We start from the raw sequence: 110,139 nt of genomic DNA, 5'->3' as shown, positions 1-110,139 counted from the left end.
GGTGTTCGATTTCTACGACCGGCTGAAGTCGATCTCCAAGGGCTATGCCAGCTTCGACTACCAGCTCAAGGACTATCGCGAGGGCGACCTGGTGAAGATGTCCATCCTCGTCAATGACGAGCCGGTGGACGCGCTCTCCATGCTGGTGCACCGCAGCCAGGCCGACCGGCGCGGGCGCGCCATGTGCGAAAAGCTGAAGGAACTGATCCCCCGCCACCTGTTCAAGATCCCGGTGCAGGCGGCCATCGGCGGGAAGGTGATCGCGCGCGAGACCATCTCGGCCATGCGCAAGGACGTGACCGCCAAGTGCTACGGCGGCGACGCCACGCGCAAGCGCAAGCTGCTGGAGAAGCAGAAAGAGGGCAAGAAGAAGATGCGCCAGTTCGGGCGGGTGGAGATCCCGCAAGAGGCGTTCATCCAGGCCCTCAAGATGGGCGACAACTGAGCGGCGGCAGCGCCCGCCTCTTCCGAACCGACCGCTTCGGAGCGGCCATCGCCGTGTGCGCAATTCACCCTCCCCGGATGCGGGACGGGTTGCGGGCATGAAAGCGTCGTTCACCCCCTCCCGCCAGCCTTCGGCTGTCGACCTCCCCCATCGAGGAGGAGGTGGGCGGCGGCGCAGAACTCCGCATCGTCATCCCCGGTCTTGTCGCGGAACCCAGGCCGGAAACGGGGGGCCAGGCAGCAACGATGCAGAACAACTGCTGCCGTACACGCAACTCACCCTCCCCCGATGCGGGAAGGGTCGCGAGCAAAGCGAGCGGGGTGGGGGAGCAAGAGCCTGGTTCACCCCCTCCCGCCAGCCTTCGGCTGTCGACCTCCCCCATCGAGGAGGAGGTGGGCGGCGGCGCAGAACTCCGCATCGTCATCCCCGGTCTTGTCGCGGAACCCAGGCAAAATAATCCGTCCGCTTTCTGTCCACTCCCGTTCGTGGCGTCCCTATCCTTGCCCCACTGTCGCGCAGACGACGGGCCGCGGGTTCGCCACGCGGGCCGGCGCGGCGGAAGCGGAGCGGCGGGGTCCGGGCATTGCGTCCCGAACGGGCCCGGCTTGCGGCAAGGGCGGAAGTGATCTGCCCGAAGCCCGGATCATGCCACAGGCCCCTCGGCAGGACACAAGTCCGGAGGTGGCGGCGCGATCCGAAGAGGCGCAGGCGGGCGGGTGTGCCGGTGATGCCCGGCCTGCGACATCAAATCTCCGCGCGGGGCCCCGGAGGCCTTGCACACGATAAGGCATGCGCTCCGGCGACGCCGGGGCCCCGCCCTCGTGCAGTTTGTCTGCTGCCGATCTTGCGCGTGAACACGTGCGATCGGCAGGCAAGAAGCCTTCAAAAAGCCAGACGGGATGAAAAACCGGGCGTGGCGGCGATGGCGCGCGCCGTCAAGGCATTCGATCGACAGGATTTGAAAGGCCGGGCCCCCGCGACAAGCTCCGGGGATGACGAAAGGAAGAAGGGCTTGCGCCCAACGCCGACGGCATCGATTTGCCGGACCATGGACGACCACCGGAGAGACCAGAGATGGTGGCCCGCGATTGATCAGGCGGCGTGAAAAACCCGGCGCGGCAGCGAAAATGCGCGCCTTCATGTCGCAAACTGCGACATATGATCTCGATCAAGGCGTATAGGTTCGCGCCGCTCTAAAAGTTCATCCTGGATGAATGATTTTGACGGGAAGGCGCGCCATGCGGCTGACGACACGAACGAACCTCGCCATGCGGACCCTGATGTTCTGCGCCGTCAACAATGGCTGCACGGTGCGCAAGGTGGAGATCGCGGAAGCCTGCAACGCTTCTGAAAACCACCTGGCGCAGGTGATCCGTCTGCTGGGCCAGCACGGGTTCATCCACGCGGTGCGCGGCCGCAACGGTGGCATGCAGCTTGCCCGGCCGGCCGAGGAAATCAACGTCGGCTCGGTGTTCCGGGTATTCGAGAGCGAACTGCCGTTCGCGGAATGCTTCTCCGGTTCGGAAAACCACTGCCCGCTGACCGCGCATTGCTGGCTGCGGCCGGCGCTTTCCAAGGCGGTCGAGTCCTTCTACGAGACGCTCGACGCCATGTCGCTGGCCGACCTCACCGAGGGCAACGTGGCGCTGGAACACCTGCTGCGCCTGCCTGGCGCCGCGCCGCAGGCGGCGCGTGCCTTCTGCGGCCAGCCGATGCACGCCTGAGCGGCCGGCGGGTCCTTGCTACACGGTTAGGTGCGCCCGCACGTCCGGGCGGTCGAGCGACGGCGCGTCGCCGGAATGGACGACCTCGCCGCGGTCCATGATATAGACGTCGTCGGCCAGTTCGCGGCAGAATTCCAGGTATTGCTCCACCAGCAGCACGGCGATGCCCTGGGTATCGCGCAGGAAGCGGATGGCGCGGCCGATGTCCTTGATGATGGAGGGCTGGATGCCCTCGGTCGGTTCGTCGAGGACGAGAACGCGCGGGCGCGTGACCAGCGCACGGCCGATGGCAAGCTGCTGCTGCTGGCCGCCGGACAGGTCGCCGCCGCGCCGGTTCAGCATGTCCTTGAGAACCGGGAAGAGCTCGAAGACATAGTCGGGAACGGAGCGGTCCTTGCGCTTGACCGGGGCAAAGCCGGTCTCGAGGTTCTCGCGGACGGTGAGCAGCGGGAACACCTCGCGGCCCTGCGGCACGAAGCCGATTCCGGCGCGGGCGCGATCGTAGGCAGGTGCGCGGCCGAACACCGTGCCGTCCAGCGCGATCTCGCCGGATGTCAGGCGGTGATGGCCGACGATGGCGCGCATGAGCGACGTCTTGCCGACGCCGTTGCGGCCGAGCACGCAGGTGATGCGGGCCGGTTTCACCTCGATCGACACGCCGCGCAGGGCCTGGGCCGCGCCGTAGTGAAGGGATGCGTTGGTGACTGTCAACATGATCAGCGCCCCAGGTAGACTTCGATGACGCGTGGATCGGCGGACACGTGGTCGAGCGAGCCTTCCGACAGGACGGACCCCTCGTGCAGGCAGGTGACGCGGACGCCGAGATCGCGGACGAAATGCATGTCGTGCTCGACGACGATCACCGAATGGGTGCGGGCAATGTCCTTGAGCAGGCGTGCCGTCTCCTCCGTCTCCGCGTCGGTCATACCGGCGACAGGCTCGTCGACGAGCAGGAGCTTGGGATCCTGGGCGAGCAGCATGCCGATCTCCAGCCACTGCTTCTGGCCGTGGGAGAGATTGGCGGCCAGGTCGGCGCGGCGGGCAGCCAGGCGGGTGACCTCCAGGATTTCCGCGATGCGGCCCTCGCCGCTCTTCGCGGGATCGGTGAACAGGGTCCCGGCGACCGAGCGGGTGCCGGCCAGCGCGAGGGCGAGATTGTCCTCCACGGTGTGGCTCTCGAAGACGGTCGGCTTCTGGAACTTGCGGCCGATGCCCATGGTGGCAATGTCGGCCTCGTCATGCTTGGTCAGGTCGATGTCGCCGCGAAAGAAGACCTGGCCCGTGTCGGGCCGCGTCTTGCCGGTGATGATGTCCATCATGGTCGTCTTGCCGGCGCCGTTGGGGCCGATGATGGCGCGCATCTCGCCCTGTTCCAGGACGAGGGAAAGGTTGTTGATGGCCTTGAAGCCGTCGAAGGAGACGGAGACGCCGTCGAGATAGAGCAGGGTTTCGCGGCGGCGCTGCGTCTCGGCGCTCTCCGGTTCGGCGGCGACCGGCTGGAGATCGCGGGCCGCGTAGGGATGCGGCAGGACCACGGGCTCGTCGGGGTTGCGGGTCAGCGTGTCGGGTGCCATGGGGTCATTCTCCTGCGGCCGGCTGGGCGAGCGATGCGTCGGTGCCGTCCTCGGCCGTGGTGCTGGCGCGGCGGGCCTTCAGGGCCGACCAGCCATGGGTGATGGTGCCGACGATGCCGCGCGGCAGGAACAGCGTGACGGCGACGAAGAGGCCGCCGAGGGCAAACAGCCAGAGTTCCGGCAGGGCGCCGGTGAACCAGCTCTTGCCGGCGTTGACGGTCAGCGCGCCGACGATGGGGCCGATGATCGTTCCGCGGCCGCCGACCGCGGTCCAGACGACCACCTCGATGGAGTTGGCCGGGGCGAATTCGCCGGGGTTGATGATGCCGACCTGGGGCACGTAGAGCGCGCCGGCGATGCCCGCCATGACGGCGGAAACGGTGAAGGCGAAGAGCTTCACGTTTTCCGGCCGGTAGCCGAGGAAACGCGTGCGCGGCTCGGCGTCGCGCACGGCGATCAGGAGCTTGCCGAAGTGGGAGCCGACGATGGCCGCGGTGACGGCGACGCCGAGCGCCAGCGCGAGCGCGGTGGCGGCGAAGAGCGCGGCGCGTGTTGTGTCGGCCTGGACGTTGAAGCCGAGAATGTCCTTGAAATCGGTCAGGCCGTTGTTGCCGCCGAAGCCCATGTCGTTGCGGAAGAAGGCCAGCAGCAGGGCGTAGGTCATGGCCTGGGTGATGATGGAGAGATAGACGCCGGTGACGCGCGAGCGGAAGGCGAACCAGCCGAAGACGAAGGCGAGCGCGCCGGGCACGAGGACGACCATCAGGGCGGCGAACCAGAACTGGTCGAAACCGAGCCAGTACCAGGGCAGTTCCTTCCAGTTCAGGAAGACCATGAAATCGGGCAGGACCGGGTTGCCGTAGACGCCGCGGCTGCCGATCTGGCGCATGAGATACATGCCCATGGCATAGCCGCCGAGCGCGAAGAAGGCGCCGTGGCCGAGCGACAGGATGCCGGCGAAGCCCCAGACGAGATCCAGCGCGAGTGCCAGGAGGGCGTAGCAGAGATACTTTCCGGTGAGCGCGACGATGTAGGTCGGCACGTGGAAGGGGCTCGCCGGCGCGGTGGCGAGGTTGAGCACCGGCACGAGGATGGCGACGGCGACCAGCAGGACAAGGGTGATGACGATGCCCGGCGTGAATCCCCGGGCGAACAGGCGCGTGGTAATCATGCCTCGACCGACCTTCCTTTCAGGGCAAACAGGCCGCGCGGGCGCTTCTGGATGAAGATGATGATGAAGACGAGGACGAGGATCTTGCCGAGAACCGCGCCGGCGTAGGGCTCGAGGAACTTGTTGACGATGCCCAGCGAGAAAGCGCCGACGAGCGTGCCCCAGAGGTTTCCGACGCCGCCGAAGACGACGACCATGAAGCTGTCGATGATGTATCCCTGGCCGAGGTTGGGCGAGACGTTGTCGATCTGCGACAGCGCCACGCCGGCCAGCCCGGCCACGCCGGACCCGAGCGCGAAGGTCATGGCATCGACCCAGGGCGTGCGAATGCCCATGGCCGCCGCCATGCGCCTGTTCTGGGTCACCGCGCGCATCTTCAGGCCCAGCGAGGTGCGGTTCATCGCCCACAGCAGGACGGTGAAGACGACGAGCGCGAAGGCGACGATGTAGAGGCGGTTCCAGGTGATGGACAGTTCACCGAGCTGGAAGGCGCCGGACATGAACGAGGGGTTGGCCACCTCGCGGTTGGTCGGCCCGAAGATGGTGCGCACGGCCTGCTGCAGGATGAGCGAGACGCCCCACGTGGCGAGCAGCGTCTCCAGCGGGCGGCCGTAGAGGAAGCGGATGATGCCGCGCTCCATCGCCAGGCCGACGGCGCCGGCCGTCACGAAGGCGAGCGGCAGGGCGATCAGCAGCGACCAGTCGAGCAGCCAGGGCGCGGAATTGCGGATCACCTCCTGCACGGTGAAGGTAACATAGGCGCCGATCATGACCATTTCTCCATGGGCCATGTTGATGACCCCCATGACGCCGAAGGTGATGGCAAGGCCGATGGCGGCGAGCAGGAGCACGGAGCCGAGCGAGATGCCGTACCAGACGTTCTGTCCAACGCCCCAGAGTTCGAGCCTGTCCTGGATCCGGGTCATGGCTGCCTCGGCGGCGGCCTTCAGTTCACCATCGGCGGAGGCCGCGAATTTCGACAGGAGACCGAGGGCGTCGCGGTTGCCGATCCGCTCGACCGCGGCGATCGCCTCGAGTCTCGCCGCATCGTCGCGGTCGGAGAGCAGAAGGACGGCGGCGCGCGCCGTTTCCATGCGCGCCTTGACCGCCGGATCGGTTTCGCTGGCCAGCGCGGCCTCGACGGCCTCCAGCGCGGCCGGGTCGGGATTGGCGATCAGGGTATCGGCGGCGTCCATGCGCACGGCCGGATCCTTTGCCGCCAGGGTCAGCGCGCCGACCGCGTCGCGGATGGCGCGCCGCAGGGAATTCTTGACGCGGACCTTCTTGAGATCGGCAGAAGGCGCCGTACCGGCCGGTTCGCCCGTGACCGGGTCCAGCAGTGTGGCCGGGTCGCCATTGCCGCGAACGATGAACACGGCCCTGTCGGACTCGCGCACCAGCAGTTCGCCGTCGGACAAGGCGTTCAGCGCGCGGGCGGCGTGGGGATCGCCCAGCGCGGCCAGTGCCTCAATGACCTTTTCGGTGTCGTTGAAGCTCTTCGCTTCGCCGAATGTGGCAATGGTCTGGCGCAGCGTGGCCTCGTCCTGGGCCGAGGCCGGCACGAGCGCCGACAGGAAGAGGACGAGGACAAGGAGGATGTGGCGGAGCGGGCGCATGGCGTTTCCGGGTCGCACGGGTTTCGCCGACGGCGTGGCCCGTGTCAGTGATTTCGTGGCGAACGCGGGGCGGACGGTGTGCCCGCCCCGCATTGCTTTCAGGCCAGGTGGCCGGACCGGATCAGTTGCCGGCCGCGCCGAGGCAGGTCTTGGTCTCGGTGTTGTAGTTGCCGCACTTCAGATCGACCCAGTCGGCCTTGAGCGGCTTGGAGTCCGGCAGGTAGTCGGACCAGGCATCGCCCGGCACGAGGCCTTCGGTCTGCCAGACGGTCTCGAACTGGCCGTCGGCCTGGATTTCGCCAACGAGGACCGGCTTGGTGATGTGGTGGTTCGGCAGCATGACCGAGGTGCCGCCGGTCAGGTTGTCGGCCTCGGTGCCCGGCAGGGCATCGATGACGGCGTCGGCATCGGTGGTGCCGGCCTTCTCGACTGCCTTCACCCACATGTTGAAGCCGATGTAGTGGGCTTCCATCGGGTCGTTGGTGACGCGATCCGGGTTCTTGGTGAAGGCCTTCCATTCCTCGATGAACTTGGCGTTGGCCGGGGCGTCGACGGACTGGAAGTAGTTCCAGGCGGCCAGGTGGCCGACCAGCGGCTCGGTGTCGAGACCGGCGAGTTCCTCTTCGCCGACCGAGAAGGCCACGACCGGGATGTCCTCCGCCTTGATGCCCTGGTTGGCGAGTTCCTTGTAGAAGGGAACGTTGGCATCGCCGTTGATGGTCGACACCACGGCGGTCTTCTTGCCGGCGGAGCCGAAGGCCTTGATGTCGGACACGATCGTCTGCCAATCGGAATGACCGAACGGCGTATAGTTGATCATGATGTCCTCTTCGGCCACGCCCTTGGACTTCAGGTAGGCCTCGAGGATCTTGTTGGTCGTGCGCGGATAGACGTAATCGGTGCCGGCCAGCACCCAGCGCTTCACGCCTTCCTCGTTCATCAGGTAGTCGACAGCCGGGATGGCCTGCTGGTTCGGGGCAGCGCCGGTGTAGAAGACGTTGCGCTCGCTTTCTTCACCTTCGTACTGGACCGGGTAGAAGAGGATGGAGTCGAGTTCCTTGAACACCGGCAGGACCGACTTGCGGGACACGGACGTCCAGCAGCCGAACACCGCGGCAACCTTGTCCTTCTCGATCAGTTCGCGTGCCTTCTCGGCAAAGAGCGGCCAGTCGGACGCCGGGTCGACCACGACGGCTTCCAGCTTCTTGCCGAGCAGGCCGCCCTTGGCGTTCTGCTGCTCGATAAGCATGAGCATGGCGTCTTTCAGCGTCGTTTCGGAAATGGCCATCGTGCCCGAGAGCGAATGCAGGATACCGACCTTGATCGTGTCTTCCGCATGGGCGGAAAAGGACATGCCCGACATCGCCAGCATGGCGGCCAGACCGGCGACGAGAGACTTGCGGGAACCAGTCATGTGAATACCTCCGACAGGTTTGTTTGCACCGCAGCAACAATTGCAACAGTCGTGCCAAGTGCCGGAAACCGGACCGGTCCGCTCGGATTCCGCATGGAATCAAGCCCTTGGGAGATCAACTGCCGGGCCGGGCTCCGCCGTTCCCGCAATTCAGGATTTGCTTATGTTTTGTGCATTTGTTTATTTATGCCTATTTTCGCGGCATGTGCTCCCGAACGGCAGCCGGGGTCGCGCAGGCTTTCCGATGCCACGCGGCGCGCCTATATAGGGAATGCTGCATCTTTCGCGGCAGGTTGTTTGCACCACAAACGGCCAGGGCCCTTCTTCCGGAGACGGAAGGAGGGCTTTTATCGCAGGCAGGAATCATGTTTTTCCGGGCGCATTGAGCGAGATCAATGAACAGGCATGCGGCTATGACAATAAGTAGCAGAGTGCAGGGGTTGGCCCCGGGCGCGAGTTGAAGGAAAATGGCGGTCCGATCGGTTTTGCCTCAAGGGGTTGCCCACAAAGTGAACTCGCAGTATGGCCAAACGCAGCCATTTGCGATATGACACATGCAAAAATAAGCATGTGACGACGGGAGTAGACGGCATGGATTTCGAGCAGCACTTCAAGGACCGGCTTGCCGACCTGAAAAACGAGGGCAATTACCGGGTCTTTGCAGATCTCGAACGCCACGCCGGCGCCTTTCCCCGCGCGGTTCGCCACAGTGGTGGCGATGTGCGCGACGTCACGGTGTGGTGCTCCAACGATTACCTGGGCATGGGCCAGCACCCGAAAGTGATCGCCGCCATGAAGGAAGCGATCGACCGCTGCGGCGCCGGTGCCGGCGGCACGCGCAACATCTCGGGCACAAACCACTATCACGTGCTGCTGGAGCAGGAACTGGCCGACCTTCACAACAAGGAAGCGGCGCTGCTGTTCACGTCCGGCTACGTTTCCAACTGGGCTGCGCTCGGAACCCTGCTTTCCAAGATCCCCGGCATCATCTGCTTCTCCGACGAGATGAACCATGCCTCGATGATCGAAGGCATCCGCCACTCGCGCTGCCAGAAGGTGCTGTTCAAGCACAATGACGTGGCCGACCTGCGCGCCAAGCTGGAAGCCGCCGACCCGGCCGCACCGAAGATGATCGCCTTTGAGAGCGTCTACTCGATGGATGGCGACATCGCGCCGATCAAGGAAATCTGCGACCTGGCCGACGAGTTCGGCGCCATGACCTATCTCGACGAGGTTCACGCGGTCGGCCTCTACGGCCCGCGCGGCGGCGGCATCGCCGAGCGTGAAGGCCTGATGGACCGGCTGACGGTGATCGAGGGCACGCTCGGCAAGGCGTTCGGCGTCATGGGCGGTTTCATCACCGCCTCGGCCGCGCTGGTCGATTTCGTCCGCTCGTTCGCCTCCGGCTTCATCTTCACCACCGCGTTGCCGCCGGCGCTGGCCGCCGGGGCGCGGGCCTCGATCCAGCACCTCAAGGTGAGCCAGATGGAACGGGCGCGCCACCAGGAGCGCGTCGCCAAGGTGCGCGCCTCGCTGGATGCGCGCGGCATTCCGCACCTGATGAACCCGAGCCACATCGTGCCGGTGATGGTGAAGGACCCGGTGAAGTGCAAGTGGCTGTCCGACATCCTGCTCGACAGCTATGGCATCTACGTGCAGCCGATCAATTACCCGACCGTGGCCAAGGGCACCGAGCGGCTGCGCATCACGCCGTCGCCGTACCACTCGGATGCCGACATCGAGCACCTGGCCGGCGCGCTGAGCGACCTGTGGAGCCAGTGCGCCCTGGCTCGTGCCGTCGCCTGATCCGTTTCGCGACATTGGAATTGACCTGAAAAGCGCCCTTGCGGGCGCTTTTTTCGCTTGTGGTGCATCGCGCTTCCGGCGAAACTTTCCTCACGTCCGTCCGTCGATCGATAAAATGCGACCGTCGCCGGAAAGCATTCGATGACGGCTCCTGTTCATACTGGCGGCAGGACGGGGTGTGCATGGTCTGCATGACGGGAAATGGACGCCATGAAACTGGAAGCGATTGAAACGAACTATACCGATGTCCTCGACGGCGTCGCCTTCTCCATGGGCTGCGCCGGCATGCGGGTCGTCGTCATCGTCACCAACGAAGCCCTCGTCCGCATGGGCCTGCCGATGGAGGACGCCAGGCGGGATCCGTTCCTGAAGGAGCACCTGCCGCTCTGGCAGGAAATCGCGAGCGCCAAGTTCGAGCGCGGCAATTACGAGAACCGCGGCTCGCGCGTGCGCATCCTGCCGCGCGACCTGGCGCTGGTGCAGTTCAGCCGCGCCAGCTGACCGGTCGTCAGGTTTCCGGGATCAGTCCAGTTCCGAACGCCACGGCGGATTGGCCCCGGCCCGCGACACGGTGACGGCCGCGGCGGTCACGCCAAGCTCCAGGGCCTTGCGGATCGTTGCCGGGTCGGGGTCGCGCAGGCCATCGGCCGAAAGCGCGCCCGCCGCCTCGAGGCTGGCCAGAACGCCCGCATTGAAAGTATCGCCGGCACCGACGGTATCGACGACGGCGACCCGGCGGGCCGGCACGTGAAGCTCGTGGCCGGCGAACCAGGCGCCGGCGCCTTCGCCGCCGCCGGTGATCAGCACGAGCGAGGGACCGCGCTGAAGCAGCGACCGGGCGAGGTCTCCCTGGTGGCCCGGCCCCTCGAGCCAGTGCAGGTCCTCGTCGGAGAGCTTGACGATGGCCGCGGCCTCGATCATGCGGGCGATGCGGGTCCGGTAGGCCTTCTCGTCGCGAATGAAGCCCGGCCGGATGTTCGGGTCGAGCATGACCGGGCGACGGGTGGCCTCGCGCAGCATCAGCGCCTCGTAGGCCGAGCCGCAGGGCTCCACCGGCAGGCTGATGCCGCCGAAGAACATGGCCCGGACCTCGTCGCCGACAGCGGGCATGACGGAAGGTTCCAGCATCCGGCCGGCGGTGTTCTCGTCGTAGAAGGCATAGCTTGCCTGGCCATCGACCAGGCGCACGAAGGCGAGCGTCGTGGGCCGGTCGGAACGGATCACGCGCGAATGATCGACCTTCGACGCGGCCAGGCCGTCCAGAAGCATGTCGCCAAAGAAATCGGACGAGATGCCGGACAGGAACCCGGTGCGCGCGCCGAGCCGCCCAAGTGCGATGGCGGTGTTGTAGACCGCGCCGCCGCAATGGGGTGCGAACTGGGTCTCGCCGTCCGCGCCGGTGCGCGGCAGCATGTCGATGAGGGCTTCCCCGCAGCAAAGGATCATCTGGTCACCTGTCTCAAGCTTGCGGGCGAATGACGCCCTTGCGGATGATCATGTTGGCGTAGAGCCTCGGTTCGCTCGTCGCCACGACGGCATGGGCAGCCCTGACCCGTTCGTAGAAGGCCGGGCCGGACATGGCGACGACGCGGCGGCCGGGCACACGGCGTTCGCAGATCGCCTCGATCTCCTCATGCACCGGCGCCTTGCGCAACGGATCGCCGTCGACGCTGGCGCGGAACAGGGCTTCATCGACGAAGTCGTCCACGGGCAGGACGGCGAGGATAGCATCGGCGAGTGCAGCCAGGCCGTGGCCGTCCGCGCGAACGACGCGCCGGCCATGCTCCAGCGCCGGGTAATTGCCATCGACGATGGCGATCTCGTCGCCATGGCCCATGGCCCGCAGCGTGGCGAGCAGTTCGGGGCCGAGAATGGAGGGAATACCGATCAGCATGTCAATTGTCCTTCAGGAAAGCGTCCTGGCCGACGAGGAAGCGTTCGAGCAGTGGCAGGGCAGCGGCGCCGAGGGCACGCGCGTCATGACCCACCGTGCCCTGCCCGACAGCCGGAGCCTCAATGCCGGCGAAGTTCAGCCCCTTCAGGCGTCTCGCCGTGCTTTCGGCGATCCGGGCGCGGACACTTTCCGGCATCGACCCGTCGATGAGCGCCGCCTCGAAATCGATGACGCTGGCCGACGCCAGGATGGCATGGGCGAGACCGCGAGACGTTTCCTCGATCCACGGATCGAGAATTTCCGGCTCGACGTCCCAGACCTCCGGCGAATCCCACAGGAGTGCCGCGCCACGGCCACGTTCCTCCATGGCCTGCTCCAGCGTGGCGATGGACGCCACGTCGATCAGCTGGCGGATCCGTCCGTCCGGCCCGGGAACCGGCATGGAACCAAGCGCGCCCGCGTTGCCCGTGCGGCCGGAAAACAGGTTGCCGTTGAGCACCACGCCGCCACCGATGAAGAAGCCGATGTAGAAATAGACGAAGTCGCGCGGACCACCCGGCTGCCCGAACACCAGTTCGGCACTGCAGGCCGCCGTGGCGTCGTTCTCGAGGTAGACCGGGACATCGCAGCGGGCCTGCACCTCCGCCCGCATGTCGACGCTGCGCCAGGCTTTGGCCGTTTCCGCCGGCGCGCCGATGGATTCCGTCCAGTCCCACATCTTGAAGGGCATGGCGATGCCGAGACCGGCCAGGCGATCGACCGCACCGGCGGGCAGCTTGCGCTCGATGGCCGCCTTGGCCTCGCCAACGAAGCGGACCATGTCGTCAGGCGCGGGATAGCGGTAGGTGTGATGAACCTTGTCCAGCACCCGGCCCAAAAAATCGATGAGCACGAGATCGGCACTGCGCCGGCCGAGCTTCAGCCCGTAGAACCAGGCGCCATCGGGTGCCAGCGACATGGGTACGGACGGCTGCCCGACGCGGCCGCGCACCGGTTCGCCGCGCAACAGCAGGCCATCGGCCTCCAGTTCGCGCATGATCACGGACACGGTCTGGGCCGAAAGCCCCGTCATGCGCGCGATGTCGGACTTGGCCAGCGCGCCGTGGCGGCGAACCAGCGACAGCACGAGGCGCTCGTTGTAGGCGCGCATTCCACTCTGGTTTGATCCGCGATTGAACCGTTCAGGAGCCATGTCCCCGTCCGGCTTGCGCGTTGTGCCGCTTTCCAATGGTTCCTCCCGACCGGCTGGACCTTGTTGTGCCCATCCGTTTTGACAGAGAATGTTCAAACACGCCAATCTTGTCAATAATTAAATCAGAGTGATTTATCTATTGACAATTCCGGCGAGATGCGGTTTTCTCTTCATCAAGGCAGGTTCGGGAGGACCTCGGCCTGCTGACGGGGTACAACCCCGACGTTTTCATTTAAGGGAGGATGAACCTTGAAAAAGCTCGCTACTGTGACCTCTGCCCTGCTCGGCGCGGCCGCGCTCGGCGCCATTGCCGCCACCCCGGCTTCTGCCGAAAACATCAGCGCCTGCCTGATCACCAAGACCGACACCAACCCCTTCTTCGTGAAGATGCGCGAAGGCGCCGAGGCCAAGGCCAAGGAACTGGGCATCACGCTCAACTCCTATGCCGGCAAGGTCGATGGCGACAACGAGACCCAGGTCGCCGCCATCGAGACCTGCATCGCCAACGGCGCCAAGGGCATTCTTCTGACCCCGTCGAGCACGTCGGCCATCGTGCCGTCGGTCCAGCAGGCCCGCGATGCCGGCCTGCTCGTCATTGCCCTCGACACGCCGCTCGATCCGATCGATGCCGCCGACATGACCTTCGCCACCGACAACTTCAAGGCCGGCGAGCTGATCGGCCAGTGGGCCAAGGCAACGCTCGGCGACAAGGCGGCCGACGCCAAGATCGCCATGCTCGACCTCGACGTGTCGCAGCCGACCGTCGGCGTGCTGCGCGACCAGGGCTTCATGCAGGGTTTCGGCATCGACCTGGGTGACCCGAACAAGTGGGGCGACGAAACCGACGCCCGCGTCGTCGGCCACGACGTGACCGCCGGCAACGAGGAAGGCGGCCGCAAGGCGATGGAAAACCTGCTCGCCACCGATCCGTCGATCAACGTCGTCTACACGATCAACGAGCCGGCCGCTGCCGGTGCCTACGAGGCCCTGAAGTCGATCGGCCGCGAGAAGGACACGCTGATCGTCTCCGTCGACGGCGGCTGCCCGGGCGTTGCCAACGTCGAGGCCGGCGTCATCGGCGCCACGTCGCAGCAGTATCCGCTGCTGATGGCCTCCAAGGGCATCGAAGCCATTGCCGCCTACGCGAAGGATGGCGTCAAGCCGAAGGCAACGGAAGGCAAGGACTTCTTCGACACCGGCGTTTCGCTGGTGACCGACAAGCCGGCGGAGGGCGTTCCGTCCATCTCGGTCGAAGAAGGCAAGAAGCTCTGCTGGGGCTGAACCCGGCACCGGTCAGGCGGGTTCGGCCCGCCTGACCTTTACGCACAATCCCAAAACCCGCAAACTGACCTCAAGGACCAACGGGACGGCCATGCCGTCGTCCGAACAATGGTCCGTGGGAGGACGATGCCGTGACCGATACCAACAGTTACGAGGACGTGGTCAAGACCCGTCGCGACGAGAAATTCGCCGAGTTCCATCAGACCAATCGCGGATTCGGAAACCGGATCCAGAACGCGCTGCATTCAACGCCGTCCATGGTTCCGCTGATCGTGCTGCTTTCGGCGGTCATCGTGTTCGGCTTCGTGCTGGGCAGCAAGTTCTTCTCGCCCTTCGCCATGACGCTGATCCTGCAGCAGGTCCAGATCGTCGGCGTGCTGGCGGCTGCGCAAAGCCTGGTCATCCTGACGGCGGGCATCGACCTGTCGGTCGGAGCGCTGGCCGTGCTGTGCTCGGTGATCATGGGACAGTTCACGTTCCGCTATGGCATTCCGCCCTTCCTGGCGGTTGCCGCAGGGCTCGCCTTCGGCACGGCGGTCGGCGCCATGAATGGCTGGCTGGTCAGCCGGGTCAAGCTGCCGCCCTTCATCGTGACGCTGGGCATGTGGCAGATCGTGCTGGCGGCCAACTATCTCTACTCGGCCAACGAGACGATCCGTGCGCAGGACATCGAGGAACAGGCGCCGTTCCTGCAATTCCTCGGCGCCAAGTTCCAGTTCGGCGGCGCCACCTTCACGCTCGGCGTCATCCTGATGATCGTCCTGGTGCTCGTTCTCGCCTATGCCCTGCGCTCCACGGCCTGGGGCCGGCATGTCTATGCCGTGGGTGACGATCCGGAGGCCGCCGGTCTTTCCGGCGTCAATGTCCATGGCACGCTGATGAGCGTCTACATGCTGGTGGGCTTCATCTGCGGCCTGGCCGGATGGGTGATGATCGGACGCTACGGCTCGGTTTCGCCGTCGGCGACGACCGGCGTGATCGGCAACATCCAATCCATCACCGCGGTGGTGATCGGCGGCATCTCGCTGTTCGGCGGACGCGGCTCCATCCTCGGTTCCTTCTTCGGCGCCCTCATCGTCGGCGTATTCGAACTCGGCCTGCGCATGGCCGGTGCCGACCCGCAGTGGACCTATCTCCTCATCGGCGTTCTCATCATCGGCGCGGTAACCGTGGACCAGTGGATCAGAAAGGTGACAGCATGACGAGCGAACCCATCCTGAAAGCGCGCGGTCTCAACAAGCGCTACGGCAAGGTGACCGCGCTGGACAATTGCGACTTCGACCTGATGCCCGGCGAAATCCTGGCGGTGATCGGCGACAACGGCGCCGGCAAGTCGACCCTCATCAAGGCGCTGTCGGGGGCCGTGATCCCCGACAGCGGCGATATCTCGCTGGACGGCCGCAGCGTCAGCTTCGCCTCGCCCAACGACGCGCGGAGCCACGGTATCGAGACCGTCTACCAGACGCTCGCCATGAGCCCGGCCCTGTCGATCGCCGACAACATGTTCATGGGGCGCGAAATCCGGGCGCAAGGCATGATGGGCTCGCTGTTCCGCAAGCTCGACCGCAAGGCGATGGAAGACTTTTCGCGCCAGAAGCTGGCCGATCTCGGGCTGATGACGATCCAGAACATCAACCAGCCGGTCGAAACCCTGTCCGGCGGCCAGCGCCAGGGCGTTGCCGTGGCACGCGCCGCGGCCTTCGGCTCCAAGGTGATCATCCTGGACGAACCGACGGCCGCCCTGGGCGTAAAGGAATCGCGCCGCGTGCTGGAACTGATCCTCGACGTCCGGGCGCGCGGCATCCCGATCATCCTGATCAGCCACAACATGCCGCATGTCTTCGAAGTGGCCGACCGCATCCACGTGCACCGGCTCGGCCGGCGGCTCTGCGTGGTCGACCCCAAGCAGCACACCATGGCCGACGCCGTGGCGCTGATGACGGGTGCCAAGGAACCGACGCCGGAGGAGATGGCCGCCTGATGAAACGCAGCCGTGTCAACGAGATCATCGCCGAAGCCGACCATTTTATCCGGTCACATGGCTACGTGCTGCCGCCGTTTGCCTCCTGGTCTCCGGAGGACCTGAAGGAGCGCAAGCCGTCCGGCATCGTGGACGCGCGGCTGGGCTGGGACATCACCGATTACGGCAAGGGCCGTTTCGACGACCTCGGGCTGTTCCTGTTCACCGTGCGCAACGGCCGGGCGGCCGATCTCGCTTCCGGACGGGGCATGCTCTACGCCGAGAAGATCATGATCTCGCGGCGCGAGCAGCTTTCGCCCATGCACCGTCACGTCATCAAGGCGGAAGACATCATCAACCGCGGCGGCGGGCGGCTGGCCATCGAACTGTTCATGAGTGCGCCGGACGGCTCCATCGACCGGGACGCGACGGTGCGCGTTCCCTGCGACGGGGTGGAACGCGTGCTCGACGCCGGCGGCATCCTGATGCTCGACCCGGGCGAGAGCGTGACGCTTCTGCCCGGCGTGTGGCACGCCTTCTGGGCCGAGGAAAAGGACGTGCTGATCGGCGAGGTCTCCACCGTCAACGACGACGAGACCGACAATATCTTCGCCGAGCCGATCGACCGGTTTTCCACCATCGAGGAAGATTGCCCGCCGAGCCACCTGCTTGTCTCCGATTACCGGACATGGCTGGCGTGATGCCGCAACGGATGACGTTCGACGACCTGGCGCGGCTGGTGGCTGCCAAGGCGGAGGGACGCGACCGCTTCACCGTGGCCGTCGCCGGTGCGCCGGGCGCGGGCAAGTCGACGCTGGCGGGGAGGCTCGCCGATGCGCTCGGCAGCCGGGCGGTCGTCGTGCCGATGGACGGGTTCCATTTCGACAATGCCATCCTGGAAGCCCGCGGACAGATGGCCGTGAAGGGCGCGCCGCAGACGTTCGACGTTGCCGGTTTCGGCGCGCTCATGGCGCGCCTGCAGAGCGAGGATGCCGTCGCGATCCCGGTCTTCGACCGGTCGGCGGACCTGGCCCGGGCAGGTGCCGCAATCGTGTCCGCCGCGACGCCGATCCGCATCGTCGAGGGCAACTACCTGCTGCTCGACCGGCCCGGCTGGCGGGACCTGCGGCGCCATTTCGACCTCACCGTCTTTCTTGACGTGCCTGAGGAGGAACTGGAGCGCCGGCTGATCCAACGGTGGCTCGACCATGGCCTCGATCCTGACGCTGCACGCGCGCGGGCGCTCTCCAACGACATTCCCAACGCGCGGCTGGTCGTTTCCGAATCCGTGGATGGCGACGTGATCGTTTCCTAAGCCCTCGACAGATGGCACGTGGCTTGCAACGTTTCATGCATCGAGACCGAGTTGGAGCCCGATGAACCAGACCCTGCCCCTTCCGCCTGCCTTGCAGCGTACGTCCGGCACCGGACGCATGGCCGTGAAAACGGTTAACGGGCAGACCCGGCTGGACACGTTCTACCAGGAAGGCGCGGCGAAAATCCGCATTCCGCGCCTGCCCGGACAGGCGGCCATGGAAGCCGTTCTCATCAACACGTCCGGCGGTCTGACCGGCGGTGACCGGCTTGCGTGGGACATCGATGCCGGGGCAGGAACAGCGCTGACGCTGACCACCCAGGCCTGCGAGAAAGTCTACAAGGCCTCGGCCGGAACAGCCGACATGACGGTCTCGCTGAAGGTTGGCGACAGGGCGTCGCTGGCATGGCTGCCACAGGAAACCATCGTGTTCGAGCGGGCGCGCCTGATGCGCCGTCTGGATGCCGATCTCGCACCGGACGCGCGGTTGCTGGCCGTCGAGGCCACGATCTTCGGCCGCCAGGCGCACGGCGAGAGGGTGCGCGAAGCACTGTTTTCGGACCGCTGGCGGATCCGCCGGGACGGGAAGCTGGTCCACGCCGACAACCTGCGCCTGGAAGGCGACGTCGACGGCGCGCTGGCACTCCCCGCGGTGGCAGGCGGCGAGATCGCGGTCGCCACCGTGCTTCTGGTGTCCGAGACGGCGGAAGGCCTTGCCGGCCCGTTGCGCGATCAACTGGCTGCTTGTCCAGCGGTCCAATCCAGCGCATCCTTCTGGCGGGTGGCCGGGTCTGGCAAGCTTCTTGCGAGGTTCGTGGCACGGGACAGCGTAGCGCTCCGGAAAGGGCTCGTGCCCGCCTTGTCGCTGCTCAACGAAGGGGCACCACTGCCCAAAATATGGTCACTGTGACGGAGTGAGAAACGAATGATCCTGACACCGCGCGAAAAGGACAAGCTGCTGATTTCGATGGCGGCAATGGTGGCGCGGCGGCGCCTGGAGCGGGGCGTCAAGCTCAATCACCCGGAAGCGATCGCGCTCATCACCGACTTCGTGGTGGAAGGCGCGCGCGACGGGCGTCCGGTCGCGGACCTGATGGAAGCCGGTGCCCATGTCATCACGCGCGACCAGGTGATGGAGGGCGTGGCCGAGATGATCCACGACGTGCAGGTGGAGGCCACCTTCCCGGATGGCACCAAGCTCGTGACCGTGCACGAGCCGATCCGGTAGGTCTGATGCGCGTTCCGCCGATCTCTCCCGCGAACGACGCCGGCGCTGACCGCAGCCTGCGTGCTGCCGACCTGCGCATGGTTGCCGATGCGGCCCTGTTCGCCGCGCGGGCGCACGCGGGCCAGGTGCGATCCGATTCCGGGGAACCCTACGTCAATCACCTGGCCGAGGTGGCAGCCTTCACGGCCGCGCTCGAGCCACTCGACCCCGTGCTGGTGACCGCCGCATGGCTGCACGACGTGGTCGAGGAAACCGAGTTTACCCTTGAGGACGTGATGACCCTTTTCGGGCCGGAGGTTGCCGGACTGGTCGCCGACGTGACCGACCCGCCGGACCTTAAGGGCAAGGCACGGCGCGACCGTCAGGTGACGCACACGCTGGAGTGCGGACCGCGTGTCAAGCTGCTGAAACTCGCCGACAAGACTTCCAACGTGGAAGACCTGATCGGCCTGCCAGGCGAGCGGTTCGACCTACGGGGCAACGAACGCTACCTGAAGTGGGCCCGGCGCGTCGTGGCGGTGTGCCGTGGACTGGCGCCGGACCTGGAAGCCCGCTTCGACCGGTCTGCCGAGCGCCTCGACCAGGAGATCGCCGCAGCACACAAGCGGCAAATCGAGGACAAGTCGAAATCCAAGTCACCACGCCGGAAAGGCAAATCCAGGAAGGGGAACAAGACATGAAACGCGGCCTACTCGCTCTCGCGGCAATCCTGGCATCGTCAGCGCCGGCATTCGCGCACTTCAACCCGCTCGAGCACGGCTCGCTGGCTGCCGGGTTGTCACATCCCATGTTCGGCCTGGACCACGTGCTGGCCATGATCGCCGTCGGCCTGTTCGGTGCGGCAACCGGCGGAAAGGCTGTCTGGACCATGCCGGCGGGCTTCGTTGCGGCCATGCTTGGCGGCTTCGCGCTTTCGCTCGGCGGGTTCGCCCTGCCATTCGTGGAACCCGTGATCCTGGCTTCCGTCGTGACGCTCGGCCTTGTCGTAGCCATGGCGACACCGGTTCCGGCCAGCTGGGGCCTGGTGCTGGCCGGCTTCTTCGCCCTCTTCCACGGCAATGCCCATGGCGCGGAAATCGGCATGGCCGGGATACTGCCCTATGCCGCCGGGTTTGCCGTCACGACCACCTTCCTGCACGCTACCGGCGCGGCCCTGGGCCTCGGCCTGAAGCGGCTGGCTGGCGACCAAGCCGGACGGCTGGCCATCCGGGCTGCCGGTGGCGCCACGCTCATCGGCGGCCTTGCACTCGCCTTCGCCGGCTGAAGGAGGACATGATGATCCCGGGTGAAGTGATTACCGCAGGCGGCGACATTGAACTCAATGCCGGCCAGCCTACCGTGACGCTGATGGTCGCCAATACCGGCGACCGGCCTGTGCAAGTGGGCTCGCATTACCATTTCTTCGAAACCAACCCGGCCCTCGATTTCGACCGGGCCAAGGCACGCGGTTTCCGCCTCGACATCGCGGCGGGGACGGCGGTGCGGTTCGAACCGGGCCAGAGCCGCGAGGTGACCCTCGTTCCCCTCTCGGGCGGGCGCACGGTCTACGGGTTCCGCCAGAACGTGATGGGGCCGCTATGAAAACCCTTTTCGCCACGCTGATGCTCCTCGGCGCCGCCATGCCCGCGCTGGCGCAGGACGTGAATTGCCAGGAACCGCAAACACAGATGGAAATGACCTTCTGCGCGGAACAGGCCTGGCAGGCCGCCGACGAGGACCTGAACCTGGCCTATGGCATAGCCCAGAAAGCCATGAAGGAACTCGACTCCGCACTCGGCGACGAGAAGGGCGCCTCCGCCATGCTGCGGGACGCCCAGCGGGCCTGGATCGACTTCCGCGACAAGGCCTGCGCCGCGGAGGGCTACCAGGCGCATGGCGGATCGATGGAACCGCAACTCATCTATGCCTGCCGCGAACGGCTGACCCGCCAGCGCACAGAAGACCTGCGTCTTCTGGGCGAAGAGAACTGACCGGAGAGACATCCATGCCCGCCAAGATCACGCGTGCCGCCTATGCCGCCATGTATGGCCCGACCACCGGCGACAAGGTGCGCCTGGCCGACACCGAACTGTTCATCGAGGTCGAGCGCGACCTGACCGCCTATGGCGAGGAGGTCAAGTTCGGCGGCGGCAAGGTGATCCGCGACGGCATGGGCCAGAGCCAGGCGACGCGCGCCAACGGCGCCGTCGATACGGTCATCACCAACGCGCTGATCGTCGATCATACCGGCATCATCAAGGCGGACGTCGGCCTGAAGGACGGGCGGATCGTCGCCATCGGCAAGGCAGGCAACCCGGACACGCAACCCGGCGTCACGATCATCGTCGGGCCAGGCACGGAGGCGATCGCCGGGGAAGGCAAGATCCTGACAGCCGGCGGCTTCGATGCGCACATCCACTTCATATGCCCGCAGCAGATCGAGGAAGCGCTCATGAGCGGCCTGACCTGCATGCTGGGCGGCGGAACCGGGCCGGCTCACGGCACGCTGGCGACCACCTGCACGCCCGGTCCCTGGCACATCGCCCGCATGATCGAAGCGGCAGACGCCTTCCCGATGAACCTGGCCTTTGCCGGCAAGGGCAATGCCTCCCTGCCCGGCGCACTGGAAGAAATGGTGCTTGGCGGCGCTGCCGCACTGAAGCTGCACGAGGACTGGGGTACGACGCCGGGCGCGATCGACTGCTGCCTGTCGGTGGCGGATGACCACGATGTCCAGGTGATGATTCACACCGACACGCTGAACGAAAGCGGTTTCGTGGAATCCACCGTCGATGCCATCAAGGGCCGCACCATCCACGCGTTCCACACGGAAGGGGCCGGCGGCGGTCACGCGCCGGACATCATCAAGGTGGTCGGCGAGACGAATGTCATCCCGTCATCGACCAACCCGACGCGGCCCTACACGGTGAACACGATTGCCGAGCATCTCGACATGCTCATGGTCTGCCACCATCTCGACGCCTCGATCCCGGAAGACATCGCGTTTGCCGAGAGCCGGATCCGCAAGGAAACCATCGCGGCCGAAGACATCCTCCACGACATGGGCGCCTTCTCCATCATCTCGTCGGACAGCCAGGCCATGGGCCGTGTCGGCGAGGTGATCATCCGTACCTGGCAGACCGCCGACAAGATGAAGCGCCAGCGCGGGCCGCTGAAAGGGGAAACCGGCGAGAACGACAATTACCGGGTGCGCCGCTACATCGCCAAGTACACGATCAACCCGGCCATTGCACATGGCCTGTCGAAGGAGATCGGATCGGTCGAGGTGGGCAAGCGCGCCGACCTGGTGCTGTGGAACCCGGCCTTCTTCGGCGTCAAGCCGGACATGGTGCTCATCGGCGGCTCGATCGCGGCGGCGCCCATGGGCGATCCGAATGCCTCGATCCCGACGCCGCAGCCTGTCCACATGCGCCCGATGTTCGGCGCCTACGGCAAGGCATTGACCAATTCGTCCGTGACCTTCGTTTCGAAGGCCGCGCTGGATGCCGGCCTGCGGGAGCGGCTAGGCACGGCGAAGCAGATGCTGGCGGTGGAAAACACGCGCGGCGGCATCGGAAAGAAGGCCATGGTTCTGAACGATTTCACGCCCCACATGGAAGTCGATCCGGAAACCTACGAGGTGCGGGCCAATGGCGAATTGCTGACCTGCGAACCGGCCACGGTCGTTCCGATGGCACAACGCTATTTCCTGTTCTGAGGACCGTCGATGACCCGCAGGCTTGTTTCCTCCGGCTCCTACCTGGAACCGGAAATCGGATTTTCCCGTGCCGTTCGCGTTGGCAATTCGATCTCGGTGGCAGGAACGGCGCCGATCAAGGCCGGTGGCGGCAATGCCTCGCCCGGTGATGCCTACGGCCAGATGAAGCGCTGCATCGAGATCGCCAGGGCGGCGATCGAAGAGGCAGGCGGGACGCTGGAACATGCCGTTCGCACCCGCATTCTCGTCACGGACATTGCCTGCTGGAAGGAAGCGGCGCGTGCCCATGGCGAGGCCTTCTCGCAGATCAGGCCCGTGACCACTGTGATGGCCGTCTCCGCCTTTGTCGATCCGGAATGGCTGGTGGAACTGGAAGTGGATTGTATAGTGGAGTGATGCGGCCCTGGCGGTCGCCATGTTCGCCGAGGGAGGAGCCTTCATGATCCATGTCATCGCCACCATCACCCTGAAGCCGGGCGCGCTGGACGCGTTCCGCGACGCCGCCATGCATTGCATCGAAGGTACGCGCGCCGAGCCCGGATGCGTCGTCTACGACCTCAACGCCAGCGTGACGAATTCCAACCGCGTGGTGTTCGTGGAGCAGTGGAAGAGCCGCGACGACCTGGAAGCCCATTTCACGCGGCCGCACATGAAGGCCTTTCGCGAAGCGACGGCGGGCCTGGTGGAAAGCCGCAGCGTGGAAGTGATCCATCCAGAGCGGATCGAGACGCTCTGACAGCCGCCGGCGAACCGCGATCGCGACAAACCAGCGGATATCAACGGGAAACCCGGTTTCGGCGCTGGCGGAGGATGCACCGTCCGGATATGTTGCAATGCACTCAATGCACTAGTGCAATGCAACATATCCTCTTTCGGGCATGGCCTCCTCCCGGCGCCCTGCCCTCCGACATTCAAGGAGTTCTCCATGCTTGGACGGCGTGTTCCCGACGTCACCTTCCACACCCGTGTCCGCGACGAATCCATCGCAGGTCCGAACCCGTACCGTTGGCAGGACGTGACATCGGACGATTATTTCAAGGGCAAGCGGGTAGTGCTGTTCTCGCTGCCCGGCGCGTTCACGCCGACCTGCTCGACCTACCAGCTTCCGGATTTCGAGAAGCTCGCCGGCTCGTTCAAGGCGAAGGGCATCGACGAGATCTACTGCATTTCGGTCAACGACGCCTTCGTGATGAACGCCTGGGGAAAGGCGCAGGGCATCGAGAGCATCAAGTTGATCCCGGACGGCTCGGGCGAATTCACGCGCAAGATGGGCATGCTGGTCCGCAAGGACAATCTCGGCTTCGGCCTGCGCTCGTGGCGCTATGGCGCCGTCATCAACGATGGCGTCGTGGATAAGTGGTTCGAGGAAGAGGGCTATTCCGACAATTGTGACAGCGACCCCTACGGCGTGTCGTCACCGCAGAACATTCTCGCTGACCTGGACGAGAAAGAGCCGATCGCGGCCTGAATACAGCAGGAACGAAGCCCCGGCCCGCGCCGGGGTCTTTTCATTTTCGTGCGGCGGTGCAAAATCTGCAGATGAGCCAAATAACCTGCACATCCATCACCCGTGACTTTTCCGATCCGGCCGACACGATCACGCTGGACGAAACCGACCGGCACCGCCGCCGCATGTCAATGACCTCCGACCATGGCATCGGCTTCCTGCTCGACCTGACGCAGGCGCGGCTGCTGCGCCATGGCGACGGGCTTCTCCTCTCCGACGGGCGGGTCATCCGGGTCGAGGCCGTTCCCGAGGACCTCATGGATGTCCGAGGGCGCGACGGCCGGCACCTTCTGGCGCTGGCCTGGCAGATCGGCAACCGGCACCTCGCCGCGCAGATCGAGGCGGACCATATCCTCATCCGCCGCGATCACGTGATCCGCGCCATGCTGGAAGGCCTCGGCGCCACGGTCCGCGATATCTCCGCGCCCTTCGATCCGGAAGGCGGGGCCTATGGCGGAGAGCACAGCAGCCACCATCACCACGATCATGACCATGGACATCACGGCCACGCGCACCATCATCATGGGCATGACCATGACCACGGACACGAACACAGCCATTCGCATGACCACGACCACGACTGACGAGAGGACCGGCAAGGCCGGCGGTACGGGAACGTGAAACTGTTCGCTCCGGGAAACCGCAACCTCTCGCCCCGCCACGAATCCGTCTATGCCGCCTACGAAATCGCCTTCACGACGGTCGATTTCACCGCGGCGACGCTGTTCGTCGTCGGGTCGGTGATGTTCTTCTACAAGACCCTGGAAAACCCTGCGATCTGGTGCTTCGTCATCGGCTCCGCGTGCTTCGCCCTGAAGCCCACCCTTCGACTGGCACGCGAGTTGCATTACGTTTTCCTGGGCGACACGGAGGATGTTGCGAAGAGGTTTTCATCGGAACCATGAGCCAAGCTGCCCTGATCCGCCTGATGTCCTGGCTGTCCCCGGTCTTCCCGACCGGCAACTTCGCCTACTCGGCCGGGCTCGAACAGGCCGTGGCGGTCGGACTGGTCACGGATGAGGCATCGCTGACTGGCTGGCTGCAGGCCCAACTCGCCCATGGCTCGCCCTGGAACGACGCTGTGCTTCTCGCGGCAAGCTGGCGTGCCGCGGCAGACACCGCGACGCTCGCTTCCCTGGCCGAACTGGCGACCGCGCTGAGCGGCTCTGCCGAACGGAATGGCGAAACACTGGCGCAGGGCCGTTCGTTCCTGGAAGCGGCCACCCACTGGTTTCCCGCCGGCACGCTGCCGCTGGACGGCGCCTCGGCACCCCTGCCCGTCGCCATCGGCGCGGCGGCCGGAGCGGCCGGCATTGCGCTAGACCAGGCGCTGGCAGCCTGGCTGCAGGCGTTCATCTCCAACCAGTTGCAGGCGGCGATCCGCCTGTCGGTCACCGGACAGAACGGCGCGGCGCGGCTGCTGGCGGCGCTCGAGCCGGCGATCGCGGCCGCCGCCGACCGGGCGACCCGCTCGACGCCCGACGACCTGGGAAGCTTTGCCTTCACGGCCGAGATCGCATCGATGCAACACGAAACCCTGCAACCAAGGCTGTTCCTGTCATGACTTCTTCCAATGGACCTCTTCGCGTCGGTATCGGCGGACCGGTCGGTTCGGGCAAGACGACGCTCACCGAGAAACTGTGCAAGGCGATGCGCGACCAGTGGTCGATCGGCGTGATCACCAACGACATCTACACACGCGAGGATGCCGAGGCGCTCATGCGGATGCAGGCGCTGCCGTCGGACCGGGTAATCGGCGTGGAGACGGGCGGGTGCCCGCACACGGCCATCCGGGAAGACGCCTCGATCAACCTTCGCGCGGTCGAGGAACTGACCGGGCGGCATCCGGATCTCGACGTCATCTTCATCGAATCGGGCGGCGACAACCTGGCCGCCACGTTCTCCCCGGACTTGGCCGACCTGTCGATCTACGTGATCTCCGTGTGCCAGGGCGAGGACATCCCGCGCAAGGGCGGGCCGGCGATCACGCGGTCCGACCTGCTGCTCATCAACAAGGCAGACCTGGCGCCACATGTCGGGGCGGACCTGACGCGCATGGACGGCGATGCCGGCAAGGCCCGCGGGACGCGGCCCTACCTGTTCACCGACCTGCGGCACGGCGACGGCGTGGACCGAATCGTCGATTGGCTGGAGACGGCCGGCGGCCTGGCGCGGCGCCCTGCCGCCGAGTGACCGCGCCTCGGTCTGGAGCCATGAAAAACCCGGCCGCAGGGCCGGGCTTTCAACAACATTCCCACAGGATGCAAACGTCCCGCCGAACCATCGCGGGCTTAGCGCATTTCAACGATCCGCTGAATCGCTTCCATGCTCGATCTCGTCGTTTCGACGCCATTCCGGACGCGAAACCGGCATCCGCTTTCGCTGGAATTGTTATTTCCTGCCGCCATTCCGGACGCGAAACCGGCATCCACTTTCGCTGGAATTGCTTTACCGCACCGATGCCACGGCTGAACTCGCGCCCGTGCGCAGCGAAACCCAGCGGCCGGTATCGGTGCTGGACTGGCGCTTGAGGAAACGGTAGCCGGTGTCGCTCCACAGGCGAATGCGATCGGAGAGGTTGTCGAGAATGTAGTCGCCCTTGTCGGTGCGCACGGTCAGGACCGCGTGACCCTCGCCGTCCGGCTTACGGACGACGGTGATGAGGAGGTTCGACAGCGGCACGCCGGCGCGGGACAGGTCGCGCCGCTTTTCGAGCACGTAGTCCTCGCAGTCGCCGGCCTTGCCGGGATAGGTCCAGACCTCGTCCTTGCCGTAGATGTCGTAGTCGTTCATCGGCGTGATCGCGCGATTGACCTCGACATTGACCTTGTTCAGCTTGCGCCAGAGGCTGGCGGAAAGGCGCGACGGGCCATTGTCCGCCATGTGGATGGAGCATTCGTCCGGATTGGCGCGGCAGAATTCGTAGTGGCCAATCGGCTGGGACGTGAGCCCTCCGGTCGTCATGCTCGAACTGGCGGCAATCCCCGCTCCGCCGGTGCCAAGCAGCAAAGCTGCCGCGACGACAAGCGCCGCCTGTGCGGATATCCGTGCCTTCATGAAGCGCCCACCCTGTTCGTCACTGCCCGTGCATGCTGTTAACGAAACGTTAATGGTTGGGGCGCTGGTGAGTCAATTGCATGGCAGGGTTATGGTAAACACCCGACCTTCACGCTGGGGAAAAAAGGCCATCCCATTGCGGGATGGCAACACTTGCGACTCGTGAAACGTGCAGGTTCAGGCGCTCTTGCGAGCCCTGGTCCGGGGCGGCGTCCTGGATTTCTCCGCCGATCCGGTCTTCGCCGGGGTTTCGGCCACGGCCATGAAGTCGACGATTCGCGGAACGATCTCCTTGCGGAAGCGCGAACCGTTGAAGACACCGTAGTGGCCGACCTTGGGCTGCGTATAGTGCATGCGCCGATCATCGGGAATGTTCGGCGTCAGGTCATGGGCGGCCTCCGTCTGGCCGCCACCGGTGATGTCGTCGTTCTCGCCCTCCACCGTCATCAGCGCCGTCCGGCGAATGGCGCCCGGGTCCACGTGTTCGCCGCGATGGGTCATCGTGCCTTCGGGAATGGCATGCTCGATGAACACGGTCTCGACCGTCTGGAGGTAGAATTCCGCCGTCAGGTCCATCACGGCGAGGTACTCGTCGTAGAAGTCCCGGTGCTTCTCGGCGCTGTCGCCATCTTCCTTCACGAGATGAAGGAAGAAATCCTTGTGGGCGATGATGTGGCGATCGAGGTTCATGCTCATGAACCCGGAGAGCTGCAGGAAGCCCGGATAGACATCCCGCCCGAAGCCCGGATGCGGCCAGGGAACGGTCATCACCGCGTTGTCGCGGAACCACTGAATGCCCTTGTCATGGGCAAGATCGTTGACCGCGGTGGGCGACCGGGTGGTGTCGATCGGCCCACCCATGAGGATCATGGAGGCCGGCGTGAAGGGATCGTTGCGCTTTTCCATCACGGACACCGCGGCGAAGACCGGCACCGATGGCTGGCAAACCGCCATGACATGAGTGCCTTCGCCGAGATGGTGGAGCATCTCGATGACGTAGTCGATGTAGTCGTCCAGATCGAAGCGGCCGTCGGACGCCGGGACCATGCGGGCATCGGCCCAGTCGGTTATGTAGACGTCGTTGTGCTGCATCATCGCCTCGACCGTGCCCCGCAGCAGCGTTGCATAGTGGCCGGACATGGGCGCGACGATCAGCAGCTTGGAATCTTCCTTGCGGCCCTTCGGCAGATCGCGCTTGAAATGCAGCAGATCACAGAAGGGTTTCGACCAGACGACCTCCTCGGTCACGCGCACCGCCTTGCCGTCAACCACGGTTTCCGGCAGGCCGAAGGCCGGCTTGGCGTAACGCCGCGTGATGCGCTCGAACAGTTCCGCCGTCGCTGCAATGGAGCGGCCGATGGACGAGTTCGACAACGGATTGAGCGGATTGGAATAGAACAGGCGGGTGGCATCGGCCACAGCCCGGAACGGCTGCAGGGCAGCGTGGTTCAATTCATAAAGCTGGTAAAACATGAAAAGCGAGTATCCCCTCATGGCGTATCAGGCAGACCATGCTGCCCGCGACGAATACCGGTTCCCGGAACCTATCGCTCAGGATGCCAACAAACAATGCCGGCAGACAATTGACCATTCGACCACCCAGACCGCTGTCCATCGCGCCCGAAAATCGTTAACCGAGTTAACTGTTAGAGCACCAAACATCGCGCTTGAACAGGGGGCATGGCAGCAGGGCGGCGGTTTCGGCGGCCCCCGGCGGGCGTGTGCGCGCCCTGAACGGACCGGGTGACGGGGTTCACGCATGAAAAGGGCGGCCAACCGGCCGCCCTCAAGCAAGTGATTCGGTGTGCCGCTTCAGCGCGGATTGCGCGCCGGACGCAAGAACCTGTTCCCGCGCCCGCCGGAATCAGCCGCGCAGCACGCCACCGGTCTGCTTCGCGACATTGGCGACGATCGACGCGGAGAGCTTTTCGAAGTCCTCGTCGGTCAGCGTCTTGTCGGTCGGCTGGATGGTGACGGCAATGGCCACCGACTTCCTGTCCTCGCCGATCGAGGCTCCCTCGAACAGGTCGAAAACGGTCACGCCGGTGATCAGCTTCTTGTCGGCAGCCGCGGCGGCGCGGACGATCTCGCCGGCCGCCACGGATTTCTCCACCACGAAGGCGAAGTCACGCGTCACCGCCTGGAAATTCGACAGGTCGAGGCGCGGCTTGGTGCGCGTGGCCTTGGCCTTCGGCTCGGGAATGGTATCGAGGAAGACCTCGAAGCCACAGACCGGGCCGGACACATCGAGTTCCTCCAGCACCCTCGGGTGCAGTTCGCCGAACCAGCCGAAGATCATTTTCGGTCCGAGACGGATGACGCCGGAACGGCCCGGATGGAACCAGTCCGGCGCGCCCTTGGCGATCTGCAGGTTGGCAACAGGTGCACCCGCCGCTTCCAGGGCAGCAAGCGCGTCGGCCTTTGCGTCAGCCCATCCGACCGGCGCGGCATTCCCAGCCCAGTGACGGCCTTCGGAGCCCATGTGTGCCGTTCCCCGGCGGACGCCGGAGGCGACGCGCCGCTGGCCTTCCGGCGTATCACCCTGATAGATCCCCGAGACCTCGAACAGGGCGACATCGGCAAAGCCGCGCTGGGCATTGCGCTGCGCAGCCGTGAGCAGGCCCGGCAGAAGCGAGGGGCGCATGTCCGACATGTCGGCGGCGATCGGATTGGCAAGCTTCAGCGATGGGCTGCCGCCGCCGAACAAGGCCGCGTGCTCGGCCGGGATGAACGACCAGTTGACCGCCTCCATCATGCCGCGCGCCGCCAGCGCACGACGGGCCGCGCGCGTGCGCAACTGCAAGGTGGTGAGGATGCGGCCGGCAACGGCCTCCTCGCCTTCCAGCGGCACGGGCGTGATGTTGTTCACACCATGGATGCGCATGACCTCTTCCACCAGGTCGGCCTTGCCATCCACGTCCGGGCGCCAGGTCGGCACCGCGACATCGACGACGTCCGCCGTGCCGTTCGGCTCGAAGCCGAGACGGGCCAGGATATCGAGCGCCTCGGTCGCATCGACGGAAATGCCGGTCAGGCGCTTCACCTCCGACACCGGGAAGGTGACGACTTTCCGCTCGGGCGCGCTGTAGCCCTCGACGATCAGTTCGGTGGGCGTGCCGCCGCACAAATCAGTGACAAGATGGGTGGCCAGCTCGGCGCCCGCCACCATGAATTCCGGATCGACGCCGCGCTCGAAGCGATAGCGCGCATCCGTGATGATGCCGAGATCGCGGCCCGAGCGTGCAATGTTCATCGGATCCCAGAGTGCGGATTCGATGAGCACGTCCGTCGTGTTCTCGTCGCAGCCGGAATGCTCGCCGCCCATGATGCCGGCGATGGATTCGACGCCGTTGTCGTCGGCGATGATGCAGGTTTCCGGCGTCAGCTCATAGGTGCGTTCGTCGAGCGCCAGCACCGTCTCGCCTTCGCGCGCGCGGCGGACGACGAGATTGCCCTTCACCTTGGCCGCGTCGAACACATGCAGCGGCCGGCCGCGGTCGAAGGTAACATAGTTGGTGATGTCGACCAGCGCGTTGATCGGGCGAAGGCCGATGGCCAGCAGCCGCTGCTGCATCCACTTCGGCGACGGGCCGTTCTTCACGCCGCGGACCATGCGAAGGGCGAAACCGGGGCAGAGTTCCGGCGCCTCGATCGTAACCCTGACCGGGCATTCGCCCTGGCCGGCAATCGGCATGACGGCAGCGGCCTTCAACCGTCCGAGCCCGGCGGCGGCGAGATCGCGGGCGATGCCGTGCACGCCGGTGCAGTCCGGGCGGTTGGGCGTCAGGCCGATCTCGATGACAGGATCGTCAAGGCCGGCATAGGCGGCAAACGAGGTGCCGACCGGGGCATCTTCCGGCAGGTCGATGATGCCGGAATGCTCGTCGGACAGCTCCAGTTCGCGCTCCGAGCACATCATGCCGTGGGATTCGACACCGCGGATCTTGCCGACGCCGAGGGTCACGTCGATGCCCGGCACGTAGGTGCCAGGAACGGCCAGCGCGCCGACGAGGCCGGCGCGGGCATTGGGCGCGCCGCAGACGACCTGCAACGGCTTGCCGCCGTTCACGTCCGGACCGCCGTCGACGGAAAGGACCTGCAGCTTGTCGGCGTCCGGATGGCGCTCGGCGGAGAGCACGCGGGCGATGACGAAGGGCCTGAAGGCCGCCTTGTCGTCGACGCTCTCGACCTCGAGGCCGATCATGGTGAGCTTCTCGACGATCCGGTCGAGCGTGGCGTCGGTATCGAGGTGATCCTTTAGCCAGGAGAGAGTGAATTTCATGTGCCCGTTCCTCCTTACGCGCTCAGGCCGCCGAACAGGGTCGGCACGTCGAGCGGGCGGAAGCCATAATGATTGAGCCAGCGCACGTCGGCGTCGAAGAAGGCGCGCAGGTCCGGCATGCCATATTTCAGCATGGCGATGCGGTCGATGCCCATGCCCCAGGCAAAGCCCTGGTATTCATCCGGATCGAGGCCGCCCATGCGCATCACGTTCGGGTGGACCATGCCGCAGCCGAGGATCTCCATCCAGTCGGAGCCCTGGCCGAACAGCACTTCGCCGGCGCGCGAGCGGTCGCACTGAATGTCCACTTCCAGGCTCGGTTCGGTGAAGGGAAAGAAGGACGGCCGGAAGCGCATGTTCAGGCTCGGCACCTCGAAGAAGGCCTTGCAGAACTCCTCCAGCACCCACTTCATGTTGGCCACGTTGGCGGTCCTGTCGATGACCAGGCCTTCGAGCTGGTGGAACATGGGCGAGTGGGTCGCGTCGGAATCGCAACGGTAGGTCTTGCCCGGGATGACGATGCGGATCGGCGGCTTCTGCGCTTCCATGGTGCGGATCTGGACCGGCGAGGTGTGCGTGCGCAGCAGCTTGCGGGTGCCGTCCTCGCCCGGCGCGAAGAAGAAGGTGTCGTGCATCTCGCGGGCCGGGTGGCCCTCGGGAAAGTTCAGCGCGGTGAAATTGTAGTAGTCGGTCTCGATGTCCGGCCCTTCAGCGATGGAGAAGCCGAGGTCGCCGAAGATGGCGGCGATCTCGTCGATGACCTGCGAGATCGGGTGGATGCGGCCGCGCTCGACCGGGGCGCCATGAACGGGAAGCGTGACATCCACGGTCTCGCGGGCCAGGCGGGCCTCGATGGCCGCGTCGCGCAGTTCCTGGCGGCGGGCCGTCAGCGCCTCGGCGACCCGGTCGCGCAGGCCGTTGATCTTCGGCCCCATGTCCTTGCGCTCTTCCGGGGTCATCCTGCCCAGGGTCTTCAGGCGTTCTGAAACCGACCCCTTCTTGCCGATGGCGGCGACGCGCACGGCCTCTATGGCCTGTTCGTCGGCGGCCGCGGCAATATCGGCCATGATCGAGGTTTCGAGGGTTTCGAGATCACTCATTGCTGATCGCCCATCCATCCGTTCTACGGCGGCGCTTGTAGCGCCTGTTTGCTACGGTTTGAACAAGAAAAAACCCGCGCCAGCCCTGCCAGCGCGGGTTTCCCAAATTCACGATGTCAAGCTTGGGAAAGCGCTGGTCAGGAAACCGCGCTTTCAAACTCGTTCGGGGTCTTGTCCTTGAGGTACTCAAGGGCCGTCTTCGCCTGGCCGACCAGCGCCTCGAAGGCCTGCGGCTCATGGATGGCGAGGTCGGAGAGAACCTTGCGATCGACCTCGATGCCGGCCTTGTTCAGACCGTCGATGAAGCGACCGTAGGTCAGGCCGTGCTCGCGCACGGCGGCGTTGATGCGCTGGATCCACAGCGCACGGAAATTGCGCTTGCGGGCCTTCCGGTCGCGCGTCGCATACTGCATCGACTTCTCGACGGCCTGCTTCGCGATACGGATGGTGTTCTTGCGACGGCCATAAAAGCCCTTGGCGGCCTTCATAACCTTCTTGTGCTTGGCGTGGGCGGTAACGCCGCGTTTTACACGTGCCATGTCATGATCTCCTAATAATCAGATGAAGCGTCTTGCCAGGGCCGGGCTCAGAGGCCGCCGCCGTTGGGCAGGTAGTTCCTGATGACCTTCTTGGCGTCAGCCTCGGGAAGGACCATCATGCCGCGGGCATCGCGGATGAACTTGTTGGAACGCTTGATCATGCCGTGGCGCTTGCCTGCGGCGGCAACCTTCACCTTGCCGGAGCCGGTGATCTTGAACCGCTTCTTGGCGGCCGACTTGGTCTTCATCTTGGGCATTTTGCTCATTCTCCTTATGGCGGCCCTTGCAGGCCTGTTTTTCGTCTTTCCGCAGACCAGGCGGAAAAACAGCATGAAAACCGCCACGGCATGCCCTGCCGGGCGGCTTTGAACGGCGCGTCATTACAGGATGGACCGGCATTGCGCAAGTCCTGCAACCGCGAATCAGCGCGTTTCCCGCCATCCCTTGGCGATCCGCCGCCCAGACAAAAGAAAACCGGCGCCCGAAGGCGCCGGCTTTCCCGTTCCATCCGTGGAGCGCGGCTCAGCGCGGCGCCAGAACCATCATCATCTGGCGGCCTTCCAGCTTCGGCTCGGCTTCCACCTTGGCGATTTCCTCGACCTCGGCGCGGACCTTGTTCAGGAGCTGCATGCCGAGTTCCTGGTGCGCCATTTCGCGACCGCGGAACCGCAGCGTGACCTTGACCTTGTCGCCGTCCTCGAAGAACCGCCGCACCGCCTTCATCTTCACCTCGTAATCGTGGGTGTCGATGTTGGGACGCATCTTGATCTCCTTGATCTCGATGGTCTTCTGCTTCTTGCGAGCCTCGGCGGCCTTCTTCTGCTTCTCGTATTTCAGCTTGCCAAGATCGAGGATCTTGCAAACGGGCGGAGTGGCGTTCGGCGAAATCTCGACGAGGTCGAGACCCGCATCTTCGGCGCGCGCGAGCGCATCCTGAATCGAAACTTCTCCGAGATTGTCACCCTCCGCTCCGATGAGCTGGACACGGGGGACGCGAATTTCCTGATTGGCGCGGGGGCCTTCCTTGACAGGCGGCGGCGCTCTGAACGGTCTGCGAATGGTCGTGGTCTCCTCAACTGTTTCGCCAATAAACCCATAGCCGGGCCACTGGTTCCCGGCTTTCGTGCGGCACATGATCCGGCCGCGCTGCAAAGTCAATAGCACAGAATGTTGCATGAATCACCTGCCGGGTCCAAACACGGTTGAAACAGGAAAAACCCATGTCCCCGACAGCCGGCTCGCCCGAATTCATTCCCGTCGACGGCACCCCGATCGCCTGCCGCCGCCAGCCCGGCGACAGCCCCGGCGTCGTCTGGCTCGGCGGTTTCCGGTCGGACATGCGGGGCATCAAGGCCGAGACGCTGGCCGCGTTTACCCGCGACCAGAACCTCGCCTTCGTGCGCCACGACTATTCCGGGCATGGCGAATCGGGCGGAGACTTCGCAGACGGCACCATCTCCCGGTGGCTCTCGCAGTCGCTGGCCGTTTTCGACGCGATGACGAGCGGCCCGCAGATCCTTGTCGGCTCGTCCATGGGCGGATGGATTGCCTTGCGCATGATGCAGGAGATGGCGAAACGCGACGAAAAGGCGCGGATCGCCGGCCTCGTGCTGATCGCGCCGGCGCCGGACTTCACCAGCGACCTGGCCGGCCCCCGCCTGACCGACGACCAGAAGGCCCTGCTGGACACGGATGGCTTCTTCACAGCGCGATCGGCCTATGACGACGGGCCCTATGTCTTCACCTGTGCCCTGTTCGAGGACGGCGAGACCAACCGCGTGCTCACCGGCCCGATCGACACCTTCTGCCCGGTTCACATCCTCCAGGGGATGCAAGACCCGGACGTGCCCCATACCCATGCTCTCAGGCTCATGGAGCACCTGCCGGCGGACGACGTGACGCTGACACTGGTGAAGGACGGCGACCATCGCCTGTCACGCCCGCAGGACCTTGCCCTCCTGACGCGCACCGTGGGCGCCATGGCCCGGAGGATTCGTGGCGAGAGCGAATAATTCGGTGCAGATTTCCTTGTCTTTTCAAACAGATTTCCGATTTCGGGAAGGGGACAGCTTGAATCGCCGGAATTCTCCCCCCATCTCGAATTCAGGCGGTCGCTAGTGGCCGCCACCCCATCGAGAGGATTGGCTGAACATGACACATACCGCTTTGATACGACCTGCCTGGACCCCGGCCACGATCGGCCTCATGGTCCTCGGCTTCGTTGTTTTCTGGCCGCTCGGCCTCGCCATGCTCGCATACATCATCTGGGGCGACCGGCTTGAAGGCTTCAAGCGTGACGTGAACCGCGCGACCGATGACATGGCGCGCCAGTTCCGTGGCTGCGGCCGCAACCGCGGCCCTCATGCCCGCACCGGAAACGTGGCCTTCGACGACTGGCGTGCCGAGGAAATCGAGCGCCTGGCCGAGGAGCGCCGCAAGCTGGAAGAGATGCGCGAGGAATTCGAGGTCTACATGCGCGAATTGCGCCGGGCCAAGGACAAGGAAGAGTTCGACCGCTTCATGCGCGACCGCGAGGCCTCCAAGGCCGCGAAGCGCCACGGCGGTGTGCCGGACATCCCGGCCGGCGACGCGTAACTCCCCTTCCCTGCCCCGCAAGACATGGGGCCGGGCCCGGTTTCGGGCCCGGCCTTTTTCGTGGACGGATGGGCGCCCTCACCCGAGCGTCCGTGCAAACTCGCCAATGGCGGCGGCACGAATCGGCATGACGGGCCTGCGTTTCCGGCTGCAGCAGGTCCTGCCTGCCATGACCATGGCCGTTGCCAGCGGCCGGGACGGTTCACGCGGCAATGAAAAAAGATTCCCGCCGCGCGGGAATCAGCTAGATTCATCCGTCATGCTGCCCTCGTTCCTGACCCGAAAGACACGTCCTTCCGGCGCCCGCACCCGCGAGCGCCTGCACAGCGTCGGCGGGCGCGAACTGCCGCTCAAGATCGTGGAGAACGCGCAGGCCCGGCGCCTGACGCTGCGGATCGGTGCGGGCGGGCAGAGCCTGCGCGTGACCGTGCCGACCGGCCATCCCGAGGGCGATATCGACCGGTTCCTGGACCGCCATCGCGGCTGGCTGGAATCGCGACTGGCGCGGCTGCCGGACCGGCCGGACCTGCGCCCGGGCGTCAAGCTGCCGGTCCTCGGCGTACCGCATCGCATCATCCACGAGCCCGGCAAGCGCGGCACGGTGGAGCGGACGACGATCGACGGCGAACCGGTCCTGATCGTCCACGGCGAGCGGGCGCACCTGAAACGGCGGCTGGCCGACCACATGAAGGCACTGGCGCGGGCCGAGATCGAGCCGCTGGTCACGCGGCACGCCACGGCGGCCGGCGGGCGCAGTGTCAGCTCGGTGCGCTACAAGGACACGGTCAGCCGGTGGGGCTCCTGCTCGGCTTCAGGCGGCCTGTCCTTTTCCTGGCGGATCGCCATGGCGCCGCGCCCCATCATCGACTACCTCGTGGCCCATGAATGCGCGCATCTCAAGCACATGGACCACAGCCCGCAATTCTGGACACTCTGTGAACGGCTGTGCCCGCGCACCAAGGAGGCCAAGGCCTGGCTGAAGCGCAACGGCCAGGCCCTGCAAGCCATCGGGTTCAAATGACCGTGACACACCTTTTCCGTTTCTACGTGCTGGCAGCGGGACTGCTGCTGCCGGCCGGCTGCCAGAGCCTGGTGCAGGCCCCTGTACCGGCCCCGGCCGGCACGCAGGCCACAGAACCGGCGTCTCCCGACGAGCCGCCCATCCGCCCGCTTGCGGCGGACTGAGCGACGGGGTAAGCCGATGGCCATGGACATCAAGATCTGCGGACTGAAGACGGAAGACGCGGTGCGCGCGGCCATCGCCGGCGGCGCCAGCCACGTGGGGTTCATCTTCTTCGCGAAAAGCCCGCGCCATACCGACCCTGAAACGGCCGGCCGGCTGGCAGCGCTGGCGCGCGCAGAAGGCGTTCACCCGGTGGCGGTCACCGTCAATGCCGACGATGCCACACTGGACGAGATCGTCGAGGTGATGAAGCCGGCCATGCTGCAACTGCACGGCAAGGAAAGCCCGGAGCGCGTTGCCGCGGTGAAGGCCCGTTATGGCCTGCCGGTGATGAAGGCGGTGTCGGTATCCGAGGCCGCGGACCTCGACAAGGTCAAGCCTTACCGGGGCGTGGCCGACCGCTTCCTGTTCGATGCCAAGCCGCCGAAGGGGTCGGAACTTCCCGGCGGCAATGCGGTCTCCTTCGACTGGTCGCTGCTGGCGGCGGTGGAGCCGGGGCTCGACTATTTCCTTGCCGGCGGGCTGGATGCCGGCAACGTGGCGGACGCCATCGCGATTGCCCGGCCGCCTGGTCTCGACATCTCGTCAGGTGTCGAACGGGCTCCCGGCGTGAAGGACACGGGACTGATCGCGGCGTTTTTCGAGGCAGTCCGCTCTGCCGGCCGCTAGGGTATCTCCGGACATGGATCCGGTTCCCGCATTCTTTCGACCTGTTCTGATCCTCAGACGGGGATTTCGCCGCGGGCGATACCATCCAGCACCGCGTTGATGAACAGGGCCTTGGCGGCACGATAATCCGTCATCGGCTGGCCGTCGAACAATTGCTTGATCTCATTGAACCCGTCGATCAGGGCCGGATGGGCCGCCAGGGCCGCGGCAAAAAGATGAAAATGGTCGAAGGCGCCGTCGATGGCTGCGAGCTGGATGCCAACGGGCAGTGCCTCGTCCGGCACTTCGAAGGCGGAAAAATCATCCGTGCGGACCGACCCTTTGTTGCGCGGAAACCGGGCGGCAAGCGCGGCGTCGGCTGCCATGAAGGCATCCTTCGGCACGCGGACGAGAATGTCGAGGTCGCCCTTGGTCTGGAGGCCCTCCACGGCCGTGGAGCCGATGTGGCTGATCCGGGCAGAGGCCGGCAGGACGGCGCGGAGGCCTGGAATCATGGCCGCATAAAGCGCGGATGCGGCCTGACACGCGGCGTGCGGATCGGGATGAAGGCGGAAGCGCTCCACCGCCATCAGACCGGCGGGGTGCCGTTTTCGTCCAGGACCGACCCGGCGAGGTAGAGCGATCCGCAGACGAGGATTCGGGGTGGGAGGTCGTCCTCGCTCCAGGTTTCCCGCATCAGGTTGAGCGCGTTGGCAACCGAGCTGACCGGCTCGGCGGACAGCCCCGCCTCGCGGGCACGGGCGGCCAGGACATCGGCGCTCTCGCTGTCGTCGCTTCCCGGCACGGGAACGCAGTAGCAGTGGCGGGCGAGCCCCTGGAAGGCGCGGAAGAAGCCGGTCTGGTTCTTCGTCTTCAGCATGCCCGCGACCAGGAAGAGCTGGCGGTCGTCGCGCTCGCCGCGGCCGGCCAGTTCCTCGGCGATGGCCAGCGCGCCGGCGGGATTGTGCCCGCCATCGAGCCAGACTTCCGCCCCCTCCGGGGCCTGTTCGACGAGATGGCCGGAATTGAGGCGCTGCATGCGGGCCGGCCAGTCGGCCGTTTCCATGGCAGTGTCGGCGGCGCGGTGCCCGATGTCGAAACCGGCCATGCGCACCGCGGCGATGGCCGTGGCCGCGTTGGCATACTGGAAGCGGCCGGGCATGGCCGGAAGCGTGAGGTCGAACAGCACGTCATTGTCCTGGTAGACCAGGCGGCCGTTCTCCTCGTAGGCCCAGAAGTCCTGGCCGTAGGTGATGTAGTCGCACTGCAGGCGCAGCGCGGTTTCCTCCAGCACGGCGCGGGCCATGTCGTTTTCCTGGAAACCGATGACGACCGGGCATTCCGACTTGATGATGCCGGCCTTCTCGGCGGCGATCAGCTCGACCTTGTCGCCAAGCCAGGCCTCGTGGTCCAGCGCGATGGGCGTGATCACGGAGACTGCCGGTTCGCGGATGACGTTGGTGGCATCGAAGCGCCCACCCATGCCGACTTCCATGATGCAGACATCGGCCGGATGCTCGGCGAAGAGCAGGAAGGCCGCCGCCGTCGTCAGTTCGAAGACGGTGGCCGGCTCGTCGCCATTGGCCTCACCGACCCGGCGGAGCGCATCGGCAAGAACGCCATCCTCGACCAGCCGGCCGCCGCCGGGCTGGCCGATGCGGAACCGCTCGTGCCAGCGGACGAGATGCGGCGACGTATGGATATGGACCGAAGCGCCGGCGGCTTCGAGCATGGCGCGGGCAAAGGCGATGACCGAGCCCTTGCCGTTGGTGCCGGCCACGTGGATGACCGGCGGCAGGCGGTCCTGCGGGTTGCCGAGCCGTTCCAGCAGCGCGGAAACGCGGTCGAGCGAAAGGTTGTAACCCTGCGGGTGAAGAGCCGACAGCCGGTCGATCTCGGCTTCGGCTAGGCTCTCGGCGGGGCGAATCGTCATCGCATGTCCAGGTTCAAGAGGGCGGCATCATCCGGCCGCCCGGTCGGCGATCGCAGGGGCGGCGGACAGTCAGACGTCCGCCTTCTCCGCATCTGCGGGCATCTCGGCTGGCGCGTCCTCGGTCTCCTCGATCGTGTCCTCGGCGGCCTGGTCCAGCGACGGCATCCCGGTGAGCATGCGCAGGAGGCGGGCGATGGTGCCCTTCAGTTCCCGGCGCGGCACAACCATGTCGACCATGCCGTGGTCGCGCAGGTATTCCGCGGTCTGGAAACCCTCGGGAAGCTTCTCGCGGATGGTCTGCTCGATGACGCGCTTGCCCGCAAAACCGATGACGGCACCGGGCTCGGCGATCTGGATGTCGCCCAGCATGGCATAGGAGGCCGACACGCCGCCCGTGGTCGGGTTGGTCAGCACCACGATGTAGGGCAGGCCCGCCTCCTTCAGCATTTCCACCGCGACGGTGGTGCGGGGAAGCTGCATGAGCGAAAGGATGCCTTCCTGCATGCGCGCGCCACCCGACGCGGCAAAGAGAATCAGCGGGCGCTTGAGTTCGATGGCCTTCATGAAGCCGTCGATGATCGCCTCGCCCGCGGCCATGCCGAGCGAGCCGCCCATGAAGGAAAAATCATGCGCCGTGACGACCACCGGCACGCCGTCAATCTCGCCGGTGGCGTTGACGATGGAATCCTCGAGACCCGTCTTGGCGCGGCTTTCCTTGAGGCGGTCCGTGTAGCGCTTGACGTCGCGGAACTTCAGCGGATCCTGCGGCACCTTCGGCGCGGGGAGAAGATCGTACCTGCCGCCGTCGAAGAACCGCTTCAGGCGCTCCTTGACCGGCATCTTCATGTGGTAGCCGGAGGTCGGGATGACCCAGAGGTTCTCCTCCAGTTCCTTGTGGAAGATCATCTCGCCGGTCTCGGGACACTTGATCCAGAGATTCTCCGGCATGTCGCGACGGCCCAGCATCGAATTGAGCTTGGGGCGGACGTAATTGGTGATCCAGTTCATCTGCTTTCAGGGCCGCAAGCCATGCGCGGCCTTCCCTGTGACGCATTCAATGTGGGCGTTTCAGCCGGCCTGTGCAAGCCGGGCTTCCGCCACGCCGTCGGCCAGGCCACGCACCAGCGTCGCCACGGCCTCGGCCGGATCGGCCACGGCCTTGCCATCCTTGTCCAGCACGTTGGCGATCGCGTTGACCACGGCCGTGCCGACGACCACGCCATCGGCGGACGCGCCGATCGCCTTGGCCTGGCTGGAGGTCTTGACGCCAAAGCCGACGCAGACGGGCAGGTCGGTGTGGCCCTTGATGCGGCGGACGGCGTCGGCAACCTTGCTCGTGTCCGGCAGGGCCGAGCCGGTGATGCCGGTCATCGAGACGTAGTAGACGAAGCCGGAGGTGTTGCCGAGGACGACCGGCAGGCGCTTGTCGTCGGTGGTCGGCGTCGCAAGGCGGATGAAGTTGATGCCGGCCTTGAGCGCCGGCAGGCACAGTTCCTCGTCCATTTCCGGCGGCAGGTCGACAACGATCAGGCCGTCAATGCCGGATTCCTTTGCATCGGCAAGGAAGCGTTCGACGCCATAGACGTAGATCGGGTTGTAATAGCCCATCATGACGATCGGCGTATCATCGTCTTCCTGGCGGAACTCGCGCGCCATCTGCAGGGTCTTGACCAGGGTCTGGCCACCGTCGAGGGCGCGGCGGCCGGCAAGCTGGATCGTCGGGCCGTCGGCCATGGGATCGGAGAAGGGCATGCCCAGTTCGATGACGTCGGCGCCGGCCTTGGGCAGCGCCTTCATGACACGCAGGGAGGAGTCGTAGTCCGGGTCGCCACCCATGAAATAGGTAACGAGAGCCGGGCGGTTGATCTGCTTGAGGGCAGCGAACTTGCGGTCGATACGGGTGGTCATGTCAGAGGTCGTGTCCCAGGAGCTTGCCGACGGTGAAGACGTCCTTGTCGCCGCGGCCGCACAAATTCATGACGATGATCTGGTCCTTGCCCATCGTGGGCGCACGCTTGATCACCTCGGCGAGCGCGTGGGAAGGCTCCAGCGCGGGAATGATGCCTTCCAGGCGGGTCAGCAGCTGGAACGCCTCGAGCGCCTCCGTGTCCATGATCGGCACGTATTCGACACGGCCGGAATCCTTCAGCCAGGAATGCTCCGGCCCGATACCCGGGTAATCGAGGCCGGCCGAAATGGAGTGGCCTTCCTTGATCTGGCCGTCGCCATCCTGCAGCAGGTAGGTGCGGTTGCCGTGCAGCACGCCGGGCGAACCGGCCGTCAGCGAGGCGCAGTGCTCCTCGCCCTCGAGGCCCTTGCCGCCCGCCTCGACGCCGACGATGCGGACATTCTCGTCGTCGAGGAAGGGATGGAACAGGCCGATGGCGTTCGATCCGCCACCAACGGCGGCCACCAGCATGTCAGGCAGGCGGCCTTCGACGGCCATCATCTGCTCCCTGGTCTCCCTGCCGATGACCGACTGGAACTCGCGGACCAGTTCCGGGTAGGGATGCGGGCCGGCGGCGGTGCCGATCAGGTAATAGGTGTCCTCGACATTGGTGACCCAGTCGCGCAGCGCCTCGTTCATGGCGTCCTTGAGCGTGCCGTGGCCGGCCGAAACCGCGTGCACCTTGGCGCCCAGCAGCTTCATGCGGAAGACGTTGGGCGCCTGGCGCTGAACGTCGGTAGCGCCCATGTAGACCTCGCAGGGGAAGCCGAAGCGGGCGGCGACGGTGGCGGAGGCGACGCCGTGCTGGCCGGCGCCCGTCTCGGCGATGATGCGGGTCTTGCCCATGCGCTTGGCGAGCAGGATCTGGCCAAGGCAGTTGTTGATCTTGTGCGACCCGGTGTGGTTGAGCTCGTCGCGCTTGAAATAGATCTTCGCGCCACCGAGGTGCTCGGTCAGCCGCTCGGCGAAATAGAGCGGCGAGGGACGCCCGGTGTAGTGCGCGTTGAGATGCTCCAGCTCGGCCTTGAACTCGGGGTCGGTTTTCGCCCGGTTCCACTCCTCCTCGAGGTGCAGAATGAGCGGCATCAGCGTCTCGGCGACAAATCGGCCCCCGAAGATACCGAACATGCCCTGTTCGTCGGGTCCGGTGCGGAAGGAATTGGGTTTGGCGGGCTGGTTCAAGGCATACTCCATGTCTTGGATCGGCCCTCCCATAAACCATGCGGCAAGGCGGGGCAATGCAAAGTGGCGACGCCCGGGGTCGCAAAAAGGGCGGAAAGCCGCAGCCCCCGCCCCTGTTCCGCCGGCCTTGCCGCTGATGTCACTCGCGCGGCGGGATATTGAGCGCGGCCTGGCTGGCCGGGCGGGCCAGGCAGCGGTCCAGCCAGGCCACGACGTTGGGGCAGGCCGGCAGTTTCACCAGGTCCCCGGCCTCGTAGAAATCGCGCACGGTGCGGACCCACGGCCAGGCGGCGATGTCGGCGATCGTGTAGTCGTCGCCCATGATGTAGTCGCGCCCGTCAAGGCGCTGCTCCAGCACTTTCAGCAGGCGCTCGGTCTCGCCGGCATAGCGTTCGAGCGGGCGGGGATCGTCGATGTCCTTGCCGGCGAACTTGTAGAAGAAGCCGAGCTGGCCGAACATCGGGCCCAGGCCGCCCATCTGGAACATGAGCCACTGGATCGTCTCGTAGCGGGTGGCCGGATCGGCGGACATGAATTTTCCCGACTTCTCGGCGAGGTAGATCAGGATGGCGCCGGATTCGAACAAGGGCAGCGGCTTGCCGCCCGGCCCGTCGGGATCGATGATCGCGGGTATCTTGTTGTTGGGATTGAGCGACAGGAATTCCGGCGTGGTCTGGTCGTTGCGGCCGAACGACACCGTGTGCGGCTCGTATGGCAGCCCCGTCTCCTCCAGCATGGCGGACACCTTGATGCCATTGGGCGTGGGGAAAGAATAGAGCTGAATGCGGTCCGGATGGACGGCGGGCCAGCGCTCGGTGATCCGGAAGGCCGACAGGTCGGTCATGGGAATAATCCTTCTGCATTGTTGCCTGGGCGAAAGAGGTAACGCCTGGCGCCCAAATCACAAGAGCGCAAGCAAGGCGCGTGTGCGAAACGCAGCGTCACCGGAACGCGATTTCCCGGCTTTCCCGATTCACGCAACCTGCTATCGTGCCGCATCCATGCCGGCGTCAATCCATGCTTCACGACCGCCTGCACCCACCATGGAGGAGGAAACCGGCATGTCGACTGTCCGGCTGATATCCTACGACGAGGCAAGTGACGCGGTTCGCGCGGTCTACGACGACATCCGCACGACACGCGGCTCCGACTTCATCAACAATTTCTGGCTGGCGCTTGCCGCCGATCCGGCATTGCTCAGGAGCACGTGGGAAGAGGTGAAATCGGTCATGACGGCACCGGGGCCGCTGGACCCGCTGACCCGCGAGATGATCTACATCGCGGTCTCGGCGGCCAACGGCTGCAGCTATTGCGCCCATTCGCACACGGCCTCGGCCAGGGCGAAGGGCATGACCGACGCCCAGTACGGCGACCTCCTGAAGGTCATCGCGCTGGCCGGCAAGACCAACCACCTGGCCAACGCCATGCAGGTGCCGGTGGATGCGGCTTTCGAAAAATCCGGCGGTTGACCCCGCAGGTTTCAACACCATCAATCGCAAGGGAGGACGACCATGTACACGGTGATCGGATCACCGGGTTCGCGCATGACCCGGGTTCTGTGGATGCTGGAAGAGCTGGAGCAGGACTACACCATCGAGAAAGCCAAGCCGCAGTCGGAAACGGCGCGCATCTACAATCCGTCGGGACGCATCCCGGCGCTGATCGACGGCGACCTGAAGCTGACCGATTCGGCGGCGATCTGCGTGTACCTGGGCGAGAAGCACGCCGACAAGGGCTTCGGTTCGCGTTCGCTGGCCGAACGGGCGCAGATCGACAGCTGGGTGCATTTCGCCCAGTCGGAGCTGGAGGCGCCGCTCTGGAACAAGCTGAAACACCGCATGCTGCTGCCGGAAGAGCTGCGGGTGGATGTCGGGCCGTGGTGCGCCTGGGAATTCACCCGTGACGTGAAGGCGCTGGCGCGCCGCCTGGGCGATAGCACGTTCGCGCTCGGCGACCGATTTTCGGCCGTCGACGTGCTGCTTGGCCATATCGGCACGTGGGCCCGCGGGGCGAAGTTCGAGATCGTGCCGGAGACGGTCAACGCCTACCTCGACCGCGTGCTGTCCCGGCCGGCCCTGGCGCGGGCGAAGGAGCGCGAATCGCAGGCCTGAACCAAGTGTCGCGGCCACGAAAAAACCCGGGCACCTGGCCCGGGTTTTCCTGTCCGGTGAGGGATCACCACGCTTACTGGGCGGAATACTTGTCCAGCATCTCGCGGGCGTAGTTGACCATCTCGGTTCCCGGGCGGCCGCCGGCATCCATTTCCTTGGCCCAGGCATCGACGAGCGGGCTGGCGATATCCTTCCAGCGCTGCGTCTCGGCCTCGTCCAGGGTGATGATGTCGTCGCCGTTCTTCTCCGCGATCTCACGTCCTCGCACGTCGCCGGCGTCCATGGCCGCACCGAACATGCCCGCCGTCTCGATGCCGGAATTGTCGTCGATGACCTTCTTCAGGTCATCCGGCAGCTTGTCGTAGGAATCCTTGTTCATGGCGAACACGAAGGTGGCCGTGTAGAGACCGTTCTTGCCGGCGAAGCCGGTGATGTTGGTGACGATCTCGTCCACCTTGAAGGCCGGTGCCACTTCGAAGGGAATGGTGGTGCCGTTGATGACGCCCTTGGACAGGGCCTCGGCAACCGCCGTCACCGGCATGCCGACCGGAACGGCGCCGAGCTTCTCGAGCATCTGGTTGACCACGCGGGTGCCGCCGCGCAGCTTCATGCCCTTCATGTCCTCCAGGCTCTTGACCGGATCCTTGGAGTGGATCAGGCCCGGGCCATGGGTGTGCCAGGCGATGACGTGGTAGTCCTTGAAGTCCTCCGTACAGTACTTCATGCAGTACTCGTGGAAAGCCTTGGAGGTCTGCTCGCCGTTGGTCATCATGAACGGCAGCTCGAAAGCCTCGGTGGAGGGGAAGCGGCCCGGCGTGTAGCCGATGACGGTCCAGGTCAGGTCGATGACGCCATCACGAAGCTGGTCCACCAGTTCCGGCGGCTTGCCGCCGAGCTGCATGGACGGATAAAGGTCGATCTTGATCCGGCCGTTGGATTCCTTCATCACCTTGTCGGCCCAGGGAGCCAGGGCCTTTGCCGGGATCGTGGCCTGGGCGGGCAGCATCTGGTGCAGCTTCAGCGTCACTTCCTGCGCCCTGGCAGACGCGGATGCAACGAGGCCGGCGGCGGCTGCCGCCAGCAAAATGGTCCATTTCTTCATGCCGGGTACCTCCCTTGCAGCAAGCGGGCTCCTTGTGGCCCGCCTTACCGGCCATAAAATGTTATGGGGCATAGTAGTGTCAAGCGCACCTTCCGACGTAGGGACGTCACGTCGCATGCCGGACATACTACCGAGTATGTTGTTGTTGACAGGACAGCGGTCCGCTCCCTACCATCCGCCCCCATGAGCGGGGCCAGGGCCCGCTTGCATCACGGGAGGCTGCAGCATGCCGGCATTCGATCGCGCCGCCATCGATTTCCTTGTCCACGACTGGCTCGACGCCAGCGCGCTGACGGCGCGGCCGCGGTACGGGGACCATTCGCGGGAAACCTTCGACGCCTTCCTCGACCTGGCCGAGAAGATCGCGGAAAACGAGTTCCTGCCGTCGTTCAAGCCCGGGGACCGGGACGAGCCGGAACTGAAGCAGGACGGCACGGTGAGCGTGCATCCGCTGATCCGCAAGGCGGTGCAGGCCTATCTGGATGCCGGGTTCCAGCTGGCCAGCTTCCCGGCCGAACAGGGGGGCATGCAATTGCCGCACCTGGTCGCCAGTGCGGCCAAGGTGTTCATCCAGGCCGGGAACGTGGCGGCCGGCGGCTATCCGATGCTGTCGACCGGTAACACGCGCGTGCTGATGACGCGAGGATCGGACACGCTGATCGACCATTTCGCGCGGCCGCAACTGGAAGGCCGGTCGCTGGGCACGATGTGCCTGTCGGAACCGCAGGCCGGCTCGTCGCTCGGCGACATCACCACCCGGGCGGATTTCGATTGCGACGATGCGCTGGGACACCGCTACCGCCTGACCGGGCGCAAGATGTGGATTTCGGGTGGCGATCACGACATCACCGATGATATCTGCCACCTGGTGCTGGCCAAGATCCCCGGGCCTGACGGCAAGCTGCCGGCAGGCACGAAGGGCATTTCCATCTTCGCGGTGCCGAAGCGCATCCCGGCCGAGGTCGCCGGCGAGATCACCCGCAACGACGTCGTCGTGGCCGGTCTCAACCACAAGATGGGCTATCGCGGGACGACCAATTGCCTGCTGAATTTCGGCGAAGGCGCGCAATACCGGCCGATGGGCCGGGCGGGCGCGGCGGGCTGGCTGATCGGCGAAGCCGGCGAAGGCCTGGCGATCATGTTCCTGATGATGAACGAGGCGCGCATCGGCGTCGGACTCGGCGCGGCGGCCCAGGCCTGGCGGGGCTACCTGCTTTCCTCGCAATACGCCCACGAACGGCGCCAGGGCCGCATTCCCGGCGACCGCCACGCGCCCGACCAGGTGCCGCTGGTCGCCCATGCCGACATCCGGCGCATGCTGCTGGCGCAGAAGGCCTATGCGGAAGGCGCCCTCGCCCTGTGCCTCTACTCGGCAAGGCTGGTCGACGACATCCACTCCAACGAGGACGAGAGCGCCCGGGCGGAATCGGAAAGCCTGCTGGCGCTGCTCACGCCGATCAACAAGACCTTTCCTTCCGAGTACGGGCCACTGGCCAATTCGCTCGCCATCCAGTGCCACGGAGGCTACGGCTACACGCGCGACTTCGACGTCGAGCAGCTCTACCGCGACAACCGCCTGAACCCGATCCACGAGGGAACGACCGGCATTCAGGCGATGGACCTGATCGGGCGCAAGATCCTGGCCGACAAGGGCGAAGGCCTGCAACTGCTGGCCCGGCGCGTGGCGGCGACGATGGACGCTGCGGCGAAGGCCGGCGGCTTCGACCGGCAGGTGGCCGCGCTCGGCCAGGCCATGGCCACGGTATCGGAGGCGATCGCGCAGCAGGCCGGCAGCCCGGACACCGCCTTCGCCAATGCCACGCCGCTGCTCTTTGCCTTCGGCCATACCGTCGTGGCCTGGCAATGGCTGGACCAGGCGGTGGCAGCGAAACGCGCCGCCGAGGCCGGCAGCGTCAGCGAATCACTTGCCCGTGGCAAACAGGCGGCGATGACCTATTTCTTCGATTTCGAACTGCCGCAGGTGGCCGGCTGGCTCGCCCCCTTCGCCAGCGGCAGCCGCGCGGCGCTGGATGCGGGCGAGGACATCTTCTGGGCCGGATAGCGCCCCAGCCGATGCAAACGGCGCCGGTTCCGCCGGTTCAGGGCGGCGCAAAGTTCGGCTGCAACATGCAAACAGCGGCAAAGCAGCCTTGCGCAGCAAAATCGCCCTTCTTATATACGCCGCAACACCGGACGCGTCGGGGAAATGCCGCTTCGCCGCGCCGGCGAACTTCAACGGGGGCCGCCATCGGAACGCCTGAACCATGGGTCCCGGCGGCCTGCTAAACGGAGAGACAACATGGCTAAAGTTATTGGTATCGACCTGGGCACCACGAATTCCTGCGTCGCCGTCATGGACGGCAAGGACGCCAAGGTCATCGAGAATTCCGAGGGCGCGCGCACGACGCCTTCGATCGTCGCCTTCTCCGGCGAAGGCGAGCGCCTCGTGGGCCAGCCGGCCAAGCGCCAGGCGGTCACCAATCCGGAAGGCACCGTGTTCGCGGTCAAGCGCCTGATCGGCCGCCGCTATTCCGACCCGACGGTGGAGAAGGACAAGAAGCTCGTTCCCTACAAGATCGTCGAAGGCAGCAACGGCGATGCCTGGGTCGAGGTGTCGGGCGAGAAGTATTCGCCGTCGCAGATCTCCGCGATGGTGCTCCAGAAGATGAAGGAAACCGCCGAATCCTATCTCGGCGAGAAGGTCGAGCAGGCGGTGATCACCGTACCGGCCTACTTCAACGACGCCCAGCGCCAGGCCACCAAGGACGCCGGCAAGATCGCCGGCCTGGAAGTGCTGCGCATCATCAACGAGCCGACCGCGGCCGCGCTGGCCTATGGCCTCGACAAGCGCGACGGCAAGACCATCGCGGTCTATGACCTTGGCGGCGGCACGTTCGACATCTCGATCCTGGAAATCGGCGATGGCGTCTTCGAGGTGAAGTCGACCAACGGCGACACCTTCCTGGGCGGCGAGGACTTCGACATGCGGCTGGTGGAATACCTGGCCGAGGAGTTCAAGAAGGACCAGGGCATCGACCTGAAGAACGACAAGCTGGCCCTGCAGCGCCTCAAGGAAGCGGCGGAAAAGGCCAAGATCGAGCTGTCGTCTTCGTCGCAGACCGAGATCAACCTGCCCTACATCACCGCCGACGCCTCCGGCCCGAAGCACCTGGCGATCAAGCTGACGCGCGCCAAGTTCGAAAGCCTGGTCGACGATTTCGTGCAGCGCACGATCGCGCCCTGCAAGGCGGCGCTCAAGGACGCGGGCCTGTCGGCCGGCGAGATCGACGAGGTGGTCCTGGTCGGCGGCATGACCCGCATGCCCAAGATCCAGGAAGTGGTGAAGCAGTTCTTCGGCAAGGAACCGCACAAGGGCGTCAACCCGGACGAGGTCGTCGCCATGGGCGCGGCCATCCAGGGCGGCGTGCTGCAGGGTGACGTCAAGGACGTCCTGCTGCTCGACGTGACCCCGCTGTCGCTGGGCATCGAGACGCTGGGCGGCGTGTTCACCCGCCTGATCGAGCGCAACACGACGATCCCGACGAAGAAGAGCCAGACCTTCTCCACGGCCGAGGACAACCAGAACGCCGTGACGATCCGGGTCTTCCAGGGCGAGCGCGAGATGGCGGCCGACAACAAGCTGCTCGGCCAGTTCGACCTGGTCGGCATCCCGCCGGCACCGCGCGGCGTGCCGCAGATCGAGGTCACGTTCGACATCGACGCCAACGGCATCGTCAACGTCTCGGCCAAGGACAAGGGCACCGGCAAGGAGCACCAGATCCGCATCCAGGCATCCGGCGGCCTGTCCGACGACGACATCGAGAAGATGGTCAAGGACGCCGAGGCCAATGCCGAGGCCGACAAGAAGCGGCGCGAGAATGTCGAGGCCAAGAACCAGGGCGAAGCGCTGGTCCATTCGGCCGAGAAGTCGCTCAAGGACTATGGCGACAAGGTTTCCGAGGATGACCGCAAGGCCATCGAGGATGCCATTGCCGACCTGAAGACCGCGCTGGAAGGCGACGACGGCGAGGCCATCAAGGCCAAGAGCCAGGCGCTGGCGGAAGCCTCGATGAAACTCGGCCAGGCGATGTACGAAGCCCAGCAGGCCGAGAGCGCGGAGACGGACGCCAAAGCCGACGCGGCCAAGGACGACGACGTGGTCGACGCCGATTTCGAGGAAATCGACGACGACAAGAAGTCGGCCTGATCCGGCAGCAAGATGAAAGGCCGGCGGTCAATCCGCCGGCCTCTTGCATCGCGGCAGGGACAGCCGGCTTCGCCCGGGTTCGCCAAGGCAAGCCCGGCGTGCGATACCGGCCAATCCTGCGGATGACGTAACCGTTCAACAGGAACGCCTGACCCATGGCCAAGGCCGATTTCTACGAGACCCTCGGCGTGGCGCGCGGCGCCGACGAGAAGGAGCTGAAAAGCGCCTTCCGCAAGCTCGCCATGCAGTATCACCCCGACCGCAACCCGGGCGACGAAGAGGCTGAACGCAAGTTCAAGGAAGTGGGCGAAGCCTACGAAGTGCTCAAGGACCCGCAGAAGCGCGCGGCCTATGACCGTTTCGGCCACTCGGCCTTCGAGAACGGCATGGGTGGCGGCGGCGCGGCCGGCGGTTTCGGCGGCGGTGGTTTCGCCGACATCTTCGAGGACATCTTCGGCGAGATGATGGGCGGCGGGCGTCGCCGCTCCGGTGGCCGCGAACGCGGCGCCGACCTGCGCTACAACATGGACATCACGCTGGAGGAAGCCTTCCAGGGCAAGACGGCGCAAATCCGGGTGCCGACGTCGATTTCCTGCGACGAATGCTCGGGTTCGGGCGCCAAGCCCGGCACACAGCCGGAAACCTGCGCCACCTGCGGCGGCGCGGGGCGCGTGCGGGCAAGCCAGGGCTTCTTTTCCATCGAGCGGACGTGCCCGACCTGCCAGGGCCGCGGGCAAACCATCAAGGACCCTTGCCCCAAGTGTTCCGGTGCCGGCCGGGTGACGGAAGAGCGCTCCCTGTCGGTCAACATTCCCGCCGGCATCGAGGACGGGACCCGGATCCGGCTTGCCGGCGAGGGCGAAGCGGGCATGCGCGGCGGGCCGTCCGGCGACCTCTACATATTCCTGTCGGTCAAGCCGCACGAATTCTTCCAGCGCGACGGCGCGGACCTGTTCTGCTCCGTGCCGATCTCGATGACGACGGCGGCGCTCGGCGGCCAGTTCGACGTCACGACGCTGGACGGCAGTCAGGCGCGGGTGAAGGTCACCGAAGGCACGCAGAACGGCAAGCGCTTCCGCCTGAAGGGCAAGGGCATGCCCGTGTTGCGCCAGCCGAACCTGGGCGATCTCTACATCCAGGTTGTGGTCGAGACACCGCAGAATCTCTCCAAGCGGCAGCGTGAACTGCTGCAGGAATTCGAGGAAATCTCGTCGAAGGACAACAGTCCGCAATCGGCAGGGTTCTTCTCGCGGATGAAGGATTTCTTCGACTCGCTCGGCGAGTAGACGCGGCAACCGATGGCCTTGCCGGATATTCCGGCACTTGGAAATCCTGTCGCGCCGGGCCATATTGGCGGCAAATCACGTGGGCGGGGAACAGCCCGAAGTTACGGAGAACCGACCGATGGCCCTTCCCCTGGGAATCCGCAAGTTTCTCAGCCAGTTCGACGAGGACTTCAAGTTCTTCCGCGGCTGGATGGACAACGCCAAGGCCGTCGGCTCGGTCACGCCGACCAGCAAGATCTGCGCCCGGTCGATGGCCTCCGTCGTCCAGCCGGACAGCGGCCTGCCCGTTCTCGAACTCGGGCCGGGCACCGGTCCGATCACCCGCGCGATCCTGGAGCGGGGCATCAGGCCGGAAGACCTCTACTCGGTGGAATATTCCGAGGATTTCTACGAGCACCTGAAGGCCGAGATTCCCGGCGTGAACTTCATCCACGGCGACGCCTTCGACCTGGACACGACGCTGGGCGCGGCGAAGGACACGGTATTCGACTGCGTCATCTCGGCCGTGCCGATGCTCAATTTCCCGATGGACCGGCGGATTGCGCTGGTGGAAGACCTGCTGAACCGGATTCCGGCCGGCCGGCCCGTCATGCAGATCACCTACGGGCCGAAATCGCCCGTTGCCCCGGGGCGCGGCAATTTCTCGATGCGGCACCATGATTTCGTGCTGCGCAACGTGCCGCCCGCAAACCTGTGGATCTATCGCCGCGGCGACTGACCGGCACTTGCAGCACGCGACAAGCGCACCATATCCCGGTTGTGTGAAATCCGGCGTGCAGGACCAGTCATGATTCCGAAAATCCTCGTCTTTTCCGGCTCGATCCGAAGCGGATCGTTCAACGGGCAACTGGCCGACGCGGCCATGAAGACCCTGGCTGAAGCGGGCGCCGACGTGACCCGCATATCGCTCGCGGACTACCCGCTGCCGATCATGGACGAGGACCTCGAGAAGGCCTCGGGCATTCCTGAGAACGCGATGAAGCTGGGTCGCCTGATCGCCGCGCACGACGGGGTGTTCATCGCCTGCCCCGAGTACAACGCATCGATCCCACCGCTGCTGAAGAACACGATCGACTGGATCAGCCGGATCTCGGCGGACGGCGCCACGGCGCTGAAGCCCTGGAAGGGCAAGCCCGTGGCGCTCGGCGCGGCATCCAACGGCATGCTGGGCGGCATTCGCGGCCTTTACCATGTCCGCGCGGTGCTGATGAACTGCGGCTGCCACATCCTCACCGAGCAGACGGCCGTCCGCCAGGCATCGAAGGCCTTCGAGCCTTCTTCGGGCCTGCTGAAGGCGGACACCGGCCAGCCGCTGCTTGAGACGACCTGCCGGGCGCTGATGGAGTATTGCGCGGCTTTCACGCGCCGGTGACAAGACCGCTTGCCCGCCGGCCGCACGGGTGACAAAAGGCGGTGACGAGGATCAGCCAGCCGAGGACCCAAGCCGATGACACAGCCCGCGACCATGAAAGACCGCCTGATCGTGGCGCTCGACGTGCCCACCGTGGCCGAGGCCGAGGCTGCCGTCGCGGAACTGGGCGACAGCGTCCGCTTCTACAAGATCGGTTACCAGCTCGCCTTCGCCGGCGGACTGCCGCTCGCCCGCGACCTCGTGGCCGACGGGCGCAAGGTGTTTCTCGACATGAAGCTGCTGGACATCGACAATACGATCGCCAAGGGCGTGGAGAACGTGGCGAAGATGGGCGTCACCATGCTCACCGTTCATGCCTATCCCAAGGCCATGCGGGCGGCCGTCGAGGCGGCAGCCGGGTCCGGTCTGTGCCTGCTCGGCGTGACGGTTCTCACCTCGATGGACGACGCGGATCTCGAAGACGCGGGCTATGCCTGCGATGCCCGGACGCTGGTGGAACGGCGCGCCCGCCAGGCCCGCGAGGCCGGGATGGGCGGGATCGTCTGCTCGGCGGCAGAGGCGCGGCTGGTCCGCTCCATCGCCGGGGACGGCATGGCCGTGGTGACGCCGGGTATCCGGCCGGCCGGATCCGACCACGGCGACCAGAAGCGCGTGGTCACGCCCGGCATCGCGATTTCGGAAGGCGCCAGCCACCTCGTCGTCGGGCGGCCGGTGGCGGCGGCAGTTGACAGGAAGGCGGCAGCCGAGGCTATCCTAGCCGAAATGGCTGCCGGTTAAGCAGTTGAAAGCGGGAGGAAAATGGAATGGCAAAAGGATACTGGATCGCACGCGTGACCGTGCGTGACCCGGAACGCTACCAGGACTACGTGGCGACGGCGCGCCCGGCCTTCGAGCAATACGGCGCACGCTTCCTGGCGCGCGGCGGCACCTATGAAACGCTGGAAGGCAGCGACCGGCCGCGCAACGTGATCATCGAGTTCCCGAGCCTGGCGGCGGCGCGCGAATGCTACTATTCGGAGCAGTACCAGAAGGCCAAGGCGATCCGGCAGACGGTCGCGGATGCCGACATGGTGATCGTCGACGGTTTCGAGCCCTGACGGCGAGGACGGGCGGGATGTTTCGCTGGGGAATTCTGTCGGCAGCCCGGATCGCGAGCGAACAGGTGATCCCGGCCCTTTGTGACAGCGAGAACGGGGTGGTCGCCGCGATTGCCTCGCGCAGCCGGGACAAGGCCGAGGCGATGGCGCAGCGGTTCGGAGCGCCCCATGCCTTCGATTCCTACGACGCCCTGCTTGCCAGCGATGCCGTCGACGGCGTTTATATTCCGGTGGTCACGTCGCAGCACGTGGAATGGGCCGCCAGGGCAGCCAAGGCCGGCAAGCATGTGCTGGTGGAAAAGCCGCTTGCCCTCAAGGCGGATGACATCCGGCCGCTGATCGCCCTGCGCGAAGAGACCGGCAAGCTGATCTCGGAAGCCTTCATGGTGCGCTACCATCCGCAGTGGCGCACCGTCAGCGCCCTGATCGAGGAAGGCGCGATCGGCCGTCTCAGGCAGGTGCAGGGCGTTTTCACCTATTACAACACCGACCCGGCGAACATGCGGAACCAGCGCGATCTCGGTGGCGGCGGATTGCCGGACATCGGCGTCTACCCGACGGTGACGACCCGCCTGGCGACGGCGCAGGAGCCGCGCCGGGTGCGGGCCGAAGTGGAGCGCGACCCGGGCTTCGGCACCGACCGATATGCCAATGTGACCGCCGATTTCGGCGAATTCTCGCTGACCTTCTACTGTTCGACGCAGATGGCCCTGCGTCAGTCGATGGTGTTCCACGGCGAGAAGGGCCATATCGAGGTTCCCGCCCCGTTCAACCCGCCGGACTACGGCATGGCCGAGGTCTGGCTGCACGACCAGTCGCGCCAACGCAGCGAGGTATTCCGCTTTCCGCGGGTGCGCCAGTACAAGCTGATGGCCGAAGCCTTCGTGCGGGCGGCGCGCGGGGAAGACGAGGCGGTGTTCACACTGGAAGACTCGGTGAAGAACCAGGCGGTGATCGACGCCATCTTCCGGGCCGGCGACAGCGGGCGCTGGGAAACGGTCTGACTGCGCCGGATCAGGCCGGCACTACCACCAGACGCCGCCGTGGCGGATGCGGATGCGCGGCTTTTCCTCGCATTCGGGGCAGTCCGGGCGGACCGGCTCCTCGGTCCATGGGCCCGGAGCGACCTCGACGATGGCGTGACGGCCGCTGTCCAGCGGAATCGGGGGCACCATGGGACCGCGCCGGCGGCGGACCGGCGGCATCGGCATGGCCAGTCCGCCGGACGTCGTGTTGAGCCGCGACAGCCGCGCGACCCGCTCCGCGGTGGCCGGGTGACTGCGCAGGACGGAGGGAACAGGCATGCGGCCGCCCGGCAGGACCATGGCCTCCCACTGGCGTGCCTGGAACCGCTCAAGCTTCCACAGCGCAGAGGACAGGCCGTCCGGGTCTCCCGTCAGCATGGCGGCCCCGAGGTCCGCGTCGAACTCGCGGGTCCGCGACAGGGCAAGCTGCAACAGCGACCCGATGGTCGGGGCCGCCATCAGCAGCAGGATGGCCAGCCAGGGCAGGCCGCCGCCGAAGAGGTTGAAAAACAGCAGGAAGAAGCCGGCGGTCGACATGGCCGAGGTGTAGCGCGTGACGATATCGGCCAGCGCCATGACCTTGAGGTCTTCGTGCGCGATGTGGCTGACCTCGTGGGCGAGCACGCCGGCCAGCTCGCGTTCGCTCAGCGCGCGCGCCAGGGCGTCGGTGATTGCCACGGCGCTGTCCTCCGGCCGCCCGACGGCAAAGGCGTTCATCATGCGCGACGGCACGATATAGAGCTTGGGCACCGCCGGAAGGGCGGCGCGCTGCGCCAGCTCGGCCATGATCCGGTGCCCGGCCGGGAACAGCGACGGGCCGGCCTCGCGCGCCTTGTACATGGACAGGACGAGGCGCGGGCTGACCTGCTGCATGGCCGACAGGGCGACGGCGCCGAACAGCAGCGCCAGGACGACGCCGGTCCAGCCGGCGAAAATCAGGGCCGTCACGCCCAGGAGACCCAGGGAGCCGGTGACAAGAAGCCAGGTATGCAGCCGGTTCAGCGACCGGTGCCGTTCCTGTTCCAGGAGATCGAGACGGGCGTGCATGTTCGTGTTCATGCCAACAGATATGGGCATTTCATTCGCATTGCGCGAGACTTGATAACGGCGAAGTAAGGAAAATCTGTCAGGACCATCCGGATCACGGGGGTGGACCGACTTGCTTTTCAAACGAGCACGCGCACGGCTGACCGATTGGTGCGGCCATCTGCCGGCCGATGGCCCGCTGCCGCCGGACCTCGTCGCGCGCGCACGGGCGGGCCAGATGGAAACCATCCTGACCCTCACGCCCCACATGATGGTGGTGAACATCGTCAACGCGACGATCGTTGCCGCCTTCGCAGCCGGCCATTGCGATCCCTTGCTGCTGCTCGTCTGGTACGGCCTGGCCGTGGCTCTCGGCGTATTGGCGCTTGCAGAATGGTGGGTGCGGCATCACCGGCCGCCCCGGCTGCGCACCTCCGTCGTCAGCCTCGTCAGGCTGACGCGCAACGCCGGCCTCCTCGGTATCCTCTGGGGCCTCCTGCCGATCCTGGTGTGGCCGAATGCCGGCCCCGAGCTTCGCAATATCGTCACCGCCCTGGTTGCCGGCATGATCGGCGGCGGCTGTCTCACCCTGTATGTCGCGCCTTCGGCGATGACGGCCTGGATCCTCGGCATCCTCGCGGGAACGCTGACCGCGCTCGGCGTGAGCGGCACCGTCTACGACCTCATCCTGGCAACGCTTCTGTCGATCTACGGCCTCACCCTGATCCGCGCCGGAAAGGCGGCATCGGTGGCCTTCGTCAACAACCGGATCGCATCGGAAAAGATCAAGGAGCAATCCGAGACGATCTCGATGCTGCTGTCGGACTTTTCCGAGGGCGCCCGCGACTGGCTCTGGGAAACCGACGCCAACGGGACGATCGTGCGCGGCGGCCGGCAATTGCTCGAGCATATCGGGCTGCCATTGGCCCTGGAAACCGACATGCTCGCGCCGGATGCCCTGGGAGCCAACCGCCGCACGCTGGCGCGGCTTCGCTGGCTGTTCCGGTCGCGCGAGCCGTTCCGCAACCTCGTGGCCGGGTTCGACGGGCCGGAAGGAGCGGTCTGGATCAGCCTTTCCGGCAAGCCCATGCGCGACGAGGAGGGCATCTTCGCCGGTTATCGCGGGGTTGCCTCCGACGTGACCGACATCCAGAAGGCCGAGGAGCAGATCGCCTACCTCGCCTGGCACGATCCGCTGACGGGACTGATGAACCGGGCGAGCTTCACCAAGCGGCTGGATATCTGCCTGGAGAAACCGGGGCATGGGAGCCTGTTCTACCTCGATCTGGACGGGTTCAAGGCCGTCAACGACCAGTTCGGCCACGGCATGGGCGACCGCCTGCTGGGTGAGGTTGCCCAGCGCCTGGAAAAGGCGACCGGCCCGGACGGCATGGTCGCCCGTTTCGGCGGCGACGAATTCGCCATCCTTTCCATCAAGGCAAGGACCCGGCAGCAGGCCGCGTATCTCGCCAAGCGCGTCGTCGACCGGGTCAGCAAGCCCTACGTCATCGACGGCTCGATCCTGAAGATCTCGGTGTCGATCGGCATCGCCTTCGCCGATTCCGGCAACCGGGATACTGCGGAGTGGCTAAACCGGGCCGACCTCGCGCTCTACCGCACCAAGGACGAGGGCAAGGCGGGCTACCGGTTCTACGAAGCGGCCATGGACGAGACCCTGCGGCGGCGGCGGTTCATCGAGCGGGAACTGCGCGCCTCGGTCGACATGGACCAGATCACCGTGGCGTTCCAGCCGTTCCAGGATGCCAGGGATGGCCGGATCAGCGGTTTCGAGGCCCTGGCCCGCTGGACGCATCCCGATCTCGGCGATGTGCCGCCGGCCGAATTCATCCCCGTGGCCGAACGGATCGGGATGATCGGGGCCATCGGCAACACGGTGCTGCGCCAGGCCTGCAGCTTCGCGGCCAACTGGCCGGCCGGAGTCAAGCTTGCCGTCAACCTCTCGCCGCAGCAATTGCAGGCAGGCTCGATCGTCGACTACGTGACCGCGACCCTGCGCGAAACCGGGCTGCCGGCCGAGCGGCTGGAACTGGAAATCACCGAGAGCACGTGCCTCATTAACACGGCATCGGTGCTCAACCAGATCGGTGAGCTGAAGGCGCTCGGCGTCTCGATTTCGCTCGATGACTTCGGTACCGGCTACTCGGCATTGTCCTACCTGCTGCGCTTCCCCTTCGACAAGATGAAGATCGACCGGTCGCTGGTCGCCCCGGCGGTGACCGACCCGGCGGCCCGCGACATGCTGGACACGATCCTGAAGCTGGCCCACGTGCTCGGCCTGAACACCACGGCCGAGGGCGTGGAGACCGATGAGCAGGCGCGGCTGCTGACCGCGCTGGGCTGCGACTACCTGCAGGGGTTCGGCATTTCGCGGCCGCTCAGCGCCGGCAAGGTGCCGCTCTTCCTGCTGGAGGCCGGACAGGAGGGGGGCCGGGGCGTGGCGCCGGTCACGACGGCTGCACGGGCGGGGTGACGCGGCGCAGCGTGAGATTGATGCGGCCGCCCATCTTCAACAGGGCCGAGGTATCGGGATAGATGCGGTCCACGCCGTGGAAGCTGAGCCTTCCCTCGCCGCCCAGCACGACGACATCGCCGGACTGCAGCCGGAAGGACGTGGTGCGATGCTCGCGGCGCGTGCCACCGACGCGGAACAGGCAGGTGTCGCCCAGTGACACCGACACGACGGGCGCGGCCAGGTCCTGTTCGTCGCGATCCTGGTGCAGGCCCATCTTTGCGTCCGCACCATAGAAGTTCACCAGGCAGGCTTCCGGCGGCGCGTGGTAGCCGGATACCTCGTTCCAAAGGTCGAGCAGGCGGTCCGGGATCGGTGGCCAGGCTTCCCCGGTGACCGGATGCAGCGGCTGATACCGGTAGCCGCGCTCGCGGTCTGTAACCCAGCCGAGCGTACCGCAATTGGTCATCCGAACGCTCATCGGGCGGCCGCTGCGCGGCATGACGGGGACGTAGAGCGGGGCACGGCGGACGACATCGCGAATGTCATCGACGAGTGCCGCCTGCGCGGCTGCGTCAAGATAGCCCGGGATGTGGCGCACGCCCCTGGGCAAGACCTGCATGGCGGTGATCCGTGTCATTGCTTCAGTTCCTGCTCATGTCATTATGGACCGGGGTCAAGTCCAGGCAATGGAGGACAGAATGCGTTTTTCTCGTTCATGGACCGCGGCGGCGGTCGTTCTGGCAGCGGGTGCGACCTGGGGGTCGACCGCGCGGGCACAAATCTCGGTGGCCACGGCCATGGCCGGCGATCCACTGCCGGAAATCTGTGCCTTTGCCTCCTCGCTCGGCGAAGGCACCGAGGCAGTGGTGGAGCAACTGGGCGTCATGGCCAGCCCGTGGGGCGAGTCCGACCGCGCGAAACTCGGCCCGATCATGCGCCCGGAACTGGACAAGTTCCGGATGGAAGCCGGCGTCGTCTACCGCATCGCCAACCTGGCGCCCTTCTCGCAGGAGTACCTCGTCGTCTCCGCGGATCGCAACGAAGGCCAGACGGTCTATTTCCGCATCATCTACGAGACCGGCCCGAAGGGCTACTATTTCAAGAACGTGAACTTCAATTCCGACTTCTACACCATCCTGAAGGGCGGACTGGTTCAGCCACCCGAGCAGATGACCTGCGGCTGATGACGAAAAACGGCGGCCGCATGGCCGCCGTCCGAAGTTCACGCCGGGCGATCGGCGGTATCAGGCCGAGGCGAGGTCGGGAATGCGCAGCACCTGGCCGGGGTAGATTCTGTCCGGGTCGCTGAGCATGGGCTTGTTGGCCTCGAAGATGACCGTGTACTTGGCACCCTTGCCCTTGCCGTAGTGGGCCTCGGCGATCTTCCAGAGGTTCTCGCCCTTCTTGACTTCGTGGAAGACCGGCGTCGCCGCCGGGATGGAGGCCTTGACCAGTTCGGTCATGTCGACGTTCGGATTGAGGTGAAGCCCGGAATCGGGTGCCACGACCTTGAGTTCGGACGCCTCGACCTTGGAGATCCCCAGCGTGTTGCCCACGGCGACAACCGCCTTCTCGAAGATCGACTGGTCCTGGACCGCGCCCTTCAGAACCGCCTTGTCGCCCTGGACCTCGACCTCGACCTTCTCGGTCCCGAGGCCGTAGGAGTCGAGTTCCTTCTTCAGTTCCTCGGCCTTCGGCGCCTCGTCATCGCCGATACCGAGTTTCTTGCCCACGTTCTTGACGAAATCGAAAATACCCATGCCGCCTGCTCTCCCTGGCAAGGTTGATGTTGGGCAGACAGTTTACATTCCACCATCACAATTGGAAGACAAACGGCGCTGGTTTCATGCCGCCTGGCGTGCTGTTACGGTTACGCTGGCCGGTCCGGGGCGCCTGTCAGTCCATGGCCGGCTTGCCGCGCATCTTCTTGATGCCGGCGCGGCCGGATTTCGCCTTGAGCCTGCGCTCTATGGCGCCTTTCGACGGCTTCGTCTTCTTGCGCGGTGGCGGCGGCGGTTCGGCGGCCCGGGCCAGCAGGGCGGCGAGGCGTTCCCGGGCGTCGGCACGGTTGCGCTCCTGGGTGCGGTGGCGGTTCGCCTCGATGACGATCACGCCGTCCTTCGTTGCCCGGCTTCCGGCCAGGCGGATCATCCGTTCGCGCACGCGCTCTTCCAGCGACGACGCTGCCGCATCGAACCGCAACTGCACGGCCGTGGAGACCTTGTTGACGTTCTGGCCGCCCGGTCCTGCGGAGCGGATGAAGTTCTCCTGCAGTTCATCGTCGCGGATGACATGGCGGCCGCAGCGGATATCGGGTCCGGCGCTGCTCACGGCTCCAGCCAGACGATCACCTCGCCCGCCTCCTTCTTCGTGATATCGGGCACGGTGGCCCCGTCGGCCGGGTAGCCGGCCACCAGCAGGATGACCGGCTTCTCGTTGTCCGGCCGGCCGCAGATGCCAGACAGGAAGCCCATCGGCGACGGCGTGTGCGTCAGCGTGGCGAGGCCGGCCTGATGCAACGCTGCGATCAGGAAACCCGTGGCAATCCCGACGGATTCCGGCACGTAGTAATGCTTGATGCGTTCACCGCCGGGACCGGTCCCGTGGCGTTGGGCGAAGATGACGATCAGCCATGGCGCGGTTTCGAGAAATGGCTTGTCGGCATCGGTTCCGAGCGGCGCCAGGGCATCGAGCCATTCGTCCGGGGCGCGGCCGTTGTAAAAAGCGCGCTCCTCCTCTTCCGCTGCCTGCCGGATGGCGGCCTTGATGGCCGGATCGGCAATGCAGACGAAGGTCCACGGCTGCTGGTTGGCACCCGAAGGCGCGCCGGCCGCCGCCATGACGCAGTTCTCGATGACCGATTTCGGCACCGGCCGGCCGGAGAAGTCGCGCACCGTCCGGCGACCGGCCATGGCCTCGCGAAAGGCCACGGCCGCGCGCTCCATCTCGCCGGGGCTCTTGCCATGAAAGACCAGGGGGCTGTGGGTTCCGCTTTTCATGGCCGGAGATGACCACGGCGGCGGCAAAAAGAAAAGCCCGGCGCCGGGGTGCGGCGCCGGGCTTTCGTCATGTCCTGCTGCCGGGCGGGCTTACTCGGCGGCCATCTGGTTGCGCGGGGCGGCGGCACGCACGGTGCCGTCCACATGGTCCTCGAACTTGGCGAAATTCTCGATGAACATGCCCACGAGACGGCCAGCCTGCGCATCATAGGCCGCCTGGTCGGCCCAGGTGCCACGCGGGTCGAGGATCGCCGTATCGACGCCCGGCACGGCTACCGGAACCTCGAAGCCGAACCACGGATCGGTGCGGAACTCCGCCTGGTTGAGCGAACCGTCGAGGGCGGCGCCGAGCAGCGCGCGGGTGGCCCTGATCGGCATGCGCGAGCCGGCGCCATAGGCACCGCCGGTCCAGCCGGTGTTGACCAGCCAGCAGGTGACGCCGTGGCGGGCAATCAGTTCACGCAGCAGGTTGCCGTATTCCGACGGGTGACGCGGCATGAAGGGCGCGCCGAAGCAGGTCGAGAAGGTCGCTTCCGGCTCGGTGACACCCTTTTCCGTGCCGGCCACCTTGGCCGTGTAGCCCGACAGGAAGTGGTACATGGCCTGCGCCGGCGTCATGCGGGCGATGGGCGGCATCACACCGAAGGCATCGGCGGTGAGCATGATGATGTTCTTCGGGTGACCGGACTGGCCCGTTTCCGAGGCATTGGGGATGAAATGCAGCGGATAGGCACAACGGGTGTTCTCGGTGAGCGAGCCGTCGTCGAAGTCCGGGACGCGGTTCTCGTCGAGGACGACGTTTTCCAGGACCGTGCCGAACCGCTGCGTCGTGGCGAAGATTTCCGGCTCGGCCTCGGCGGACAGGCGGATGGTCTTTGCGTAGCAGCCGCCTTCGAAGTTGAAGACGCCGTTCTCGCTCCAGCCGTGCTCGTCGTCACCGATCAGGGTGCGCGACGGATCGGCCGACAGCGTGGTCTTGCCGGTGCCCGACAGGCCGAAGAAGACCGCCGTGTCGCCCCGGGGGCCGACGTTGGCCGAACAGTGCATCGGCATGACGCCGGCTTCCGGCAGCATGTAGTTGAGGGCGGTGAAGACCGACTTCTTCATCTCGCCGGCGTAGGAGGTGCCGCCGATGAGGACGATGTTGCGCGTCAGGTCGACGGCGATGACCGTCTCGGTGCGGCAGCGATGGCGGCCCGGATCGGCCTTGAACGAGGGCAGGTCGATGATCGTCATGCGCGGCATGAAGGTCTCGAGCGCGGCCTTGTCCGGGCGGATCAGCAGGTTGCGGATGAAGAGGTTGTGCCAGGCATATTCCGTGATCACGCGGGTGGGCAGGCTGTGCGCCTCGTCAGCTCCACCGACGAGGTCCTGGACAAACAGGTCCATTCCCTCGGCATGGGCGATGAAATCCTCCAGCAGGCGGTCGAACGCCTCCGGGTCCATCGGCTTGTTGTTGTCCCACCAGACCTTGTCCTCGGTGGAGGGGTCGCGAACGACGAACTTGTCCTTCGGCGAGCGGCCGGTGTGCTGGCCCGTGACGGCGACGAAGGCGCCCTTGTCGGTAAGCCGGCCTTCGCCGCGGGCAATGGCTTCCTCATAGAGTTCGGCTTCGCCGAGATTGTAATGGACCTGGCCGAGGTTTTTCAGTCCCAGGGCCTCAATCCCGTTGTCGGGATTGCGCAAACCGATCTCTTTCATGCCTTCCACCTGATAGTCCTCTCGCAGATGTGCGCCTTCGCCTGAAGGCATTGCCTAGCCCTGCGATGCCGCTACGACACCACGCATGAATGGGGGAGAAACAGAAAAGAAAAGCAAATTCAAATCATTAATCGATTTAAAGATTTCAAATTCGTTTAAATCGGTTTTACAGGCGGCCAAACCGGCGGCTTTTGCACAGATGGCGGGCAGCGCGGCGCATGCAGGTTGCAGCGCGAAGCGGGGCACCCCATCTGGGGTCGAAACGCGCCCTCGCCGGCGCCCCTTCGACAGGGCGCGGCGGATGTGCCACAATTTGTACCCAATTTGTCCGCCAGAACCGCCCGCGCGAAAACGGCAAGGGACAGGTCTTATGAGGGAGAACCCCGGCATGGCTACCATCGCGCTCGTCGACGACGACCGGAACATTCTCACATCGGTCTCGATTGCGCTGGAATCGGAAGGCTACAAGGTGGAAACATACACGGACGGCGCCTCGGCGCTGGAAGGCCTGCAGGTCCGTCCGCCGAACCTCGCGATCTTCGACATCAAGATGCCGCGCATGGACGGCATGGAACTGCTGCGCCGGCTGCGCCAGAAATCGGACCTGCCGGTGATCTTCCTGACGTCGAAGGACGACGAGATCGACGAGCTGTTCGGCCTGAAGATGGGCGCCGACGACTTCATCAAGAAGCCTTTCTCGCAGCGCCTGCTGGTGGAGCGCGTGAAGGCCGTGCTGCGCCGCGCCGGGGCGAAGGAGGCAGGCGCGAGTGCGAAGCCCGGCGGCGAAGCAGCCCAGCAGCTGCAGCGCGGCCACCTGCTGATGGACCAGGAGCGCCACACCTGCACCTGGAAGGGCGAGCCGGTGACGCTGACGGTGACGGAATTCCTGATCCTGCAGGCGCTGGCGCAACGCCCGGGCGTGGTCAAGAGCCGCGATGCACTGATGGATGCGGCCTACGACGAACAGGTCTACGTCGACGACCGGACGATCGACAGCCACATCAAGCGGCTGCGCAAGAAGTTCAAGGTCGTGGACAACGACTTCGACATGATCGAGACGCTCTACGGCGTGGGCTACCGGTTCCGCGAAGGCTGAGCGCAGGGATCATTCCCAGAGGACGCGAATGAAGAGCACACGCGGCAAGAGCGAAGCACCGGCGGCCAGGAAGCCTGCCCGGCCATCGGCCGTGCCGCGCCTGCTGCGATCGGTGCGGCGGCTTGTCGGATCGCTGGTCTTCTCCAGCCTGACGCAGCGTATTCTCGTGCTCAATCTCGCCGGCCTCGGCGTGCTCGTTTCCGGCATTCTCTACGTGAACCAGTACCGCGAGGGCCTGATCGACGCGCGGGTGGAAAGCCTGCGCACCCAGGGCGAGATCATCGCCGGGGCGATCGCCGCATCGGCCTCGGTGGAAACCGATTCACTGCGGATCAACCCTGAAAAGCTGCTGGAACTGCAGGCCGGGCAGAGCGTGGCACCGACCGGCGACGGGCTCGACAACCTCGATTTCCCGATCAATCCGGAGCGCGTGGCGCCCGTGCTGCGGCGCCTGATCTCGCCGACGCGAACGCGGGCGCGGATCTACGACCGCGACGCCAACCTGCTGCTCGATTCGCGCCATCTCTATTCCGGCGGCCAGATCCTGCGCTACGGCCTGCCCAATCTCGACGCCTCGGAAGAACCGCCCCTGACCGAGCGGATCCAGAAATGGTTCAAGCGGCTCATGCAGCGGTCCGACCTCCCTATCGACCTTGAGGAGCCGGGCGGCTCGGGTGCGGCCTACCCGGAAGTGATGGCGGCGCTGACCGGCACCGCCGACAAGCAGGTGCGGATGTCTGAAAAGGGCGAGATGATCGTTTCGGTCGCGGTGCCCATCCAGCGTTTCCGCGCCGTTCTCGGCGTGCTCCAGCTGTCCACCCAGGGCGGCGACATCGATTCCATCATCGCCTCGGAACGCAAGTCGATCCTGGCGGTTTTCGGCGTGGCGGCCGTGGTGACCATGCTGCTCTCGCTGCTGCTGGCTTCGACCATCGCCAACCCGCTGCGACGCTTGGCCGCAGCCGCGGTGCGGGTCAAGCGCGGGGTGAAGAACCGGGAGGAGATTCCCGACTTCTCCGAGCGCCAGGACGAGATCGGCAACCTGTCGGCGGCGCTTCGCGACATGACCAATGCGCTCTACGACCGGATCGATGCCATCGAGCGGTTTGCGGCCGACGTCAGCCACGAACTGAAGAACCCGCTGACCTCGCTTCGCAGCGCCGTGGAAACCCTGCCGCTGGCCCGCAACGACGACTCGCGCACCCGGCTGCTGGACATTATCCAGCACGACGTACGACGGCTCGACCGGCTGATCACCGACATCTCCGACGCCTCGCGCCTGGATGCCGAACTGGCACGGGCCGACAACCGCAGCGTCGACATGCAAAAGCTGCTCAGCGACCTGGTGGCCGCGAGCCGGGAAACCGCGCGGGCCGGGCGCGACGCGCGTGTGGACTTCCGCGTCCACGCCCCGGGCGGCAAACGCGATTTCCATGTGCAGGGCCACGACCTGCGGCTTGGCCAGGTGATCTCCAACCTGATCTCGAACGCGCGGTCCTTCGTGCCGGCGGAGAACGGGCGCATCCTGGTGACGCTCACGCGCAGCCAGCGCCGCGTGATCATCACCGTCGAGGACAACGGGCCCGGCATCCGGGCGGAGAACATCGAACGGATCTTCGAGCGCTTCTACACCGACCGCCCCTCCACCGAGGCCTTCGGCCAGAACTCGGGCCTCGGCCTCTCGATCTCGCGGCAGATCGTGGAGGCTCACGGCGGCCGCCTGACGGCGGAGAACATCGCCGGCGCCAAGCCCGGCGACATCCGCGGCGCCCGGTTCATCATGGTACTTCCGGCGGAAAACTGATCCTGACCACCCGATTCCACGGCCGCATTCGGCCGGATTTGCTTCGCAGTGCAAAAAAGGGGCTTGTCAACGCGCTTCACGCTGACAAGATAGCGGCCCGCCCGATTGCGGCGCAAAAGGGGCATACAAGCCATCAATGACATGGCAATGACGGGAGCCAAGCATTCATGATCGGACTCGTGCTCGTGACGCACGGTCAGCTGGCAGAAGAGTTCCGCCACGCGGTGGAGCATGTCGTCGGACCGCAGGAGCATTTCGAAACGGTTTCCATCGGCGCTGAAGACGACATGGAACAGCGCCGGCAGGACATCGTCGAAGCCGTGGGCCGCGCCGATGCCGGGCATGGCGTCATCATCGTGACGGACATGTTCGGCGGCACGCCGTCGAACCTGGCCATCTCGGTCATGGATGCGGGACGGATCGAGGTCGTGGCCGGCATGAACCTGCCGATGCTGATCAAGCTTTCCAGCGTGCGGGCCGGCAACGACATGGCGGACTCGCTGACCGAGGCACAGAACGCCGGGCGGAAATACATCAATGTCGCCAGCCAGATCCTGAGCGCCAAATGAGCGAAACGGCGGCCGAGACATTCACGCGCACGCTGGAGATCGTCAACAAGCGCGGCCTCCACGCCCGCGCCTCGGCCCGTTTCGTCGAGACGGCCAGCGCCTACGACGCGCGGGTGGCGGTGGAGAAGGACGGGCTGGAAGTGGATGGCGCCTCGATCCTCGACCTGATGATGCTGGCGGCCTCGCCGGGATGCGCGATCACCGTGACAACCAGCGGGCCGGAGGCCGAAGCCGCCATGGAGGCGCTCTGCGCGCTGGTGGCCGACCGTTTCGGCGAGGGGTGCTGATCCTCTGCGGCATGACATGAAGGCATAAACATTTCTTTATATGTTTATTGCGCTATCGCGCCATCTTTGCTATGGCAGCGGCAGATCGCGGGCATAGCGGATTGCGCCGGCCCGCCGGCTTTCCAACGCAACGGAGTGACCTTCATGGCACAAGACTATGTCGTCGCCGACATCGGCCTGGCCGACTACGGCCGCAAGGAAATCGACATCGCCGAAACCGAAATGCCGGGCCTGATGGCCTGCCGCGAGGAATTCGGTACCGCCCAGCCGCTGAAGGGCGCGCGGATCACCGGGTCGCTGCACATGACCATCCAGACGGCGGTGCTGATCGAGACGCTGAAGGCGCTCGGCGCGGACGTGCGCTGGGCCTCGTGCAACATCTTCTCGACCCAGGATCACGCGGCGGCCGCGATCGCGGCGACCGGCACGCCGGTCTTCGCGGTGAAGGGCGAAAGCCTGGAGGACTACTGGCGCTATACGGACGCCATCTTCCAGTGGCCGGACGGCGGCCATTCCAACATGATCCTCGACGACGGCGGCGATGCCACCATGTACATCCTGCTCGGCGCGCGCGCCGAGGAAGGCGAGGACGTGCTGTCCAAGCCGGGCTCGGAAGAGGAAGAAGTCCTGTTCGCGCAGATCAAGACCCGCATGGCGGCCTCGCCGGGCTGGTTCGTCAAGCAGCGTCATGCCATCCGCGGCGTCACCGAGGAAACGACTACGGGCGTCAACCGGCTCTACCAGCTGCAGAAGAAGGGCCTGCTGCCCTTCCCCGCGATCAACGTGAACGATTCCGTCACCAAGTCGAAGTTCGACAACAAGTACGGCTGCAAGGAATCGCTGGTCGACGGCATCCGCCGCGCCACGGACGTCATGATGGCGGGCAAGGTCGCCGTCGTCTGCGGCTACGGCGATGTCGGCAAGGGGTCCGCCGCCTCGCTGCGCGGCTCCGGCGCCCGCGTGAAGGTCACCGAGATCGACCCGATCTGCGCGCTGCAGGCCGCGATGGACGGGTTCGAGGTGGTCCAGCTCGAAGACGTTGTCTCCACGGCCGACATCTTCGTCACCACGACCGGCAACAAGGACGTCATCCGCATCGAGCACATGCGCGAGATGAAGGACATGGCGATCGTCGGCAACATCGGCCACTTCGACAACGAAATCCAGGTCGCCGCGCTGCGCAATCTCAAGTGGACCAACATCAAGCCGCAGGTGGACATGATCGAGTTCCCGAAGGGCAACCGCATGATCCTGCTGTCGGAAGGCCGCCTGCTCAACCTGGGCAATGCGACCGGTCATCCCTCCTTCGTGATGTCCGCCTCGTTCACCAACCAGGTGCTGGCGCAGATCGAGCTCTTCAGCAAGGGCGAAAGCTACAATCACGAGGTTTACGTGCTGCCCAAGCACCTCGACGAGAAGGTGGCGCGGCTGCATCTGGCCAAGCTCGGCGCGCAGCTGACCACGCTTTCGGACGAACAGGCCTCCTATATCGGCGTCACGTCCGAAGGGCCGTTCAAGCCGGAACACTACAGGTACTGATTTCAGCACCTCAAACCACAAGATATTGATGCCGGGCAATTGACTTTTTGCCCGGCATTATTTTTGTCCGCGCGGCTTCTTCACGCCGATTCGTGCTTTCGGTATGCTGTGATTCGCCGAGCTTCCGGGCGGGGACACGCAACTCTCAGAGAAGCCGGCAGACAGGGCGGTCTTGGGTTCCATCGTGGAGACGGCAAGACATGCCAGTGAGCGGGCCGGAAACGGCATCGACCCCATTTCATGCGGCGGCGGAAACGGGGTCATGTGAGAAAGCAGCGAGGGGTCCTGTGACAAAGGACGATAGGGGACGGCGTGCGCCCGCGCGGACGCCGAGCGGGGCTTTTTGCCCAATGACAGACCAGGGGACACGCGGCGCCGGACGGTGGAAGCGGCGCCTGGCGTCGGTGACGACGCTGGTGCCGGCATGGCTGGCCGCAGGGCCTGCGCTGGCGCAGGATACGAGCGCTGGCCTTGCGAGCTTCGGGGTCTCCGACGTCATCCAGTATTCCATCTTCACCGGCATGCTCGGTGCGGCCATGGTGTCCGCCTTCTGGGTCATCCGCGAGCGTGCGCGCGTTTCCGACGAGAACCGCACCCTGCGCCTGAAGATCTCCGATCTCAATGCCGCCCTGCAGCGCAACGAGAGCCTGCTGAACCTGAAGGACCAGCGCCTGATCGTGTGGAGTGACCCGCAGGCCAGCGCGGAACTGGTCGGCAGCCTCCCCGCGGAATGCGGCGCGCCGGACGACCGGCCTTCCTTTCTCGCCTTCGGCCGCTGGCTGAGCAGCACCTCGGCGCAGGAGCTTGAACGCGCGATCATCGCGCTGCGCGACCGGGACGTGCCGTTTTCCATGGTGTGCCAGACGCGCAGCGGAAGCCTGCTGGAAGCCGATGGCCGCATCGCGCCCCACCACACCGTCGTCCGATTCACCTCGCTGTCGGAAGGGCGGGCCGAGCACGCGCGCCTGAAGCTGGACTTCCAGACGATGATGGCGGAGTTCGAAACGCTTCGCCACCTGGCCGCCATCGTGCACACGCCGATGTGGCTGCGTGACAACGAGGGCCGGCTCTCCTGGGTCAACGACGCCTATGCCAGGGCGGTCGACGCGGACAGCAGCGAGCAGGCCGTGGCCGAACAGCGGGAACTGCTTCCGACGGTCGCCCGCGAGCAGATCCTGCGCCACCAGATGCAGGACCAGACGTTTGCCTCGCGCCTGTCCACCGTCATCGGCAAGGAGCGTCACCAGTTCCTCGTCACCGACTGGCGGGGTACGGCGGGTTCGGCCGGGATCGCGGTGGACGTGACGGGGCAGGAACTGCTGCGCGAGGAATATGACCATGCCCAGCGCAGCCATGCCGACACGCTGGACCAGCTGAATACCGCGGTTGCCATCTTCGATGCCGACCAGCACCTGCGCTTCTACAACCTCGCCTTCCAGAAGCTGTGGGATCTCGACACGGCCTTCCTGTCATCCGCGCCCTCGCACACGCTGCTGCTCGACCGGCTGCGCAGCGACGGCGTGCTGGCGGAACAGCCGGAATGGCGGCGCTGGAAGGAACAGCTGCTTGGCGCCTACCGGGCGGTCGACAGCCAGGAGCACTGGTGGCACCTGCCGGACGGGCGGACCCTTCGCGTGGTCGCCAATCCGCAGCCCAAGGGCGGCGTGACCTGGGTCTTCGAGAACCTGACAGAGAAGATCGATCTGGAGAGCCGCTACAAGACGGCGATCCGGGTGCAGGGCGAAACGCTCGACAACCTCGCCGAAGGCGTGGCCGTGTTCGGTCCGGACGGGCGGGTGCGGCTGTGCAACCCGGCGTTTGCCGAACTGTGGAGCCTGCCGGACGAACTGGCGCAGGAGAACGTCCATATCTCGGCGATCCGCGGAGCCTGCGACGTCATCGCCAGGACAAGTCCGTGGCCGGATTTCGTGTCGCTGGCGACCGGGTTCGACGAGACCCGGGACGAGCGCAAGGGGCGCACGGAACTGACCGACGGAACGATCCTGTCCTGGGCGGCCATGCCGCTGCCGAACGGCCAGCTGATGACGACCTTCGTCGACATGACCGATACCTTCAACGTGGAACGGGCGTTGAAGGACAAGAACGAGGCCCTGCAGAGAGCAGACCAGATCAAGGACGAATTCATCCAGCACGTGTCCTACGAATTGCGCTCTCCGCTGACCAACATCATCGGTTTCACCGAGCTTCTGTCGATGGGCACGCCCGGTCCGCTGACCGGCAAGCAGCGCGAATACGTCGACCATATCGCCACGTCGTCGTCGGCGCTGCTGACCATCGTCAACGACATCCTGGACCTGGCGACGGTGGACGCCGGCATCATGGAACTGGACATCGCCGACATGAACGTGGCGGAAACGGTGCAGGCTGCGGCCGACCTGTCCGCCGACCGTTTCGCCGAGCAGGGCATTGCGCTCACCATTCGCCTGGATTCCGCGCCGGCGACGCTTCCGGCCGATGCCAACCGGGTTCGCCAGGTGCTGTTCAACCTGCTCGCCAACGCGGCCAATTTCGCCCCGGCCGGCAGCACGGTTTCGCTGGAAGTCGCCGAGCGCGGCAACCAGGTCGCCTTCATCGTTCATGACGACGGCCCGGGCATGAGCGCGGAAATCCTCGACCAGGTCTTCCGCCGGTTCTCCTCGACGGGCGGCGGGCGGCGGCGCGGCGCCGGGCTCGGCCTGTCGATCGTCAAGAGCTTCGTGGAACTGCATGGCGGCTCGGTGGACATTGCCAGCGCACCGGAAAAGGGCACGACCGTAACCTGCCTGTTCCCGTTGCGCCGCGATGATCTGCAGGACGCCGCCGAATAGACCGGCCTGCCAATGACCCGGTTCGAGACCTCCGTTTTCCTGGCCGATGACGCCGCCACAGGGCGGCTCGGCGAGGATCTGGCCATGGCCCTGAAGCCCGGTGACACCGTGGCCCTCTCCGGCGATCTCGGTGCCGGGAAAACCAGCCTGGCCCGGGCGCTGATCCGCGCCGTCGCGGACGACGCGGCGCTGGAGGTTCCTTCGCCGACCTTTACCCTGGTCCAGACCTACGACCTGCGCCTGCCGCTCGCCCATTTCGATCTCTATCGCCTTTCCAGCGCGGACGAACTGGAGGAGCTGGGCTTCGACGAAGCCGTGGCGACCGGCGCGGCACTGGTGGAATGGCCGGAACGGGCCGGCGGCCTGCTGCCCGCCGACGCCATCCACGTCGCGCTGGATCATGAAGGCGACGGACGGCGCGCGCAGGTTCGCGCCGGCGGACCGGCCGGCGACCGGATCGCCCGCAGCCTCGCCATCCGCGCCTTCCTTTCGGACCACGGCTGGGGCGACGCCGCGCGCCGGTTCCTGACGGGCGATGCCTCGGCGCGCGCCTATGAAACCGCGACGCTGGGCGGCGAGACCCGGGTGCTGATGAACGCCCCGCGCATGCCCGACGGCCCGCCGATCCTGGACGGGCTTCCCTACAGCCGCATCGCGCACCTGGCCGAGGATGTCACGCCCTTCGTGGCGGTGGCCGAGGCCCTGCGCCGCAACGGGTTTGCGGCCCCGCGCATCCATGCCGCCGACCTCGACCAGGGCCTGCTGCTGACCGAGTATCTCGGTGCCCCGGTCTTCCTGGATCCCGAGGGGCGCCCGGTGCGGGAGCGCTACGAGGCGGCGGCCCGCCTGCTGGCGGCACTGCACGCCGTTCCGTGGCCGCATGACCTGCCGGTTTCCGGCGCCATTATGCACCACGTGCCGGATTACGACCGGCGCGCCATGCATATCGAACTCGACCTGCTGCCATCCTGGTATTGGGGCCATGCCATGGGCACGCCGCCGGACGAGGCCTCGCGCACCGCCTTCATCGCGGGCTGGGACCGGGTGCTGGACAGGCTTTCGGGCACGGAGACGAGCCTGGTGATGCGCGACTACCATTCGCCCAACATCATCTGGCGCGACGACCGGACGGGGCTCGACCGGCTGGGCTTGATCGACTTCCAGGACGCCATGATCGGACCCGCAGCCTATGACGTGGCCTCGCTGGCGCAGGACGCGCGGGTGACCATCGACCCGGATCTCGAACAGGCCGTGATCGAGGCCTATTGCACGGCGCGATCCGACGCCGGGCCGTTCGACCGGGACGCGTTCGAGACCGCCTACGCGGTGATGGCCGCGCAGCGCAATTCGAAGATCCTCGGCATTTTCGTGCGCCTTGACCGGCGCGACGGCAAGCCCGCCTACCTGAAGCACCTGCCGCGAATCCGCTCCTACCTGTCGCGGGTGCTTGGTCACGCGGCGCTGGCGCCGGTGCGAGGCTTCTACGCCGATCTCGGCATCCGCGCGGACGGCGCGTGATGGCGGCGCACCCCGACACCGCCTTCGTGCTGGCCGCCGGACTCGGCACGCGGATGCGGCCGTTGACCGATACCACGCCGAAACCGCTGATCGAGATCGCCGGGCGCAGCCTGCTCGACCGGGGACTGGACGTGCTGGCGGCGGCGGGCGTGACGCGCGCCGTCGTGAACGCCCATTGGCTGGGCGACCAGATCATCGCCCATGCGCCGACCCGCCGGGACATCGCGATCACCGTCTCGGACGAGCGGGACCGGTTGCTGGACAGTGCCGGCGGCATCGTCAGGGCGCTGCCGCTGATCGGGTCCGGCCCGTTCATCATTCTCAATGCCGACACCTTCTGGCTGGACGGTGCCGTACCGGCCTTGCCAGCGATGGCGAAGGCATGGGACGATGCAACCATGGATATGATTCTTCTCCTCGCCGACCCGGCGCGGGCCACCGGCCACAGTGGCGGAACGGATTTCCTGATGGCGCCCGATGGCCGCCTGGCGCGGGCGCGCGGCGCAGCGGGCGGTTACATTTATGCCGGCGCCGGCATCGTGCATCCGCGCCTCTTCAAGGGCGCCACCAGCGAACCGCATTCCCTGAATCTCTATTTCGATCGCCTGATCGGCGAGGGACGGCTGTTCGGACATGTGCTGGACGGACACTGGATCACGGTCGGCACACCGGACGCCATCGCACCGGCCGAAGACGCCATCCGGCGCCATCGGCACGGTTGAGACCATGGCCGAGCGGGACCCGCGCGTCTTCACCATCGAACCGGGCGCCTCCTTCCTCACCGCGCTCGCCGACGCCCTGACCGACGGACGCCTGATCCCCGGCTTTCCGGCCGACAACGGTCCGATGGCGCTGGCCGACGCCACGATCTACGTGCCGACGCGGCGTTCGGCGCGCCGTTTGCGCGCGATCTTCACAGAACGGACGACAACCGGGACCGCCATCCTGCCGGCCATCCGTCCGCTCGGCGAGTTCGATGAGGACGCGCCCTTCTTCCAGGACGGGACGCCGGCCCTGCCGGACCTCGATCCGCCCGTCGGCGCGATGGAACGCCTGCTGGCACTGGCACCACTGGTCCAGGCCTGGAAGGGCAACGTGACCGCGGAGATCGGGCGCCTGCTGGACGAAGAGGTGACGCTGCCCAACAGTTTCGCCGACGCACTGTGGCTGGCGCGTGACCTGACCGCGCTGATGGACGAGATCGAGACCGAGGGTGCAGGCTGGGACAAGCTCGGCCTGCTGGCCGACGGCGACCTGGCGCACTGGTGGCAGGTGACGGTCAAGTTCCTCGAGATCGTCACCGCAAGCTGGCCCGCGCACCTGGCATCGATCCGGCGTTCCAACCCGGCAGCCCATCGCAACGCGCTGATCGAGGCCGAGGCCGAACGGCTGCGCTGCCAAGCGCCGCGCGGTCCCGTGATAGCCGCGGGTTCCACCGGTTCCATTCCGGCGACGGCGCGCCTGCTTGGCGTCATCGCGCGGCTCGACCAGGGCGCCGTGATCCTGCCCGGTCTCGATACCGGCCTGGACGAGGAGAGCTGGTCCCTGATCGGCAACCCGCAGGCCGCACCCTCCGTGTTCGGCCATCCGCAATATGCGCTGAAGAAGCTGCTGGCGCGGCTTGGCATCGACCGGCGGGAAGTCACGGCAATCGCCGGGGCGGAGCCATTGCTCGCGCGGCGGAGACAGATCGTGTCGCAGGCGCTGCGACCGGCGGAAACGACCGACCGCTGGGCGGATGCGGCAGCGGATGCCAGCCAGGCCGTATCCGAAGGAGCGTTCGACGGCGTCGCGCTTCTGGAAGCGCGCCACGAACGGGAAGAGGCGATGGCCATCGCGGTCGCCTTGCGCAAGGCCATCGAGGACGGTCATGAACCGGCCGCGCTGGTGACCGGAGACCGGACCCTGGCGCGACGGGTCTCGGCCGAGCTGACCCGGTTCGGCATCGCGGCCGACGATTCGGCCGGGACTCCCCTTGGCGCCACGCCGCCGGCCACGCTGCTGACACTGCTGGTGGAGGCGTCGCTGAGGCCCGGCGACCCGCTGACCCTGCTGGCCCTGGCCAAGCACCCGCTGACCCATCTCGGGCTCGATCGCGCGCAGCTGCGGGAAACGGCGGAATTCCTCGACCTTGCCGTGCTGCGCGGCGGCGCGGCGCGGCCCGACATCGCCACGCTGGCCGATCTTGCCAGCGAGCGGCTCGCCGGGCTGGCCGAGCGGCATCCGCCGCACTGGGTCGAGCGGCTGACGGAAACGCGGCTTGCCGGCATCCTCGACATGGCGGCGCGCCTTTCGGCTGCCGCAGCCCCCCTGCTTGCCCTGCGCGGCCAGTCCACTGCAAGCGTGAGCGCGCTGGCCCGGGCCTCGGTGCTGGCGCTGGAAGCGGTCGGCCGCGATGCCGATGGCGGGCTGGCCGCGCTCTATCGCGGCGAAGCCGGCGACACGCTGGCTGAACTCCTGCGCGATCTTCTCGCCTCCGGCGAAGCCACCGCGCTTGCGCCCGGCGAATGGCCGGATGCCCTTCTTGCCCTCGTGGCCGGGGAAACGGTCAAGCCGCGCAGCAGCGGCGAAACCCGCGTCCAGATCCTCGGCCAGCTGGAGGCCCGGCTGCAGGATTTCGGTTTCCTGGTGCTCGGCGGCCTGAACGAAGGCAGCTGGCCACGGCGGGCCGAGGCCGACCGGTTCATGTCGCGGCTGATGAAATCGATGATGGCGCTGGAACCGCCCGAGCGGCGGATCGGCCAGGCGGCGCATGATTTCGAGATGGCGCTCGGCGCGCGACGCCTGCTCATCACGCGGTCCATGCGCCAGGACAATGCCCCGGCGAGCCGCTCGCGCTGGCTGCAGCGACTGCTGACCTTTGCCGGGCCGCAGGCCGAGCAGGGTCTGATCTCGCGCGGGGCCGCCTACCTGGACTGGGCGCGGATGCTGGACCGGGACGAGCGGGTGGATTTTGCCGCGAGGCCGGCCCCGGTGCCGCCGCTTGCCAAACGGCCGAAGCATTTCTCCGTCACCGACATCGAGACCCTGCGTCGCGATCCCTACGCGATCTTCGCGCGCAAGATCCTCAACCTGAGGCCGCTGGAACCGCTGGTCGGCGACCCCGGCGCGGCGGAACGGGGGACGCTGTTCCACGAGGTGCTGCACCGCTTCACCAAGGCGGGAATCAATCCGCAATCGCCGGACGCATCCGACGCACTGGTCGCCATCGGCCGTGCCTGTTTCGCCGAACTGGCGCTTCCGGCCGACATCGAGGCGGTCTGGTGGCCGCGCTTCGAGGCGATGATTCCCGGGTTGCTGGACTGGGAAGCGGAGCGCCAGCGCCCCGGCACGCAGCCACACGCGGAGGTCGGTGCACGGCGGACCGTGGTGGAACCGACCGGCGTGACGCTGTCCGGCCGGGCCGACAGGATCGACCTGCATGCCGACGGTACGGCCGACATCCTCGACTACAAGACCGGCGCGCCGCCTTCCGCGAAGCAGGTGCGCGCGCTGCTGGCGCCACAATTGCCGCTGGAAGCCGCGCTGGCGATGCGCGGGGCCTTCGACGGCATAGCGGAGGGTACGAAACCCGGGGACCTGGCCTATGTGCGCCTTGGCGCGCGTGGCGAGGTCGAGCACAAGTCCGTCCTTGGATCGGGCAAGGACGCGGTCAGTAGCGAGGACCTGGCCGAGCAGAGCTGGGAGAAGCTCACGGCCATGCTGGCCTACTACACCCTGGCGGAAACGGGCTATGTCTCGCGCCTGCTGCCGCTGGCGGAAGGGGCCGCCGACGGCGACTACGACCATCTCGCCCGGGTGCTGGAATGGTCGGCCGGCAACGACGGCAAGGACGGGGGCGAGGGCGAATGAGCGGCAAGCTGACCATTCCGCCCGAGGTCATCGCAAGCCAGACGCGGGCGGCCAACCCGGATATCTCTGCCTGGGTCTCGGCCAATGCCGGTTCCGGCAAGACGCACGTGCTGGCCTCACGGGTGATCCGCCTGCTGCTCGCCGGCGCCGATCCGCAGAAGATTCTTTGCCTGACCTATACCAAGGCGGCTGCGGCCAACATGTCCAACCGCATCTTCAGGACGCTGGGCGAGTGGGCCATGGCCGACGACGCGCAGCTTGCGGCAGCGATGCGGGACCTGACCGGGGAGCCGCCGACCGGAACGCAGATGCGTGACGCGCGCCGGCTGTTCGCGCGAGCGCTGGAAACGCCGGGCGGGCTGAAGATCCAGACCATCCACGCGTTCTGCGAGGCGATCCTGCATCAGTTTCCGCTCGAAGCGAACATCGCCGGGCATTTCGAGATGCTGGACGGGCGCATGGAGGCCGCGCTCGTCGGCGAGGCGCGACGGCGGCTGCTGAGCGGCGCCGCGAAAGACGATGCCGGGCTTGGCGCAGCTTTCGGGACGGTGCTCACCACGGCCGGCGAGACCGGGCTGGACACGCTGATGCAGGACATCGTGGCACGGCGCGACGAACTGACCGTCTGGCTGGAGCATGCCGACGAGGGTGACGCCTGCCGCGGCGACCTCAAGCAATCGTTCGGGCTCGATCCGGCCGACAGCGCGGACACCATCGCAGCGGCCATCCTGCCGGATGCCTGGTTCACGCAGGAGCGTTTCCGGGCGCTGGCGACCGAAGGCGCCGACAAGGACGCGAAAGCCCCGCGCGACCTCGGCGAAAAGGGGTTTCATGCGCTCCAGGGCGCCACGTCCGAGGATCGCCTGCGCGGCCTGATCCCGCTGTTCACGCGCGTGGAAAAGGGCGCTGTCATCGCGCGGTCGTCGCGGGGCTATCCCGGCAGCAAGCTGGCGGCGCTGTTCCCGGACATGCAGGCCGAGTTCGAGCGGTTCGCAGCCGTTCTGGCCGAGGCTGCCGACCGCCTTTCCACGCTCGACATGGTGGAGAACACGGCAGCGGCACTGACCATCGCCGACCGGTTGATCGCGCGCTACGAATTCCTGAAACGGTCGCGCGGCTTCCTCGATTTCAACGATCTCATCCGCCGGACCGCCAACCTGCTGTCACGCCAGGATGCCAGTGCCTGGGTGCACTACAAGCTCGACCGGGGCATCGATCACATCCTCGTCGACGAGGCGCAGGATACGAGCCCGGTACAATGGGACGTGATCAAGGGACTGGCCTCGGAATTCTTCGCCGGCCAGGGTGCGCGCGACGGCGCCACGCGCACCATCTTCGCCGTCGGCGACGAAAAGCAGTCGATCTACTCGTTCCAGGGCGCAGAGCCGGACGCGTTCGACGCCACGCTCAACCATTTCCGGACCCTGACGGCAGCGGCCGGTCAGCCGCTCGAACCGGTCAAGCTGACCTACTCGTTCCGGTCCACGCCCGACGTGCTGCGGGCCGTCGACACGGTCTTCGCCGCCGAGGCGGTGCGCAAGGGCCTGACGCGCTACGGCGACGTGCTGGAACACAAGGCCGTCCGCGACGGCCATCCCGGCCACGTGGAGGTCTGGCCTTCACTGGCAACGGAGAAAAGCGACGAGGAGGAGGACTGGACGAAAGGCATCGACCACGCCACGGCGCCGGCGGTGGAACTGGCCAACCGCATTGCCGCGACGCTGCAGTCCTGGCTCGCCGCGGGCGAGATCCTGCCCGGCCAGGGGCGCGCCATCACCGCCGGCGACGTGCTGGTGCTGGTGCGCAAGCGCGACCGCTTCATCCACGCCCTGTCGCGGGCGCTCAAAAACCTCGGCATCCCGGTGGCCGGCGCCGACCGGCTGAGCCTTCCGGCCCATATCGCGGTCAAGGACATGATCGCCATCGGCCGCTTCGTGATGCAGCCGGAGGACGACCTGTCGCTGGCTGCGGTGCTGAAGAGCCCCGTGTTTGGCCTCGACGACAGCGACCTGATGCGCCTGGGCCTGGAGCGGCCGGCTTCGCGCAGCCTGTGGCGGTGCCTGCGCGACGCGGCAGCGCAGGATCCCCGCTACCAGGCCGCCGAGACCCTACTTTCGGCCTGGCGCGCCGAGGCCGGTTTCCGCAAGCCGGCCGATTTCTACGCCGGCCTGCTGGCGCGCGACGGCGTGCGCCGGCGCATGGTCGCGCGGCTGGGCGCGGAGGCCGACGAGATCCTGGACGAGTTCCTGGCCTTCGCGCTGGCGCAGGAGCGCACGGGCGTGTGCGACATGGAAAGCCTGCTCTACACGCTGGAAACCGCCGGCCCCGAGGTCAAGCGCGAGATGGACCAGAGCCGTTCGGAACTGCGCATCATGACCGCCCATGCCGCCAAGGGGCTTGAGGCGCCGGTGGTCTTCCTCGTCGACAGCGGCTCGGCGCCAGTGGTGACGCAGAACCGTTCGGCGCTGACACCGTTCAAGCCGCAGGGCGACGGCATCAAGCGCTTCGTCTGGCGCGCCGGCGCGCTCAAGAACCGCGCGCTTGCCGCCATCGACGCGGAGAACGACGCGCGGGCGGAGGACGAGTACCGCCGGCTGCTCTACGTGGGGATGACGCGGGCCGAAGACCGCCTCGTCGTCTGCGGCTATCACGGCAAGACCGGCCAGAAGGACGGCACCTGGCAACGGCTGGCCCACGAGGGCCTGGTCGGTTCGCCCCATGTCAGTCAACAGATCCATGGCGTGACCGGAGAGACCATTCTCGTCTATCGCGAGACCGATGGGCCCGGGCGGCCGGTTCGCGCTCCCGATACCACTCCGGCCGCGGCATCGGCACCGCCCCTGCCTTTCGATCCCGCCGCGCGGCCGGTTGCCGCCGAGACCCTGCCGCGGCCGCTCTCGCCCTCGGGAGCCGCCGTGCTGATCGAACCGGAGCCCGGCGATACGCCGCCCGCGGCATCGCCCGTGCTCGAAGCGCCGGACGCGCCGCCACTGGCCATCCGCCGCGGCATCGCGGTGCACACGCTGTTCCAGATGCTGCCCGACGTGACGCCGGACCGGCGTGCCGAGACCGCGCGGGCCTGGCTGGAACGCACCGCGGCCGACTGGCCCGGGGGCGAAACGGAGCGGGCGCTGGCCAGCGTCCTCGCCATCCTCGACGACACGGCTTTCGCCGATGCCTTCGGACCGGGATCACGCGCGGAAGTACCGATTTCGGGCCAGGTCGAAATCGCCGGGCGGCGTCACCCGGTCTCAGGCATCATCGACCGCCTGCACGTGAGCGAAACGGGCGTGCTGGCGCTGGATTTCAAGACCAACCGGCCGCCACCGGCCTCGCTGCAACAGGTGCCGCGGGCCTATGTCGTCCAGATGGCGCTCTACCAGGCGCTGCTCGGCCAGCTCTGGCCCGACCGGCCGGTGACCTGCGCGCTGCTGTTCACCGAAACCGCCCGCCTGATCACCCTTCCCAGCGATGCTATGGCCGAGGCGCTGGCCGCGCTGCGCGTACACGGACGGCCGGCGTGACAAAGTTGTGACTTGAACAGCGGCTGGCGAAGGACCACATTGTCGCCAACCCGATTCCTGCAAGGAGAACGAATGATGGCGACCGTCAAGATCGACAAATCCAACTTCCAGGCCGATGTGCTCGGCTCCGCCGAGCCCGTGGTGGTGGACTTCTGGGCCGAGTGGTGCGGCCCGTGCAAGATGATTGCCCCGGCGCTGGACGAGATCGCCGGTGAAATGGCCGGCAAGATCAAGATCGCCAAGGTCAATATCGACGAGAACCCGGAACTGGCCGCACAGTACGGCGTGCGCTCCATCCCGACGCTGATGATCTTCAAGGGCGGCGAAGTGGCCGACATGAAGGTCGGCGCAGCGCCGAAGACGGCCCTGTCGTCCTGGATTTCCGGCGCCGTCGCCTGACCGGCCCGACGTTTTCGCAAACAACCCCGCACTGCGCGGTTCGTTTGCCCCGATTGGCCCCGGCGGGTGACCGCCGGGGTTTTTTCATGGGAACGGCCGGCGACGCCGCGACGCCCGTGGATTTCCGCTCATCGCAGAGCGGCCCTGGAAGCAGGCCAACCTCGATGGCTGGCGAATCCGGACGCGAAACCGGTACCAACTTTCGCTGGAATGGTCTCTTCCCCAACGCAATTCCGGACACGAAACCGGTACCCACTTTCGCTGGAATCGTCTCTTCCCCAACGCAATTCCGGACACGAAACCGGTGCCCACTTTCGCTGGAATTGCTCTTTCCCCTTTAGGCGGCCGAGACCATTCGCTCCCCGGCCATTCGGTAGGATATGGATTCGGCCAGGTGGATCCGGCCGACGGTGTCGGCACCGTCGAGGTCGGCCAGGGTCCGCGCCACCTTCAGCACGCGGTGGTAGGCGCGCGCCGAAAAGCCCGCCTTTTCCGCTGCATCCTGCAGGAGTTGCAGGCCCGGGGCATCGGGACCAGCCACCTGTTCCACAAGCGCTGTCGGACAGTGGGCATTGGTCGTAGCCGGCGACAGGCCAAGGGCGAGGTAACGCTCTGCCTGGAGACCGCGTGCCCGGGCGACACGGGCCGCGACCGTTGCCGAGGTCTCGGCCGGCGCGGGGCGGATGAGGTCGGCCGCGGAAACGGCGGGAACGTCCACCCGCAGGTCGATCCGGTCCAGCAGGGGGCCTGAAATGCGGGCCTGGTATTCGCTCTGGCAGCGCGGCCCGCGGGCGCAGCGATGACCCGGCTCGCCCGCCATGCCGCACCGGCACGGGTTCATGGCCGCGACGAGTTGTATCCGGGCCGGATAGGAGACGCGGTGATTGGCACGGGCGATGAAACATTCGCCGGTTTCGAGCGGCTGGCGCAGGGAATCCAGGACCGCGGGCGAGAACTCCGGAAACTCGTCGAGAAAGAGGACGCCGTTGTGTGCAAGCGACACCTCGCCTGGCCGGGCGCGAACGCCACCGCCCACCATGGCCGCCATGGACGCGGAATGATGGGGGGCACGGAATGGCCTGCGGTCGGAAAGCTTGCCGCCCGCCAGTTCGCCGGCGATGGAAGCGATCATCGACACGTCTAGCAGTTCGCGCGGGCTCAGGCGCGGCAGGATGGAAGGAAGCCGCTGGGCGAGCATCGACTTCCCGGATCCCGGCGGTCCCACCATCAGCAGGTTGTGGCCCCCGGCCGCAGCCACCTCGAGGGCGCGTTTGGCGGTTTCCTGCCCCTTGATATCGGCCATGTCCGGCAGGCCGGCGGGAAGCTGGCGGATCATCGGCTCGGGTCGTGACAGAACCTGGGTGCCGCGAAAATGATTGGCGATGGCGATCAGGCTGCGCGGCGCCAGGATATCCATTTCCTCGCCGGCCCAGGCGGCCTCGGCGCCGCAGGCATAGGGGCAGATGAGGCCGAGGGCATCGGCATTGGCACCCATGGCCGCCGGCAGCGCACCGGCAACGGGCGCGATGGTGCCATCCAGCGCGAGTTCGCCAAGCACCACGTAGGACGCCAGAGCATCGGCCGGCACGGCACCGAGCGCAGCCATCAGCCCGAGCGCAATCGGGAGGTCGTAGTGGCTGCCCTCCTTGGGCAGGTCCGCGGGCGCGAGATTTACCGTGACCTTCTTGACCGGCATGGACAGGCCGGAGGCATGCAGCGCGGCCTGGACGCGCTCACGGCTCTCGGCCACCGCCTTGTCCGGCAGGCCGACGATGTGCATGTTCATCTTTCCCGGCGCGACCATGACCTGGACATCGACCGGAACCGCCTCGATTCCCTGGAATGCGACCGTGCGGACACGTGACACCATGTGTCGTCTCCCCGCCCCGGCCGCGCCCCTTCGCGTCCGGCAGCAAGTGTTGTCAGCACGCCTGCCGCCACAAAATCACAGCGAGGAGAAGAAATCAAGAACAGGACGGGAACGGAATTCCCGCATTGCACGAACCGGGTTGCAGCCGGTTGCAGCCCGGGAACACCTGCCCCGGATCAGCCTCCCGAAACCCGCGTTTCCACCGCATCCCAGAACAGCGCGGCGATATCGGCACCACCAAAGCGCCTGACCTCGCGCACGCCGGTCGGGGACGTCACGTTGATCTCGGTCATGACATCGCCGATCACGTCGATGCCGACGAGGATGAACCCGCGATCGCGCAGTGCCGGGCCGATGCGGGCGCATATCTCGCGTTCGCGGGCCGTCAGCTCGGAATGGACGGCCCGGCCGCCGACATGCATGTTCGACCGGCTGTCATGATCGGCCGGAATGCGGTTGATCGCGCCCACCGGCTCGCCGTCGATGAGAATGATCCGCTTGTCGCCCTGGCGGACGGCCGGCAGGTATTGCTGGACGATGTAGGGCTCGCGGAACACCTGCTCGAACATTTCCAGCAGCGAGGCGAGGTTGCGATCGTCTTCGCGCATGTGAAAGATGCCCGCGCCGCCGTTGCCGTAGAGCGGCTTGATGATGACATCGCCATGCTTGGCACGAAAGGCGGCGACTTCCTCGCGGTCCCGCGTGATCAGGGTCGCCGGCATGAGATCGGCGAACTCGGTGACAAAGATCTTCTCCGGCGAATTGCGGACCCAGGCCGGGTCATTGACGACCAGGGTCTGCGGATGAATCCGCTCCAGCAGGTGCGTGGTCGTGATGTAATTCATGTCGAAGGGCGGATCCTGGCGCAGCAGCACCACGTCCATCTCGGAGAGATCGGTGCGAACGGGCTCACCCAGCGTGTAGTGGCGGCCCTTCTCGTCGCGCACCTCGAGGGGTTCGACGCGGGCCCATATGCGGCCGTCCTCCTGGGTCAGGCGGTCCGGCGTGTAGTGAAACAGGCGATGGCCGCGGTCCTGTGCCTCGAGGCAAAGCGCGAACGTGGTATCACCCGCAATCTGGATGGTGGAGACATGATCCATCTGGACCGCGATTTTCAAGGCCATTCCCGCTTGCTCCCTCGTGCCCGGCCTGTGCCGGCGTCTAACCGATGGTGATGATGTATCGCCGGGCGGCCCGTTTGCCAATCGCCTCGCGCCACGATCCGCCATCTGCGGCTTTCGGCCTATTTACCGGTGCGCCGGCGAGTGCAACCATATGGTTGTTTTCCGGCAAACATGAAACCGCGGAGGACGGCATGGGAGCGAGCCACGGGCACGAGATCGATATCCTCGTGGGTGAAGACAATGACATCAACCGGATGGCCTTCGAATACGCGCTGGAACCCGAACACTACCGGGCGCTCTTCGCCAAAACCGGCGAGCAGGTCCTCGCGTTTGCCTGCCGGCACCGGCCGCGCCTCATCCTCATGGACATCCACCTGCCCGACATGAGCGGCCTCGACGCCATTCGCGCGATCCGGGCCGAGGGAGAACGGGACGGCTGGCGGCCGTACATCCTCGCGGTCACCGCCTATGTCGAGATGAACAACCGGAAGGACTGCCTGGCGGCCGGCGCCGATGACTACATGGCCAAGCCGTTTTCGCCGGCGATCCTCGTCCAGCATGTCCGCGCGGTGCTGGGCGACCCGGTGGCGTGAATCCCGCCTGCCCGGCTTGTGCGAGTGGCAAGACCGCTCGATTGCGATATTTTAGCCAAACGGAATATTCAGACTTCACGCCTAGCCTTCCCTACTTCGAAATGGCGAAAGCAAGGCTGCCATGGCAGGAACCGCAACGGCCCGATTATCGTCGCCGGAAGGCCACGACTACCACCTGACCGACCCGCTGACGGGCCTCGGCAACAGGCAACGATTCCGCGACAAGATCGACCGCCTGATCGGCGACAATGCCGACGACCCGGTGCCTTTCGCCGTGTGCATCGTCGATCTGGACGGATTCAAGCCGATCAACGACCTGTTCGGGCGGTCGGCCGGCGATGCGATCCTGCTCCAGGTCGCGCTCCGGCTTCGCGCATCGCTGAGCGAAGGCGCCCTGGTCGCGCGGATCGGCGGCGACGAATTCGGGGTTCTCTACCCGGCGGTCTTCACGGAAAAGAGTGCCCGGGAGCACGGCCAGATGCTTCTCGAGGTGATCTCGGCGCCCTACGACCTCGGCGACCGCACCGCGCGCCTCGGGGCATCGCTGGGAGGAGCGCTTTACTACAATGCCGACGACAGTGCCGACCTGCTGCTGCAGAAGGCGGAAACCGCACTCTACCAGGCCAAGCGGAACGGCCGCTCGATGGCCACGATCTTCAGCCGGGAAATGGAAGAGGACGCACGGCGGGTGGCTCGGGTCGAGCAGGCACTGCGCCGCGCCATATCGGCCGGCGAGGTGGAGCCGCACTTCCAGCCGATCGTCAACCTGAGCAGCCGGCGGACGATCGGATTCGAATGCCTGGCGCGCTGGAACGACCGCGACCTCGGCGTCGTGCCGCCGTCCGTGTTCATTCCCATCGCGGAAGACAGGGGCATCATCGGGCCGCTGTCGCAACTGCTCCTGCGCAAGGCGAGCGAGGCCGCACGGCAATGGCCGGACCATCTGTTCCTGTCGTTCAACCTGTCGCCGTCGCAACTCGTCGACCAGAACACCGGACAGCAGATCCTCGCGATCCTGGACCGGACCGGGTTTGACGCCCGGCGCCTGGAGGTCGAGATCACGGAAACCGGCGTCATGACGCATCCGGCCTCTGCCCGCAAGATCATCGAGGACCTGCGGCGGGTCGGAATCCGGGTGTCGCTGGACGATTTCGGCACCGGCCAGTCGTCGCTGGGACGGCTTCGCGAAATCCAGTTCGACAAGCTGAAGATCGACCGCGCCTTCGTGTCCGAAATCCTGCGTGACCGGCCGTCCGAGCATATCGTCAAGGCCATTCTCGCCATGTGCGAAGGCCTCGGCATGGAGGTCGTCGCGGAAGGGATCGAGGAAGAGGCGCAGGCCGACCGCCTGGTCGATTTCGGCTGCGGTGGCGGCCAGGGCTATTTCTTCGGCAAGCCGGCCACGGCGCTGGCAACGCTCGGTTACCTGCGCGATGCCGATCATCGCGCGCTGCTCAGGGCCTGAGCGGCGCGGTCAGCTGCTGGCCAGGCAGACCCGGGTGTGCCCGCGCGCAATGAAACCCAGCCGGTTCGCCGCCGCCTTGGACAGGTCGATCACGCGTCCCTTGATGAATGGACCACGGTCGTTGATGCGCACGATGACCGAGCGCCCGTTGCGCTGGTTTGTGACCTTGACGCGCGTTCCGAACGGCAGGGTGCGATGCGCGGCGGTCATCGCCGCGGGGTTCATCCGCTCGCCGGAAGCGGTGCGCGAGTGCAACGCGTACCACGATGCGCCACCGCATTGCGCCGAAGCCGTGTCGAGAGCAAGGGGAACCGCGATTGCCGCCAGCGTGACGGCAAGAACAAACCTGTTTTTCATTTCGAGCCCGCAATTTCATTGAAACTGCGGGCCCGGCTAGGGAGCAATCGGGGCGAGACCGTGGCACAGGGACGCCCCGCCCTTCACTTGACGTGAAGGCCTGAAACATAGCGCGTGCCCGGTGCGCCGGCCGCGGTCAGCCGTCGAGGCTGACGGAGTCCGGCTTCACCCCGACCGTATCGAGGGCATCCTGAACGGCTTCCATCATCGGCGGCGGCCCGCAGAGATAGAACTCCTGGCCGAATTCGCCGCCCGTCACCTCGCGCAGCAGTTCGGCGTCGACCATGCCATGGTGCATGCCGGACCGGCGTTCCTCGGACAGGACGTGGACCACCTCCAGCCCGGGCATCTTGTCCAGTTCGTCGCGGCAGATGATGTCGGCTTCCGTCTTGTTGGCGAATACCAGCGTGTTGCCGGCCAGTGCGCTCTTTTCCTTCAGGCCGCGCAGGATCGCCAGGAAGGGCGTGAACCCGGCGCCGCCGGCAATGAAGACGCCCTGGCCCCGATAGCGGAAGGTCTCGAAGGGATCGCCGACAAGCACGGCGTCGCCGACGAGCAGTTCGTGGAGGCGAAGCGTCACGCCGTCGTGGTCCGGGTAGCGCTTGATTGTGAATTCCAGCGAATCCTCGTCCGGCAGGGACGTCATGGTGAAAGGCCGCGCCTCGTCGCGCCAGCCGTCGCGATCAAGCGCCAGCTCGGTCGCATCGCCGGTTTCGTAGGCGAACCCGTCCGGCCTGGACAGGCGAAACCGGTGAACGTCGCGGGTGAGCGGTTCGATGGCCAGGATCTCGGCTTTTCTCATCCATTCTCTCCTTCTCGTTTCGCAGTGAGAACGGAACGGAGCGCGCGTGGTTCCGGGAGAGCCGGTCCGGCAGGCGATGAAGAGAAATCGTCAGGGCGGGGGAACAAGGCCAGCAGTCGCACATTGACAGATCGTCAACGAAACGCCGCGCAGCGCAACCGGTGTGGAAGTCGAATTGCGCCGCGCGGCCATATGCCACCCGGACATACAGAGGAAACATATCATGCTTAGCAAGCTGTTTGCCACCACTGCCATGGTCGCCGTCCTGACATCGGGCGCCCTGGCTGCAGACCAGTCCATGAACAAGGACATGACGAACAATGGCCAGCCGGTCTTCTCGACCGAAGCGGGCAAGGACATGACGTCCGAATCCGGCTATTTCGAGGCCAACGCCAACCAGATCCTGGCGTCGCGCCTGCTGGGCGCCACGGTCTACACCGAAAAGGGTGAAGCCAAGGCCGGCGACATGGCCAAGGCGGACCAGCCGGCCGATGCTGCCAAGTCCGCCGACAAGACGGCCGCGAACCAGCAGAACACCGAAACGACGGCCAAGGATGACCGCGTTGCCAAGGAGGACACGACGGCGGCCGGCGGCAAGGCCACGGCCGAGAACGCCACGACCGGCAATGCCGCTGCCAGCGACCAGGCGCAGAACGGCATGATGGACCGGATGGCCTCGGTCGGCGACGTCAATGACGTGGTCATGGGCAAGGACGGCCAGGCTGAAGCCGTGGTGATCGGTGTCGGCGGCTTCCTCGGCATCGGCGAGAAAAACGTCGCCGTCGACTTCGACAAGCTGAGCTGGGTCGAGCGCGATGGTGAAAAGTGGCTGATGATCGATGCCACCCGCCAGGACCTCGAGAATGCCCCGGCTTTCGACGTGGCGTCGGTGACCGGCGACCAGTCGAACGAGCAGGCGGCCGACGCTTCGGCCGAGCAGAAGGCCATGACCAAGGACCAGACGGCGATGAGCCAGCCGAAGGCTGATGGCCAGAACACCGCCGTCCCGGCCGAACAGCAGCAGGCTGCCGCGAAGGATCAGCCCGCCGCGGCCGCCAAGGACCAGCAGGCCATGGACAATCAGGCGGTCGACAAGGAGACCACCGCTGCGGTCAGCCATGAAGGCTGGCAGGCCACGGCCGAGGGCAAGCTGAGCGCCGAAGAACTGCTCGGGACCCGCGTCTATGGCGCCAATGACGAAGACATCGGCGAAATCGGCGACGTCATCGTGACGGCAGACGGCAAGCTCGACGCCTACGTGGTGGACGTCGGCGGTTTCCTCGGCATCGGCGAGAAGCCGGTCGCGCTGGATGCCAGCGAACTGCAGATCATGAAGAACCAGGACGGTGACCTGCGTATCTTCACGGCCTACACGCAGGACCAGCTGGAGAACCAGACGGCCTATGACGCCAACGCCTATGCCAACAACCGCGACGAGATGCTGTTGCGCTAAGAGCGTCATTGCCGACCGGCAAGACAAGAACCGGCCGCCACGTGCGGCCGGTTTTTTCGTGGTGAAGGACCCGGCGGAACTTCGTTCATTCGGCCGCGTTGGACTCCCGACCGAAACAGAAGGAGACAACCATGGCGACCGCCACCCAGCAACGCACCGCGACCATTTCCGGCAAGAACAACGGCTCGACCAGCGCGGCCGACATCGAGGCGCAGATCGGACAGCTCAAGGGTGACATCTCCAAGCTGGCTCAGACGATCGGCGAATACGGATCGGCAAAGGCGGGCGAGGCCAAAACGTCGGCCAATGCCAAGGTCGACGAGGCCATTCTTGCGTCGCGAGACGTCCTTGAAAATGCTCGAAGCGAGGTCGACCGGCTGGAGCGGATCCTGCGCAACGAGATTCGCCGCAAGCCGATCCAGACCATCGGCATCGCGGCCGGAATCGGCTTTCTCGCCGCTTTGCTGATGCGCCGGTGATCCATGTTCCGACTGGTTTCCGTCATCACGTCGCTGATGGCAACGAACATCGAGGAAGCGGTTCAGCGGCGCAAGCGAAACGGCCTGCTGATCGCCCTGGCCGCCTTCCTTTTCGCCAGCGCCTGGGGGCTGGCCCTTGCCGCGGCCGTCGCCTGGGCCGGGCAGACCTATGGAATTCCCGCCGCAGCAGGGGCTGGCGCGGCCGTGCTGGCCGCGCTCGCGCTCTGCATCCTGGCCGTCCTGTCGATCCTCAAGTGGCGTGACCGTCAGAAGGCCGAGAAGTCCCAGTCGGGCACGCGGCTCGCAGCCCTCGCGGCGCTGAGCGCGGCACCGATGCTCGGACGAAGAACAGGGCTTGTGGGGCTGGGCGTCGCGGCCATTGTCGCGGTCGCACTCAGCCAGCTCGCACAGGCAGACGAGACAGAGGAGTGAACCACAATACCATTTCCAGAAAGGAGACTGCCATGAGCCGTCCGCTCAAGCCGGACGAAGCCCGCCAGGGTGAACGGGGAAAACCAGTGCTCAAGGTTCTCGCCGCCGGGCTTCTGTTCGCCATGATCGCCTGGGCCGGCGCCGAACTCTACGGGGAGCATATCGACAGCGCCGTCGATCGCAGCGCCGATGCCCCGATCTCGAGCAGCTGAGCGAAGCGCATCCGCCATCCCCGTCATTCGAACGGAAGGAAAGACCAAGACATGTCCAATGTAACTGCCGTCCTCAAACCCGAGGCCCATTCCGAAAAGATCAACACCGGTCTCGATGCCACCTATCGCAAGGATATGGCCGAGCACCTGACCGGTATCCTCCAGGATACCTACAAGCTCACGGTGAAGAGCCACATCTACCACTGGAACGTGGTGGGTCCGCTGTTCAAGTCCCTGCATGAACTGACCGAGAACCACTACGAGACGCTGTTTGCCGCCGCCGACGTGATCGCCGAGCGCATTCGTGCACTGGGTCACCTGGCGCCGATCTCGATCGGAGACGCGGCCCAGTTCGCGCCCAGCTCCAAGGCCGTGGACCACACGTCGGCGAAATCGATGATCGAAGACCTCATCGACACGCACGAAAAGGCAGTGCGCACCATGCGCAAGGCCGCCACCATGGCAGGCGATGCCGGCGACGTGGTCACCGAGGACATGCTGACCGCCCGCCTGACCTTCCATGAGAAGGCCCTGTGGATGCTGCGGGCCATCGTCGCCGACTGATCGGCCGGATCTCGACACGTCATGAAGGCCGCGCCTTTCACGGCCAAAAAAGAGCCCCGCCATCCGGCGGGGCTTTTCTTTGGGCGGATGTCCGGAGCAGCCGGAAAGGCCTGCCCGGGGATCAGCCGGCCGCAGCGCCGGCCTTCACACCGGCGGAAGACGGCGCCTGCACGGGTTCGGCGAGGCTGAGAACGCGCAGGGCCTGGCGCTGCAGGCGGACATCGACTTCGGGTTCCAGGTCGACCAGTTCGCCATCGACCACGGCCTTGGCGCCCTTCTTCCTGCGGGGGAATTCGACCACGACCCGATCGGCGGACGCGGCTTCGAAATCGCCATTGGCGCTCCAGTTGCCGAGGGTGAGATCCGCTGCCAGTTGCAGGGCCGCGCGGGGGCGCAACGGCGGGGCCCGGTAGAGCCCAAGCCGGCCGGCGTCGAACGTGTCGGGATAGGGCAGATGCCCCTCACCGTGCGGATTGGTCGAGATGGCCAGCAGGCTCAGATGGGTCTTCGAGGCCGCACCGTCGGCCGTCACGACCGCCGGAAAGGATGGCGGCCGCATCAGTGGCGACAGGGCCGCCCGGGCACTGGCCAGTATCTTGCCCAGCCTGGAATTGTAGTCCTGCTGTTCGCGCTCGATGACCATGCGGGGCTGCATGCCGACCGAGAACTGGTGAATGAAGGGGCGGCCGTTCGCCGTCGCGATGTCGGCGAGGGCCTCATTCGCCCCGGCCAGTGCGGGAACCGCCTCGGCGAGATCCAGCGGGACGCCAAGCGTGCGGGCAAAGAAGTTCATCGTGCCGCAGGGAAGAATCGCCAGCGTCTTGCCGGACCGCCAGCAGGCGGCGGCCGCCGCGGAAACCGTGCCGTCACCACCGCCGGCGACGATGCAGTCGATGTCGTCGCGGCCGGTCTGCTCATCAAGCGTTTCGAGCAGGCCCGCACCGTCGGTGACGCAGCACTGCAAGTGACGCCCGGCCCCGGCAAAGGCTTCGCCGAGGTCGGCGCAAAGCCGCTCGACATCGGTTGTGCGAAGGGTTCCCCCTTCCCTGTTCAGCACGGCGGCGATTCGCATCTTCTTGTTCCTTACACGAAGGGGCGTTGGCGGGTGTCTTCAGGGGTCCAGCCGGCAATGGTCTCGAGGCTGTCCCGGTCGGTGACGATGCAGCCCTGGTCCGTCCAGCGGATCAACTGGCGGCGGGCCAGTTTTCGCAATGTCTTGTTGGTGTGAACCAGCGACAGGCCGAGCGTATCGGCAAAATGCTGCTGGGTGACGGGAATACGGAATTCGTTCGCCCTCTCCGCCATACCGGTCTGGCGGCCGCGATGATCGAGGAACACCAGCAGGTAGGCGGCCCTTTCCAGCGCCGTGCGGCGGCCGACGGAGAGCAGGTGCTCATCCAGGATGCGCTCCTCCTGGGCGGCAATCCACGTGATGTCGTAGGCCAGGTTCGGATGGCTGGAAAAAAGCGACGGAATGCGGCTGCGCTCGAAAACGCACAGGCGGACGTCGGTGAGTGCCTCGACCGTGTGCTGCATCTCGCCCATCAGGCTGCCCTGCAGGCCGATCAGGTCGCCCGGCACGACGTAGTTCAGGATCTGCCGGCGCCCGTCGGCGAGGATCTTGTGACGAAAGGCGACGCCGTCGAGAACGGTGAAAAGATGGGCGCTGTGCGCTCCTTCGACGAGGATCGTCGCGCCGCGGTCAACCGCAAGCTCGCCGGTCTTGAAGGTGGATACGAAGTCCAGTTCCTTGGGGGTGAACTCGCGAAAGCAGTCCCTCGAGCGCAGGGCACAATTGATGCACTCGGTCTTGCCGCGCTTGACGTCGATCCTGCCAGTCATCGAACCCTCCGGGTTTTCATCACACCCAGGCAAGCCAGGGGTTCCCTGCCGTCACCGGCCAACATGTCAAAGTTAAATGACGCAGACGGGATAAAGTTCATTGTGGGTTTTTCCCGGAGAGACGCACATGTCCGACCAAAGCCTCAACCTGCTGATCGTGGAGCCCGAACCGCTGATCGGGATCGACATCGAGAGGATCGTCTCGGAGGCCTTCGCCTGCCGGACAACACTCGTCACGGCGCTGGCGGAGACGGCCGACGCATGGGATGTGGTGATCTGCGACTGCCCGGAACTGACCGTGGAATTCATGGACCGGATGAAGCGGCTGATGGAGCAGGGAACGTCGATCGTGCTCGTCAGCGCCTCCGAAGTGGTGGTCCGGTCGCCGTCGCCCTGGCGGCATATCGCCAAGCCCTTCGTCAACGGCGACCTGATCGAAGCGGTGCGCGACACGATTGCCGCGCTGCGCGGCTGACCGGGACAAGTCCCGGTCCGGAAGTCTGGCCGGTCTCACTGCTGTGATCCCGGCCACGCGCGTTCAGCCTGCAAAGGCACGCTTGGTCACGGTCGCCGAAATCTCGTCCGGTCCGTAGTCGCCTTCGCCCGAGACGGACAGCAGTTCGGCCAGGCGGTTGCGCGCCCTGTTGACCCGGCTCTTGATCGTGCCGACGGCACATCCGCAGATTTCCGCGGCCTCCTCGTAGGCGAAACCGGATGCCCCGACCAGGACGATCGCCTCGCGCTGATCGGCGGGAAGCTTGTCGAGCGCGGTCCGGAAGTCCTGCAGGTCGAGCGCGCCGTACTGGGCCGGGTGGACCGACATGCGCTCAGTGAACAGGCCGTCACTGTCCTGGATTTCGCGGCCACGCTTGCGCATCTGGCTGTAAAACTCGTTTCTCAGGATGGTGAAGAGCCAGGCGTTCATGTTGGAACCCGGCTGGAACAGGTGCTGCTTCGACCAGGCCTTCATGATCGTCTCCTGGACAAGATCATCGGCCTTGTCATGCTTGCCGGTGAGGGAAACGGCAAAGGCGCGCAGGTTGGGAAGCGCGGCCAGCATGTCCCGCTTGAACGCGCGATCGTCCTCGGTTGCGGTGCCGGAAGCCATCGGTTCACTCACTGGCATTCTCCGTCGCTGCCGTACGCCGCGCACTCGACCGGTCGGCTTCATCGAGCCGTTCCAGGAGGTCGAGAAAGCGGTCGGGGATGGCCTCTTCCTTCACGGAATCATAATAATCACGCAGCCGTCTGGACACGGCATCACCAGTTGCCTGCGCCGCGGTCGATACAGTGGAATCTACTTTGTCTGTCACGCCAAACCTTTCAAACCAGCCCAATCCAATTTCCGCTTGAATGCCTCGCCGACAAAAAAGTTCCAAACAAGGTGGAACTTTTTTTTCCGCCGCGCGTCTCCATGTTACCGAAACGTCCATACCGGACAGGGGAGAACAAGAAACATGTCACTATCCACCCGCATCGCCGCTCACCTGCCGTACCTGCGCCGCTACGCGCGCGCCGTGACCGGCTCCCAGACATCCGGCGATGCCTATGTTGCAGCGACCCTGGAGGCCCTGATCGCGGATGTCTCGCTGTTTCCCGAGACGAGTTCCGACCGCGTCTCGCTCTACAAACTCTTCTCCAGCCTGTTGCGTTCCACGGCCATCGAAATTCCCGAGCCGGAATCGCCCTTTGCTTGGGAAAAGCGGGCTGCCGCCAACCTGGCCAAGGTTCGCCCGATCGCCCGCCAGGCCTTCCTGCTGACGTCGGTGGAATCCTTCTCCCCGACGGAGACTGCCGAGATCCTGGGCCTGAAGGAAGCCGATGTCGATGCCCATCTCGTCGAAGCGGCCGAGGACATTTCGCGCCAGGTGGCAACCGACATCATGATCATCGAGGACGAACCGCTGATCGCCATGGACATCGAGGCCCTCGTCGAGGATCTCGGCCATACAGCGACGGGGATCGCCCGGACCCATTCGGAAGCGATCGAACTGTTCAAAAAGACCGCTCCAAAAATGATCCTGGCCGACATCCAGCTGGCGGACGGCAGTTCCGGCATCGACGCGGTCAACGACATCCTGAAGACGGCGCAGGTGCCTGTCATCTTCATCACCGCCTTCCCGGAGCGGCTGCTGACCGGCGAACGGCCGGAACCGGCCTTCCTGGTGACCAAGCCGTTCAACCCGCAGATGGTGAAGGCGCTTATCAGCCAGGCCCTGTTCTTCAATGAAGCCGTAACGGAGACCGCCGCCTGAAGCGAACTTCCGGTGTAGGCTGGAACCAAAGCCACCCGCAGCCGTTTATTGCCTATCATCAATCAGGAGACGTTCGATGCTTTACTACGCGCTCATCTTCCTCGTTGTGGCAATCATTGCCGGTGTTCTTGGATTCGGCGGTATTGCCGGCGCTTCGGCCTGGATCGCACAGGTCCTTTTCTTCCTTTTCCTGGCCGCGCTCGTCATCTCGCTGATCGCCGGTCTCTTCCGCCGGGCATGACGCGTTTCATACCCCCCTCTACCTGATCCCAACAGGCGCTCCCACCGGGCGCCTGTTGCCGTATCTCCCGTGATGTGTACGAATGCCGCCATGCCTCAGCGCCTGACATGGGAAAGCAAGAACCGGGAAGACAGCGCATTCCGCGATTTTATCGTCCGGGCGCTGAACCAGTCGTTTGTCGGCGCCACGCTGCAATCCCTGGATGGCCGGTACATCTACATCGCGAACCTTCCCGATTGCTGGACGGTATCCCCCGACAGCGAGCCCGACGAGCCAAGCCTCTACGGCGAAGACCTCGGCCTGACGCTGACCGACATCCGCGGCCGCGTGCTTGAAAGCGGCGAGCCGGAAAGCCTGATGACGACGGGGCCGAGCGAGCGCCGGTTCGAATTCGTGGTCAACCGGACGGGCAGCGGCGCGACCTCCCACATCCACACGACCATCATAGAGCTGACCGAGGAACACCGCCGCGAACAGATGCTGCGGGCGCTGTTGCGGGAGGTCAGCCACCGCTCCAAGAACCTGTTGGCGATCATCCTGAGCATCGTTTCCCAAACCGCCCGGGGCGCCACGACCCTTTCCAGCTTCCTGCCGGTTTTCCGCGGGCGGATCTATTCGCTCGCGCAGTCGCAGGACCTCGTCACGGATTCCAGCTGGCGCGGGGCCCACTTCCGGGACCTCGTCCGTGCCCAGGCGGCCAAGTACCTCGACGCGAACGACGTCGTGCTGGCCATCAAGGGCGACGACCCGCTGCTTTCCCCCAGCGAAGCCCTGCACGTCGGGCTGGCGCTGCACGAGCTGCTGGTCGACGCGCTGGCAGCCGCGGCGGCTCTCGGCGTCCGTCCCGACATCCGCGTGACCTGCGACACAACCGGGGACGATCCCGCGCAGGTGGTGATCACCTGGACCCATGCGACCAACGGCATGGGCGCACCGGCGGACGAAAGCGAGGCCGACGCCTTCGCCAGCGTGGTTCTCAATCGCATCACGCCGGCCGCCGTCGGCGGCACCGGCGAGGTGAAGCGCGACGGCGACCATTTCACCTACCTGCTGACCTTCAAGCAGATGCCGCAGGGATAAACGGTCCAACCCCGTTCTTTTCGCCTGAGGAAAGAGAGCCGCCAGATGTTTACCCGCACGGCCGGAACCCGTCCCCGGGGTTGTGAATTTCATTTCCTGAAAGGAGATGTCATGAGCACCCGCGACCGAAGCGAGACCAGTTCCCGCGTTACCCGTGCAACCGCTTCCGCCGGATGGCTTTTTGCCGCCGCCGTCATGGTGGTCCTGGCCTCAGGCGCCTGGCTCATCCTGAGCGATGTTCCAGGCGATGCGCATGGTTTCAGCCAGATGGAGACGGCAGGGTCCGCCTTCGTACACAATCCATGAAAAAACCCCTCCCGATCACTCGGGAGGGGTTCCAGTCTTGCGCGGTCGCGCGGGTCAGTGGCGCGACAGCCAGCTGTCGATCTCGTTCTCGACCTCTTCCTGGCGCTTGCCGTAGTGCTCCTGAAGCTTGCCAGACAGCTGCTTGCGGTTGCCGGCAATGACATCCAGATCATCGCCGGTCAGCTTGCCCCACTGTTCCTGCACCTTGCCCTTCATCTGTTCCCAATTTCCTTCGATCTGATTCCAGTTCATCGTTCGACTCCTTGGTTTTGTCCTGTTGGGTGGGAGGCTCGGCTGCGCTGCAGCCGGTGGAAGCACAGGAGAACGAAACCAGCCAGCGAGAGTTCCGCCAAGAAGCGTCAAGTTGACCGGGTTCGCCCGAAAAAGAACGGCGGAACCCGATCTGACCCATCGGCGTTTTAACGGCAGCAAACCAGAGAGAAGAGCCATGGAACATCTTGCCGCCCTCATGCTGATCGTTTCCTGCGGCAATACGCCGGATAGCTGCGAAGTCTATCCATCGCCGGTCGTCGGTTACGAAACGGAACAAGCCTGCGAACAGGATATCGCACCTGTTCTCGGCCAGGTCGACAGGCGCGCCGGCCTTGTGATCGCGCGCTGCCTCTCCGTCGATCCCGCGGACGACCGCGAAATGGAAATTGTCTGGAACGTGACCGATGACGGCCGGTTCGAGGCCGCGGTCAAGCCCGTGGAAGGGGCACCTGCGGACGAGAGCGGCCCGATGGTCGCGCAGGCCGCCCGGCAGGATACCCGCCACGTCCTGAGATGATCGGAGCCCGCCTGCCGGCCTGTTGTGAAGTGCCGATAAAATTCCTTTCGGAACACTGCAAAGCGTCCTACTGTCTGACGACTTCCTCGAAGAGCCTGTGCAGTTGAAACGATACGGTGCCGCTTTTGTCTTCCTGCTTGTTGGCCTGATCGGTCTGGCGATCACGTCGGCAGTCCATCGTTCCGAGAGCGTGGCGACACAGGCCCGTTTCGACCTGGTGGCCGACGAGGCCGTCAGCCGGATCGAGGAACGCGTTCAGCAGCATATCGCCCTGCTGGTGGCTGCAGCGTCGCATTACCAGGCGGACGGCGACCAGCTGTCGCGGCCGAGCTTTGCTGCGTTCATCTCGGGGCTTGGCCTCGAGAGCCGGTTCGAGGGTATCCAGGGCATCGGCTACGCGAAGATCCTGCAATCGGACGACGATGGCACGACCCGGCAGGCGCTGCGGCGTTTCTACGGCATCGACAGGGACGTCTGGCCGGACAGTACCGAGGCGGTCCGGACCGCAATCCTCCTGATCGAGCCGATGAACACCCGCAACCGGGCGGCACTCGGATTCGACATGTTCTCGGAAAAGCGGCGCCGGGAAGCCATGTGGCGGGCGTTGCAGACCGGGGAAATCTCGGCCTCGGCGCCGGTGACCCTGGTGCAGGAAATCACGGCGGTCAAACAGGCCGGCTTCCTTGTCTACATCCCCGTTGCGACAGCAGGCGAAAAAGTGCCCGACGGTTTCATCTATGCGCCATTCCGGGCCGGCGACCTGCATGATGCCGCGCTCAAGGGGCGGCCGCTGCCGGTGGAACTGGCAACCCGCGATGCCTATGCCCCGCAGGGCGAAGGACTGCTCTACTCGACCGCGGGATACGACCCCGACAGCAATGCGGTCTCCTTCCATGCCACGCGGGAATTCGACATTGCCGGGCGCCGCTGGCAGGTGAACCTGCACGAGACGCCGGCCTTCGCCGAGCATTTCGCGGGCGTTTACACGCTCTTGACGGGACTGATCACCTTTCTGCTTGCCACCGCCATGGCAGCCGCGACGCGGTGGCAGCAGAAATCCGTCGCGGGCGCCCAGGCGCTGGCCGAACTTTCGGAGTCCGCGGCCCAGGAGAAGGATCTCCTGTTGCAGGAGATGAAGCACCGGATCAAGAATTCCATCGCACGCATCCAGGCGATGGCGCGCCAGACCGCCGCATCGAGCGACGACCTCGACGGCTTTTCGGCCAGTTTTTCCTCGCGCCTCCAGTCGATGGCCAACGCGCAGGACCTGCTGACGCGTTCGAGCGGCAGCGGTGCGGAACTGCGTGACCTGATCATCACGGAACTCAAGCAGATCTACGGCGCCCAACTGGACGAAGCGCTGATCACGGGGCCGGCGCTGTCGCTCAATGCGCGGCAGACCCAGGCTCTGGCGCTGACCTTTCACGAACTGGCCACCAACTCGCTGAAATACGGTGCGGGCTCGCATCCCGACGGCGTGCTCTCGATCGCGTGGACCAACCCGGGCCGCGAGAACCGCGCCCTTCACCTGACCTGGGACGAGAGCTTTCCCAACGAGGGCGGGACACCACCGGAACGGCGCGGGTTCGGCAGCCGGCTGATCGACGCCAACATCCGCGGCGAGATGCACGGGTCCATCGAGCGGACCTATCACGCCGGCGGCCTGACGATTTCCATCTCGATTCCCATCGCAACCTGACGCGGCGCTGGAACCCAAAGGCATGACCAGGCGTTTGCCCAGTTGTCCAAGGGGAACGCCCATGCGCCATTTCATGCCCACCCAGACGAGGAAGGCTGCCTCGACCAAGGGATCGTTCGACAAGTTCCTGATGCTGGCCGCGCAAGTCGCGGCCATTCTTGTGGGACTGTTTGCCTTTACCGTGATGCTTGACCATGGCCAGGTGCTGATCGCGCCGGTGACACTGGCTCTCGTCGTCGGCCTGATGTTCGGCCCGCTGGCCGACCGCATCGAACGGGCGGGGGTTCCGGCGCCGGTTTCAGCAGCAGCCGTCGTGCTTGCCTTCCTGGCGCTGATCTCGGCCGTCCTGGCGACCATCGTCATACCGCTGTCGGCATGGACGGAAAAGATACCCGTTATCTGGGTCCGCGCGCAGGCCATTCTCGCCGACTGGAAAGACCTGCTGACCACGCTCGACAGCATGAGCGACAGCATGCGCAACGCTCTCGGCCAGAGCGGCCAGGCTGCCTCGGTCAAGGTCGAGGGAAGCTCGACGGCGGAAAGCGTCGCCTGGCTCGCCCCGACGCTCGGCATGCAGATCATCCTGTTCCTGGCCAGCCTCTATTTCTTCATGGCCACCCGCCACCAGCTGCGCTTCTCGGTCCTCGGCCTGTGCTTCGACCGCCGGCTGCGCTGGCGCATCGCCCATGTCTTCCGGGACGTGGAGTCGCTCGTGTCGCATTACCTGATGTCGATCACCGCCATCAACATGGCGCTGGGGGCTTTCGTCAGCGTCGCCATGGCCCTGCTCGGCGTACCCTCTCCGCTCCTTTGGGGCGTGCTGGCCGGCCTGCTGAACTACGCGATCTACGTCGGACCCGCGATCATGGCGGTCATCCTGCTGGGCGTTGGGCTCGCCACGGCCTCGACACCGACGGGCTATCTCGCGCCGATGGCGGTCTATCTCGCTCTCAACATGATCGAAGCGCAAATCGTCACGCCGCACGTGCTCGGCCGCACCCTGACGCTGAACCCGTTCATCGTGCTGCTGGCCATCGCCTTCTGGATCTGGGTGTGGGGTCCGGTGGGCGGTTTCGTGGCCGTTCCGCTGCTGCTGATGGCGACGGCGGCCGTGCGTCACGTCTCGCCGCAGAACCACCGCCGCTATGCCATCGAGGCCAACGCCGAAAAAAATTGAATCCTTGAGGAACCTTTAATCCGGCGGGGCATTACCCCTGCGTGAACGGCTCCCGATAGCCCTCCCCGCACCGCAGCCGGTCACTTCGTCCGCTTTTCCTGCCCCCCCGAAAGCGGACCAAAGAGGGAAGCGCCTCCTGCCCGCGGCGCTTCCCTCTTCTACTTTCCAGCCCCCAAAATCGTCAGAAAGACCGCGGCAGGTCGAGGATGTGCTCGGCCACGTAGGAGAGGATCAGGTTGGTCGAGATCGGCGCCACCTGGTAAAGCCGCGTTTCGCGGAACTTGCGTTCCACGTCATACTCGGCGGCAAAGCCGAACCCGCCGTGGAATTGCAGGCAGGCATTGGCGGCTTCCCACGATGCATCGGCTGCCAGGAGCTTGGCCATGTTGGCTTGGGCTCCGCAGTCCTCGCCGGCGTCGAAGCGGCGGCAGGCATCGAAGCGCATCAGGTTGGCCGCCTCGACGTTGACGAAGGCCCGTGCGATTGGAAACTGCACACCCTGATTCTGCCCGATCGGCCGGTCGAACACCACGCGCTCGCGGGCATAGGCCGTGACCTTGTCGATGAACCAGTAGCCGTCGCCGATGCATTCGGCGGCAATCAGCGTGCGTTCCGCGTTGAGGCCGTCGAGGATGTAGCGGAAACCGCGCCCCTCCTCGCCGACCAGGTTCTCGGCGGGGATTTCCAGGTTGTCGAAGAACAGTTCGTTGGTCTCGTGGTTGACCATGTTTCGGATCGGCTTGACCTCGAGGCCGTTGCCGATAGCCTCGCGCAGGTCGACGATGAAGACCGACAGGCCATCCGATTTCCGCTTCACTTCGGCCAGCGGCGTGGTCCGCGCCAGCAGGATCATCAGGTCGGAATGCTGGATGCGCGAGATCCAGACCTTCTGGCCGTTGACGACGTAGCGATCGCCCTTGCGGACCGCGGTCGTCTTGAGCTTCGTCGTGTCCGTCCCGGTCGTCGGCTCGGTGACGCCCATGGACTGCAGGCGCAGTTCGCCGCTGGCGATGCCGGGAAGGTAACGGGCCTTCTGCGCGTCCGACCCGTGACGCAGCAGCGTTCCCATGTTGTACATCTGCCCATGGCAGTGGCCGGCATTGCCGCCGGCCCGGTTGATCTCCTCCATCACGATGGTCGCTTCGGTGAGACCCAGTCCGGAGCCGCCGTATTCCTCCGGGATCATGGCCGCCAGCCAGCCGGCACGGGTCAGGGCATCGATGAATTCGACCGGGTAGGTGGCGTTCTGGTCGTGAGCGCGGTGGTATTCCGGCTTGAACTCGGCGCAGAGATCGCGGAGCGCCTCGCGCAGCTCTAGATGATTGTCGGATTGGGTCTTCATGTCTCTTCCACTGGAGATTCCGGCCCGCGATGGAACGCGGGCCCTTCAAGCGCGGGACAATGACCGCGCTTTCCCCGGTTGTCGAGACCGAACCGGCCCGCCGGCCTCAGTGCTTCGCCGGCTTGTCCTGCAGGCCGTAGCTGGAGAAGCCGGCCATGGTCTCGGCAATCTGCTCGTCGGACAGGATCACCGGCCCGCCGATCTGCAGCGCCTGCCAGTACAGCCGGGCCAGCATCTCCAGTTCCACCGCCAGCCACATGGCCTTTTCCAGCGACGGACCGACGGCGATCATGCCGTGGTTGGCGAGCAGGCAGCCGTTGCGGCCTTCCAGCGCCTTCACTGCCTCTTCCGACAGTTCCTTGGTGCCGTAGCGGGCATAGCCGGAACAGCGGATCGTCGGCCCGCCGAAGGCGGCGATCATGTAGTGGCCGGCCGGGATTTCCTTGCGTGCCAGCGCCAGCGTCGTGCAATAGGGCGCGTGGGTGTGAACGATGGCGTTCACGTCGGGCCGTGCGCGCATGATGTCGAGGTGGAAGCGCCACTCGGTCGACGGCTTCAACGGTCCGTCCCAGCTGCCATAGTCGCGCTCCAGCGGCATGGCGGCGATCGTCTGCGGCGTCAGGTCCTCGTACGGCGTGGCGCTCGGCGTGATCAGCATGTGGTCGTCGCGGCGCACCGAGATGTTGCCCGCGGTGCCGTGGTTCAGCCCGCTGCCGTTCATCTTCAGGCAATGGTCGATGATCGACTGGCGGATGGCGATGTCGTCTGCGCTGTGTGTCATGGTTTCCTGTCTTCTCAACTCGTCATGGCCTGCCGGGCCGGCAGGACTTCGGTGCCGCGGGGCGGCTCAATTCAGATGGTAAGCGGCAAGATCCACCTGCAGGGGGCTGTCCTGCGTGACCGCGGCCACGATGGCGTTGGCAAGCGGCACGCGGGACGCCGGCAGCCCGCCGCTGCCTGCCAGTGCGCCCAGCGGCGCCTTCAGGGAAGCGGCGACCAGCGTGCCTTCCACGGTCTCGCCCTTCAGAGGTCCGGCCATGGCAGCGCGATAGCTCAACCCCTCGCCGAGAAGCTTGCCGAGCCGGCTGTTGCGCCCGGCCTGCGTTGTGACGTGGAGGTCGCCCAGGCCGGCCAGGCCGAAGGCGGTCGCCGGATCGCCGCCGGAGACGGCAACGATCCGGGACAGTTCGGTCACGGCCTGGTTGAACAGGCTGGCGGTCTCGTTGTTGAGGCCTGCGTCGTTGACCGCCGGATCGCCGGCCAGCCGGCCGGACGGCACCGAAACGCCGATGGCGTAGAAATTCTTCAACGCTGCACAGATCTCCAGCCCGGTCAGGTCGTCCGTGTGGGCCAGGTGATAGTAACCGGTCGACATTGCTGCTGCCCAGCCGGCGGCAAGCGCCTTGTCGTCGAAGCCGATGATGGCGGAGGTCTGGCGCCGCGCGGCGAGTTCGCCGGCGATGCAGGGTCCGCCAACGGCACCGACCGGGCCATGGGCAACTCCGCGGGCTGCCAGTTCGCGACGGACGAGGTCGGGCAGGATTTCCACCCGGTCGGCGGTCTCGGCAATCCCCTTCGTGAGCAGGATGACCGGCGCCGTTCCGCGCATGCTTTCGGCCAGCCGGTCGATTGCCCAGCCGATGCCCGGCGTGGACACGCCGACGACGACGAGATCGGCCGGCCTTTCCAGCGCGGCAGCGAGTTCGCTGTCCTGGAGCGGCGTGACGGTCTGGCCGATGCGGGCCCTGAGGCGCGGGTGAACGCGGCTCTCCTGCATGGCGGCGACGAGATCGCGGTCGAGATGCGTGCCGACCAGATCGACCGTCATGCCGTTGTCGGAGAGCGGCGTGGCGAATGCCGTTCCCATCACGCCCGCACCGATGATGACGACCCGGGTCATGTGCGATCTCCCACGAAGCGGTCCAGGCCCGCGTAGACGGGCTTCAGGCGCTCGTAGAGGCCTTCGTAGACCGCATAGAGTTCATCGTAGCGTGCCCTGGCCCCCGGATCAGGATCGGAGACGGCGACGATCCTGCCGGTCATCGCCGACGCAGCCTCCCTGAAGCCGGGGTACCAGCCTGCTGCCACCGCCCCGCAAACAGCCGCGCCAAGAGACGATGCCTCAACGGTCTCCGAGCGCTGAACGCTCTTTCCTGTCACATCGGCAAAGATCTGCCGCCAGATATCGGAGGCCGCTCCGCCGCCAATGGCGACATACCGCTCCACGGTCTGGCCGAGCGCCGCCTCGGCGGCCGACGCCGACAGGCGCAGTTCCAGCGCAAGGCCCTCCATAAGCGCCCGGAACATGTGGGCACGGGAATGGGCGCCGGACAGGCCGATGAAGGCGCCGCGCGCGGCCGAATCCCAGTAGGGCGACATGACGCCCTGCCAGTAGGGCATCATGACGAGACCGTGCGAGCCGATCGGGATGTCCGCGCTTTCGCGCTGCAGCCGAGACAGGATTTCACCGGCGGTGCCGGCTTCGCCGGCGCAGAGCGTGTCAAGGAACCAGTTGACGGTGAAGGTTCCTGCCCGCACGCAGGCCTCGTAGTAATAGCCCTCGCCGCTCGGACCGCCCATCGTCCGCCAGGCCGGGGAATTCAGGAAAGCCGCGCCGTGGATGCCGGAAACCAGCGCGGTGCCGATGTTCAGGTAGGCCGTGTCGGGGGTCAGCGCGGCGCAGCCGAGCCCGGCCAGCTGGCCGTCGCCGCCACCGGCGACCACCGGCGTGCCTTCCGGCAGCCCGGTCTCTGCCGCGACGGCCCTGCCAACCGTACCCAGCACCGTTCCAGGCCGCTCGGCTTCGGGAAGACGGCTCGCATCGATGCCTGCAGCGGCCATGATCTCGGGCGACCAGCGCTTGGCTTCCTGGTCGAACAGGCCGAGCGGATCGGCACTGGCCCAGCTCGTCGCCCAGCGACCGGTGAGGCGGAACGTCAGGTAGCCGTGCACGTCGGAGAAGATATCGGCCTTCGCGTGCAGGTCCGGTTCGTTGCGCATCATCCAGTAGATGCGGTTGACGGCGGGGATCACGTCGACCGGCTTGCCGGAAATGCGATGGATGACCGGCGTGCCGTCAGGGTCGGTGCCGAGCATGCCGGCCAGTTCATCGACGATCGGGCGGGCGCGGTCATCGAGCCAGACCATGGCCGGGCGGACGGCCGTCCCGTCGCGGCGGAAGACGCCGAGCGTCTCGCGCTGGTTGCTCACGGCCACGGCCCTGATGCGCGACGGATCGATCGCCGCGGTCAGCTGCGACAGGGCCGTACGCGTGGAGGACCACCATTCCTCCGGATCCTGCTCGTAGTAGTTCGGCTTCGGGCTCGACAGCTGGATATCGGCGCGGCCTTCGGCCACGGGCCTGCCATCCTCCGTCCAGGCTATGGCCTTGGTGGCCGTGGTCGAGGAATCGATGCCGACAACAAGATCGCTCATGTGCCCTGTCCTCTGGCCAACGCGCCGCGCCGCGCGGCTAGGATATAATCGGCGATCTCGCGGAAGCCGGCGCCGCCCTTGTGCGATGCCACCCACTTGGGCGGCGTGGAAATCTGCGCCTCGAAATCACGCACGTTGGCCACGCCGCAGGAATTGTCGAAAAAGCCGAACATCGGCTGGTCGTTGGGACTGTCGCCGACGAAAGCGACCACGCTGTTCCTAGCGTCGATGTCCAGGCCCAGGATATCCGTCGCGAAGGTGCGCGACATGGTCAGCTTGTCATAGTCGCCGAACCAGCCGTTGACGTGAATGGAGGAGACCTTGGCGACGGCGCCTTCCTCCTCGAAGATGGCCTTGATACGCGCGACATCTGCCGGGGCCAGCGGCTCGACATCCTCGCAGAAATCGATGGCGAGATCGGCGAGGCGGAAGGGCTGGTCAGCGGAGATGGCCGCGCCCGGCACCTCGCGGGCGACACGGTCGCGGATGCGATCGAAACGCGCCGGATCGGCGAGGTGCGCCTCGACGGCCGGGTGGGCCTTGCGGATCATCTTCCGGGCGGCATGGTCATAGGCGTAGTAGAAGGCGCCGTTCTCGCCGACGACCCCGGCGACCGGCCAGAAGCGGGCCACCATGTCACACCAGCCGGCCGGGCGGCCGGTGATGGGTGCAACGGCAATGCCGGCCTCGTGGAGATCCTCCAGCGCCTGGTAGGCGGCAGCGTGGAGCCGCCCCTCGGTGGTGATCGTGTCGTCGATATCGGTGAACAGGACCCGGATCCCGGCGGCGACGTCATCCGGCATGTCGGCGATCGGCCGCATGGCTCAGACCTCCTTCATCGCCATTTCGCCGAGGATGCCGCTGTCGCAGGCGATGTCGGCGAAGGAAAAGCGGTCGCGCATCTCGTGGGCGTGGGTGACGGCCTCGCGGTAGAAATCGACCGCCACGCCGAGCGACTGGGCGGAGGTGGGGCCGCCGGCATCGGCCAGGTACTTGCGCAGCGTTTCCGGCGCGACGGCCATGTCCAGGCATTCCGCGCGCAGTTCGGGCCAGATCTGCTCCATGCGCCGGTTGAAGGCCTCCGCGCCGGCCTCGTCGAAGGCTTTCCGGCGGTAGAGCTCCTCGCATTGCCGCGCCACTTCGGGTCCCATTCGCCGTGCCATGTCGTCGGGGTCGATCCGCGTCGCCCGGACCGCGGGCGGCGTTTCGCTCTGAAGGAACCGGTGCTGGATGCGCGCCATGGTCAGCGTTGCCACGCCGACCTGCTGGCCATGCACGGAACCGGGGTGGCGGTCTCCGGCGAAACAGTCGATGTAGTGGGAGATCTGGTGCTCGCCCATGGAGCCGTGGTTGGAGACGCCGGTGAAACTGACGCCAAGGCCACAGAGGGTGAGAACCCGGAACAGGGTGCCGACGGCCTCGATATCGCCCCTGGCAATGCCGGGCGCCTGCTCCATGAGGGTGATCTCGTCGGGGATTTCCAGCAGGTAGGGCACGTGGTGATAGGCCGTGCCCAGCATGCGATGCGACATCCACCAGTCGATCTGGGCGACGGAGCGGCACAAGCAGTCGCCGAAACCGGCGGCGTTGAGCCAGGCCGGCGCCTCGGCGCAGGTTTCAAGATCGACGAAGAAGCCGGCGGGCGCCTGCGCGGGCAGCGAAACCTTCAGGCCGCTGTCCAGCGTGATGGAAGCGGTGGTCGAGGTGTAGCCGTTCATCGAGCCGGCGGTGGCGAAGACGCAATAGCGGGTGCCGTTCTGAAGCGTGGCGAACTTAGTGAGGTCGTTGATCGTGCCGGACCCGACCGCCACGGCCGAGGCAAAGGGCTTCAGCCGCTCGACGAGGTCGCGCACGGTCGCCATGTCGGCATGGGGATGGTCGAGAACGATCTCGGTAACCTCGCCCAGCGGCCTGAGCGCGCGGGCGATGCGCTCGCCCATGGCCCTGTGCGTGTTCTGGTCGGACACGACCGCGAAGGGCGGCTTGAACCCGAGCGCGGCGACGAGATCGGCTTCGCGGCCCTTCAGGCTCTCGGCGAAGACGATGCTGTCGTAGGGCGGCGCAGGGTAGCGCTTTCCGTTGAGCGGGTTGATCCACTGGCCATCGCAGATCTCGTCGATCAGGGCGGTCCAGTTTTTCGGTGTGCCGGCGGCGGTGGTCATACGTTCCTGCCCGGTCAGACTGAGATGCGCTCGCCGCTTGCCTCGTCGAAGACATGCAGCTTTTCAGGGTCGATGGCGAAGGACATGCGTTCGCCGCCATGGCGATAGGCCGACCGGGGCGCGACGGCAACGAATTCCGTGCCCTCCACATCGAGGTGGAACTGGACGTCGGCGCCGGTCTTCTCGGCGATCTGCAGCGTGCCGGTGATGGCGCCATCGGGATCCAGCGTGACGTCGTTGGGGCGGATGCCGCAGGCCACCGCCTTGCCGGCATGGGCGGCATAGGCCTGGGGCAGGTCCAGCACGAGGTGGCGGGCACGGAAGCGGACCGCCCCCTCCTCGGCCTCGATCCGGCCGTCGAGCAGGTTGATCTGCGGCGAGCCGATGAACTCGGCGACGAACCGGCTGTTGGGCCGGTCGTAAAGATCGTCGGGCGAGCCTTCCTGGATGATCTTGCCACCCTTCATCAGCACGATCTTGTCGGCCATGGTCATGGCCTCGATCTGGTCGTGGGTGACGTAGATGGTGGTGGCGCCGAGCCGGTCATGGAGCTGGCGGATCTCGACGCGCATGTGGGCGCGCAGCTTGGCGTCGAGGTTGGACAGCGGTTCGTCGAACAGGAAGACCTTGGCGTCGCGCACCATGGCACGGCCCATGGCGACGCGCTGGCGCTGGCCACCGGAGAGCTCGGCCGGCTTGCGGTCCAGGTATTCGGTCAGGTTGAGCACCCGGGCGGCTTCCTCGACCTTCCGGGCGATTTCCGCCTTGGACTTCTTCGCGACCTCAAGGCTGAAGCCGATGTTGTCGCGCACCTTCATCGTCGGGTAGAGCGCGTAGTTCTGGAAAACCATGGCGATGTCCCGGTCACGCGGGTGCATGTCGTTGACGACGCGCCCGTCGATGACGACCTCGCCCGCGGTGACGGTTTCCAGGCCGGCTGTCATGCGCAGCAGGGTCGTCTTGCCGCAGCCCGAGGCGCCGAGCAGCACCACGAACGCGCCATCCTCGATCTCGAGCGACAGGTCCTTGAGCACCTCGACGGAGCCAAAGGATTTTCCGACTTTCCGGTATTCGACGGTGGCCATGCAAAGCGCCTCAAAATTTCTGACGCGTCGGCGTCAGGCAGATTTCCTGGACGAGCGCTTCCTGGGGAAGCTGATAGGCGTTCAGGATCAGGTCGGCAACGATGTCCGGGCCGATGCCTCCACCCATGCGAACCTTGTTTTCCTTGTATTCGCGCAGCGTCTTCTCATCGAGAACACCGGAGAGCACCTCCGTCTCGATGACGCCGGGCGACACGACGAGGACGCGGACATTGTAATCCGACAGGTATTCGCGCAGCGATTCCGACACCGCGTGAACGAAGAACTTGGTGCCGCAGTAGACGGTATGGTCGGGATAGACCTTGCGTCCGGCAATCGAACTCATCATCACCAGCGTGCCGTGCTTGCGCTCCATCATGGAATTCATGACGGCGTGGACCGTGTTCATCACACCCTTGGTGTTGATGTCGATCATCTCGTCCCATTCTTCCGGCGGCTGGCGGCCGATATCGGCCAGGCGGGCGAGGCCGGCGTTGGCGAACATCATGTCGACGGGGCCGTACTCGGATTCCGCCCTGGCGACGGCCTCCGCGATCTGCGCCCGGTCGCGCACGTCGACCTCGGCGATAACGGCATTCGGCAGGTTCATGGCCTGCATGCGGTCGACGCGCCGCGCCATCATCAGGACCGGGTGACCGGCTGCAGAGAAGGCCCGCGCCGTTGCTTCACCGATACCGGAGCTCGCGCCCGTGATTGCGACAAGAGGTTTGTCGGCCATGATCGATCATCCACTCGCTGTTTTCTTGTTGCCGCTGGTACGGGGCGGCGGCCAAACCGCCGCCCCGCGCGTTGCTGTCCGGACGGACGTCAGCCCTGGACGATCTTGTCGACCGCCTGGCCGATGTCGTCCATGGCTTCCTTGGCAGAGCCGTACTCGCCGGCGAAATACTTGCCGAGGCGAACCGGGATCGTGTCGTTGGACAGTTCGGCCCACTGCGGCAGGTCCGGCTCGGAACCCATGTCCTTGGCAATGGTCTCACGCACGACGTCGAGGTGACGCGTGGTGCCCGCGCCGACACGGCGGTTGGCGATAATGCGCGGATCGTCGTAGACGCTTTCGCGCGTCGGACCCGTGCCGCCGCCCAGCGCCGTGATCAGCACCTGGGTGTCGTAGCAGGTCGCCCACTGCATGAAGACCCATGCCGCGTCCGGGTTCTTGGAGTTGCGCGACACGGCGAGCGAGGAACCGCCCTGGTGGCCAACGCCCGGGATTTCGCCGTAACCGGTCTCGTTGACCGTGCGCAGGGCATGCTTGGGCTTGGGGCAGCGCGCGGCTTCCATGAGGCCCGAGACCTTGGTGGCGCTCGGGTCGTCGAAATAGGGGAAGAACTCGCCCCAGCTCATCATGGACGCGGCGACGCCCTGGGCCACGGACTGGCCTTCGCCGTCCCAGGTCCAGCCGGTCACGCCGGGCGGCATGGTCTTGAACAGGCGCTGCCAGTAGTCCATCGCCTCGAGGCCACGCTCGTCGTTGCCGGAGAACTTGCCGTCGGAATTGAAGATCGAGCCGCCATGACCCCACAGCCAGGCCGTCCAGTCGCATTCCAGCGAATAGTGGCCGGACTTCATCTGGCCGGTGGCGCCGTACATGTTCGGCCCCATCTCCTCGGTGATCGCCTTGGCCTGCTCGTAGTATTCCTCGAGCGTCTCGGGCGCCTTGAAGCCCATCTTGTCGTAAATGTCCTTGCGGTACTGCATGATGAAGATCGGGATGTCGTAAGGCACGCCGACCCAGCGATCCTCATACTTGCAGATGCCGTCGACGAGCGCGGGCAGGAAGTCGTCGATGTTGTAGTTCGGCATGGCCAGGTCCGGCTTGTCGGCGATCTGCTCGCGCGGATCGAAGACGTCGCGGCTGACGGAAGCAGCCCAGGACTGGTCGATGTAGTAGAGATCGTAGGTGCCGAGCTGCGAGGCGATGTCGAGGGTCAGCTTCTGGAGCACCTGCTCCAGCGGCAGGACCTCGATCTCCACCTTCATGCCGGAGGCTTCCTCGAAGTACTTCTTCAGCTGGCTGTTGATGGCGTTGGACGGCGGCGTGGATTCCGTGGCCAGGCGCAGCGTGGTGCCCGCGAAGGGCTTGGAGACTTCGCGAACCCAGTCAAGGACGTCCTTGGACGGGGTCAGGTCCTCGCCGGCCGCGAGTACGCGGTTCGGACGGACGACGCCGGAGCCGAGCGCGGCGGCGCCGAGGCCGAGCATGCCGGCGTTGCGCAGGAATGAGCGCCGGCTGATCCGTCCCTTGACGAAGTCGTCCACCAGCTTGGCGCGATAGAGTTTCCGGTCACTGTCGTTCATGGTTTTCCTCCCTTTGAACATGCCAGATTGGTCACTGTTTCACCGACCCGAGCGTCAGCCCCCGCACGAGGTGCTTCTGCACGAGAAGGATGAAGATGAAGGCCGGGATCATGGCCGCGGCACCCAGCGCCGCCATGTTGCCCCAGGCGGTACCGGTCGAGGTGACGAAGGTGGACGAGACGACGGGAACCGTCTTCAGCCCGGTCTGCGTCAGCGTCAGGACGAACAGGAATTCGGTCCACGAGAAGATGAAGCACAGGACGGCCGTGGCCGCGATGCCGCCCTTGACCATGGGCAGCACGATGCGGCGGAAGATCAGCCAGCGCGAGGCGCCGTCGACCATGGCGCTTTCGTCGATCTCGCGCGGAATGTCATCGAAAAAGCTCTTCATCAGCAGAACCGCCAGCGGCAGGTTCATCAGCGCGTGAATGAGGATCACGCCGGTGTAGGTGTCGAGGAGCTTCAGGTCCTTGTAGATAAAGAAAACCGGGATCGCGACGGCGACCGGCGGCATCATGCGGGTGGACAGGACCCAGGAGACGAAGTGATGGCGGCCGCGGAAGTTCATGCGGCTCAGCGCGTAGGAGGCGAGCGTGGCGATGGTCACCGCCAGGAAGGTGGAAAGGACCGCGATGACGATGGAATCCCACAGCCGCGGACCCATGCGCCAGTTGCCGCCGCCGGGCAGGACTTCCCGCTGCTCGCCGAAGCCGAAGCCCAGCGAGATGCCGAAGACCTCCTCGAAATTCTTCAGCGTCGGCGTGAAGGAGAAGACCTTGGGCGGCCAGTTGAAAATCTCGTTGCCATCCTTGAAGGCCACGGTCAGCCAGTAATAGAGCGGGAAGGCGAAAAGCGCGACGACCGCCCAGCCGGCAAACGTGCGAAGAAGGCGCGAGGATCTGGAGCGGACAACCATTACCAGCGAACCTTTGCTGCCCAGATGAAGAGGTTC

114 protein-coding genes (2 of these 114 running past the window's edge) are annotated in these 110,139 nt (G+C 65.8%); 66 read left to right on the top strand and 48 right to left on the bottom strand.

The features are described 5' to 3' along the window. A protein-coding gene (gene lepA, locus CSC94_RS03315; protein WP_099303666.1) for a translation elongation factor 4 crosses the window boundary here: on the top strand, nucleotides 1–445 show its 3' portion. The gene continues 1,367 nt to the left of window position 1, outside the view; only the last 445 of its 1,812 coding nucleotides appear in the window; its start codon lies beyond the left edge, outside the window; it ends in the stop codon at nucleotides 443–445. 1,238 nt (nucleotides 446–1,683) lie between these two features. After that, a complete protein-coding gene (locus CSC94_RS03305) occupies nucleotides 1,684–2,169 on the top strand; it encodes an RrF2 family transcriptional regulator (protein ID WP_099303662.1) in 486 nt (161 codons plus the stop codon). Between the two features lie 18 nt (nucleotides 2,170–2,187). Here the strand turns inward: CSC94_RS03305 and urtE are convergent, their stop codons facing one another. The 5 genes from urtE to urtA form a co-directional block, all read right to left on the bottom strand. Then, complete coding sequence (gene urtE / locus CSC94_RS03300) at nucleotides 2,188–2,883, bottom strand: urea ABC transporter ATP-binding subunit UrtE (RefSeq protein WP_099303660.1); 696 nt, start codon at nucleotides 2,881–2,883, stop codon at nucleotides 2,188–2,190. A 2-nt stretch (nucleotides 2,884–2,885) separates the two neighbouring features. Beyond that, nucleotides 2,886–3,743 carry an urea ABC transporter ATP-binding protein UrtD gene (gene urtD, locus CSC94_RS03295; RefSeq protein WP_099303658.1) on the bottom strand — a complete coding sequence of 286 codons (858 nt, stop codon included), beginning with the start codon at nucleotides 3,741–3,743 and terminating at the stop codon, nucleotides 2,886–2,888. A 4-nt stretch (nucleotides 3,744–3,747) separates the two neighbouring features. Continuing rightward, nucleotides 3,748–4,914, bottom strand: a complete 1,167-nt coding sequence (urtC, locus tag CSC94_RS03290) for an urea ABC transporter permease subunit UrtC (RefSeq protein ID WP_099303656.1) — start codon at nucleotides 4,912–4,914, stop codon at nucleotides 3,748–3,750. Continuing rightward, a complete protein-coding gene (urtB, locus tag CSC94_RS03285; RefSeq protein ID WP_099303654.1) occupies nucleotides 4,911–6,530 on the bottom strand; it encodes an urea ABC transporter permease subunit UrtB in 1,620 nt (539 codons plus the stop codon). The genes urtC and urtB overlap by 4 nt, the downstream gene beginning before the upstream one ends. A 121-nt stretch (nucleotides 6,531–6,651) precedes the next feature. Then, nucleotides 6,652–7,944 (bottom strand): urea ABC transporter substrate-binding protein, encoded by a 1,293-nt coding sequence (gene urtA, locus CSC94_RS03280; RefSeq protein ID WP_099303652.1) that lies wholly within the window; start codon nucleotides 7,942–7,944, stop codon nucleotides 6,652–6,654. A gap of 591 nt (nucleotides 7,945–8,535) precedes the next feature. Here urtA and hemA point away from each other — a divergent pair. Further along, nucleotides 8,536–9,750 (top strand): 5-aminolevulinate synthase, encoded by a 1,215-nt coding sequence (gene hemA / locus CSC94_RS03275; RefSeq protein ID WP_099303650.1) that lies wholly within the window; start codon nucleotides 8,536–8,538, stop codon nucleotides 9,748–9,750. A 210-nt stretch (nucleotides 9,751–9,960) separates the two neighbouring features. Beyond that, on the top strand, nucleotides 9,961–10,251 hold the full coding sequence (locus CSC94_RS03270; protein WP_099303648.1) for a hypothetical protein: 291 nt from the start codon (nucleotides 9,961–9,963) through the stop codon (nucleotides 10,249–10,251). Between the two features lie 21 nt (nucleotides 10,252–10,272). Here the strand turns inward: CSC94_RS03270 and CSC94_RS03265 are convergent, their stop codons facing one another. From CSC94_RS03265 to CSC94_RS03255, 3 genes are read right to left on the bottom strand one after another with little or no spacing between them, the layout of a single operon-like run. After that, nucleotides 10,273–11,196, bottom strand: coding sequence for a carbohydrate kinase family protein (locus CSC94_RS03265; RefSeq protein WP_099303646.1), 924 nt, complete (start codon nucleotides 11,194–11,196; stop codon nucleotides 10,273–10,275). Between the two features lie 13 nt (nucleotides 11,197–11,209). Further along, entirely contained in the window at nucleotides 11,210–11,644 is a 435-nt protein-coding gene (locus tag CSC94_RS03260; RefSeq protein ID WP_099303644.1) for an RbsD/FucU family protein, read from the bottom strand. Nucleotide 11,645: 1 nt separating this feature from the next. Beyond that, nucleotides 11,646–12,872, bottom strand: coding sequence for an ROK family transcriptional regulator (locus CSC94_RS03255; protein ID WP_425356496.1), 1,227 nt, complete (start codon nucleotides 12,870–12,872; stop codon nucleotides 11,646–11,648). Nucleotides 12,873–13,085: 213 nt separating this feature from the next. Between CSC94_RS03255 and CSC94_RS03250 the strand changes: the two genes are divergently transcribed. The 19 genes from CSC94_RS03250 to ureG all read left to right on the top strand — a co-directional run bounded on the left by CSC94_RS03250 (nucleotide 13,086) and on the right by ureG (nucleotide 26,017). Then, complete coding sequence (locus CSC94_RS03250; protein WP_205853212.1) at nucleotides 13,086–14,117, top strand: sugar ABC transporter substrate-binding protein; 1,032 nt, start codon at nucleotides 13,086–13,088, stop codon at nucleotides 14,115–14,117. Between the two features lie 131 nt (nucleotides 14,118–14,248). Continuing rightward, a complete protein-coding gene (locus CSC94_RS03245) occupies nucleotides 14,249–15,319 on the top strand; it encodes an ABC transporter permease (RefSeq protein WP_245408234.1) in 1,071 nt (356 codons plus the stop codon). Further along, nucleotides 15,316–16,098 (top strand): ATP-binding cassette domain-containing protein, encoded by a 783-nt coding sequence (locus CSC94_RS03240; protein WP_099303638.1) that lies wholly within the window; start codon nucleotides 15,316–15,318, stop codon nucleotides 16,096–16,098. Before CSC94_RS03245 ends, CSC94_RS03240 begins: the two co-directional genes overlap by 4 nt. After that, nucleotides 16,098–16,778, top strand: a complete 681-nt coding sequence (locus CSC94_RS03235; RefSeq protein ID WP_099303636.1) for a D-lyxose/D-mannose family sugar isomerase — start codon at nucleotides 16,098–16,100, stop codon at nucleotides 16,776–16,778. Before CSC94_RS03240 ends, CSC94_RS03235 begins: the two co-directional genes overlap by 1 nt. 11 nt (nucleotides 16,779–16,789) lie before the next feature. After that, complete coding sequence (locus tag CSC94_RS03230) at nucleotides 16,790–17,392, top strand: nucleoside triphosphate hydrolase (protein ID WP_099304004.1); 603 nt, start codon at nucleotides 16,790–16,792, stop codon at nucleotides 17,390–17,392. A gap of 118 nt (nucleotides 17,393–17,510) precedes the next feature. Beyond that, on the top strand, nucleotides 17,511–18,302 hold the full coding sequence (locus CSC94_RS03225) for an urease accessory protein UreD (protein WP_245408247.1): 792 nt from the start codon (nucleotides 17,511–17,513) through the stop codon (nucleotides 18,300–18,302). A gap of 15 nt (nucleotides 18,303–18,317) precedes the next feature. Beyond that, the gene (locus CSC94_RS03220) at nucleotides 18,318–18,620 is read left to right on the top strand and encodes an urease subunit gamma (RefSeq protein WP_099303632.1); all 303 of its coding nucleotides are present in this window, start codon (nucleotides 18,318–18,320) and stop codon (nucleotides 18,618–18,620) included. A 5-nt stretch (nucleotides 18,621–18,625) separates the two neighbouring features. Beyond that, complete coding sequence (locus CSC94_RS03215; RefSeq protein WP_099303630.1) at nucleotides 18,626–19,300, top strand: HD domain-containing protein; 675 nt, start codon at nucleotides 18,626–18,628, stop codon at nucleotides 19,298–19,300. Continuing rightward, entirely contained in the window at nucleotides 19,297–19,884 is a 588-nt protein-coding gene (locus tag CSC94_RS03210; protein WP_099303628.1) for a HupE/UreJ family protein, read from the top strand. The genes CSC94_RS03215 and CSC94_RS03210 overlap by 4 nt, the downstream gene beginning before the upstream one ends. 11 nt (nucleotides 19,885–19,895) lie before the next feature. Further along, nucleotides 19,896–20,201, top strand: coding sequence for an urease subunit beta (locus CSC94_RS03205; RefSeq protein ID WP_099304002.1), 306 nt, complete (start codon nucleotides 19,896–19,898; stop codon nucleotides 20,199–20,201). Next, nucleotides 20,198–20,590: a lysozyme inhibitor LprI family protein gene (locus CSC94_RS03200; RefSeq protein WP_099303626.1), complete on the top strand. Its 393-nt coding sequence runs from the start codon at nucleotides 20,198–20,200 to the stop codon at nucleotides 20,588–20,590. The genes CSC94_RS03205 and CSC94_RS03200 overlap by 4 nt, the downstream gene beginning before the upstream one ends. Nucleotides 20,591–20,604: 14 nt before the next feature. Next, a complete protein-coding gene (gene ureC / locus CSC94_RS03195) occupies nucleotides 20,605–22,317 on the top strand; it encodes an urease subunit alpha (RefSeq protein ID WP_099303624.1) in 1,713 nt (570 codons plus the stop codon). A gap of 9 nt (nucleotides 22,318–22,326) precedes the next feature. Continuing rightward, nucleotides 22,327–22,713, top strand: a complete 387-nt coding sequence (locus tag CSC94_RS03190; RefSeq protein WP_099303622.1) for a RidA family protein — start codon at nucleotides 22,327–22,329, stop codon at nucleotides 22,711–22,713. 43 nt (nucleotides 22,714–22,756) lie between these two features. Continuing rightward, a complete protein-coding gene (locus tag CSC94_RS03185) occupies nucleotides 22,757–23,053 on the top strand; it encodes a putative quinol monooxygenase (protein ID WP_165784301.1) in 297 nt (98 codons plus the stop codon). 189 nt (nucleotides 23,054–23,242) lie between these two features. Next, on the top strand, nucleotides 23,243–23,785 hold the full coding sequence (locus CSC94_RS03180) for a peroxiredoxin (RefSeq protein WP_099303618.1): 543 nt from the start codon (nucleotides 23,243–23,245) through the stop codon (nucleotides 23,783–23,785). A gap of 71 nt (nucleotides 23,786–23,856) precedes the next feature. After that, entirely contained in the window at nucleotides 23,857–24,408 is a 552-nt protein-coding gene (locus CSC94_RS03175; RefSeq protein ID WP_099303616.1) for an urease accessory protein UreE, read from the top strand. 33 nt (nucleotides 24,409–24,441) lie between these two features. Beyond that, entirely contained in the window at nucleotides 24,442–24,729 is a 288-nt protein-coding gene (locus CSC94_RS03170) for a YrhK family protein (protein WP_099303614.1), read from the top strand. Beyond that, nucleotides 24,726–25,388: an urease accessory protein UreF gene (locus tag CSC94_RS03165; protein WP_099303612.1), complete on the top strand. Its 663-nt coding sequence runs from the start codon at nucleotides 24,726–24,728 to the stop codon at nucleotides 25,386–25,388. Before CSC94_RS03170 ends, CSC94_RS03165 begins: the two co-directional genes overlap by 4 nt. Next, nucleotides 25,385–26,017 (top strand): urease accessory protein UreG, encoded by a 633-nt coding sequence (ureG, locus tag CSC94_RS03160; RefSeq protein ID WP_099303610.1) that lies wholly within the window; start codon nucleotides 25,385–25,387, stop codon nucleotides 26,015–26,017. The genes CSC94_RS03165 and ureG overlap by 4 nt, the downstream gene beginning before the upstream one ends. 255 nt (nucleotides 26,018–26,272) lie before the next feature. Here the strand turns inward: ureG and CSC94_RS03155 are convergent, their stop codons facing one another. The 7 genes from CSC94_RS03155 to infC all read right to left on the bottom strand — a co-directional run bounded on the left by CSC94_RS03155 (nucleotide 26,273) and on the right by infC (nucleotide 33,861). Next, the gene (locus CSC94_RS03155) at nucleotides 26,273–26,881 is read right to left on the bottom strand and encodes a transglutaminase-like cysteine peptidase (protein WP_099303608.1); all 609 of its coding nucleotides are present in this window, start codon (nucleotides 26,879–26,881) and stop codon (nucleotides 26,273–26,275) included. 177 nt (nucleotides 26,882–27,058) lie between these two features. Then, nucleotides 27,059–28,354, bottom strand: a complete 1,296-nt coding sequence (locus CSC94_RS03150) for a polyhydroxyalkanoate depolymerase (RefSeq protein WP_099303606.1) — start codon at nucleotides 28,352–28,354, stop codon at nucleotides 27,059–27,061. Between the two features lie 391 nt (nucleotides 28,355–28,745). Further along, the gene (gene pheT, locus CSC94_RS03145; RefSeq protein WP_099303604.1) at nucleotides 28,746–31,163 is read right to left on the bottom strand and encodes a phenylalanine--tRNA ligase subunit beta; all 2,418 of its coding nucleotides are present in this window, start codon (nucleotides 31,161–31,163) and stop codon (nucleotides 28,746–28,748) included. Between the two features lie 14 nt (nucleotides 31,164–31,177). Next, a complete protein-coding gene (gene pheS, locus CSC94_RS03140; RefSeq protein WP_099303602.1) occupies nucleotides 31,178–32,263 on the bottom strand; it encodes a phenylalanine--tRNA ligase subunit alpha in 1,086 nt (361 codons plus the stop codon). 137 nt (nucleotides 32,264–32,400) lie between these two features. Continuing rightward, complete coding sequence (rplT, locus tag CSC94_RS03135; protein WP_099303600.1) at nucleotides 32,401–32,802, bottom strand: 50S ribosomal protein L20; 402 nt, start codon at nucleotides 32,800–32,802, stop codon at nucleotides 32,401–32,403. Nucleotides 32,803–32,849: 47 nt separating this feature from the next. Next, a complete protein-coding gene (rpmI, locus tag CSC94_RS03130; protein WP_099303598.1) occupies nucleotides 32,850–33,059 on the bottom strand; it encodes a 50S ribosomal protein L35 in 210 nt (69 codons plus the stop codon). Between the two features lie 265 nt (nucleotides 33,060–33,324). Next, nucleotides 33,325–33,861, bottom strand: a complete 537-nt coding sequence (gene infC / locus CSC94_RS03125) for a translation initiation factor IF-3 (RefSeq protein ID WP_099304000.1) — start codon at nucleotides 33,859–33,861, stop codon at nucleotides 33,325–33,327. Between the two features lie 161 nt (nucleotides 33,862–34,022). Here infC and CSC94_RS03120 point away from each other — a divergent pair, with 161 nt between their 5' ends. From CSC94_RS03120 to CSC94_RS03105, 5 genes are all read left to right on the top strand, one after another. Next, nucleotides 34,023–34,814 carry an alpha/beta hydrolase gene (locus CSC94_RS03120; RefSeq protein ID WP_099303596.1) on the top strand — a complete coding sequence of 264 codons (792 nt, stop codon included), beginning with the start codon at nucleotides 34,023–34,025 and terminating at the stop codon, nucleotides 34,812–34,814. A gap of 139 nt (nucleotides 34,815–34,953) precedes the next feature. Next, complete coding sequence (locus tag CSC94_RS03115) at nucleotides 34,954–35,397, top strand: DUF2852 domain-containing protein (protein WP_099303594.1); 444 nt, start codon at nucleotides 34,954–34,956, stop codon at nucleotides 35,395–35,397. A 259-nt stretch (nucleotides 35,398–35,656) separates the two neighbouring features. After that, a complete protein-coding gene (locus tag CSC94_RS03110) occupies nucleotides 35,657–36,418 on the top strand; it encodes a M48 family metallopeptidase (protein ID WP_099303998.1) in 762 nt (253 codons plus the stop codon). Between the two features lie 2 nt (nucleotides 36,419–36,420). Further along, complete coding sequence (locus CSC94_RS24480) at nucleotides 36,421–36,582, top strand: hypothetical protein (protein WP_165784300.1); 162 nt, start codon at nucleotides 36,421–36,423, stop codon at nucleotides 36,580–36,582. A 16-nt stretch (nucleotides 36,583–36,598) separates the two neighbouring features. Beyond that, nucleotides 36,599–37,249, top strand: coding sequence for a phosphoribosylanthranilate isomerase (locus CSC94_RS03105; protein WP_099303592.1), 651 nt, complete (start codon nucleotides 36,599–36,601; stop codon nucleotides 37,247–37,249). Between the two features lie 53 nt (nucleotides 37,250–37,302). Here CSC94_RS03105 and CSC94_RS03100 read toward each other — a convergent pair whose 3' ends face one another. The 6 genes from CSC94_RS03100 to CSC94_RS03075 form a co-directional block, all read right to left on the bottom strand. After that, nucleotides 37,303–37,743, bottom strand: coding sequence for a GrpB family protein (locus CSC94_RS03100; RefSeq protein WP_245408233.1), 441 nt, complete (start codon nucleotides 37,741–37,743; stop codon nucleotides 37,303–37,305). Nucleotides 37,744–37,817: 74 nt separating this feature from the next. Then, on the bottom strand, nucleotides 37,818–39,161 hold the full coding sequence (locus CSC94_RS03095; protein ID WP_099303588.1) for a bifunctional folylpolyglutamate synthase/dihydrofolate synthase: 1,344 nt from the start codon (nucleotides 39,159–39,161) through the stop codon (nucleotides 37,818–37,820). A 69-nt stretch (nucleotides 39,162–39,230) separates the two neighbouring features. Further along, a complete protein-coding gene (gene accD, locus CSC94_RS03090; protein WP_099303586.1) occupies nucleotides 39,231–40,169 on the bottom strand; it encodes an acetyl-CoA carboxylase, carboxyltransferase subunit beta in 939 nt (312 codons plus the stop codon). A gap of 60 nt (nucleotides 40,170–40,229) precedes the next feature. Further along, the gene (trpA, locus tag CSC94_RS03085; protein ID WP_099303584.1) at nucleotides 40,230–41,069 is read right to left on the bottom strand and encodes a tryptophan synthase subunit alpha; all 840 of its coding nucleotides are present in this window, start codon (nucleotides 41,067–41,069) and stop codon (nucleotides 40,230–40,232) included. A gap of 1 nt (nucleotide 41,070) precedes the next feature. Continuing rightward, on the bottom strand, nucleotides 41,071–42,291 hold the full coding sequence (gene trpB, locus CSC94_RS03080; protein ID WP_099303996.1) for a tryptophan synthase subunit beta: 1,221 nt from the start codon (nucleotides 42,289–42,291) through the stop codon (nucleotides 41,071–41,073). Between the two features lie 139 nt (nucleotides 42,292–42,430). Beyond that, nucleotides 42,431–43,135 (bottom strand): glutathione S-transferase family protein, encoded by a 705-nt coding sequence (locus CSC94_RS03075; RefSeq protein ID WP_099303582.1) that lies wholly within the window; start codon nucleotides 43,133–43,135, stop codon nucleotides 42,431–42,433. 217 nt (nucleotides 43,136–43,352) lie between these two features. Between CSC94_RS03075 and CSC94_RS03070 the strand changes: the two genes are divergently transcribed. Continuing rightward, nucleotides 43,353–43,760: a carboxymuconolactone decarboxylase family protein gene (locus CSC94_RS03070; protein ID WP_099303994.1), complete on the top strand. Its 408-nt coding sequence runs from the start codon at nucleotides 43,353–43,355 to the stop codon at nucleotides 43,758–43,760. 42 nt (nucleotides 43,761–43,802) lie between these two features. Next, nucleotides 43,803–44,402, top strand: coding sequence for a glutathione S-transferase family protein (locus CSC94_RS03065; protein WP_099303580.1), 600 nt, complete (start codon nucleotides 43,803–43,805; stop codon nucleotides 44,400–44,402). Nucleotides 44,403–44,475: 73 nt separating this feature from the next. On the opposite strand, the gene CSC94_RS03060 is transcribed toward CSC94_RS03065, so the two are convergent. Continuing rightward, a complete protein-coding gene (locus tag CSC94_RS03060; RefSeq protein WP_099303578.1) occupies nucleotides 44,476–45,504 on the bottom strand; it encodes a TRAP transporter substrate-binding protein in 1,029 nt (342 codons plus the stop codon). Between the two features lie 226 nt (nucleotides 45,505–45,730). Between CSC94_RS03060 and CSC94_RS03055 the strand changes: the two genes are divergently transcribed. From CSC94_RS03055 to CSC94_RS03020, 8 genes are all read left to right on the top strand, one after another. After that, nucleotides 45,731–47,566, top strand: coding sequence for an acyl-CoA dehydrogenase (locus tag CSC94_RS03055; RefSeq protein WP_099303576.1), 1,836 nt, complete (start codon nucleotides 45,731–45,733; stop codon nucleotides 47,564–47,566). 237 nt (nucleotides 47,567–47,803) lie between these two features. After that, nucleotides 47,804–49,711: a molecular chaperone DnaK gene (gene dnaK / locus CSC94_RS03050; RefSeq protein WP_099303574.1), complete on the top strand. Its 1,908-nt coding sequence runs from the start codon at nucleotides 47,804–47,806 to the stop codon at nucleotides 49,709–49,711. A gap of 155 nt (nucleotides 49,712–49,866) precedes the next feature. Beyond that, entirely contained in the window at nucleotides 49,867–50,997 is a 1,131-nt protein-coding gene (dnaJ, locus tag CSC94_RS03045) for a molecular chaperone DnaJ (protein ID WP_099303572.1), read from the top strand. Nucleotides 50,998–51,115: 118 nt separating this feature from the next. Then, the gene (gene pmtA / locus CSC94_RS03040) at nucleotides 51,116–51,715 is read left to right on the top strand and encodes a phospholipid N-methyltransferase PmtA (RefSeq protein WP_099303570.1); all 600 of its coding nucleotides are present in this window, start codon (nucleotides 51,116–51,118) and stop codon (nucleotides 51,713–51,715) included. Between the two features lie 69 nt (nucleotides 51,716–51,784). Continuing rightward, nucleotides 51,785–52,369 carry an NADPH-dependent FMN reductase gene (locus CSC94_RS03035; protein WP_099303568.1) on the top strand — a complete coding sequence of 195 codons (585 nt, stop codon included), beginning with the start codon at nucleotides 51,785–51,787 and terminating at the stop codon, nucleotides 52,367–52,369. A gap of 75 nt (nucleotides 52,370–52,444) precedes the next feature. Continuing rightward, nucleotides 52,445–53,146, top strand: a complete 702-nt coding sequence (pyrF, locus tag CSC94_RS03030) for an orotidine-5'-phosphate decarboxylase (protein ID WP_245408232.1) — start codon at nucleotides 52,445–52,447, stop codon at nucleotides 53,144–53,146. Nucleotides 53,147–53,172: 26 nt separating this feature from the next. Further along, nucleotides 53,173–53,466 (top strand): DUF1330 domain-containing protein, encoded by a 294-nt coding sequence (locus CSC94_RS03025; RefSeq protein WP_099303564.1) that lies wholly within the window; start codon nucleotides 53,173–53,175, stop codon nucleotides 53,464–53,466. A gap of 17 nt (nucleotides 53,467–53,483) precedes the next feature. After that, nucleotides 53,484–54,470, top strand: coding sequence for a Gfo/Idh/MocA family protein (locus CSC94_RS03020; protein WP_099303562.1), 987 nt, complete (start codon nucleotides 53,484–53,486; stop codon nucleotides 54,468–54,470). Between the two features lie 21 nt (nucleotides 54,471–54,491). Here CSC94_RS03020 and CSC94_RS03015 read toward each other — a convergent pair whose 3' ends face one another. Next, entirely contained in the window at nucleotides 54,492–55,568 is a 1,077-nt protein-coding gene (locus CSC94_RS03015) for a zinc metalloprotease HtpX (protein ID WP_245408231.1), read from the bottom strand. Nucleotides 55,569–55,650: 82 nt separating this feature from the next. On the opposite strand from CSC94_RS03015, the gene CSC94_RS03010 reads away from it, so the two are divergent. Further along, nucleotides 55,651–58,008: a putative bifunctional diguanylate cyclase/phosphodiesterase gene (locus tag CSC94_RS03010; RefSeq protein WP_099303560.1), complete on the top strand. Its 2,358-nt coding sequence runs from the start codon at nucleotides 55,651–55,653 to the stop codon at nucleotides 58,006–58,008. On the opposite strand, the gene CSC94_RS03005 is transcribed toward CSC94_RS03010, so the two are convergent. Further along, nucleotides 57,983–58,609, bottom strand: coding sequence for an alpha-ketoglutarate-dependent dioxygenase AlkB family protein (locus tag CSC94_RS03005; protein WP_099303990.1), 627 nt, complete (start codon nucleotides 58,607–58,609; stop codon nucleotides 57,983–57,985). The two genes, CSC94_RS03010 and CSC94_RS03005, sit on opposite strands and share 26 nt — an antisense overlap. A gap of 79 nt (nucleotides 58,610–58,688) precedes the next feature. Between CSC94_RS03005 and CSC94_RS03000 the strand changes: the two genes are divergently transcribed. After that, on the top strand, nucleotides 58,689–59,174 hold the full coding sequence (locus CSC94_RS03000) for a hypothetical protein (RefSeq protein WP_099303558.1): 486 nt from the start codon (nucleotides 58,689–58,691) through the stop codon (nucleotides 59,172–59,174). A gap of 60 nt (nucleotides 59,175–59,234) precedes the next feature. On the opposite strand, the gene lysM is transcribed toward CSC94_RS03000, so the two are convergent. The 4 genes from lysM to CSC94_RS02980 all read right to left on the bottom strand — a co-directional run bounded on the left by lysM (nucleotide 59,235) and on the right by CSC94_RS02980 (nucleotide 62,690). Continuing rightward, entirely contained in the window at nucleotides 59,235–59,750 is a 516-nt protein-coding gene (gene lysM / locus CSC94_RS02995; RefSeq protein WP_099303556.1) for a peptidoglycan-binding protein LysM, read from the bottom strand. A gap of 136 nt (nucleotides 59,751–59,886) precedes the next feature. After that, nucleotides 59,887–60,321, bottom strand: a complete 435-nt coding sequence (gene arfB, locus CSC94_RS02990; RefSeq protein WP_099303554.1) for an alternative ribosome rescue aminoacyl-tRNA hydrolase ArfB — start codon at nucleotides 60,319–60,321, stop codon at nucleotides 59,887–59,889. Further along, a complete protein-coding gene (locus tag CSC94_RS02985) occupies nucleotides 60,318–60,989 on the bottom strand; it encodes a nitroreductase family protein (RefSeq protein ID WP_099303552.1) in 672 nt (223 codons plus the stop codon). Before CSC94_RS02985 ends, arfB begins: the two co-directional genes overlap by 4 nt. Nucleotides 60,990–61,079: 90 nt before the next feature. Next, on the bottom strand, nucleotides 61,080–62,690 hold the full coding sequence (locus tag CSC94_RS02980) for a phosphoenolpyruvate carboxykinase (RefSeq protein ID WP_099303550.1): 1,611 nt from the start codon (nucleotides 62,688–62,690) through the stop codon (nucleotides 61,080–61,082). Nucleotides 62,691–63,078: 388 nt separating this feature from the next. Between CSC94_RS02980 and CSC94_RS02975 the strand changes: the two genes are divergently transcribed. The 11 genes from CSC94_RS02975 to trxA all read left to right on the top strand — a co-directional run bounded on the left by CSC94_RS02975 (nucleotide 63,079) and on the right by trxA (nucleotide 80,106). Next, nucleotides 63,079–63,786 carry a response regulator transcription factor gene (locus CSC94_RS02975; RefSeq protein WP_099303548.1) on the top strand — a complete coding sequence of 236 codons (708 nt, stop codon included), beginning with the start codon at nucleotides 63,079–63,081 and terminating at the stop codon, nucleotides 63,784–63,786. A gap of 28 nt (nucleotides 63,787–63,814) precedes the next feature. Then, a complete protein-coding gene (locus tag CSC94_RS02970) occupies nucleotides 63,815–65,590 on the top strand; it encodes a sensor histidine kinase (protein ID WP_099303546.1) in 1,776 nt (591 codons plus the stop codon). Between the two features lie 167 nt (nucleotides 65,591–65,757). After that, a complete protein-coding gene (locus CSC94_RS02965; protein ID WP_099303544.1) occupies nucleotides 65,758–66,159 on the top strand; it encodes a PTS sugar transporter subunit IIA in 402 nt (133 codons plus the stop codon). Then, nucleotides 66,156–66,446, top strand: coding sequence for an HPr family phosphocarrier protein (locus tag CSC94_RS02960; RefSeq protein WP_099303542.1), 291 nt, complete (start codon nucleotides 66,156–66,158; stop codon nucleotides 66,444–66,446). The genes CSC94_RS02965 and CSC94_RS02960 overlap by 4 nt, the downstream gene beginning before the upstream one ends. A gap of 144 nt (nucleotides 66,447–66,590) precedes the next feature. Beyond that, the gene (ahcY, locus tag CSC94_RS02955; protein ID WP_099303540.1) at nucleotides 66,591–67,985 is read left to right on the top strand and encodes an adenosylhomocysteinase; all 1,395 of its coding nucleotides are present in this window, start codon (nucleotides 66,591–66,593) and stop codon (nucleotides 67,983–67,985) included. 350 nt (nucleotides 67,986–68,335) lie between these two features. Next, nucleotides 68,336–70,813 carry a PAS domain-containing sensor histidine kinase gene (locus CSC94_RS02950; protein WP_099303538.1) on the top strand — a complete coding sequence of 826 codons (2,478 nt, stop codon included), beginning with the start codon at nucleotides 68,336–68,338 and terminating at the stop codon, nucleotides 70,811–70,813. 12 nt (nucleotides 70,814–70,825) lie between these two features. Continuing rightward, entirely contained in the window at nucleotides 70,826–72,331 is a 1,506-nt protein-coding gene (gene tsaE, locus CSC94_RS02945) for a tRNA (adenosine(37)-N6)-threonylcarbamoyltransferase complex ATPase subunit type 1 TsaE (protein ID WP_099303536.1), read from the top strand. Further along, nucleotides 72,331–73,053 (top strand): nucleotidyltransferase family protein, encoded by a 723-nt coding sequence (locus CSC94_RS02940; protein WP_099303534.1) that lies wholly within the window; start codon nucleotides 72,331–72,333, stop codon nucleotides 73,051–73,053. Before tsaE ends, CSC94_RS02940 begins: the two co-directional genes overlap by 1 nt. Before the next feature lie 4 nt (nucleotides 73,054–73,057). Beyond that, on the top strand, nucleotides 73,058–76,183 hold the full coding sequence (addB, locus tag CSC94_RS02935) for a double-strand break repair protein AddB (protein WP_099303532.1): 3,126 nt from the start codon (nucleotides 73,058–73,060) through the stop codon (nucleotides 76,181–76,183). Further along, nucleotides 76,180–79,707 carry a double-strand break repair helicase AddA gene (gene addA / locus CSC94_RS02930; protein ID WP_099303529.1) on the top strand — a complete coding sequence of 1,176 codons (3,528 nt, stop codon included), beginning with the start codon at nucleotides 76,180–76,182 and terminating at the stop codon, nucleotides 79,705–79,707. Before addB ends, addA begins: the two co-directional genes overlap by 4 nt. Before the next feature lie 75 nt (nucleotides 79,708–79,782). After that, entirely contained in the window at nucleotides 79,783–80,106 is a 324-nt protein-coding gene (trxA, locus tag CSC94_RS02925; protein ID WP_099303988.1) for a thioredoxin, read from the top strand. A gap of 337 nt (nucleotides 80,107–80,443) precedes the next feature. Here trxA and CSC94_RS02920 read toward each other — a convergent pair whose 3' ends face one another. Both CSC94_RS02920 and gshB read right to left on the bottom strand, forming a co-directional pair. Continuing rightward, on the bottom strand, nucleotides 80,444–81,976 hold the full coding sequence (locus tag CSC94_RS02920) for a YifB family Mg chelatase-like AAA ATPase (RefSeq protein ID WP_099303527.1): 1,533 nt from the start codon (nucleotides 81,974–81,976) through the stop codon (nucleotides 80,444–80,446). Nucleotides 81,977–82,152: 176 nt separating this feature from the next. Beyond that, nucleotides 82,153–83,100, bottom strand: a complete 948-nt coding sequence (gene gshB / locus CSC94_RS02915; RefSeq protein ID WP_099303525.1) for a glutathione synthase — start codon at nucleotides 83,098–83,100, stop codon at nucleotides 82,153–82,155. 191 nt (nucleotides 83,101–83,291) lie between these two features. Here gshB and CSC94_RS02910 point away from each other — a divergent pair, with 191 nt between their 5' ends. Both CSC94_RS02910 and CSC94_RS02905 read left to right on the top strand, forming a co-directional pair. Then, nucleotides 83,292–83,693, top strand: coding sequence for a response regulator (locus tag CSC94_RS02910; protein ID WP_165784299.1), 402 nt, complete (start codon nucleotides 83,292–83,294; stop codon nucleotides 83,691–83,693). Between the two features lie 121 nt (nucleotides 83,694–83,814). After that, nucleotides 83,815–85,158, top strand: a complete 1,344-nt coding sequence (locus CSC94_RS02905; RefSeq protein WP_099303521.1) for a putative bifunctional diguanylate cyclase/phosphodiesterase — start codon at nucleotides 83,815–83,817, stop codon at nucleotides 85,156–85,158. Between the two features lie 9 nt (nucleotides 85,159–85,167). Here CSC94_RS02905 and CSC94_RS02900 read toward each other — a convergent pair whose 3' ends face one another. Beyond that, a complete protein-coding gene (locus tag CSC94_RS02900) occupies nucleotides 85,168–85,515 on the bottom strand; it encodes a septal ring lytic transglycosylase RlpA family protein (protein ID WP_099303519.1) in 348 nt (115 codons plus the stop codon). A 136-nt stretch (nucleotides 85,516–85,651) separates the two neighbouring features. Continuing rightward, the gene (locus CSC94_RS02895) at nucleotides 85,652–86,317 is read right to left on the bottom strand and encodes a ferredoxin reductase domain-containing protein (RefSeq protein WP_099303517.1); all 666 of its coding nucleotides are present in this window, start codon (nucleotides 86,315–86,317) and stop codon (nucleotides 85,652–85,654) included. 223 nt (nucleotides 86,318–86,540) lie between these two features. Between CSC94_RS02895 and CSC94_RS02890 the strand changes: the two genes are divergently transcribed. The 5 genes from CSC94_RS02890 (at nucleotide 86,541) to CSC94_RS02870 (ending at nucleotide 89,457) form a co-directional block, all read left to right on the top strand. Then, nucleotides 86,541–87,770, top strand: coding sequence for a PRC-barrel domain-containing protein (locus CSC94_RS02890; protein ID WP_099303515.1), 1,230 nt, complete (start codon nucleotides 86,541–86,543; stop codon nucleotides 87,768–87,770). Between the two features lie 131 nt (nucleotides 87,771–87,901). Next, nucleotides 87,902–88,249 carry an ElaB/YgaM/YqjD family protein gene (locus CSC94_RS02885; RefSeq protein ID WP_099303513.1) on the top strand — a complete coding sequence of 116 codons (348 nt, stop codon included), beginning with the start codon at nucleotides 87,902–87,904 and terminating at the stop codon, nucleotides 88,247–88,249. Nucleotides 88,250–88,252: 3 nt separating this feature from the next. Then, nucleotides 88,253–88,681: a hypothetical protein gene (locus tag CSC94_RS02880; protein ID WP_099303512.1), complete on the top strand. Its 429-nt coding sequence runs from the start codon at nucleotides 88,253–88,255 to the stop codon at nucleotides 88,679–88,681. A gap of 32 nt (nucleotides 88,682–88,713) precedes the next feature. Beyond that, nucleotides 88,714–88,893, top strand: a complete 180-nt coding sequence (locus CSC94_RS02875) for a hypothetical protein (RefSeq protein ID WP_099303510.1) — start codon at nucleotides 88,714–88,716, stop codon at nucleotides 88,891–88,893. 51 nt (nucleotides 88,894–88,944) lie between these two features. Continuing rightward, on the top strand, nucleotides 88,945–89,457 hold the full coding sequence (locus CSC94_RS02870) for a Dps family protein (protein ID WP_099303508.1): 513 nt from the start codon (nucleotides 88,945–88,947) through the stop codon (nucleotides 89,455–89,457). Nucleotides 89,458–89,578: 121 nt separating this feature from the next. Here the strand turns inward: CSC94_RS02870 and CSC94_RS02865 are convergent, their stop codons facing one another. Then, nucleotides 89,579–90,529 (bottom strand): diacylglycerol/lipid kinase family protein, encoded by a 951-nt coding sequence (locus CSC94_RS02865; RefSeq protein WP_099303506.1) that lies wholly within the window; start codon nucleotides 90,527–90,529, stop codon nucleotides 89,579–89,581. A gap of 11 nt (nucleotides 90,530–90,540) precedes the next feature. Then, nucleotides 90,541–91,299 (bottom strand): Crp/Fnr family transcriptional regulator, encoded by a 759-nt coding sequence (locus tag CSC94_RS02860; RefSeq protein ID WP_099303504.1) that lies wholly within the window; start codon nucleotides 91,297–91,299, stop codon nucleotides 90,541–90,543. Between the two features lie 127 nt (nucleotides 91,300–91,426). On the opposite strand from CSC94_RS02860, the gene CSC94_RS02855 reads away from it, so the two are divergent. Next, nucleotides 91,427–91,774, top strand: a complete 348-nt coding sequence (locus tag CSC94_RS02855) for a hypothetical protein (protein WP_099303502.1) — start codon at nucleotides 91,427–91,429, stop codon at nucleotides 91,772–91,774. 63 nt (nucleotides 91,775–91,837) lie between these two features. Here the strand turns inward: CSC94_RS02855 and CSC94_RS02850 are convergent, their stop codons facing one another. After that, a complete protein-coding gene (locus tag CSC94_RS02850; RefSeq protein ID WP_099303500.1) occupies nucleotides 91,838–92,407 on the bottom strand; it encodes an RNA polymerase sigma factor in 570 nt (189 codons plus the stop codon). Between the two features lie 4 nt (nucleotides 92,408–92,411). Beyond that, nucleotides 92,412–92,636, bottom strand: a complete 225-nt coding sequence (locus CSC94_RS24980) for a NepR family anti-sigma factor (RefSeq protein WP_099303498.1) — start codon at nucleotides 92,634–92,636, stop codon at nucleotides 92,412–92,414. Nucleotides 92,637–92,756: 120 nt separating this feature from the next. On the opposite strand from CSC94_RS24980, the gene CSC94_RS02840 reads away from it, so the two are divergent. From CSC94_RS02840 to CSC94_RS02825, 4 genes are all read left to right on the top strand, one after another. Beyond that, nucleotides 92,757–93,554 (top strand): response regulator, encoded by a 798-nt coding sequence (locus CSC94_RS02840; protein ID WP_099303496.1) that lies wholly within the window; start codon nucleotides 92,757–92,759, stop codon nucleotides 93,552–93,554. A 76-nt stretch (nucleotides 93,555–93,630) separates the two neighbouring features. Continuing rightward, the gene (locus CSC94_RS02835) at nucleotides 93,631–93,795 is read left to right on the top strand and encodes a DUF1328 domain-containing protein (protein WP_099303495.1); all 165 of its coding nucleotides are present in this window, start codon (nucleotides 93,631–93,633) and stop codon (nucleotides 93,793–93,795) included. Between the two features lie 90 nt (nucleotides 93,796–93,885). Next, the gene (locus CSC94_RS02830; RefSeq protein ID WP_165784297.1) at nucleotides 93,886–94,875 is read left to right on the top strand and encodes a sensor histidine kinase; all 990 of its coding nucleotides are present in this window, start codon (nucleotides 93,886–93,888) and stop codon (nucleotides 94,873–94,875) included. Between the two features lie 111 nt (nucleotides 94,876–94,986). After that, complete coding sequence (locus CSC94_RS02825) at nucleotides 94,987–95,181, top strand: hypothetical protein (RefSeq protein ID WP_099303493.1); 195 nt, start codon at nucleotides 94,987–94,989, stop codon at nucleotides 95,179–95,181. A 54-nt stretch (nucleotides 95,182–95,235) separates the two neighbouring features. On the opposite strand, the gene CSC94_RS02820 is transcribed toward CSC94_RS02825, so the two are convergent. Beyond that, nucleotides 95,236–95,433: a CsbD family protein gene (locus tag CSC94_RS02820; protein WP_099303492.1), complete on the bottom strand. Its 198-nt coding sequence runs from the start codon at nucleotides 95,431–95,433 to the stop codon at nucleotides 95,236–95,238. A 196-nt stretch (nucleotides 95,434–95,629) separates the two neighbouring features. On the opposite strand from CSC94_RS02820, the gene CSC94_RS02815 reads away from it, so the two are divergent. The 3 genes from CSC94_RS02815 to CSC94_RS02805 all read left to right on the top strand — a co-directional run bounded on the left by CSC94_RS02815 (nucleotide 95,630) and on the right by CSC94_RS02805 (nucleotide 98,847). Then, nucleotides 95,630–95,971, top strand: coding sequence for a hypothetical protein (locus CSC94_RS02815; protein WP_099303490.1), 342 nt, complete (start codon nucleotides 95,630–95,632; stop codon nucleotides 95,969–95,971). 103 nt (nucleotides 95,972–96,074) lie between these two features. Further along, entirely contained in the window at nucleotides 96,075–97,670 is a 1,596-nt protein-coding gene (locus tag CSC94_RS02810) for a CHASE domain-containing protein (RefSeq protein WP_133122811.1), read from the top strand. 61 nt (nucleotides 97,671–97,731) lie between these two features. Beyond that, complete coding sequence (locus tag CSC94_RS02805; RefSeq protein ID WP_245408230.1) at nucleotides 97,732–98,847, top strand: AI-2E family transporter; 1,116 nt, start codon at nucleotides 97,732–97,734, stop codon at nucleotides 98,845–98,847. Nucleotides 98,848–99,028: 181 nt separating this feature from the next. On the opposite strand, the gene CSC94_RS02800 is transcribed toward CSC94_RS02805, so the two are convergent. The 11 genes from CSC94_RS02800 to CSC94_RS02750 all read right to left on the bottom strand — a co-directional run. Further along, on the bottom strand, nucleotides 99,029–100,189 hold the full coding sequence (locus tag CSC94_RS02800; protein ID WP_099303486.1) for an acyl-CoA dehydrogenase family protein: 1,161 nt from the start codon (nucleotides 100,187–100,189) through the stop codon (nucleotides 99,029–99,031). A gap of 106 nt (nucleotides 100,190–100,295) precedes the next feature. Then, entirely contained in the window at nucleotides 100,296–100,970 is a 675-nt protein-coding gene (locus tag CSC94_RS02795; RefSeq protein WP_205853210.1) for a class II aldolase/adducin family protein, read from the bottom strand. A 66-nt stretch (nucleotides 100,971–101,036) separates the two neighbouring features. Further along, nucleotides 101,037–102,089 carry a 2-dehydropantoate 2-reductase N-terminal domain-containing protein gene (locus CSC94_RS02790; protein ID WP_099303484.1) on the bottom strand — a complete coding sequence of 351 codons (1,053 nt, stop codon included), beginning with the start codon at nucleotides 102,087–102,089 and terminating at the stop codon, nucleotides 101,037–101,039. Further along, nucleotides 102,086–103,624 (bottom strand): xylulokinase, encoded by a 1,539-nt coding sequence (locus CSC94_RS02785; RefSeq protein ID WP_099303482.1) that lies wholly within the window; start codon nucleotides 103,622–103,624, stop codon nucleotides 102,086–102,088. The genes CSC94_RS02790 and CSC94_RS02785 overlap by 4 nt, the downstream gene beginning before the upstream one ends. Further along, nucleotides 103,621–104,445 carry an HAD-IIB family hydrolase gene (locus CSC94_RS02780; protein WP_099303480.1) on the bottom strand — a complete coding sequence of 275 codons (825 nt, stop codon included), beginning with the start codon at nucleotides 104,443–104,445 and terminating at the stop codon, nucleotides 103,621–103,623. The genes CSC94_RS02785 and CSC94_RS02780 overlap by 4 nt, the downstream gene beginning before the upstream one ends. Nucleotides 104,446–104,448: 3 nt before the next feature. Next, nucleotides 104,449–105,786: an iron-containing alcohol dehydrogenase gene (locus tag CSC94_RS02775; RefSeq protein ID WP_099303478.1), complete on the bottom strand. Its 1,338-nt coding sequence runs from the start codon at nucleotides 105,784–105,786 to the stop codon at nucleotides 104,449–104,451. A 14-nt stretch (nucleotides 105,787–105,800) separates the two neighbouring features. Then, nucleotides 105,801–106,871, bottom strand: a complete 1,071-nt coding sequence (locus CSC94_RS02770; RefSeq protein WP_099303476.1) for an ABC transporter ATP-binding protein — start codon at nucleotides 106,869–106,871, stop codon at nucleotides 105,801–105,803. A gap of 10 nt (nucleotides 106,872–106,881) precedes the next feature. Continuing rightward, nucleotides 106,882–107,607 carry an SDR family oxidoreductase gene (locus CSC94_RS02765; protein ID WP_099303474.1) on the bottom strand — a complete coding sequence of 242 codons (726 nt, stop codon included), beginning with the start codon at nucleotides 107,605–107,607 and terminating at the stop codon, nucleotides 106,882–106,884. 89 nt (nucleotides 107,608–107,696) lie between these two features. After that, nucleotides 107,697–109,187, bottom strand: a complete 1,491-nt coding sequence (locus CSC94_RS02760) for an ABC transporter substrate-binding protein (protein WP_099303472.1) — start codon at nucleotides 109,185–109,187, stop codon at nucleotides 107,697–107,699. 31 nt (nucleotides 109,188–109,218) lie between these two features. Further along, nucleotides 109,219–110,103 (bottom strand): carbohydrate ABC transporter permease, encoded by an 885-nt coding sequence (locus CSC94_RS02755; protein ID WP_099303470.1) that lies wholly within the window; start codon nucleotides 110,101–110,103, stop codon nucleotides 109,219–109,221. Further along, on the bottom strand, nucleotides 110,103–110,139 hold the final stretch of the coding sequence (locus CSC94_RS02750) for a carbohydrate ABC transporter permease (protein ID WP_245408229.1). It continues 839 nt past the right edge of the window; 37 of the gene's 876 nt are visible here — the last part of the coding sequence; its start codon lies off the right edge, out of view; its stop codon occupies nucleotides 110,103–110,105. Before CSC94_RS02750 ends, CSC94_RS02755 begins: the two co-directional genes overlap by 1 nt.

Origin of the sequence: Zhengella mangrovi (assembly GCF_002727065.1) — a bacterium.
In the GTDB taxonomy this organism is placed as follows: domain Bacteria; phylum Pseudomonadota; class Alphaproteobacteria; order Rhizobiales; family Rhizobiaceae; genus Zhengella; species Zhengella mangrovi.
Note: the sequence above shows the minus strand (reverse complement) of the source record. Positions and strands in the feature narration are given on the sequence as shown.

What these genes read in the sequence shown, in the direction of transcription:
- CSC94_RS03305 (WP_099303662.1), top strand. Translation starts at nt 1,684, where the DNA reads ATGCGGCTGACGACACGAACGAACCTCGCCATGCGGACCCTGATGTTC.
- urtE (WP_099303660.1), bottom strand. Translation starts at nt 2,883, where the DNA reads ATGTTGACAGTCACCAACGCATCCCTTCACTACGGCGCGGCCCAGGCC.
- urtD (WP_099303658.1), bottom strand. Translation starts at nt 3,743, where the DNA reads ATGGCACCCGACACGCTGACCCGCAACCCCGACGAGCCCGTGGTCCTG.
- urtC (WP_099303656.1), bottom strand. Translation starts at nt 4,914, where the DNA reads ATGATTACCACGCGCCTGTTCGCCCGGGGATTCACGCCGGGCATCGTC.
- urtB (WP_099303654.1), bottom strand. Translation starts at nt 6,530, where the DNA reads ATGCGCCCGCTCCGCCACATCCTCCTTGTCCTCGTCCTCTTCCTGTCG.
- urtA (WP_099303652.1), bottom strand. Translation starts at nt 7,944, where the DNA reads ATGACTGGTTCCCGCAAGTCTCTCGTCGCCGGTCTGGCCGCCATGCTG.
- hemA (WP_099303650.1), top strand. Translation starts at nt 8,536, where the DNA reads ATGGATTTCGAGCAGCACTTCAAGGACCGGCTTGCCGACCTGAAAAAC.
- CSC94_RS03270 (WP_099303648.1), top strand. Translation starts at nt 9,961, where the DNA reads ATGAAACTGGAAGCGATTGAAACGAACTATACCGATGTCCTCGACGGC.
- CSC94_RS03265 (WP_099303646.1), bottom strand. Translation starts at nt 11,196, where the DNA reads ATGATCCTTTGCTGCGGGGAAGCCCTCATCGACATGCTGCCGCGCACC.
- CSC94_RS03260 (WP_099303644.1), bottom strand. Translation starts at nt 11,644, where the DNA reads ATGCTGATCGGTATTCCCTCCATTCTCGGCCCCGAACTGCTCGCCACG.
- CSC94_RS03240 (WP_099303638.1), top strand. Translation starts at nt 15,316, where the DNA reads ATGACGAGCGAACCCATCCTGAAAGCGCGCGGTCTCAACAAGCGCTAC.
- CSC94_RS03235 (WP_099303636.1), top strand. Translation starts at nt 16,098, where the DNA reads ATGAAACGCAGCCGTGTCAACGAGATCATCGCCGAAGCCGACCATTTT.
- CSC94_RS03230 (WP_099304004.1), top strand. Translation starts at nt 16,790, where the DNA reads ATGACGTTCGACGACCTGGCGCGGCTGGTGGCTGCCAAGGCGGAGGGA.
- CSC94_RS03225 (WP_245408247.1), top strand. Translation starts at nt 17,511, where the DNA reads ATGGCCGTGAAAACGGTTAACGGGCAGACCCGGCTGGACACGTTCTAC.
- CSC94_RS03220 (WP_099303632.1), top strand. Translation starts at nt 18,318, where the DNA reads ATGATCCTGACACCGCGCGAAAAGGACAAGCTGCTGATTTCGATGGCG.
- CSC94_RS03215 (WP_099303630.1), top strand. Translation starts at nt 18,626, where the DNA reads ATGCGCGTTCCGCCGATCTCTCCCGCGAACGACGCCGGCGCTGACCGC.
- CSC94_RS03210 (WP_099303628.1), top strand. Translation starts at nt 19,297, where the DNA reads ATGAAACGCGGCCTACTCGCTCTCGCGGCAATCCTGGCATCGTCAGCG.
- CSC94_RS03205 (WP_099304002.1), top strand. Translation starts at nt 19,896, where the DNA reads ATGATCCCGGGTGAAGTGATTACCGCAGGCGGCGACATTGAACTCAAT.
- CSC94_RS03200 (WP_099303626.1), top strand. Translation starts at nt 20,198, where the DNA reads ATGAAAACCCTTTTCGCCACGCTGATGCTCCTCGGCGCCGCCATGCCC.
- ureC (WP_099303624.1), top strand. Translation starts at nt 20,605, where the DNA reads ATGCCCGCCAAGATCACGCGTGCCGCCTATGCCGCCATGTATGGCCCG.
- CSC94_RS03190 (WP_099303622.1), top strand. Translation starts at nt 22,327, where the DNA reads ATGACCCGCAGGCTTGTTTCCTCCGGCTCCTACCTGGAACCGGAAATC.
- CSC94_RS03185 (WP_165784301.1), top strand. Translation starts at nt 22,757, where the DNA reads ATGATCCATGTCATCGCCACCATCACCCTGAAGCCGGGCGCGCTGGAC.
- CSC94_RS03180 (WP_099303618.1), top strand. Translation starts at nt 23,243, where the DNA reads ATGCTTGGACGGCGTGTTCCCGACGTCACCTTCCACACCCGTGTCCGC.
- CSC94_RS03175 (WP_099303616.1), top strand. Translation starts at nt 23,857, where the DNA reads ATGAGCCAAATAACCTGCACATCCATCACCCGTGACTTTTCCGATCCG.
- CSC94_RS03165 (WP_099303612.1), top strand. Translation starts at nt 24,726, where the DNA reads ATGAGCCAAGCTGCCCTGATCCGCCTGATGTCCTGGCTGTCCCCGGTC.
- ureG (WP_099303610.1), top strand. Translation starts at nt 25,385, where the DNA reads ATGACTTCTTCCAATGGACCTCTTCGCGTCGGTATCGGCGGACCGGTC.
- CSC94_RS03155 (WP_099303608.1), bottom strand. Translation starts at nt 26,881, where the DNA reads ATGAAGGCACGGATATCCGCACAGGCGGCGCTTGTCGTCGCGGCAGCT.
- CSC94_RS03150 (WP_099303606.1), bottom strand. Translation starts at nt 28,354, where the DNA reads ATGTTTTACCAGCTTTATGAATTGAACCACGCTGCCCTGCAGCCGTTC.
- pheT (WP_099303604.1), bottom strand. Translation starts at nt 31,163, where the DNA reads ATGAAATTCACTCTCTCCTGGCTAAAGGATCACCTCGATACCGACGCC.
- pheS (WP_099303602.1), bottom strand. Translation starts at nt 32,263, where the DNA reads ATGAGTGATCTCGAAACCCTCGAAACCTCGATCATGGCCGATATTGCC.
- rplT (WP_099303600.1), bottom strand. Translation starts at nt 32,802, where the DNA reads ATGGCACGTGTAAAACGCGGCGTTACCGCCCACGCCAAGCACAAGAAG.
- rpmI (WP_099303598.1), bottom strand. Translation starts at nt 33,059, where the DNA reads ATGCCCAAGATGAAGACCAAGTCGGCCGCCAAGAAGCGGTTCAAGATC.
- CSC94_RS03120 (WP_099303596.1), top strand. Translation starts at nt 34,023, where the DNA reads ATGTCCCCGACAGCCGGCTCGCCCGAATTCATTCCCGTCGACGGCACC.
- CSC94_RS03115 (WP_099303594.1), top strand. Translation starts at nt 34,954, where the DNA reads ATGACACATACCGCTTTGATACGACCTGCCTGGACCCCGGCCACGATC.
- CSC94_RS03110 (WP_099303998.1), top strand. Translation starts at nt 35,657, where the DNA reads ATGCTGCCCTCGTTCCTGACCCGAAAGACACGTCCTTCCGGCGCCCGC.
- CSC94_RS03105 (WP_099303592.1), top strand. Translation starts at nt 36,599, where the DNA reads ATGGCCATGGACATCAAGATCTGCGGACTGAAGACGGAAGACGCGGTG.
- CSC94_RS03100 (WP_245408233.1), bottom strand. Translation starts at nt 37,743, where the DNA reads ATGATTCCAGGCCTCCGCGCCGTCCTGCCGGCCTCTGCCCGGATCAGC.
- CSC94_RS03095 (WP_099303588.1), bottom strand. Translation starts at nt 39,161, where the DNA reads ATGACGATTCGCCCCGCCGAGAGCCTAGCCGAAGCCGAGATCGACCGG.
- accD (WP_099303586.1), bottom strand. Translation starts at nt 40,169, where the DNA reads ATGAACTGGATCACCAATTACGTCCGCCCCAAGCTCAATTCGATGCTG.
- trpA (WP_099303584.1), bottom strand. Translation starts at nt 41,069, where the DNA reads ATGACCACCCGTATCGACCGCAAGTTCGCTGCCCTCAAGCAGATCAAC.
- CSC94_RS03075 (WP_099303582.1), bottom strand. Translation starts at nt 43,135, where the DNA reads ATGACCGACCTGTCGGCCTTCCGGATCACCGAGCGCTGGCCCGCCGTC.
- CSC94_RS03070 (WP_099303994.1), top strand. Translation starts at nt 43,353, where the DNA reads ATGTCGACTGTCCGGCTGATATCCTACGACGAGGCAAGTGACGCGGTT.
- CSC94_RS03065 (WP_099303580.1), top strand. Translation starts at nt 43,803, where the DNA reads ATGTACACGGTGATCGGATCACCGGGTTCGCGCATGACCCGGGTTCTG.
- CSC94_RS03060 (WP_099303578.1), bottom strand. Translation starts at nt 45,504, where the DNA reads ATGAAGAAATGGACCATTTTGCTGGCGGCAGCCGCCGCCGGCCTCGTT.
- CSC94_RS03055 (WP_099303576.1), top strand. Translation starts at nt 45,731, where the DNA reads ATGCCGGCATTCGATCGCGCCGCCATCGATTTCCTTGTCCACGACTGG.
- dnaK (WP_099303574.1), top strand. Translation starts at nt 47,804, where the DNA reads ATGGCTAAAGTTATTGGTATCGACCTGGGCACCACGAATTCCTGCGTC.
- dnaJ (WP_099303572.1), top strand. Translation starts at nt 49,867, where the DNA reads ATGGCCAAGGCCGATTTCTACGAGACCCTCGGCGTGGCGCGCGGCGCC.
- pmtA (WP_099303570.1), top strand. Translation starts at nt 51,116, where the DNA reads ATGGCCCTTCCCCTGGGAATCCGCAAGTTTCTCAGCCAGTTCGACGAG.
- CSC94_RS03035 (WP_099303568.1), top strand. Translation starts at nt 51,785, where the DNA reads ATGATTCCGAAAATCCTCGTCTTTTCCGGCTCGATCCGAAGCGGATCG.
- pyrF (WP_245408232.1), top strand. Translation starts at nt 52,445, where the DNA reads ATGACACAGCCCGCGACCATGAAAGACCGCCTGATCGTGGCGCTCGAC.
- CSC94_RS03025 (WP_099303564.1), top strand. Translation starts at nt 53,173, where the DNA reads ATGGCAAAAGGATACTGGATCGCACGCGTGACCGTGCGTGACCCGGAA.
- CSC94_RS03020 (WP_099303562.1), top strand. Translation starts at nt 53,484, where the DNA reads ATGTTTCGCTGGGGAATTCTGTCGGCAGCCCGGATCGCGAGCGAACAG.
- CSC94_RS03015 (WP_245408231.1), bottom strand. Translation starts at nt 55,568, where the DNA reads ATGCCCATATCTGTTGGCATGAACACGAACATGCACGCCCGTCTCGAT.
- CSC94_RS03005 (WP_099303990.1), bottom strand. Translation starts at nt 58,609, where the DNA reads ATGCAGGTCTTGCCCAGGGGCGTGCGCCACATCCCGGGCTATCTTGAC.
- CSC94_RS03000 (WP_099303558.1), top strand. Translation starts at nt 58,689, where the DNA reads ATGCGTTTTTCTCGTTCATGGACCGCGGCGGCGGTCGTTCTGGCAGCG.
- lysM (WP_099303556.1), bottom strand. Translation starts at nt 59,750, where the DNA reads ATGGGTATTTTCGATTTCGTCAAGAACGTGGGCAAGAAACTCGGTATC.
- CSC94_RS02985 (WP_099303552.1), bottom strand. Translation starts at nt 60,989, where the DNA reads ATGAAAAGCGGAACCCACAGCCCCCTGGTCTTTCATGGCAAGAGCCCC.
- CSC94_RS02980 (WP_099303550.1), bottom strand. Translation starts at nt 62,690, where the DNA reads ATGAAAGAGATCGGTTTGCGCAATCCCGACAACGGGATTGAGGCCCTG.
- CSC94_RS02975 (WP_099303548.1), top strand. Translation starts at nt 63,079, where the DNA reads ATGGCTACCATCGCGCTCGTCGACGACGACCGGAACATTCTCACATCG.
- CSC94_RS02970 (WP_099303546.1), top strand. Translation starts at nt 63,815, where the DNA reads ATGAAGAGCACACGCGGCAAGAGCGAAGCACCGGCGGCCAGGAAGCCT.
- CSC94_RS02965 (WP_099303544.1), top strand. Translation starts at nt 65,758, where the DNA reads ATGATCGGACTCGTGCTCGTGACGCACGGTCAGCTGGCAGAAGAGTTC.
- CSC94_RS02960 (WP_099303542.1), top strand. Translation starts at nt 66,156, where the DNA reads ATGAGCGAAACGGCGGCCGAGACATTCACGCGCACGCTGGAGATCGTC.
- ahcY (WP_099303540.1), top strand. Translation starts at nt 66,591, where the DNA reads ATGGCACAAGACTATGTCGTCGCCGACATCGGCCTGGCCGACTACGGC.
- CSC94_RS02950 (WP_099303538.1), top strand. Translation starts at nt 68,336, where the DNA reads ATGACAGACCAGGGGACACGCGGCGCCGGACGGTGGAAGCGGCGCCTG.
- tsaE (WP_099303536.1), top strand. Translation starts at nt 70,826, where the DNA reads ATGACCCGGTTCGAGACCTCCGTTTTCCTGGCCGATGACGCCGCCACA.
- CSC94_RS02940 (WP_099303534.1), top strand. Translation starts at nt 72,331, where the DNA reads ATGGCGGCGCACCCCGACACCGCCTTCGTGCTGGCCGCCGGACTCGGC.
- addB (WP_099303532.1), top strand. Translation starts at nt 73,058, where the DNA reads ATGGCCGAGCGGGACCCGCGCGTCTTCACCATCGAACCGGGCGCCTCC.
- addA (WP_099303529.1), top strand. Translation starts at nt 76,180, where the DNA reads ATGAGCGGCAAGCTGACCATTCCGCCCGAGGTCATCGCAAGCCAGACG.
- trxA (WP_099303988.1), top strand. Translation starts at nt 79,783, where the DNA reads ATGGCGACCGTCAAGATCGACAAATCCAACTTCCAGGCCGATGTGCTC.
- CSC94_RS02920 (WP_099303527.1), bottom strand. Translation starts at nt 81,976, where the DNA reads ATGGTGTCACGTGTCCGCACGGTCGCATTCCAGGGAATCGAGGCGGTT.
- gshB (WP_099303525.1), bottom strand. Translation starts at nt 83,100, where the DNA reads ATGGCCTTGAAAATCGCGGTCCAGATGGATCATGTCTCCACCATCCAG.
- CSC94_RS02910 (WP_165784299.1), top strand. Translation starts at nt 83,292, where the DNA reads ATGGGAGCGAGCCACGGGCACGAGATCGATATCCTCGTGGGTGAAGAC.
- CSC94_RS02905 (WP_099303521.1), top strand. Translation starts at nt 83,815, where the DNA reads ATGGCAGGAACCGCAACGGCCCGATTATCGTCGCCGGAAGGCCACGAC.
- CSC94_RS02900 (WP_099303519.1), bottom strand. Translation starts at nt 85,515, where the DNA reads ATGAAAAACAGGTTTGTTCTTGCCGTCACGCTGGCGGCAATCGCGGTT.
- CSC94_RS02895 (WP_099303517.1), bottom strand. Translation starts at nt 86,317, where the DNA reads ATGAGAAAAGCCGAGATCCTGGCCATCGAACCGCTCACCCGCGACGTT.
- CSC94_RS02890 (WP_099303515.1), top strand. Translation starts at nt 86,541, where the DNA reads ATGCTTAGCAAGCTGTTTGCCACCACTGCCATGGTCGCCGTCCTGACA.
- CSC94_RS02885 (WP_099303513.1), top strand. Translation starts at nt 87,902, where the DNA reads ATGGCGACCGCCACCCAGCAACGCACCGCGACCATTTCCGGCAAGAAC.
- CSC94_RS02880 (WP_099303512.1), top strand. Translation starts at nt 88,253, where the DNA reads ATGTTCCGACTGGTTTCCGTCATCACGTCGCTGATGGCAACGAACATC.
- CSC94_RS02875 (WP_099303510.1), top strand. Translation starts at nt 88,714, where the DNA reads ATGAGCCGTCCGCTCAAGCCGGACGAAGCCCGCCAGGGTGAACGGGGA.
- CSC94_RS02870 (WP_099303508.1), top strand. Translation starts at nt 88,945, where the DNA reads ATGTCCAATGTAACTGCCGTCCTCAAACCCGAGGCCCATTCCGAAAAG.
- CSC94_RS02865 (WP_099303506.1), bottom strand. Translation starts at nt 90,529, where the DNA reads ATGCGAATCGCCGCCGTGCTGAACAGGGAAGGGGGAACCCTTCGCACA.
- CSC94_RS02860 (WP_099303504.1), bottom strand. Translation starts at nt 91,299, where the DNA reads ATGACTGGCAGGATCGACGTCAAGCGCGGCAAGACCGAGTGCATCAAT.
- CSC94_RS02855 (WP_099303502.1), top strand. Translation starts at nt 91,427, where the DNA reads ATGTCCGACCAAAGCCTCAACCTGCTGATCGTGGAGCCCGAACCGCTG.
- CSC94_RS02850 (WP_099303500.1), bottom strand. Translation starts at nt 92,407, where the DNA reads ATGGCTTCCGGCACCGCAACCGAGGACGATCGCGCGTTCAAGCGGGAC.
- CSC94_RS02840 (WP_099303496.1), top strand. Translation starts at nt 92,757, where the DNA reads ATGTCACTATCCACCCGCATCGCCGCTCACCTGCCGTACCTGCGCCGC.
- CSC94_RS02835 (WP_099303495.1), top strand. Translation starts at nt 93,631, where the DNA reads ATGCTTTACTACGCGCTCATCTTCCTCGTTGTGGCAATCATTGCCGGT.
- CSC94_RS02830 (WP_165784297.1), top strand. Translation starts at nt 93,886, where the DNA reads ATGCCTCAGCGCCTGACATGGGAAAGCAAGAACCGGGAAGACAGCGCA.
- CSC94_RS02825 (WP_099303493.1), top strand. Translation starts at nt 94,987, where the DNA reads ATGAGCACCCGCGACCGAAGCGAGACCAGTTCCCGCGTTACCCGTGCA.
- CSC94_RS02820 (WP_099303492.1), bottom strand. Translation starts at nt 95,433, where the DNA reads ATGAACTGGAATCAGATCGAAGGAAATTGGGAACAGATGAAGGGCAAG.
- CSC94_RS02815 (WP_099303490.1), top strand. Translation starts at nt 95,630, where the DNA reads ATGGAACATCTTGCCGCCCTCATGCTGATCGTTTCCTGCGGCAATACG.
- CSC94_RS02805 (WP_245408230.1), top strand. Translation starts at nt 97,732, where the DNA reads ATGCGCCATTTCATGCCCACCCAGACGAGGAAGGCTGCCTCGACCAAG.
- CSC94_RS02800 (WP_099303486.1), bottom strand. Translation starts at nt 100,189, where the DNA reads ATGAAGACCCAATCCGACAATCATCTAGAGCTGCGCGAGGCGCTCCGC.
- CSC94_RS02795 (WP_205853210.1), bottom strand. Translation starts at nt 100,970, where the DNA reads ATGACACACAGCGCAGACGACATCGCCATCCGCCAGTCGATCATCGAC.
- CSC94_RS02790 (WP_099303484.1), bottom strand. Translation starts at nt 102,089, where the DNA reads ATGACCCGGGTCGTCATCATCGGTGCGGGCGTGATGGGAACGGCATTC.
- CSC94_RS02785 (WP_099303482.1), bottom strand. Translation starts at nt 103,624, where the DNA reads ATGAGCGATCTTGTTGTCGGCATCGATTCCTCGACCACGGCCACCAAG.
- CSC94_RS02780 (WP_099303480.1), bottom strand. Translation starts at nt 104,445, where the DNA reads ATGCGGCCGATCGCCGACATGCCGGATGACGTCGCCGCCGGGATCCGG.
- CSC94_RS02775 (WP_099303478.1), bottom strand. Translation starts at nt 105,786, where the DNA reads ATGACCACCGCCGCCGGCACACCGAAAAACTGGACCGCCCTGATCGAC.
- CSC94_RS02770 (WP_099303476.1), bottom strand. Translation starts at nt 106,871, where the DNA reads ATGGCCACCGTCGAATACCGGAAAGTCGGAAAATCCTTTGGCTCCGTC.
- CSC94_RS02765 (WP_099303474.1), bottom strand. Translation starts at nt 107,607, where the DNA reads ATGGCCGACAAACCTCTTGTCGCAATCACGGGCGCGAGCTCCGGTATC.
- CSC94_RS02760 (WP_099303472.1), bottom strand. Translation starts at nt 109,187, where the DNA reads ATGAACGACAGTGACCGGAAACTCTATCGCGCCAAGCTGGTGGACGAC.
- CSC94_RS02755 (WP_099303470.1), bottom strand. Translation starts at nt 110,103, where the DNA reads ATGGTTGTCCGCTCCAGATCCTCGCGCCTTCTTCGCACGTTTGCCGGC.